This is a genomic window from Sulfurospirillum arsenophilum NBRC 109478 (assembly GCF_000813345.1).
Taxonomy (GTDB): Bacteria; Campylobacterota; Campylobacteria; order Campylobacterales; family Sulfurospirillaceae; genus Sulfurospirillum; species Sulfurospirillum arsenophilum.
Genome location: NZ_BBQF01000001.1, coordinates 458,466 through 573,808 on the forward strand (window position 1 = coordinate 458,466; position 115,343 = coordinate 573,808).

General features: G+C 38.7%; 118 protein-coding genes, 6 tRNA genes and 1 other RNA gene (2 of these 125 cut by a window edge). 97 read left to right on the plus strand and 28 right to left on the minus strand.

Features of this window, described 5'->3' with window-relative positions; all coding sequences use genetic code 11:
- The 6 genes from lgt to SAR02S_RS02350 all read left to right on the plus strand — a co-directional run.
- On the plus strand, positions 1–57 hold the 3' end of the coding sequence (gene lgt / locus SAR02S_RS02325; RefSeq protein ID WP_041956527.1) for a prolipoprotein diacylglyceryl transferase. It extends 762 nt beyond the left edge of the window; only the last 57 of its 819 coding nucleotides appear in the window; its start codon lies off the left edge, out of view; its stop codon occupies positions 55–57.
- 187 nt (positions 58–244) lie between these two features.
- Positions 245–1,027, plus strand: coding sequence for a fumarate reductase cytochrome b subunit (locus tag SAR02S_RS02330; RefSeq protein WP_041956528.1), 783 nt, complete (start codon positions 245–247; stop codon positions 1,025–1,027).
- A gap of 2 nt (positions 1,028–1,029) precedes the next feature.
- Positions 1,030–3,015 carry a fumarate reductase flavoprotein subunit gene (locus SAR02S_RS02335; protein WP_041956529.1) on the plus strand — a complete coding sequence of 662 codons (1,986 nt, stop codon included), beginning with the start codon at positions 1,030–1,032 and terminating at the stop codon, positions 3,013–3,015.
- Positions 3,012–3,731 (plus strand): fumarate reductase iron-sulfur subunit, encoded by a 720-nt coding sequence (locus SAR02S_RS02340; RefSeq protein WP_041956530.1) that lies wholly within the window; start codon positions 3,012–3,014, stop codon positions 3,729–3,731. The genes SAR02S_RS02335 and SAR02S_RS02340 overlap by 4 nt, the downstream gene beginning before the upstream one ends.
- Positions 3,732–3,861: 130 nt before the next feature.
- Positions 3,862–6,234 (plus strand): dynamin family protein, encoded by a 2,373-nt coding sequence (locus SAR02S_RS02345; RefSeq protein ID WP_041956532.1) that lies wholly within the window; start codon positions 3,862–3,864, stop codon positions 6,232–6,234.
- Positions 6,231–8,255, plus strand: coding sequence for a dynamin family protein (locus SAR02S_RS02350; protein ID WP_041956534.1), 2,025 nt, complete (start codon positions 6,231–6,233; stop codon positions 8,253–8,255). The genes SAR02S_RS02345 and SAR02S_RS02350 overlap by 4 nt, the downstream gene beginning before the upstream one ends.
- A 14-nt stretch (positions 8,256–8,269) precedes the next feature.
- On the opposite strand, the gene SAR02S_RS02355 is transcribed toward SAR02S_RS02350, so the two are convergent.
- The 3 genes from SAR02S_RS02355 to panB are packed head-to-tail and all read right to left on the minus strand — an operon-like array spanning position 8,270 to position 11,123.
- On the minus strand, positions 8,270–9,310 hold the full coding sequence (locus SAR02S_RS02355) for an AI-2E family transporter (RefSeq protein ID WP_041956536.1): 1,041 nt from the start codon (positions 9,308–9,310) through the stop codon (positions 8,270–8,272).
- Positions 9,307–10,329, minus strand: coding sequence for a Holliday junction branch migration DNA helicase RuvB (ruvB, locus tag SAR02S_RS02360; protein ID WP_041956539.1), 1,023 nt, complete (start codon positions 10,327–10,329; stop codon positions 9,307–9,309). The genes SAR02S_RS02355 and ruvB overlap by 4 nt, the downstream gene beginning before the upstream one ends.
- A 5-nt stretch (positions 10,330–10,334) precedes the next feature.
- Complete coding sequence (panB, locus tag SAR02S_RS02365; protein WP_041956541.1) at positions 10,335–11,123, minus strand: 3-methyl-2-oxobutanoate hydroxymethyltransferase; 789 nt, start codon at positions 11,121–11,123, stop codon at positions 10,335–10,337.
- Positions 11,124–11,211: 88 nt separating this feature from the next.
- On the opposite strand from panB, the gene SAR02S_RS02370 reads away from it, so the two are divergent.
- Together SAR02S_RS02370 and trpA are read left to right on the plus strand one after the other, a co-directional pair.
- On the plus strand, positions 11,212–11,622 hold the full coding sequence (locus SAR02S_RS02370; protein WP_041956544.1) for an Hpt domain-containing protein: 411 nt from the start codon (positions 11,212–11,214) through the stop codon (positions 11,620–11,622).
- The gene (gene trpA / locus SAR02S_RS02375; RefSeq protein ID WP_041956546.1) at positions 11,619–12,359 is read left to right on the plus strand and encodes a tryptophan synthase subunit alpha; all 741 of its coding nucleotides are present in this window, start codon (positions 11,619–11,621) and stop codon (positions 12,357–12,359) included. The genes SAR02S_RS02370 and trpA overlap by 4 nt, the downstream gene beginning before the upstream one ends.
- Before the next feature lie 32 nt (positions 12,360–12,391).
- Here trpA and SAR02S_RS02380 read toward each other — a convergent pair whose 3' ends face one another.
- The gene (locus SAR02S_RS02380; protein WP_041957254.1) at positions 12,392–12,994 is read right to left on the minus strand and encodes a Tgt2/MlaC family protein; all 603 of its coding nucleotides are present in this window, start codon (positions 12,992–12,994) and stop codon (positions 12,392–12,394) included.
- A gap of 4 nt (positions 12,995–12,998) precedes the next feature.
- A complete protein-coding gene (locus tag SAR02S_RS02385; protein ID WP_041957255.1) occupies positions 12,999–13,745 on the minus strand; it encodes an MlaA family lipoprotein in 747 nt (248 codons plus the stop codon).
- 228 nt (positions 13,746–13,973) lie between these two features.
- Between SAR02S_RS02385 and rpsB the strand changes: the two genes are divergently transcribed.
- The 9 genes from rpsB to SAR02S_RS02430 all read left to right on the plus strand — a co-directional run bounded on the left by rpsB (position 13,974) and on the right by SAR02S_RS02430 (position 22,193).
- Positions 13,974–14,765 carry a 30S ribosomal protein S2 gene (rpsB, locus tag SAR02S_RS02390; RefSeq protein WP_041956548.1) on the plus strand — a complete coding sequence of 264 codons (792 nt, stop codon included), beginning with the start codon at positions 13,974–13,976 and terminating at the stop codon, positions 14,763–14,765.
- Positions 14,765–15,832: a translation elongation factor Ts gene (gene tsf / locus SAR02S_RS02395; RefSeq protein WP_041956550.1), complete on the plus strand. Its 1,068-nt coding sequence runs from the start codon at positions 14,765–14,767 to the stop codon at positions 15,830–15,832. Before rpsB ends, tsf begins: the two co-directional genes overlap by 1 nt.
- Positions 15,833–15,890: 58 nt before the next feature.
- Positions 15,891–16,535: an ABC transporter ATP-binding protein gene (locus SAR02S_RS02400; RefSeq protein ID WP_041956552.1), complete on the plus strand. Its 645-nt coding sequence runs from the start codon at positions 15,891–15,893 to the stop codon at positions 16,533–16,535.
- Between the two features lies 1 nt (position 16,536).
- Positions 16,537–17,310: a flagellar biosynthetic protein FliR gene (gene fliR / locus SAR02S_RS02405; RefSeq protein ID WP_084218431.1), complete on the plus strand. Its 774-nt coding sequence runs from the start codon at positions 16,537–16,539 to the stop codon at positions 17,308–17,310.
- A 60-nt stretch (positions 17,311–17,370) separates the two neighbouring features.
- Positions 17,371–18,807 (plus strand): hypothetical protein, encoded by a 1,437-nt coding sequence (locus SAR02S_RS02410; protein ID WP_041956554.1) that lies wholly within the window; start codon positions 17,371–17,373, stop codon positions 18,805–18,807.
- A 2-nt stretch (positions 18,808–18,809) separates the two neighbouring features.
- Positions 18,810–19,424: a guanylate kinase gene (gene gmk / locus SAR02S_RS02415; protein WP_041956555.1), complete on the plus strand. Its 615-nt coding sequence runs from the start codon at positions 18,810–18,812 to the stop codon at positions 19,422–19,424.
- 84 nt (positions 19,425–19,508) lie between these two features.
- Positions 19,509–19,751, plus strand: coding sequence for a twin-arginine translocase TatA/TatE family subunit (locus SAR02S_RS02420; RefSeq protein ID WP_041956557.1), 243 nt, complete (start codon positions 19,509–19,511; stop codon positions 19,749–19,751).
- A 9-nt stretch (positions 19,752–19,760) separates the two neighbouring features.
- Positions 19,761–21,347 carry an arginine--tRNA ligase gene (gene argS / locus SAR02S_RS02425; RefSeq protein WP_041956558.1) on the plus strand — a complete coding sequence of 529 codons (1,587 nt, stop codon included), beginning with the start codon at positions 19,761–19,763 and terminating at the stop codon, positions 21,345–21,347.
- 9 nt (positions 21,348–21,356) lie between these two features.
- Positions 21,357–22,193: a DNA/RNA non-specific endonuclease gene (locus SAR02S_RS02430; protein ID WP_041957259.1), complete on the plus strand. Its 837-nt coding sequence runs from the start codon at positions 21,357–21,359 to the stop codon at positions 22,191–22,193.
- Positions 22,194–22,215: 22 nt separating this feature from the next.
- On the opposite strand, the gene SAR02S_RS02435 is transcribed toward SAR02S_RS02430, so the two are convergent.
- Positions 22,216–22,626: a Fur family transcriptional regulator gene (locus tag SAR02S_RS02435; RefSeq protein ID WP_041956559.1), complete on the minus strand. Its 411-nt coding sequence runs from the start codon at positions 22,624–22,626 to the stop codon at positions 22,216–22,218.
- Between the two features lie 172 nt (positions 22,627–22,798).
- Here SAR02S_RS02435 and SAR02S_RS02440 point away from each other — a divergent pair, with 172 nt between their 5' ends.
- Positions 22,799–23,827, plus strand: coding sequence for a cytochrome-c peroxidase (locus SAR02S_RS02440; protein ID WP_041956561.1), 1,029 nt, complete (start codon positions 22,799–22,801; stop codon positions 23,825–23,827).
- Positions 23,828–23,873: 46 nt separating this feature from the next.
- Here the strand turns inward: SAR02S_RS02440 and nadD are convergent, their stop codons facing one another.
- On the minus strand, positions 23,874–24,755 hold the full coding sequence (gene nadD / locus SAR02S_RS02445) for a nicotinate (nicotinamide) nucleotide adenylyltransferase (protein ID WP_041956563.1): 882 nt from the start codon (positions 24,753–24,755) through the stop codon (positions 23,874–23,876).
- A 114-nt stretch (positions 24,756–24,869) separates the two neighbouring features.
- On the opposite strand from nadD, the gene gap reads away from it, so the two are divergent.
- From gap to SAR02S_RS13470, 6 genes are read left to right on the plus strand one after another with little or no spacing between them, the layout of a single operon-like run.
- Positions 24,870–25,868, plus strand: coding sequence for a type I glyceraldehyde-3-phosphate dehydrogenase (gap, locus tag SAR02S_RS02450; protein WP_041956565.1), 999 nt, complete (start codon positions 24,870–24,872; stop codon positions 25,866–25,868).
- 12 nt (positions 25,869–25,880) lie between these two features.
- Positions 25,881–27,080, plus strand: a complete 1,200-nt coding sequence (locus SAR02S_RS02455) for a phosphoglycerate kinase (protein WP_041956567.1) — start codon at positions 25,881–25,883, stop codon at positions 27,078–27,080.
- Between the two features lie 2 nt (positions 27,081–27,082).
- Positions 27,083–27,796, plus strand: a complete 714-nt coding sequence (locus SAR02S_RS02460; protein ID WP_041956569.1) for a triose-phosphate isomerase — start codon at positions 27,083–27,085, stop codon at positions 27,794–27,796.
- 11 nt (positions 27,797–27,807) lie between these two features.
- Entirely contained in the window at positions 27,808–28,629 is an 822-nt protein-coding gene (gene fabI, locus SAR02S_RS02465; RefSeq protein ID WP_041956571.1) for an enoyl-ACP reductase FabI, read from the plus strand.
- A 9-nt stretch (positions 28,630–28,638) separates the two neighbouring features.
- Positions 28,639–29,604, plus strand: coding sequence for an ABC transporter permease (locus tag SAR02S_RS02470; protein WP_041956573.1), 966 nt, complete (start codon positions 28,639–28,641; stop codon positions 29,602–29,604).
- 20 nt (positions 29,605–29,624) lie between these two features.
- Positions 29,625–29,777, plus strand: a complete 153-nt coding sequence (locus SAR02S_RS13470) for a hypothetical protein (RefSeq protein WP_198133061.1) — start codon at positions 29,625–29,627, stop codon at positions 29,775–29,777.
- Positions 29,778–29,830: 53 nt separating this feature from the next.
- Here SAR02S_RS13470 and nusA read toward each other — a convergent pair whose 3' ends face one another.
- Positions 29,831–30,949, minus strand: a complete 1,119-nt coding sequence (gene nusA / locus SAR02S_RS02475) for a transcription termination factor NusA (protein WP_041956574.1) — start codon at positions 30,947–30,949, stop codon at positions 29,831–29,833.
- 253 nt (positions 30,950–31,202) lie between these two features.
- On the opposite strand from nusA, the gene SAR02S_RS02480 reads away from it, so the two are divergent.
- The 6 genes from SAR02S_RS02480 to SAR02S_RS02505 all read left to right on the plus strand — a co-directional run bounded on the left by SAR02S_RS02480 (position 31,203) and on the right by SAR02S_RS02505 (position 35,644).
- Positions 31,203–31,445, plus strand: coding sequence for an HP0268 family nuclease (locus SAR02S_RS02480; protein WP_041956576.1), 243 nt, complete (start codon positions 31,203–31,205; stop codon positions 31,443–31,445).
- A 15-nt stretch (positions 31,446–31,460) separates the two neighbouring features.
- The gene (miaB, locus tag SAR02S_RS02485; RefSeq protein ID WP_084218444.1) at positions 31,461–32,771 is read left to right on the plus strand and encodes a tRNA (N6-isopentenyl adenosine(37)-C2)-methylthiotransferase MiaB; all 1,311 of its coding nucleotides are present in this window, start codon (positions 31,461–31,463) and stop codon (positions 32,769–32,771) included.
- Entirely contained in the window at positions 32,752–33,387 is a 636-nt protein-coding gene (locus SAR02S_RS02490) for a lysophospholipid acyltransferase family protein (protein ID WP_041956578.1), read from the plus strand. Before miaB ends, SAR02S_RS02490 begins: the two co-directional genes overlap by 20 nt.
- A 124-nt stretch (positions 33,388–33,511) precedes the next feature.
- The gene (locus SAR02S_RS02495; RefSeq protein WP_041956580.1) at positions 33,512–34,594 is read left to right on the plus strand and encodes a DUF8341 domain-containing protein; all 1,083 of its coding nucleotides are present in this window, start codon (positions 33,512–33,514) and stop codon (positions 34,592–34,594) included.
- Entirely contained in the window at positions 34,591–35,112 is a 522-nt protein-coding gene (locus SAR02S_RS02500) for a hypothetical protein (RefSeq protein WP_041956582.1), read from the plus strand. Before SAR02S_RS02495 ends, SAR02S_RS02500 begins: the two co-directional genes overlap by 4 nt.
- Positions 35,105–35,644: a hypothetical protein gene (locus SAR02S_RS02505; protein WP_041956584.1), complete on the plus strand. Its 540-nt coding sequence runs from the start codon at positions 35,105–35,107 to the stop codon at positions 35,642–35,644. Before SAR02S_RS02500 ends, SAR02S_RS02505 begins: the two co-directional genes overlap by 8 nt.
- Here the strand turns inward: SAR02S_RS02505 and tilS are convergent.
- The 3 genes from tilS to panC are packed head-to-tail and all read right to left on the minus strand — an operon-like array spanning position 35,628 to position 38,732.
- Positions 35,628–36,653: a tRNA lysidine(34) synthetase TilS gene (tilS, locus tag SAR02S_RS02510; RefSeq protein ID WP_084218432.1), complete on the minus strand. Its 1,026-nt coding sequence runs from the start codon at positions 36,651–36,653 to the stop codon at positions 35,628–35,630. The genes SAR02S_RS02505 and tilS overlap by 17 nt on opposite strands.
- Positions 36,592–37,902 (minus strand): 30S ribosomal protein S12 methylthiotransferase RimO, encoded by a 1,311-nt coding sequence (rimO, locus tag SAR02S_RS02515; protein ID WP_041956588.1) that lies wholly within the window; start codon positions 37,900–37,902, stop codon positions 36,592–36,594. Before rimO ends, tilS begins: the two co-directional genes overlap by 62 nt.
- 8 nt (positions 37,903–37,910) lie before the next feature.
- On the minus strand, positions 37,911–38,732 hold the full coding sequence (gene panC / locus SAR02S_RS02520) for a pantoate--beta-alanine ligase (RefSeq protein WP_041956590.1): 822 nt from the start codon (positions 38,730–38,732) through the stop codon (positions 37,911–37,913).
- Between the two features lie 101 nt (positions 38,733–38,833).
- On the opposite strand from panC, the gene prfB reads away from it, so the two are divergent.
- The 4 genes from prfB to SAR02S_RS02540 all read left to right on the plus strand — a co-directional run bounded on the left by prfB (position 38,834) and on the right by SAR02S_RS02540 (position 42,494).
- Positions 38,834–39,928, plus strand: a complete 1,095-nt coding sequence (gene prfB, locus SAR02S_RS02525; RefSeq protein ID WP_041956592.1) for a peptide chain release factor 2 — start codon at positions 38,834–38,836, stop codon at positions 39,926–39,928.
- An 83-nt stretch (positions 39,929–40,011) separates the two neighbouring features.
- The gene (locus tag SAR02S_RS02530; RefSeq protein ID WP_041956594.1) at positions 40,012–40,335 is read left to right on the plus strand and encodes a hypothetical protein; all 324 of its coding nucleotides are present in this window, start codon (positions 40,012–40,014) and stop codon (positions 40,333–40,335) included.
- Between the two features lie 12 nt (positions 40,336–40,347).
- Positions 40,348–41,742 carry a YdgA family protein gene (locus SAR02S_RS02535; RefSeq protein WP_041956596.1) on the plus strand — a complete coding sequence of 465 codons (1,395 nt, stop codon included), beginning with the start codon at positions 40,348–40,350 and terminating at the stop codon, positions 41,740–41,742.
- Positions 41,743–41,747: 5 nt separating this feature from the next.
- On the plus strand, positions 41,748–42,494 hold the full coding sequence (locus SAR02S_RS02540) for an EI24 domain-containing protein (protein ID WP_041956598.1): 747 nt from the start codon (positions 41,748–41,750) through the stop codon (positions 42,492–42,494).
- Here the strand turns inward: SAR02S_RS02540 and SAR02S_RS02545 are convergent.
- From SAR02S_RS02545 to rho, 3 genes are read right to left on the minus strand one after another with little or no spacing between them, the layout of a single operon-like run.
- Positions 42,491–42,985 carry an asparaginase domain-containing protein gene (locus SAR02S_RS02545; protein WP_084218433.1) on the minus strand — a complete coding sequence of 165 codons (495 nt, stop codon included), beginning with the start codon at positions 42,983–42,985 and terminating at the stop codon, positions 42,491–42,493. The two genes, SAR02S_RS02540 and SAR02S_RS02545, sit on opposite strands and share 4 nt — an antisense overlap.
- Before the next feature lie 2 nt (positions 42,986–42,987).
- Positions 42,988–44,688, minus strand: a complete 1,701-nt coding sequence (locus tag SAR02S_RS02550) for a DNA polymerase III subunit gamma/tau (RefSeq protein WP_041956601.1) — start codon at positions 44,686–44,688, stop codon at positions 42,988–42,990.
- A gap of 18 nt (positions 44,689–44,706) precedes the next feature.
- Positions 44,707–46,122 (minus strand): transcription termination factor Rho, encoded by a 1,416-nt coding sequence (gene rho / locus SAR02S_RS02555; RefSeq protein WP_232293973.1) that lies wholly within the window; start codon positions 46,120–46,122, stop codon positions 44,707–44,709.
- A gap of 201 nt (positions 46,123–46,323) precedes the next feature.
- Between rho and SAR02S_RS02560 the strand changes: the two genes are divergently transcribed.
- The 3 genes from SAR02S_RS02560 to SAR02S_RS02570 all read left to right on the plus strand — a co-directional run bounded on the left by SAR02S_RS02560 (position 46,324) and on the right by SAR02S_RS02570 (position 49,004).
- Complete coding sequence (locus SAR02S_RS02560; protein ID WP_041956603.1) at positions 46,324–47,004, plus strand: di-trans,poly-cis-decaprenylcistransferase; 681 nt, start codon at positions 46,324–46,326, stop codon at positions 47,002–47,004.
- Positions 47,005–47,097: 93 nt separating this feature from the next.
- Entirely contained in the window at positions 47,098–48,429 is a 1,332-nt protein-coding gene (gene hcp / locus SAR02S_RS02565; protein WP_041956605.1) for a hydroxylamine reductase, read from the plus strand.
- 242 nt (positions 48,430–48,671) lie between these two features.
- Positions 48,672–49,004 carry a cupin domain-containing protein gene (locus tag SAR02S_RS02570; protein ID WP_041956607.1) on the plus strand — a complete coding sequence of 111 codons (333 nt, stop codon included), beginning with the start codon at positions 48,672–48,674 and terminating at the stop codon, positions 49,002–49,004.
- A gap of 40 nt (positions 49,005–49,044) precedes the next feature.
- Here SAR02S_RS02570 and SAR02S_RS02575 read toward each other — a convergent pair whose 3' ends face one another.
- Positions 49,045–49,260: an RNA-binding S4 domain-containing protein gene (locus tag SAR02S_RS02575; RefSeq protein ID WP_041956609.1), complete on the minus strand. Its 216-nt coding sequence runs from the start codon at positions 49,258–49,260 to the stop codon at positions 49,045–49,047.
- 147 nt (positions 49,261–49,407) lie between these two features.
- On the opposite strand from SAR02S_RS02575, the gene SAR02S_RS02580 reads away from it, so the two are divergent.
- From SAR02S_RS02580 to SAR02S_RS02590, 3 genes are read left to right on the plus strand one after another with little or no spacing between them, the layout of a single operon-like run.
- Complete coding sequence (locus tag SAR02S_RS02580; RefSeq protein ID WP_041956610.1) at positions 49,408–49,908, plus strand: QcrA and Rieske domain-containing protein; 501 nt, start codon at positions 49,408–49,410, stop codon at positions 49,906–49,908.
- Positions 49,905–51,065, plus strand: a complete 1,161-nt coding sequence (locus SAR02S_RS02585; protein ID WP_041956612.1) for a cytochrome b — start codon at positions 49,905–49,907, stop codon at positions 51,063–51,065. The genes SAR02S_RS02580 and SAR02S_RS02585 overlap by 4 nt, the downstream gene beginning before the upstream one ends.
- Complete coding sequence (locus tag SAR02S_RS02590; protein ID WP_041956614.1) at positions 51,052–51,321, plus strand: hypothetical protein; 270 nt, start codon at positions 51,052–51,054, stop codon at positions 51,319–51,321. Before SAR02S_RS02585 ends, SAR02S_RS02590 begins: the two co-directional genes overlap by 14 nt.
- A gap of 22 nt (positions 51,322–51,343) precedes the next feature.
- Here SAR02S_RS02590 and hemJ read toward each other — a convergent pair whose 3' ends face one another.
- The gene (gene hemJ, locus SAR02S_RS02595; protein ID WP_084218434.1) at positions 51,344–51,856 is read right to left on the minus strand and encodes a protoporphyrinogen oxidase HemJ; all 513 of its coding nucleotides are present in this window, start codon (positions 51,854–51,856) and stop codon (positions 51,344–51,346) included.
- A 171-nt stretch (positions 51,857–52,027) separates the two neighbouring features.
- Between hemJ and SAR02S_RS02600 the strand changes: the two genes are divergently transcribed.
- From SAR02S_RS02600 to SAR02S_RS02615, 4 genes are all read left to right on the plus strand, one after another.
- Positions 52,028–53,413: an aminotransferase-like domain-containing protein gene (locus SAR02S_RS02600; RefSeq protein ID WP_041956616.1), complete on the plus strand. Its 1,386-nt coding sequence runs from the start codon at positions 52,028–52,030 to the stop codon at positions 53,411–53,413.
- A gap of 153 nt (positions 53,414–53,566) precedes the next feature.
- The gene (locus tag SAR02S_RS02605) at positions 53,567–54,151 is read left to right on the plus strand and encodes a LysE family translocator (RefSeq protein ID WP_041956618.1); all 585 of its coding nucleotides are present in this window, start codon (positions 53,567–53,569) and stop codon (positions 54,149–54,151) included.
- Between the two features lie 12 nt (positions 54,152–54,163).
- Positions 54,164–54,481 (plus strand): cupin domain-containing protein, encoded by a 318-nt coding sequence (locus SAR02S_RS02610; RefSeq protein WP_041956620.1) that lies wholly within the window; start codon positions 54,164–54,166, stop codon positions 54,479–54,481.
- Positions 54,482–54,537: 56 nt separating this feature from the next.
- Positions 54,538–55,770 (plus strand): DEAD/DEAH box helicase, encoded by a 1,233-nt coding sequence (locus SAR02S_RS02615; RefSeq protein ID WP_041956623.1) that lies wholly within the window; start codon positions 54,538–54,540, stop codon positions 55,768–55,770.
- 20 nt (positions 55,771–55,790) lie between these two features.
- On the opposite strand, the gene SAR02S_RS02620 is transcribed toward SAR02S_RS02615, so the two are convergent.
- Positions 55,791–57,413 (minus strand): YcaO-like family protein, encoded by a 1,623-nt coding sequence (locus SAR02S_RS02620; RefSeq protein WP_041956625.1) that lies wholly within the window; start codon positions 57,411–57,413, stop codon positions 55,791–55,793.
- A gap of 130 nt (positions 57,414–57,543) precedes the next feature.
- Positions 57,544–57,919: a transfer-messenger RNA gene (gene ssrA, locus SAR02S_RS13335) on the minus strand.
- A gap of 75 nt (positions 57,920–57,994) precedes the next feature.
- On the opposite strand from ssrA, the gene SAR02S_RS02625 reads away from it, so the two are divergent.
- Positions 57,995–58,501, plus strand: a complete 507-nt coding sequence (locus SAR02S_RS02625; protein WP_041956627.1) for a hypothetical protein — start codon at positions 57,995–57,997, stop codon at positions 58,499–58,501.
- Between the two features lie 294 nt (positions 58,502–58,795).
- Here the strand turns inward: SAR02S_RS02625 and SAR02S_RS02635 are convergent, their stop codons facing one another.
- Positions 58,796–60,394, minus strand: a complete 1,599-nt coding sequence (locus SAR02S_RS02635; RefSeq protein WP_041956631.1) for a cache domain-containing protein — start codon at positions 60,392–60,394, stop codon at positions 58,796–58,798.
- Between the two features lie 83 nt (positions 60,395–60,477).
- Between SAR02S_RS02635 and SAR02S_RS02640 the strand changes: the two genes are divergently transcribed.
- From SAR02S_RS02640 to SAR02S_RS02690, 11 genes are all read left to right on the plus strand, one after another.
- Complete coding sequence (locus tag SAR02S_RS02640) at positions 60,478–61,152, plus strand: response regulator transcription factor (RefSeq protein WP_084218435.1); 675 nt, start codon at positions 60,478–60,480, stop codon at positions 61,150–61,152.
- Between the two features lie 132 nt (positions 61,153–61,284).
- Positions 61,285–62,271 (plus strand): DctP family TRAP transporter solute-binding subunit, encoded by a 987-nt coding sequence (locus tag SAR02S_RS02645; protein ID WP_198133075.1) that lies wholly within the window; start codon positions 61,285–61,287, stop codon positions 62,269–62,271.
- A gap of 169 nt (positions 62,272–62,440) precedes the next feature.
- Positions 62,441–63,823, plus strand: coding sequence for an OprD family outer membrane porin (locus SAR02S_RS02650; protein WP_041956634.1), 1,383 nt, complete (start codon positions 62,441–62,443; stop codon positions 63,821–63,823).
- 172 nt (positions 63,824–63,995) lie between these two features.
- The gene (locus SAR02S_RS02655) at positions 63,996–65,276 is read left to right on the plus strand and encodes an OprD family outer membrane porin (RefSeq protein ID WP_041956636.1); all 1,281 of its coding nucleotides are present in this window, start codon (positions 63,996–63,998) and stop codon (positions 65,274–65,276) included.
- A gap of 153 nt (positions 65,277–65,429) precedes the next feature.
- A complete protein-coding gene (locus SAR02S_RS02660) occupies positions 65,430–66,548 on the plus strand; it encodes an ABC transporter substrate-binding protein (RefSeq protein ID WP_041956638.1) in 1,119 nt (372 codons plus the stop codon).
- A 96-nt stretch (positions 66,549–66,644) separates the two neighbouring features.
- Positions 66,645–67,541 carry a branched-chain amino acid ABC transporter permease gene (locus tag SAR02S_RS02665; RefSeq protein WP_198133062.1) on the plus strand — a complete coding sequence of 299 codons (897 nt, stop codon included), beginning with the start codon at positions 66,645–66,647 and terminating at the stop codon, positions 67,539–67,541.
- A 13-nt stretch (positions 67,542–67,554) separates the two neighbouring features.
- Positions 67,555–68,583, plus strand: a complete 1,029-nt coding sequence (locus SAR02S_RS02670; RefSeq protein WP_198133063.1) for a branched-chain amino acid ABC transporter permease — start codon at positions 67,555–67,557, stop codon at positions 68,581–68,583.
- A complete protein-coding gene (locus SAR02S_RS02675) occupies positions 68,580–69,347 on the plus strand; it encodes an ABC transporter ATP-binding protein (RefSeq protein ID WP_041956642.1) in 768 nt (255 codons plus the stop codon). Before SAR02S_RS02670 ends, SAR02S_RS02675 begins: the two co-directional genes overlap by 4 nt.
- On the plus strand, positions 69,340–70,035 hold the full coding sequence (locus SAR02S_RS02680; protein ID WP_041956644.1) for an ABC transporter ATP-binding protein: 696 nt from the start codon (positions 69,340–69,342) through the stop codon (positions 70,033–70,035). The genes SAR02S_RS02675 and SAR02S_RS02680 overlap by 8 nt, the downstream gene beginning before the upstream one ends.
- A gap of 119 nt (positions 70,036–70,154) precedes the next feature.
- Positions 70,155–73,310, plus strand: coding sequence for a cytochrome c biogenesis protein CcsA (locus tag SAR02S_RS02685; protein ID WP_041956646.1), 3,156 nt, complete (start codon positions 70,155–70,157; stop codon positions 73,308–73,310).
- A 74-nt stretch (positions 73,311–73,384) separates the two neighbouring features.
- Positions 73,385–73,828, plus strand: a complete 444-nt coding sequence (locus tag SAR02S_RS02690; protein WP_041956649.1) for a hypothetical protein — start codon at positions 73,385–73,387, stop codon at positions 73,826–73,828.
- A gap of 18 nt (positions 73,829–73,846) precedes the next feature.
- Here the strand turns inward: SAR02S_RS02690 and SAR02S_RS02695 are convergent.
- The 7 genes from SAR02S_RS02695 to SAR02S_RS02725 form a co-directional block, all read right to left on the minus strand.
- Positions 73,847–73,921 (minus strand) — tRNA-Glu (locus tag SAR02S_RS02695).
- Between the two features lie 25 nt (positions 73,922–73,946).
- Positions 73,947–74,022, minus strand: a tRNA-Lys gene (locus tag SAR02S_RS02700).
- 53 nt (positions 74,023–74,075) lie between these two features.
- Positions 74,076–74,152 (minus strand) — tRNA-Asp (locus SAR02S_RS02705).
- A 5-nt stretch (positions 74,153–74,157) separates the two neighbouring features.
- A tRNA-Val gene (locus SAR02S_RS02710) sits at positions 74,158–74,233 on the minus strand.
- 27 nt (positions 74,234–74,260) lie between these two features.
- Positions 74,261–74,336 (minus strand) — tRNA-Glu (locus SAR02S_RS02715).
- 14 nt (positions 74,337–74,350) lie between these two features.
- A tRNA-Lys gene (locus SAR02S_RS02720) sits at positions 74,351–74,426 on the minus strand.
- Positions 74,427–74,481: 55 nt separating this feature from the next.
- Complete coding sequence (locus SAR02S_RS02725) at positions 74,482–75,591, minus strand: CinA family protein (protein ID WP_041956651.1); 1,110 nt, start codon at positions 75,589–75,591, stop codon at positions 74,482–74,484.
- Positions 75,592–75,828: 237 nt separating this feature from the next.
- Here SAR02S_RS02725 and ileS point away from each other — a divergent pair, with 237 nt between their 5' ends.
- The 15 genes from ileS to SAR02S_RS02800 all read left to right on the plus strand — a co-directional run bounded on the left by ileS (position 75,829) and on the right by SAR02S_RS02800 (position 93,168).
- Positions 75,829–78,591 (plus strand): isoleucine--tRNA ligase, encoded by a 2,763-nt coding sequence (gene ileS, locus SAR02S_RS02730; protein WP_041956653.1) that lies wholly within the window; start codon positions 75,829–75,831, stop codon positions 78,589–78,591.
- A 117-nt stretch (positions 78,592–78,708) separates the two neighbouring features.
- Entirely contained in the window at positions 78,709–80,067 is a 1,359-nt protein-coding gene (gatA, locus tag SAR02S_RS02735; protein ID WP_041956655.1) for an Asp-tRNA(Asn)/Glu-tRNA(Gln) amidotransferase subunit GatA, read from the plus strand.
- 9 nt (positions 80,068–80,076) lie between these two features.
- Positions 80,077–81,525, plus strand: a complete 1,449-nt coding sequence (gene guaB / locus SAR02S_RS02740) for an IMP dehydrogenase (protein ID WP_041956656.1) — start codon at positions 80,077–80,079, stop codon at positions 81,523–81,525.
- Positions 81,526–81,566: 41 nt separating this feature from the next.
- A complete protein-coding gene (gene metX / locus SAR02S_RS02745; protein WP_041956657.1) occupies positions 81,567–82,679 on the plus strand; it encodes a homoserine O-acetyltransferase MetX in 1,113 nt (370 codons plus the stop codon).
- A 1-nt stretch (position 82,680) separates the two neighbouring features.
- On the plus strand, positions 82,681–82,884 hold the full coding sequence (gene xseB / locus SAR02S_RS02750; RefSeq protein ID WP_041956658.1) for an exodeoxyribonuclease VII small subunit: 204 nt from the start codon (positions 82,681–82,683) through the stop codon (positions 82,882–82,884).
- Positions 82,881–83,672, plus strand: a complete 792-nt coding sequence (locus tag SAR02S_RS02755; protein ID WP_041956659.1) for a carbon-nitrogen hydrolase family protein — start codon at positions 82,881–82,883, stop codon at positions 83,670–83,672. The genes xseB and SAR02S_RS02755 overlap by 4 nt, the downstream gene beginning before the upstream one ends.
- Complete coding sequence (locus tag SAR02S_RS02760) at positions 83,669–84,334, plus strand: HesA/MoeB/ThiF family protein (protein WP_041956660.1); 666 nt, start codon at positions 83,669–83,671, stop codon at positions 84,332–84,334. Before SAR02S_RS02755 ends, SAR02S_RS02760 begins: the two co-directional genes overlap by 4 nt.
- 43 nt (positions 84,335–84,377) lie before the next feature.
- The gene (locus SAR02S_RS02765; RefSeq protein WP_041956662.1) at positions 84,378–85,508 is read left to right on the plus strand and encodes a succinyldiaminopimelate transaminase; all 1,131 of its coding nucleotides are present in this window, start codon (positions 84,378–84,380) and stop codon (positions 85,506–85,508) included.
- A 68-nt stretch (positions 85,509–85,576) separates the two neighbouring features.
- Positions 85,577–86,887, plus strand: a complete 1,311-nt coding sequence (gene murC / locus SAR02S_RS02770; RefSeq protein ID WP_041956663.1) for a UDP-N-acetylmuramate--L-alanine ligase — start codon at positions 85,577–85,579, stop codon at positions 86,885–86,887.
- Positions 86,887–87,231: a hypothetical protein gene (locus SAR02S_RS02775; RefSeq protein ID WP_041956664.1), complete on the plus strand. Its 345-nt coding sequence runs from the start codon at positions 86,887–86,889 to the stop codon at positions 87,229–87,231. The genes murC and SAR02S_RS02775 overlap by 1 nt, the downstream gene beginning before the upstream one ends.
- Positions 87,231–89,432, plus strand: a complete 2,202-nt coding sequence (locus SAR02S_RS02780; RefSeq protein ID WP_041956665.1) for an endonuclease MutS2 — start codon at positions 87,231–87,233, stop codon at positions 89,430–89,432. Before SAR02S_RS02775 ends, SAR02S_RS02780 begins: the two co-directional genes overlap by 1 nt.
- Before the next feature lie 74 nt (positions 89,433–89,506).
- A complete protein-coding gene (gene dapE, locus SAR02S_RS02785) occupies positions 89,507–90,619 on the plus strand; it encodes a succinyl-diaminopimelate desuccinylase (RefSeq protein ID WP_041956667.1) in 1,113 nt (370 codons plus the stop codon).
- Positions 90,616–90,987 (plus strand): RidA family protein, encoded by a 372-nt coding sequence (locus tag SAR02S_RS02790; RefSeq protein WP_041956669.1) that lies wholly within the window; start codon positions 90,616–90,618, stop codon positions 90,985–90,987. Before dapE ends, SAR02S_RS02790 begins: the two co-directional genes overlap by 4 nt.
- A 105-nt stretch (positions 90,988–91,092) precedes the next feature.
- Entirely contained in the window at positions 91,093–92,433 is a 1,341-nt protein-coding gene (locus SAR02S_RS02795) for an FAD-dependent oxidoreductase (RefSeq protein ID WP_041956671.1), read from the plus strand.
- Positions 92,434–92,478: 45 nt separating this feature from the next.
- Entirely contained in the window at positions 92,479–93,168 is a 690-nt protein-coding gene (locus SAR02S_RS02800) for a class I SAM-dependent DNA methyltransferase (protein ID WP_041956673.1), read from the plus strand.
- Here SAR02S_RS02800 and SAR02S_RS02805 read toward each other — a convergent pair.
- Positions 93,165–93,653: a hypothetical protein gene (locus tag SAR02S_RS02805; protein ID WP_041956675.1), complete on the minus strand. Its 489-nt coding sequence runs from the start codon at positions 93,651–93,653 to the stop codon at positions 93,165–93,167. The two genes, SAR02S_RS02800 and SAR02S_RS02805, sit on opposite strands and share 4 nt — an antisense overlap.
- A 100-nt stretch (positions 93,654–93,753) precedes the next feature.
- Here SAR02S_RS02805 and SAR02S_RS02810 point away from each other — a divergent pair, with 100 nt between their 5' ends.
- Positions 93,754–94,212 carry a GNAT family N-acetyltransferase gene (locus SAR02S_RS02810; protein ID WP_041956677.1) on the plus strand — a complete coding sequence of 153 codons (459 nt, stop codon included), beginning with the start codon at positions 93,754–93,756 and terminating at the stop codon, positions 94,210–94,212.
- A gap of 65 nt (positions 94,213–94,277) precedes the next feature.
- Positions 94,278–95,432 carry a S41 family peptidase gene (locus SAR02S_RS02815; RefSeq protein ID WP_041956679.1) on the plus strand — a complete coding sequence of 385 codons (1,155 nt, stop codon included), beginning with the start codon at positions 94,278–94,280 and terminating at the stop codon, positions 95,430–95,432.
- On the opposite strand, the gene SAR02S_RS02820 is transcribed toward SAR02S_RS02815, so the two are convergent.
- Complete coding sequence (locus SAR02S_RS02820; protein ID WP_041956682.1) at positions 95,433–96,482, minus strand: chemotaxis protein CheX; 1,050 nt, start codon at positions 96,480–96,482, stop codon at positions 95,433–95,435.
- Positions 96,483–96,610: 128 nt separating this feature from the next.
- On the opposite strand from SAR02S_RS02820, the gene SAR02S_RS02825 reads away from it, so the two are divergent.
- From SAR02S_RS02825 to SAR02S_RS02940, 24 genes are all read left to right on the plus strand, one after another.
- Positions 96,611–97,063: a hypothetical protein gene (locus tag SAR02S_RS02825; RefSeq protein ID WP_041956683.1), complete on the plus strand. Its 453-nt coding sequence runs from the start codon at positions 96,611–96,613 to the stop codon at positions 97,061–97,063.
- Between the two features lie 80 nt (positions 97,064–97,143).
- The gene (pyk, locus tag SAR02S_RS02830) at positions 97,144–98,589 is read left to right on the plus strand and encodes a pyruvate kinase (protein ID WP_041956685.1); all 1,446 of its coding nucleotides are present in this window, start codon (positions 97,144–97,146) and stop codon (positions 98,587–98,589) included.
- A gap of 133 nt (positions 98,590–98,722) precedes the next feature.
- The gene (gene rplU, locus SAR02S_RS02835; protein ID WP_014768747.1) at positions 98,723–99,031 is read left to right on the plus strand and encodes a 50S ribosomal protein L21; all 309 of its coding nucleotides are present in this window, start codon (positions 98,723–98,725) and stop codon (positions 99,029–99,031) included.
- A 38-nt stretch (positions 99,032–99,069) separates the two neighbouring features.
- On the plus strand, positions 99,070–99,330 hold the full coding sequence (rpmA, locus tag SAR02S_RS02840) for a 50S ribosomal protein L27 (protein WP_041956688.1): 261 nt from the start codon (positions 99,070–99,072) through the stop codon (positions 99,328–99,330).
- A gap of 117 nt (positions 99,331–99,447) precedes the next feature.
- Positions 99,448–100,554, plus strand: a complete 1,107-nt coding sequence (obgE, locus tag SAR02S_RS02845) for a GTPase ObgE (protein ID WP_041956689.1) — start codon at positions 99,448–99,450, stop codon at positions 100,552–100,554.
- The gene (proB, locus tag SAR02S_RS02850) at positions 100,535–101,299 is read left to right on the plus strand and encodes a glutamate 5-kinase (RefSeq protein ID WP_041956691.1); all 765 of its coding nucleotides are present in this window, start codon (positions 100,535–100,537) and stop codon (positions 101,297–101,299) included. Before obgE ends, proB begins: the two co-directional genes overlap by 20 nt.
- A gap of 1 nt (position 101,300) precedes the next feature.
- Positions 101,301–102,218: a methionyl-tRNA formyltransferase gene (gene fmt, locus SAR02S_RS02855; RefSeq protein ID WP_041956693.1), complete on the plus strand. Its 918-nt coding sequence runs from the start codon at positions 101,301–101,303 to the stop codon at positions 102,216–102,218.
- A complete protein-coding gene (locus SAR02S_RS02860) occupies positions 102,181–102,834 on the plus strand; it encodes a biotin--[acetyl-CoA-carboxylase] ligase (protein WP_232293988.1) in 654 nt (217 codons plus the stop codon). Before fmt ends, SAR02S_RS02860 begins: the two co-directional genes overlap by 38 nt.
- Positions 102,831–103,616, plus strand: a complete 786-nt coding sequence (locus SAR02S_RS02865; protein WP_025343857.1) for a ParA family protein — start codon at positions 102,831–102,833, stop codon at positions 103,614–103,616. The genes SAR02S_RS02860 and SAR02S_RS02865 overlap by 4 nt, the downstream gene beginning before the upstream one ends.
- Positions 103,617–103,620: 4 nt before the next feature.
- Positions 103,621–104,475: a ParB/RepB/Spo0J family partition protein gene (locus SAR02S_RS02870; protein WP_041956697.1), complete on the plus strand. Its 855-nt coding sequence runs from the start codon at positions 103,621–103,623 to the stop codon at positions 104,473–104,475.
- 143 nt (positions 104,476–104,618) lie between these two features.
- A complete protein-coding gene (locus SAR02S_RS02875; RefSeq protein WP_041956699.1) occupies positions 104,619–105,041 on the plus strand; it encodes a FoF1 ATP synthase subunit B' in 423 nt (140 codons plus the stop codon).
- Positions 105,042–105,052: 11 nt separating this feature from the next.
- The gene (locus tag SAR02S_RS02880) at positions 105,053–105,568 is read left to right on the plus strand and encodes a F0F1 ATP synthase subunit B (RefSeq protein WP_041956701.1); all 516 of its coding nucleotides are present in this window, start codon (positions 105,053–105,055) and stop codon (positions 105,566–105,568) included.
- A complete protein-coding gene (locus SAR02S_RS02885; RefSeq protein ID WP_041956702.1) occupies positions 105,568–106,098 on the plus strand; it encodes a F0F1 ATP synthase subunit delta in 531 nt (176 codons plus the stop codon). The genes SAR02S_RS02880 and SAR02S_RS02885 overlap by 1 nt, the downstream gene beginning before the upstream one ends.
- Positions 106,099–106,148: 50 nt before the next feature.
- A complete protein-coding gene (gene atpA, locus SAR02S_RS02890; RefSeq protein WP_041957269.1) occupies positions 106,149–107,654 on the plus strand; it encodes a F0F1 ATP synthase subunit alpha in 1,506 nt (501 codons plus the stop codon).
- A 9-nt stretch (positions 107,655–107,663) separates the two neighbouring features.
- Positions 107,664–108,548: an ATP synthase F1 subunit gamma gene (gene atpG, locus SAR02S_RS02895; protein WP_041956704.1), complete on the plus strand. Its 885-nt coding sequence runs from the start codon at positions 107,664–107,666 to the stop codon at positions 108,546–108,548.
- Positions 108,549–108,581: 33 nt separating this feature from the next.
- The gene (gene atpD, locus SAR02S_RS02900; RefSeq protein WP_041956705.1) at positions 108,582–109,979 is read left to right on the plus strand and encodes a F0F1 ATP synthase subunit beta; all 1,398 of its coding nucleotides are present in this window, start codon (positions 108,582–108,584) and stop codon (positions 109,977–109,979) included.
- Positions 109,980–109,998: 19 nt separating this feature from the next.
- A complete protein-coding gene (atpC, locus tag SAR02S_RS02905) occupies positions 109,999–110,394 on the plus strand; it encodes an ATP synthase F1 subunit epsilon (protein ID WP_041956707.1) in 396 nt (131 codons plus the stop codon).
- A 5-nt stretch (positions 110,395–110,399) separates the two neighbouring features.
- A complete protein-coding gene (locus SAR02S_RS02910) occupies positions 110,400–110,987 on the plus strand; it encodes a MotA/TolQ/ExbB proton channel family protein (RefSeq protein ID WP_041956709.1) in 588 nt (195 codons plus the stop codon).
- Positions 110,987–111,379 (plus strand): ExbD/TolR family protein, encoded by a 393-nt coding sequence (locus SAR02S_RS02915; protein WP_041956711.1) that lies wholly within the window; start codon positions 110,987–110,989, stop codon positions 111,377–111,379. Before SAR02S_RS02910 ends, SAR02S_RS02915 begins: the two co-directional genes overlap by 1 nt.
- A gap of 143 nt (positions 111,380–111,522) precedes the next feature.
- Complete coding sequence (locus tag SAR02S_RS02920) at positions 111,523–112,158, plus strand: TonB C-terminal domain-containing protein (RefSeq protein ID WP_232293974.1); 636 nt, start codon at positions 111,523–111,525, stop codon at positions 112,156–112,158.
- Between the two features lie 6 nt (positions 112,159–112,164).
- Positions 112,165–113,430, plus strand: coding sequence for a Tol-Pal system protein TolB (tolB, locus tag SAR02S_RS02925; protein WP_041957271.1), 1,266 nt, complete (start codon positions 112,165–112,167; stop codon positions 113,428–113,430).
- A 66-nt stretch (positions 113,431–113,496) separates the two neighbouring features.
- The gene (locus SAR02S_RS02930; RefSeq protein WP_041956715.1) at positions 113,497–113,994 is read left to right on the plus strand and encodes an OmpA family protein; all 498 of its coding nucleotides are present in this window, start codon (positions 113,497–113,499) and stop codon (positions 113,992–113,994) included.
- An 11-nt stretch (positions 113,995–114,005) separates the two neighbouring features.
- Positions 114,006–114,950 carry a tetratricopeptide repeat protein gene (locus SAR02S_RS02935; RefSeq protein WP_041956717.1) on the plus strand — a complete coding sequence of 315 codons (945 nt, stop codon included), beginning with the start codon at positions 114,006–114,008 and terminating at the stop codon, positions 114,948–114,950.
- A 109-nt stretch (positions 114,951–115,059) separates the two neighbouring features.
- Positions 115,060–115,343, plus strand: partial view of an FKBP-type peptidyl-prolyl cis-trans isomerase gene (locus SAR02S_RS02940; protein WP_041956719.1) — the 5' end (the start) only. It continues 346 nt past the right edge of the window; the window shows 284 of its 630 coding nt (coding positions 1–284); the start codon lies at positions 115,060–115,062; its stop codon lies off the right edge, out of view.

Consider the following 115,343-nt stretch of genomic DNA (forward strand, 5'->3'; position numbering starts at 1 on the left):
ATAATTGCTTCTTTACTCCTCTATGGCTTCATCATCAAACGGGGTAAACGGGGATAAAAAATCCCTTTTAAATCCCCTTTCGTATATTATAATTTCAACTAATATGTACAAAATAACATAGTTGTGATGTGTTTAAACTTCTTCTAAATGCCTTTAAAATGGACTTTGTTAGAGATTGACATTCATAAGTGTGTTATCTTGCACATTTATGAGTGTTTATAAAACTTCACAAAAAGGATAAAATGTGAGTGACCTACTTGAAGGTTTTCTAGGTACGAGCGTTGAGGGAAAAAAGAGTAGAGTTCCTGCAAAATTGGACTATGTTCAAAGTGCAACAGGACTATTCTTAGGTTTGTTTATGTGGGGACATATGTTCTTTGTATCAACTATTTTGATCAGCAAAGACTTTATGTACACAATAACAAAAATGTTTGAAGGCAGTTTGTTCCTAAGCGAACCACAGCCTATAATCGTTTCTGCAATTGTATTGTTTGTATTTGCAGTCTTTATTGTACATGCAATGCTCGGTATGAGAAAATTGCCTATTACATTTAGACAATATCAAGCATACAAAACACACATGGGCATGATGAAACATGATGATACGACTATGTGGTTTACACAAGCGTTCACAGGTTTTGCAATGTTCTTCCTTGGTTCTGCTCACCTCTTTACAATGGCGGTTCAAGCAGATAAAATTGGACCATTCGGTTCAGCAGATAGAATGTACAGCGAATTTATGTGGCCATTTTATCTTCTTCTTCTTCTAGCAGTTGAATTCCACGGTGGTATCGGCCTTTATCGTCTTTGTGTTAAATGGGGATGGTTTGAAGGTGAACACGCAAAAGATTCTCGTAAAAATCTTAAAAAAGTTAAATGGGCTGTGACTGTATTTTTCTTAGCACTTGGTCTTTTAACACTTGCTGCGTATGTCAAAATCGGTTACGAGCACAGAAATAATGTTGGTGAAGCGTATAAACCAACGGCACAAGTAGAAGCAAGATATGATGTGAAGGTTAGGGCGTAAAAATGAACGTAAAATATTGTGATGCACTGGTAATCGGTGGTGGTTTAGCAGGTCTTAGAGCGGCGATTGCAACGCAATCTAAAGGTCTTAGCACAACAGTTTTAAGTCTTTGTCCAGTTAAGAGATCTCACTCTGCTGCGGCACAAGGTGGTATGCAAGCAAGTCTTGGTAACTCAAAAATGAGTAGAGGTGACAACGAAGATGTTCACTTTGCTGATACTGTAAAAGGTAGTGACTGGGGTTGTGACCAAGAAGTTGCACGTATGTTCGTTACCGTTGCTCCTAAAGCTATCCGTGAGTTAGCTGGTTGGGGTGTGCCTTGGACAAGAATTGCTAAAGGTAGCAGAGAAGCTATCATTAATGCTGAGAGAACGACTATCGTTGAAGACGAAGAAGTACATGGTTATATCCACTCTCGTGACTTTGGTGGTACTAAAAAATGGAGAACCTGTTATACAGCGGATGCTACAGGCCATACCATGCTTTTTGGTGTTGCGAACGAAGCGTTGAAACTTGACGTAAATATTGAAGATAGAAAAGAAGCGATTGCGCTTATTCATGAAAACAACCGTTGTTACGGTGCGATTGTAAGAGATCTAGTAACTGGCGAGCTTTGGGCTTACGTTGCTAAAGGTACTTTGATTGCAACAGGCGGTTACGGTAGACTTTACAAACAAACAACCAATGCGGTTATTTGTGATGGTATTGGTGCTGCTATTGCTCTTGAGACAGGTGTTGCGACACTTGGTAACATGGAAGCAGTACAATTCCACCCAACCCCAATTGTTCCTTCAGGTATCCTTTTAACAGAAGGCTGTAGAGGTGATGGTGGTCTATTACGTGACGTTGATGGTCATAGATTTATGCCAGACTACGAGCCAGAGAAAAAAGAACTTGCAAGTCGTGACGTTGTAAGTCGTCGTATGATGGAACACATCCGTAAAGGTAAAGGTGTTAAATCTCCATATGGCGAGCACTTGTGGTTAGATATCTCTATTCTTGGTCGTGCACATATTGAGCGAAACCTAAGAGATGTACAAGAAATTTGTCAAATCTTTAACGGTATCGATCCTGCGGATGAAGGTCCAAAAGGCTGGGCACCAGTTCTTCCAATGCAACACTACTCAATGGGTGGTATTAGAACAAAAGCAACCGGTGAGTCTCCAACACTTTCAGGTCTCTTCTCTGCTGGTGAAGCTGCTTGTTGGGATATGCACGGATTTAACCGCCTTGGTGGTAACTCTGTAAGTGAAACCGTTGTTGCTGGTATGATCGTTGGTGATTATTTTGCTGACTATTGTTTAGCAAATGAAGTGAATGTTAACACTGCAACGATTGAAAAAGCAATTAAAAAACAAAAAGAATTCATTGATCATTTGTTGACTAACAAAGGTAAATATAATATCTTTGAAATCAAAAACAGAATGAGAGATATTATGTGGGAAAAAGTTGCAATTTTCCGTGATGGCAAAGGTCTTGCTGAAGCGGTTAATGAACTTGAAGAACTTCTCAAAAAATCTCATGATGTTAATGTTAAATCTAAAACAGCATCTGCAAACCCAGAACTTGAAGAAGCATACCGTGTTCCTATGATGCTTAAACTTGCTCTTTGTGTAGCAGTTGGTGCAAGAGATAGAACAGAGAGTCGTGGTGCTCACTATAGAGAAGACTTCCTTAAACGTGATGATCTTAACTGGTTAAGCCGTACACTAACTTCATGGAAAGAGGGTTCTACTCTTCCAACAGTTACGTATGAACCACTTGACATTATGAAAATGGAAATTCCACCAGCATTCCGTGGTTACGGTGTTAAAGGAAATATTATCGAGCATCCTGTTAGTGCACAAAGACAAGAGGTTGTTGATAAAATTCGTGAAGAGATGGAAGCAGCAGGCAAAGACAGACATGAGATCCAAGATGCGCTTATGCCATTTGAGCTTCAACCATATTATAAAGCTAAAAATGAGAGATTTGGAGATGCAAAATGAGTAGAACTATTACCATAAGGGCTATGAAATATAACCCACAATCAAAACTTTCTAAAGCGCATTTTGCAGAGTACAAACTTGAAGAAACAGACGGTATGACACTGTTTATCGCGCTTACAAAAATTCGCGAGACAATGGACGCTGACCTTTCTTTTGACTTTGTATGCCGTGCAGGTATCTGCGGAAGTTGTGGTATGATGGTTAATGGAACTCCTAGACTTGCATGCCGTACTTTGACAAAAGATTTTAAAGATGGTGTTATTCAATTAATGCCTATGCCAGCATTCAAACTTATCAAAGATCTTTCTGTTGATACAGGTAACTGGATGAATGGTATGAGTAAACGTGTTGAGAGTTGGATTCACACAAACCACAAACCTGACATTTCTAAACTTGAAGCGCCTATGGAGCCAAAATTGGCTGATGAGACCTTTGAGCTTGATCGTTGTATCGAATGTGGTATCTGTGTTGCAGCATGTGGTACAAAATTGATGAGACCAAACTTTATTGGTGCCGTTGGTTTGAACCGTGTTGCTCGTTTTGCAATGGATCCACACGATGAAAGAACCGATGAAGACTTCTATGAGCTTGTCGGTGATGATGATGGAATCTTTGGATGTATGAGTCTTGTTGCGTGCGAAGACAACTGTCCAAAACACTTACCACTTCAATCAAAAATTGCTTATATGAGAAGAAAGCTAGTCGCTCTCAAATAAGTTTGCCTTTTTTCTAAGGGATAAGACACTTGTCTTATCCCTTGCCTTAATCTTGACATTTAGTCTTGCTTTTTTGTTTCTCTTATAAGAAATATTGATATAATCAAAAAAACTTTAAAGATAGTATCCCATGCATGTCATCAATGATTTTTTCTTACTCATTTGGGGTGAGAGGTTAAGCCAACACGCTGTTTTCGATGAAAAACATAAAACCCTCCTCGATCAAACCCTATCAACTGCTTTTGATAACTTCTGTGATGGTGTCGCCATCTTGCTTATCACAAGCCCTCAGAATTTTGCCAATATGGCAACCCTTGAAGAACCTAAAACTGCTTTAAATACACTGTTTCAACAATCAACCTTTAGTAAAGAAACCATACAATATGCTCAAAGCCAACTGCTTGGCTATCTGCTATTTCTTGGCAATTTACAGATCAATCATGCGATTCTTAAACGCTTAGAACTTTTAAAAAAAGAGGGGATTATCTCCTATGACACTGTACGTTCCTTAGGCAGTATTCTCGGTCTTATTGAAGAGAAAAAAATCGAAGTGGCATCTTTACATGTAAAGAGTGCAACAACACAAGAAAATTACTACAAAACAGCACTTCATAGGCTTTTAACTGCCATTGAAAATCTAAAACTTGCAGTTGAATCTCCACGCTTAAGTGAGCGTTTACATGTAATCCCTGAACGCTTAGAAAATCAACGTTTTTCCATCGGTATTACAGGCGTTATGAACGCGGGTAAATCTACCATGCTCAATGCGCTTTTAGGCCAAGAGGTTTTAGGCACTTCCGTTGTTCCAGAGACCGCAAACCTAACACTTATAAAATACGCTAAAAATCCTTACGCCGTTGTCAACTTTTGGAATGCCAAAGAGTGGAGCAAGATCGAGGAGGGTGCTAAAAGCCTTAAAAGTTTAGAGATTTTTGTTAAAGAGAGTCGTGAGCATTTTGGTGAAAAATTTAGTACATTAGTAACGCCAAAAGGTGAAAGTGAGTCCATTTCAGTCGAAGATTTAGCACTTTACACTTCCGCAAAACATTCCGATAAAAAATGCAATCTCGTCAAAAGTGTTGAACTCTACACCGATCTTAAATTTGTCCAAGATGGCGTCCAAATCGTGGATACGCCAGGCCTTGATGACCCTGTGGTTCAGCGTGAAGAGATTACCCTTGAATACTTAAGCGAATGCGATTTGATGATCCATCTGATGAACGCAGCACAAGCAGCAACACAAAAAGATGTAGATTTCATCATTGATGCTTTGTTATACCGCAATGTGGCGCGTTTACTAATCGTCATTACACGTATCGATGCGATTAAAGAGAAAGAGCTTGCGGAGGTCATCGCCTATACCAAACGAAGCATCGAAGCACGTCTAAAAGAGCAAAACAAGGGTGCAAAACTCGATGAGATTATTGCCAAAATTGTCTTTATCCCAATTGCAGGAAAACTGGCTCTGATGCATAAATTGGGTCAAGCAGATGAAGCTCTTGCCCTTGGTTATGATATGGAGCGCACAGGTTTACCTCTGGTGGAAGCATACCTTGAAGATGTTCTTTTTGGTGCAAACAGTCAAAAAGCCAATCTCATTATCTCTGCCAATTGTAAAGAGATTGAATCTGTCATTAGCGAATCCATGACATCGTTTGAGCAAGAACTTCACTTCTTAAATATTTCGCATGAAGAGATCGAACAAGCATACGCCAAAAATCAAGAAGAAAAAAAGGTGATGGCAAGCTTTTTGGAGCAAATCAAAATCAGTATCGCTCAAAATAAAGAAGAGATGCAACACTACTTTAGCACCCTTCAAAAATTTGCAAACAATCGCCTCGATACACTTCAAAATGTTGTGAAAAGGCGAATTACAGACGATGTAAGTTATGAATTTAGTAAAAATAAAAAAGCACCCAAAGAAGAACGCATCGGCTCTATTATTGAAACGGCAATCAAAGATGGCATGGTCGATCTTGTTCGTGACTACCGCTACGAATTTCAAAAAAAGATGCAAAGTTCCTTAGAGTATATGGATGCAAAGTATGGTGAGTTTAAAAGTGATGCGGGAGCACATCATTTTGATGCTAGAGCTTTTTGTGAAGAGCATTTAGGCTCACTTTTGATTTTTAAAAATAGCACGGTGATTATTGCTGGTGTGAATGATGCTATTAAAAAATACGGTAAAAATGACCTTAGTACACTTTCATCACTGCTTGATACACTTTTTGGTACAGAATTTTCAGGTATCAAAGAGATGCTTGGCGAAAAACTGCAGAAAGTTAACCAAGAGCTTTTAGGCTCATTTGTAAGCCTCTGTGAAGCACCTGCTCGTCTCATAGAAGAAAGGTTCAGTGCTGAAGAAGAGTTGATTGAACGTGCAATGCATCAGATGAAAGATGCAACACTTAACCGTGAGGCGCGCATTTTAGAGATCAAAGAAAAAGAGCGTGTGATGGGTATAGTACTCAATGATTTAAGTGCAACAAAGGAGCCAAAATGAGTCTACTAGAGAGTTTTGTCGCTTCGTATAAAGAGCACTTTTTAAAAGTGGTACCCCAGTTTGATGCAACGCTTTTAGGCGCACTTAAAAAAGTACAGTATGTGCTTCTTGCAGAACACCAACTTCCGTCTATCCAACTTAAAAAAGCACTTGATCGTCTTCAAATGCGTTCAGAAGAGCCGATGAAAGTCGCCATCACAGGGCAATTTTCAAGTGGAAAATCAACGTTTCTCAACGCTCTTTTAGCCAAAAGTATTTTACCAACAGGTATCACGCCTGTAACGTCCAAAGTCAATTACATTCGCTATGGCGAAGAGTTTAAGATTCGTGTGCGCTACAAAGATGGCAGAGATGAGTACCATGACATCAACACAATTGCTCATTTTACAGATCAGAGAGAACATGTCGAAGATATTGCGTATCTTGTATTGTATGCCCCACTCAACATTCTCAAAGACGTTGTATTTGTCGATACTCCAGGTCTTAACTCACAAGCCGCAACCGATACGCAAACGACCGAGAAAGTACTCAAAGAGGTCGATGGTATTATCTGGTTGACACTTATCGACAATGCAGGAAAAATGAGTGAGCTTCAAGTTTTGGAAGAGTACCTTGGTAAGTACCAAAACAAATCGCTTTGCGTACTCAATCAAAAAGATAAATTTACGCCACAACAAATCGAAGAGACGACCAACTATGTTAAAACAGCGTTTAAAGAGTTTTTTAGCGATGTCATTCCTATCTCGGCACGTCAAGCTTTAGAATCACGCAGCCATGACAAAAAAGTGATGATGGAAGAGAAGCTTGATGAGTTTATGCATGATTTACATGTAAAGCTTCAAAGCGGTGGAGAGAAGCTAGATTTTGCTGGTGTTGAGCACGATTTTAAAGCGTATCAAGCCACGCTTGATTCTATTTTGCAAAGTGACTTGGGTGCAAATCTCAAACTCTTGGAAGAGTCAAACATCGACAAAGTTTTAGATTTCATTCGTAACGAAATTCAGCCTAAATCAACACAATCCAAAGAGTTTGCTATTACCAAAGAGATTAAAGATATTTCTACCAAACTTATTGCGCAACATCAGCTGTTCTTAGCCATTTACGATGAGCTTTTAGACGAAATTGTACGTTTTGAAGCCGAAGCTAAAAATCTTTTTTCTGAGCTTAAAGGTAAGTTCTCACATGATCTTAAAAGTGCATTTATGCGTATTGAGCAAATTATTGAAACCATCGCTGATGCCATTTACAATCAAATCACAACCGAAAAACAGATTCGTTATGAAGCGCAAAAAGCAGGGCTTTTTAGTAAGCATGCAACCTACATGCCCTTTGAGTACCAAGCGCCTAAAATTAACTCCGATCTTATTTATAAAAGTCTTTTTTATGAAGAGAATCTCATCGGTAAGATGTTTAAACAGTACGTACGAAATCTTCTCTCCATTCAAAATGAAGTCAACGATAAAAACCGTTTGGTGTACCGCTCACTCGAGCAGGGCATTTTAAAATGGCAAACACCGTATGAGGTAATCCGTAAAAATGAAGAGCTTCACTCTGATATTGAATTTGCCAATATGCGTCGTTTTGCTTCTAAGGCGTACGAGAGCATCTTAAAGCCTTTTAACGATGAGATTGCAAACTCCTACGCGAAGATCAGCTCTGAGTTTAACCATCTTTCCAGTGCAGTGAGTTTTAACTACCAAAATGCAACCGAAGTGTGTGTAGCGTTTTTGGAAAACAAGATCGAAAAGTCGGCAAAACTCTACGAAGAAAATCCAACAAAATTTTCACTCTATGTACCCAAGCTTGATGAGATTAAAGAGCGTCTTCGAACATCGTTTCATCTCTATGAGCTTGAAAATATGATGAATACAAAAAATACGTTTCTCAATAAAGATTATGACCGCTTGATCAGCCAATTTACAGCGATTAAAGAAGAAAAAGTAGCGTTTTTAGAAGAGCGAAAAGCAAGACATTTCCGAATGATTGAGACGATTGAAAGTCTCTTAAAAGAGGTTGGCTAAAAAGCCAAACCTCTTTACATGTAATGTTTTTCTTTGAGTAGTTTGTAGAGCTTAAGAAGTGAAATAAAGAGCGTTGTAATCGCAGGTCCTAGTATCATTCCCCAAAAACCAAACGTTGTAAGTCCCGCAAAAATAGCGAAGAAAATCAAAAGCTCGTTGACATTGGTTGGTGTTTTGACCATCTTGTCATTGATGTACTTGATGATGAGTGGTTTGATAAAGGTGTCTGCAATGATGGAAATCACCACAATCGAATAAGTCGCGATAATAATCGCCGTGGTTGTATTGCCATGTGCTACTTCAATTGCACAGAGTGGAATCCACATAAGCGCTCCTCCAATAACAGGAATGAGCGATGCAAAACCGTAAAAAATCCCCAGTAAAAGCCCATCATAGCCAAAGTACATACCGATGAATGAGAACAGCGCACCTTGAAAAATGGCGCTGAGCAAAATGGAGTAGAAAACCACACTCATCACATTGGTTACTTCAGAAAAAACGATGTTTACCTCTTTGGCATCAATGGGCATCACGCTTTTAAAATAATCCACTAAATCTTTACCATTCAGAAGTGCAAAAAAGAAAAAGACAACAATCAGAAGCATATCTTTTAAAAAGCCAGCACTATTTTTACCGATAGATCCAAGATAAGAAAGAGCCGTGCTTGAGAGCTGAGCGATGTTCAGTGAGTTGATGAAATCATCCAAAGGTGCTTGCATAAAAGCCAGAGGTGCAGGCAGTTGGTAATCAAGGGTATGCAGATACGCTTGAACGCGCTCAATCATTGAAAAATCAAAATTGTTCACAATGCTACCAACCGAAGTGATAGTATAGACGATAGGACCAAAGAGAAGCAAGGAAAGAAGCATTGTGGATAAAACAGCTGCAAGATGCCTATTTTTAGTGAGCCCATGGAGTTTGAGGTTGAGATTGTATGTAGCCATTGCGAGCAGAGATGCAATAGCAATAATCATCAAAAAAGGCTGATAAAGTTTAATAATTGAAAAGAGAACGGCTAAGAAAATAGCCGTTAAAAAAAAGCGATGTTCATTCATACATTATCCTCAAAGAGTGTGCTTTGTAATACTGGTGGTGTGAGACGAAAAAGCTCATACGTTTTAGTTGTTGCAATTCTTCCGCGTGCTGTTCGTTCAATGTAACTGTTCGCAAGCAAGTAAGGCTCAATGACATCTTCAATGGTTCCTTCATCTTCGCTAAGTGCTGCGGCGATGGTACTCAAACCTAAAGGGCGACCTTTACTTTGCAGTAAAAGCTCAAGGTACTTGATGTCGAGTTCATCAAAACCAAGGTCGTTGACACCCAGCTCATTTAAGCCATATTGTGCGCGCTCAATGCTAATAGTCTCTTCATCCACCACGTCGGCATAATCACGAATTCGTTTTAAAAGACGAAGCGCAATTCTAGGAGTCCCACGTGAACGTCTTGCCATTTCGCTTGCCGCATCTTGAAGACAGATTTTCTCCAGTTTATGCGACGCTTTGGTGATAATAAGTGAAAGCTCATCTTTGGTGTAAAACTGTAGGCGAAAGTGCATACCAAAACGATCACGCAATGGCGAGCTAATCATACCTGCACGTGTCGTAGCGCCAATAAGCGTAAAACGAGGCAAGTCAATCTTGATCGTTTGTGCCGCAGGGCCAGAGCCGATGATGATGTCAAGGCGAAAATCTTCCATGGCAGGGTAGAGTATCTCTTCAATCGCAGGAGAAAGCCTGTGAATCTCATCGATGAAGAGAATGTCTCCTTCTTGAAGATTGGTTAAGATCGCTGCCAAATCACCACTTTTTTCGATCATCGGAGCGGCGGTTATTTTCATATTGGAGCGCATTTCATTGGAGATGATATGCGCTAAAGTCGTCTTACCAAGACCAGGAGGTCCAAAAAAGAGAATGTGGTCTAAACATTCTGAGCGTTTTTGTGCCGCTTGGATGAAAACTTGCAAGTTCTTTTTGATTTTCTCTTGTCCAATGTAGTCCTCAAATGAAGTCGGGCGTAAGCTTTTTTCATACTCATTTTCAAAGGAGATTTTTTCGATTTCGACGATGCGTTCCATCACACTCACTTTGTGTAGGTGTAAGGAGCTTCGGGAAAACTTCGCTCTTGCACCTCTTTGACATACGCATCAACGGCATTTTGAACCAGTGTGGCTCCTTCTAAATAGCGTTTTACAAATTTAGGTTGAAATGCTTGGAAAAAACCTAGCATGTCACTCCACACCAAAACTTGACCATCAGTATATTTTCCAGCGCCTATACCAATGGTTGGAATTGAGATCGCTTCAGAAATACGACGTGCGGCTTCTTCAACAACACCTTCGATGACTACACTAAATGCACCTGCTTCCTCGACAGCTTTAGCATCTTCGATCAATGCAAGTATATCTTCTTCGCTGCGTCCACGTACTTTATAACCACCTTCTGAACGTACATACTGAGGCATAAGTCCAATGTGCCCCATAACAGCAATAGAGTTTTGGGTCAGTGCCCTAATAATATGAGCCCGACTCACACCACCTTCGATTTTAACAGCATGTGCATTGGTTTGGCTGTATACAAGCGAGGCATTATGCAATGCCATCTTTTCATCCGTATACGTACCAAAAGGCATATCGCAAACGATAAAGGTCTCTTTAGCACCTGCACACACTGCTTTAGTGTGGTACAACATTACTTCTATGCTGGCTGAAAGTGTATCTGGCTTGGCATTGAAACTCATATTAAGGCTATCGCCAACAAGAATGATGTCAACTCTTTGATCGAACAAAGAAGCAAAAAGTGCATCATAAGCTGTAATGACAGTAAGGGGTGTTTGTCCCTTGTGTTGTTTAATAGATGTAATTGTTTTCATGGAGGAATTATACCCTCTTTTTTTACATCTAAGACAAGGATAATTTATAAAAAACATGGTACAATGAGCAACTTCGGAGGTAAGCAACATGGGTGTTTTGGCACAATTGGAAGTTGATTTTGACATCGAAATTGTAGGAGACTTTATCTCTCACTATGCCATTATGTGTGAAAATATGGAGCCTCTGATTATTGGGCTCGGTAGAAAAGAGCGTTATCCTGAAAATATTGGAGATCTTTTTCGCATTTTTCACAATATGAAATCAGCCGCAGGATTTTTAAAACTCGATCCTATTATAAAATTGGCGGTATTGTGCGAAGATATTGTTGAAGAAGCACGTGTATTGCAAGGCCCTGCAAGCGAAGAGTTTATTGATTGGTTGCTTCTTGTAAGCGATCAGTTTGAAAAATACCGAAAAGATGTCGAAAATGACGCGCCATTTTTCACGGTTCTAAATCCCTTAATTATAAAAGTACCTCATACGTTGGAGAAAGAGTGAAGCAATTAGTTGCCTATATTACGGCGGGTTTTCCCGATAAAAATTTTTCATTAGATTTAGTCTCTGCCCTCAAAGAGTCAGGTGTGGACAAGCTAGAGCTGGGTATTCCTTTCTCAGACCCAGTTGCCGATGGCCCTATCATTGAGGTTGCTAACTTACATGCACTACAGAATGGTTTTAAGATGGAGACACTTTTTGAAATCTCCTCAATAGTCGCTCCTCAAATTGATACCTATTGGATGGGTTATTTTAATCCTTTTTATCACAAAGGTGTCGAAACATTTGCACAAAAAGCAGTACAATTTGGTGTGAAAGGGTTTATTATTCCTGACCTTCCGCATGAAGAAGCGACTCCTTATGTTCCTTTAATGGATCAGTACAACCTTTCGCTTATCAGTTTTGTAGCACCAACGGATAGTAAAGAGCGTATAGCCAAAGTGGTTAAAGATGCCAAAGGATTTATCTATTTAGTAGCGTATGCAGGTATTACGGGAGCACATGCGAGTGAAGATCTAACGAAAACTATTCAAGCGATTAAAGAGAAGAGTAACACACCTTTGTTTGTAGGTTTTGGGGTGAATGAAAAAACAGCAAAAGAGCGTGCTCGTGGCGTTGATGGTGTTATTGTGGGAAGTGCTTTTGTGGAAGTCTTGCTCAATGAAAATTTAAGTGCAACGGAGAAAATCGCAACCATTGCACAAAAAGCAAAAATTATTAAAGAAAAAATTAACGCATAATCTATTCATTCATACAGTGGCACTTTTAGGTGTCACTGTTTCTTTTGTGTTGGTTCATCTGGTTGTCTGAGTTTTTCAAGAAGTTTTTCAAAAGGCTCTTTTGCCAAAATATCTGCAAATTGCGTACGATACGCTTGAATAATACTTACTCCTAAAACATCAACATCATAAATCATCCAGCTATTATTTTTATCTCTGTAAAATTTATAAATGATCTCATACACTTCACTGTTTTTCATCAGGTGAGTGGTCAAGTGAATACGTGCATCTTTTATTTTTTCCAAATTTTTAATAACAATCTTCTCATCCGTATAAAGATCGAGTTTTTCCATATACGATATTTTGAGCTTTTGCTCAAAGAGTTTGGTGAATTCAGTTTGCTTAGAAGATGAAAGTGATGCCCACTGTTTCCCTCCAATGGCAAGTTGTGACATCAAAGTATAATCAAAGATAGAATCAAAAATCACAAAAAGTTTCTCTGATCTTTCAGGTTTTTGAAGTTTTTTATCACGCAAAATAGTGGTTGCAAGATCAATATTGTTTTGCATATAAGTCGAGATATCATGTTCTTCTATGGCTACGAGAGAATGTGAACATAAGAATGTTAAGAACACTAAGGCAAGAATTCGTTTCATGGTATTATTCACTTATGAGTTTATTTCTTCTTGTTTCGTAAAAATTACGCAAGAAAGGATAGAGTTCGATGGCATCTTTTTTAAAGTTATCGTACTCTTTTACATGTAAAGAGGTTTTATTGACGGTATACAGTGCTGTAGTTGCAAGAGATTCTTCTGTACTATCCAGCAAATTTGCATCACGTGCTTTGACGTAATTGATTGGATTAAGCCACATATCACCAGCAAGTCCAGCAATATCACGGACATTTGATGGACCAAATAGTGGAAGAACAACGTGAAAACCATTACCAACGCCATAATACCCAAGTGTTTGTCCTAAATCTTCATCATGTGCTTTAATGCCCAATTCTTCGCCTGCTACATCCCTAAAGCCTAAAATTCCCATGGTTGAGTTGAGTACAAAACGTTCAGTTTCTTCCCAGCTATTGTAAAATTTTAGTTGCAAAAGGTTGTTTACAAAACGGATAGGAAAAAATAGATTATCAAAAAAGTTAGCAATACCATTGCGTGCCATTTGAGGCATGACATAAGCGTAACCTTGTGCTGTTGGCCTGAGAAGGTATTCGTAAAAATTATCGTTAAAGGTTGTCATAATTTCGTTATAACCGCTGAGTGGATCAAAAAGATTTCCATTGTCTTTTGCATTAAACTCCGCTTCAAAATCATCATTGGCATATGAGGTCGTTCCAATATATTCACTTGCGCAAAGGAACGAAAAGCTCAATAAACAGGCTAAGAGTAAACGCAAAATATCACCTCTGTCTTTTTTAAATTTGCGCAATTATAGGCTTTTTTTGATTTAAAGTAAATAAAGGTATGTAAATAGAACTTATATTTAGATTAAAACAAGCAAAATTTAATCTTATTTTGACTATAATCACCGTCCAAATCTCACACACACCAATCCTTATACGGTTGCAGGTAACCCTGTTGATGGGTGTGGAGGCTAAACCAAAAAAAACACAAGGAGCGCTTCATGGTAACCATGAAAGATCTATTAGAATGCGGTGTACACTTCGGACACCAAACAAGACGTTGGAATCCAAAGATGAAAAAGTTCATCTTCGGTGAGAGAAAAAACATCTATATCGTAGATTTACAAAAAACACTACGTTATTTTAGATATACGTACAATGTTGTTAAAGATGCAGCAGCAGAAGGCAAAACAATGCTTTTCGTTGGTACAAAAAAACAAGCAAGTCAAGCGATTAAAGAGTACGCAGAAAAATGCGGTATGCCATATGTTAACCACAGATGGTTAGGCGGAATGCTTACAAACTACCAAACAATCAGACAATCAATTCGTAAACTTGACATCATCGAGAAAATGGAAGAAGATGGACAAATTGACCTTCTTACTAAAAAAGAAGCGTTAATGCTTAGAAGAAAAAAAGAGAAACTTCTTGATTACCTTGGTGGTATCAGAAACATGAAAAACTTACCAGATATGATCTTCGTTATTGATACTGTAAAAGAGAAAATTGCGGTTCAAGAAGCAAGAAGACTTGGAATTACTGTTGTAGCTCCACTTGATACAAACTGTGATCCAGATGTTGTTGATCTTCCAATTCCAGGAAATGATGATGCGATTCGTTCAATTCAACTTTTCTGTAAAGAAATGTGTGAAGCGATGACTGAAGGTTATGAAATCCGCTCAAAAGACGCTCCAGCAGCTGAAGAAGCTTCTGACATTAGTGAAGATGAAAAAAAAGAATTAATTAGTGAAGTAGTGAGTGAAGAAGAATTTGCTGTAGAGGAAGGCGAATAATGGCTGAGATTACCGCTGCTTTAGTAAAAGAATTACGTGAGTCCACTGGGGCTGGTATGATGGATTGCAAAAAAGCACTTGTCGATACCGATGGTGATTTTGAAGCGGCAAAAGACCTTTTAAGAGAAAAAGGTCTTGGTAAAGCGGCTAAAAAAGCTGACAGACTTGCAAGTGAAGGTTTGGTCAATGTATACGTTGACGCAAGCTTGAAAACAGCGACTGTCAGTGAAATCAATGCTGAAACCGACTTCGTTGCAAAAAATGAAGGTTTTATTAATTTAACAAAAGATACAACTTCACATATTCAAACAAGCAATGTTGCAAGTGTTGAAGATTTGATGAAAACAACGATTAATGGTACTATTTTTGAAGAATATTTTGCTACAAAAGTTGCAACTATTGGTGAAAATCTTGTAGTTAGACGTTTTGCATCACTAAAAGCGGGAGCGAATGGTGTTGTAAACGGTTATGTTCACTCAAATGGCCGTGTTGGTGTTCTTATCGCAGCAAGCTGTGATAGTGAAAAAACTGCAGCAGCAGCAGGTGAATTTATCAGAAATCTTTGTATGCATGCAGCAGCGATGAAACCAAGTTTTCTAAGCTACACTGAGCTTGATGCTGAGTTTGTTGAAAAAGAGACGATTGGTATTAAAGCAGACATTGAAAAAGAGAATGAGGAGTTGAAAAGACTTCAAAAACCTCTTAAGCGTATGCCATTGTTTGTTTCTCGCGTACAATTAACAGATGCTGTTTTGGAAAACGCTAGAAAAGAGATGGAAGCAGAACTTAAAGCACAGGGTAAACCTGAGCAAATCTGGGATAAAATTATTCCTGGACAAATTGATCGCTTTATCGCTGACAATACACAGCTTGACCAACAGTACACACTTTTAAGTCAATTCTATGTTATGGATGATAAAAAAACCGTTGCACAAGTTGTTGAAGAAAAAGCAAAAGAGCTTGGTGGTAAAATTGAGCTTGTAGGCTATGTTCGTTTTGAACTTGGTGAAGGCTTAGAGAAAAAAGCATGTGACTTCGCTTCTGAAGTTGCTGAGCAACTTAAATAAATATTAAATTATTTGAGGTGAAGAGGAGACTCTTCACCCCTTCTTTTGAAGGACATTGATGTCTTTACTACACGCACACAATATCTCCCATGCCTTTGACTATCTTCTGTTTGAAAATGTCAATTTTGAATTAGCACCCAAAGAATCAATGGCGATTTTAGGCGTTAGTGGAAGTGGAAAATCAACACTTTTACATATCTGTTCAACACTGCTCCAACCCAATCATGGGGAAGTAATTTTGTGTGATCATAACATTTACAACGATAATGATGACGCAAGATTAAAACTAAGACGTTATGATGTCGGTATCATTTTTCAATCACACTACTTGTTTAAAGGCTTTTTTGCCAATGAAAATGTTGAACTTGCTTCTTTTATCAGTGATAAGCAAATTGATAATGGTATTTTAGAGCGTTTAGGTATTGCAGATTTTATGAACTACCGTGTGGGAGATCTCTCCGGTGGGCAGCAACAGCGCGTCTCCATTGCACGCGTTTTAGCTAAAAAACCTAAAATTATTTTTGCAGATGAGCCAACAGGTAACCTTGATGATAAAACAGCTCAAGAAGTGATGAATGTTTTATTTGAATACATCGAAAAAGAGAATGCAGCGCTTCTTTTAGTGACGCACAATCATCAGTTAGCCAAACAGTGTACTTATGTACGACATCTCCATGTGGATGGACTTAAAGAGGAAGCATAACGTGGAATCACTTGTAAAACTTTTTGGTGAACAACAGGTGATACTCTGTTTCTTGCTATTTGCAAGAATCAGTGGGCTTTTTGCTTTTTTTCCTTTTTTTTCGCACGCAAATATTCCATTAACCATTAAAACTTCGATGACTTTTTTTATGGTTATTTTTTTATTTCCTCTTTTGCCAGCTTTACATGTAACGCCAACTTTACTCAATCTTTCACTCGCAATCGTTGGGGAATTACTGATAGGTTTTGTTGCAGGACTTTTTTTAACCATTACCCTTTCTATTTTGCAAATGGCTGGAATGCAAATTTCCTTTATCATGGGTTTTACCATGGCAAGTGTCATTGATCCCCAAACGAGCTCTTCTATTCCTATATTGTCACAATTGCTTTCAATGATAGGTCTGATGGTTGTTTTAGCATTTAATGGACATCATCAAATGCTTCTGTTTATCGCAGATTCACTGAGCCTTTTGCCACTGGGGAGTTTTTATCCTCAGACTAACATGTTGACTTATTTGCTTAAAGCGATGACTGGAATGTTTGTCTATGGCTTTATCCTTTCCTTTCCCGTAGTTGCCTTTTCTCTACTTTTAGATGTTGTTTTTGGAATGTTGATGAAAACAATGCCACAATTTAATCTTTTGGTGATTGGTTTTCCTATTAAAATTACGGTTTCTTTTGTGGTGCTTATTGCGACACTTAGCTCTATTATGCTGTTATTTAAGAAAGAGTTTATCGAAGCGATGAATCATTTGACTATTCTTTTTGTGCGTTAAAGCAATCATAAATTTTTTTATACTACAATGAGAGCTAATAATTCTCATTCAGGAGTGAGCATGCGCCTGTTACTACTCAATAATAATCCCGCTGTTTCTAGATTGATCAAACTTAGTGCCGAAAAAGCAGGGTATGAGTTAGATGAGTTTGAAGACTATGGCTTAGTGCCGCTTTCTACTTATGATGTCATTTTAGTTGACAATGAACTTTATGATGAGACAGCATTAGCAGAACTGTGTGAAAACATACGATGCGACTATATCATTTATATTTGCCAAAGAGGTGCTAAAAAACCTGACACCGTCAATGTCGCTCTTGAAAAACCGTTTTTACCAACAGATTTTTTAGTGCTTCTTGATAAAGTTAAAAACGTGATTGAAAGTCATAAATCAGAAGACGTAGAGGAAGATTCCACTTCACTGCCATCTTCTCCATCAACAGAAATGGAAGATGCTTTCGATATTGATCAGATTGATACACTGGAAAGCGAAGATGACATGCTCCCAATCAATCTCTTAGAAGAGAATGAAGATGACTTCAAAGAAGATGAAGATGCCAGTGAGAACCTTTCTCTTGAGGATCTTGAATTAGATGACCTAAGTTTGGAGAAAGGCGATGCTTCTTCTGCAGAAGAAGAGAGCTTGAAAAGTGAAACTTCAGTAGAAGATCCATTCTCATTTGATGATTCCGAGCCGTTAGAGGAAGAAGTAGGAAAAGAGGCAGGAACACCTTTTGAAGATTTTGATTTTGAAGAAGAGAGTCACGTTGAATCTTCAGCACATGAATCTGAGTCAGAAGATACGTTGGAAGAGTCTGTAAATCCATCTATTTTAGATAAAGATGATATTAACGAAGTCAAGCAACTTTTAGATGAAAGTGAAGATGAGGACGATGAGAAGGAAATTTCCGAGTTGTCATTGGATGCGTTAGATTTAGATAAAGACGATGAAGCAGGTACGTTCTTTTTTGAAGAAGATGCGTTAAAAGAAGAAGTACCATTAGAAGATGACCCCTTGGGCATAGAGCTTAATGATAGCTCTGATTTAACCTTTGAAGATATTTCTCTTGAGCCAGAAAATCTAGAGGAAGAAGAAGCTATTGCTGAAACTCCAGAAGCACAAGAAGAGATTATAGATGATTTTGCAGAAGAGATTGATGAAAAGATTGAGGAAGAAAAAGAGCAAGCCTTAGAAGAAGAGGAACTTCTTCCAAAAGTTGGTGTTAGTTTTGATAGTTCAGAAATAGATGATATAGACTCGCTTGATGACCTCAATGAAAATATGCTTAAACAAGCGTTTGGTGAAGAAATTGTAGAAGAAGAGATTTCTACGCCAACAGTTCCTGCACAAAAAAATCAAGAAATTGAAGTCATTCGTGATGAGATTGAGAGTAGTATTGCCAGAAGTATCTCAACTTTAGCACAAAGCGATATTTTACGTGAAGCATTAAAAGGAATGCGTCTTAATATTTCTATTACTTTTGATGAAAAAGAGTAATGGTGAAAGGCAATCTTTTAGTGATTTCAGGCCCGAGTGGTTCGGGTAAAAGCTCTTTGATGAAAGAAGTACTTCACGAAATTACGGATTCTTATTTCTCAATTTCCAGTACAACACGTCCTATTCGCGAAGGTGAAATTGATGGTGTCAATTACCATTTTATTTCCAAAGAAGAGTTTGAAAACGATATAGACGCAGGATTTTTCTTGGAATGGGCAAAAGTGCATGACAACTATTATGGCACATCGCTCAAGCCTATTTTAAAAGAGTTGCATGAGGGAAAATTGGTCATTTGTGATATTGATGTGCAAGGACATAAAATTGCACGGGAAAAGTTTGGAAATTTAATTACCTCTGTTTTTCTCACTACTCCTGACCAAAAAAGTCTTCAAAAACGATTGGTTTATCGTGGGACGGATAGTAATGAAGTGATCGAAAAACGTTTAGCTAATGCAGTTTCAGAGATGACACGTATTAGAGAGTATGATTATGTTTTGATAAACGATGATTTTAAAACTGCGTTACATGATTTATTGGCAATTGCTTATGCTTCGCGTAAAAAAATGGAACTAATGGATTTGGGTGAATTTATCAGCGCATGGGCAAATATCGAATAAAAAATCTGCTTCATTTTTTGTTTATAAAAAAATGATACAATAACATATTATTAAGTATACAGTCATCAAGACAAAGGAGAGAGTATGGGTTCATTTAGTATAGGTCATTGGTTAGTCATTTTAGCCGTTGTTGTTTTATTGTTTGGTGCTAAAAAAATACCAGAACTTGCAAAAGGTATTGGTCAAGGTATGAAAGATTTTAAAAAAGCTATCAAAGAAGATGAAGAAGTTAAAACTACTGTAGATAAAGTAGAAGCAAAACCTGAATCTGGTGCTGCACCTACGGCTACAACATCAACACCCGCAGATGAAAAAAAATCTGTATAAGGTTATGTATTGAAAAAATCGGTTATTCATGCTATTAAAGAAAAATTACAAAGAGAGTTTGTTTTAGAAAAACCTACCAACCTCTCTTTTGGTCATTATGCAACCCCTATCGCCTTTTCTCTTGCAAAGGAGTTAAAAAAATCTCCTATTGCCATTGCTGAAGAGATTGTCACACAGTTTGATACTGGCGATATTTTTCAAGAAGTCACACCTATCAAAGGGTATATTAACTTTAAGCTCAGCGAGAGTTTTTTGGATCAGTATGCTACGTGGGCGATTCAAAATGAGGCTCTTTTTGGAAAAGATGAGCAAACGGAGTCTATATTACTCGAATACGTGAGTGCCAATCCAACAGGTCCTTTACACATTGGTCATGCCAGAGGTGCCGTTATAGGTGATGCTTTAGCTCGTCTTGGAAAGCATTTGGGCTATAAAATTACTACAGAATACTATGTGAATGATGCAGGTAATCAAGTTGACCTTTTAGGCCTTTCTTTGTACCTTGCAGGACGTGAACATGTGCTTGGCTTAACGGTAGAGTGGCCAGAAGAGTTTTATCGAGGCGAATACATTGTTGATTTAGCTCACGTTGCAAAAGAAGAGCTTGGTAATGCTATTTTCGAAGATGAAGCTAACATCAAAACGCTCTCTGTGTGGGGCAAAGATAAGATGTTAGAGCTTATCAAGTCTAACCTTGCTGACGTTGGCATTGAATTTGAACAATTTGTCAGTGAAAAATCACTTTATGACAAATGGGACGAGAGCTTTGTAAAACTTCAAAAGCACGATAAAACGTATACAGATGGTGGAAAAATTTGGATTCGCTCTACAGAACTTGGCGATGAAAAAGATCGTGTGGTTGTACGAGAAGATGGTAGACCTACCTATCTTGCAGGCGATATCATCTATCACGATAATAAGTTTCAACGAGGTTATGATAAATATATCAATATTTGGGGTGCTGATCACCACGGATACATTTCTCGTGTGAAAGCAGCCATTAATTTCTTAGGGTATGATGAGCAAAAACTTGAAGTTATTTTAGCGCAAATGGTTTCACTTTTAAAAGGTGGTGAGCCTTATAAAATGAGCAAACGCGCAGGCAATTTTATTTTGATGAGTGATGTTGTGAGTGAAGTAGGAAGCGATGCCTTACGTTTTGTTTTTCTCAGTAAAAAATCAGACACACATCTTGAATTTGATATCGATGTCTTTAAACAAGAAGATAGTAACAACCCTATTTTTTACATTAACTATGCGCATGCACGGATCAATCAAATTTTTGCAAAAGCGGAAAAAAGTATTAGTGATGTACAAAACGTGAAGCTGGAAAATCTTAGCGAAGAGGCTCAAAATCTTCTCTTTAGTGCGCTATTGTTGCCAGAAGTTTTGGAAGATGCTTTTCACTCAAGACAAGTACAAAAAGTGACAGAGTACCTTAAAAATCTTGCTGCGAGTTTGCATAAATTTTACAATGAAAATCGCGTTGTTGGAAGCAGTGATGAAGAAAAACTTCTTAAGCTGTTTGCAGTTGTGGGACTTTCACTCCGTGTAGGACTTAAACTCATAGGTATTAACGCAAAAGATAAAATGTAGAGTGTGATTGTGAAAAAATTGCATTTTAGCGTTTCCTTGCTCACACTTTTATTTAAAAATCCCAAATTATTTTTGGTAGCTCTTCTTCTAGGAGGGCTATCTTACTCTTATGAATGCTTCATCGCGCGTGATACTATGTCCTTTGCAGGTATTCCTACCGCTAGAGAGAGTTCGATGCAGACCTCTACAAGAATTTTCCGAAATCACGCTTACATGGTAGGTTATTCTGATCTAAAAGGCAATCCCTTGTGGGTTGTTTATAAGTTAACAACTTCAGATGAAAATGCGCATCACCTCAAACGTCCTGATAGTTTTAGTAGTGATTGGCGCAATTTTGGGTTAATCACATCAAGCGATTATACCAATAGTGGGTATGATAGAGGTCACATGGCACCTAATCATGCGATTGCGCTTTTATATGGCAAGGAAGCTCAGCAAGAGACTTTTTTGATGACGAACATTACTCCCCAAAAACCTTCTTTAAATCAAAAACTATGGCAACACTTAGAAGCGATAGAACTAGAGACCTTCGCACCAAAATTTAAAGAGCTTTGGGTTTACACAGGGCCATTGTTTGATGCCAAAACAGTACGACTAAAAAATTCTTATTGGGTAGAAATTCCAGATGCTTTTTATAAAATATATATCGGGATCAAAGGTAATGGAGAGATCAAAACACTTTCTTTGATCATTCCGCAAAATGCTAAATCCAATGAGCGCCTTGAAAAGTATGTGGTAAGTATAGATGACGTGGAATATCGTAGTGGATTTGATTTTATACACCAACTAGATGATGATATTGAAGATAGACTTGAATCAACAATAGAGCTACAAAACTGGTTTTAAAATGCTTTACATGTAAGAAATGTTATTTCTTAGTCTGACAGGCTTGACAGGTTCCATTCATAACAATGAAGCTGTTGTTAATATGAAAGCCACTTTGAGAAGATATCGTCTCTAAAAGTGGTTTTGTCTCTACAAACATATCTTCGACACTGCCACACTCTGAGCATAAAAGATGAATGTGAGGCACTTTCTTGATTTCATATTGTTGTTTTTGCTGTGGAAGCTTGACCTCTTCTAAAATATGAAAAGAGATAAGGTCATTGATATTGCGGTAAAGTGTTGCTTTTGACATAGTAGAATATTTTTGAAAAATGGTGTCGTAAAGTGTGTCAATGTCGACATGTCCAAACTGATCGATTGAATCTAAAATAACAAGCCTTTGGTGTGTTGATTTGAGGTTGCTTGCTTTTAAAACATCTTTAAATCGATCCATTGAATACGTTTCCTTGTTATTATGATATAAAATTTTATAGGAGCTGAACTTAATAAGATATTAACTATCCTATTTATTGTCCAAAAATAATGATATATAATTCTAAATAAGATTAATTACTATTTAAGATAAATATTCATATAATTTTTCCACATCTTAAAAAGGAGTGGAAATGCAAATTTCTAAGGCATTAAGTCTTTGTGCGTTGAGTGTAACCATGTTATTTGGGGCAAATAGTTTGGTTGACAAAGTCAAGCAAAATGGGATTGAGTCAATTCCTGCAAGCCAACTGGAAATTTTAAAGTTAATTGATGATCCTAAGGATCCAATTACGGTTGCTAAAGTAGAGCTGGGCAAAAAACTCTATTTTGATCCGCGTATGTCTAAAAGCTCAATTATTAGTTGCAATACCTGTCATAATCTCGCCACGGGTGGAACGGATGGCGTTAGTGCCGCTATTGGTCATGGCTGGACTGCAAATCCGCACCATCTCAATTCTCCAACGGTGTACAACTCTGCCTTTTTTAAAGCACAATTTTGGGATGGAAGAAGCCCGCACTTAGCAGACCAAGCACAAGGTCCAGTTCAAGCAGGACCAGAGATGGCAGCTCCTCCAAAATTAGTTGAAGAGCGCATTAACTCTATTCCTGAGTATGTTGAATTTTTCAAAGGGGCATACGGAGATCATGTAAAAATCAGTTTTGAGAAGATTACTTCTACGATTGCGATTTTTGAAAAAACATTGGTGACACCATCTCGTTTTGATGATTTTATCAATGGCAATGACAATGCGCTTTCTAAAGCTGAAAAAGAAGGGCTTGAAGTCTTTATAGATAAAGGGTGTGCTAGCTGTCATAATGGTATTGCTTTAGGTGGTACGATGCAACCATTCCAAGTAGCCGGTAAATACAAATTTGCTCAAGTCGGTGATTTTGTAGGTGATAAAAACGGTATGGTTAAAACGCCAACGCTTCGAAATATCAGTGAGACTGCTCCGTATTTTCACAATGGTGCGATTTGGACGCTTAAAGATGCGATCAAAGAGATGGGAAGTACACAGTTAGGTATTAGTATCAGTGATGCTGAAAGTACGAAGATTGAGGCATTTTTGAAAGCATTAAAAGGCAGAAAGCCTGTGGTTGTTTATCCTGAGCTTCCAGAGAGCAGTGAAAAAACACCTAAACCAGACGCTAAGATTTAATGAAGTCATGCCTTCCTAGCAAAACTAGGAAGGAACATTGATACGTTTATTCTACGCCACGTACTCTTTTCATCTCATCTTCTCTCTCTTTGAGGAAAAGTTCCAAGTTGTATTTTACACGATAAACAGGTGTCATAAGGTGAATTAAAACATCTCCCATATCAATAACAGTCCAGTTATCATCAGCGTCAACATTGAGAAAATTCTCTCCAGCACCTTTTAGTTCGGTTTTAAGATGATCTAAAAGTGAAAGTCCGTGTCTCTCACCCATTGTTGTTGCAATAACAACTGTGTTGACAAAATAATCTTTACCTGTCATATCAAATACTTGTATATCTTCTGCTTTTTTGTCACTTAAAGCAGTTACGATTCTCTCTATTCTATTATCCATTGGATTCCTTGTATAAAACGCTATCACTTCATTTTCTATGGCTTTTGGGATAAATCTTCTATCCAAAAATGAGCGGAGCTTTGAAGAACTGATATTAACATTAATTGGTAAAATTTTCAAGTCTTTGGGCGGTGTAAATTCTCCACGAGGCGCTACAACAAATTCTACAAGTGAGCAAAGTTCTTCGTGACGGTTCCATTTGGGGAGTGCAGTAAAACTGTCGCTTCCAACGATCAAAAAGAGTTTTGCTTCAGGATAGAGGCTCTTTACATGTAAAACAGTTTCGATGGTGGGAACTTGCCTTTTTTGATCGCATTCATATGAAAAAATTTCTACTTTTTCCATACCTTGGAACATCTTTGAAAGCCACGCTTGGCGCATGGGAGCAGGAGCACAGAAGCTCTCTTTAAAAGGGCTAAGGTATGTCGTTACGACTAAAAGCTTGTCAATATCGAGAGTTTCAAGGGCTTTTTTGACAATGAGTTCGTGCCCAGTGTGCGGAGGATCGAAGGACCCTCCAAAAATAGCTATATTCAACTTTAGGACTCCATGGACTTTTTAAACTTTTTTATACATCATTTTTGCTAAAATAATTCGCTTTTCAATAAAAGCAAATGGACTAAAACGACTATTATATCAAAAGGAATACCTATGGCACTCAAAATTGCTATAAATGGATTTGGCCGCATTGGAAGATGCGTTGCAAGAATTATTGATTCACGAGACGATGTTGAGTTGGTTTGTGTCAACGATACGGCAGATCGTTCTATGACAAAACAATTACTCAAATACGATAGTGTACATGGTGTTTTCTCTGGAACAGTTGAGTTATTAGAAAATGATTATATGCAGATAGGAAAAGCAAAAGTTAAAATGTTTTCAACCCGTGATCCTAAAGCATTAAATTTTGCTGACTATGGTGTTGATGTTGTGCTTGAATGTACAGGTGCTCTTTTAACGCAAAAAGATACACAGGTTTTTATTGACAATGGTATCAAAAAAGTTGTTCTCTCTGCTCCAGCAAAAGACGATACACCTACTTTCGTTATAGGTGTTAATGAGCACACTTATGCAGGACAAGCCATTGTTTCCAATGCAAGTTGTACCACCAACTGTTTAGGCCCCGTAGCGAAAATTTTGGACGATGCCTTTGGCATTGACAAAGGTTTGATGACAACGGTTCACTCTTATACCAATGATCAAAATATTTTAGATGTTAAACACAGTAAAGATTTACGCCGTGCCCGTGCTGCTGCGATCAATATGATCCCAACAACCACAGGTGCTGCCAAAGCCATTGGTTTAGTGCTTCCACACCTTAAAGGACGCCTACACGGACAAAGTATACGTGTTCCAACACCTAACGTTTCGATGGTTGACCTTAATGTTGTTGTTAAAAAAGCAACGACAAAAGAAGAAGTCAATGCTCTTTTTGCTCAAAATGCGAATGGGGTTTTAAAAGGTATCTTGGAAGTGGATGTTGACCAAAGAGTTTCACAAGATTTTATGACGAGTACGTGGAGTTCAATTGTTGCGCTAGATCTCACACAAGTTATTGGTGGCGACATGATTAAAGTAATGGCATGGTATGACAATGAGTGGGGTTACTCATCTCGTTTGGTCGACATGGCTTTACATGTAAGTAAATAAAAAGGATAGGGAATGATTCGCTCCATTAGAGATTTGGATATTGCAGGTAAGAAAGTTTTTATTCGTTGTGATTTCAATGTGCCTTTAGATGAGTTCGCAAATATCACTGATGATAGACGTGTACGCTCAGCGATCCCTACGATTCGATATTGTTTAGATCATGGTTGTTCTGTTATTTTAGCAAGCCATTTGGGTCGTCCAAAAGGTGTTGTTGATGAAAAATACTCACTTGCACCGGTTCAGATGAGACTCAAACGTCTTCTGGATAAAGAGGTTGTTTTGGCTACGGATGTGATTGGTAAAGATGCCACTGAAAAAGCAGCAGCTCTGCAAGCGGGAGAGGTTTTACTTTTAGAAAATCTACGTTTCAACAAAGGTGAAACCACCAATGATGAAGAGTTTGCAAAAGCACTCGCGGACATGGCTGAGGTTTATATCAACGATGCGTTTGGTGTGTGTCATCGTGCACATGCTTCGGTTGAGGCTATTACACACTATTTCAATGAAAAAAGTTCAGCTGCTGGATTTTTGCTTCAAAAAGAGGTTGAGTTTTCTAAAAACCTTCTTCGTCGTCCAACACGTCCATTTGTTGCCGTTGTGGGTGGTAGTAAAGTCAGTGGAAAACTCCAAGCACTTGTTAATCTTCTTCCACGTGTCGATAAATTGGTTATTGGCGGCGGTATGGCATTTACCTTCCTCAAAGCACAAGGGCTGGACATCGGTAATTCTTTGGTTGAAGATGAACTCCTTGATGAAGCAAATCGCGTGATGGAAGAGGCAAAACGCTTGGGCGTTAAACTCTACTTACCTGTGGATGTTGTTGCTGCACAAACATGTTCTCAAGATGCAACGATTAAGTTTGTTACGGTTCAAGAGATTCCAAAAGGTTGGATGGGTCTTGACATTGGACCTGCAACGTCACGTTTGTTTAGAGAAGCATTGGCGGATGCGCAGACGATTCTTTGGAATGGACCAATGGGTGTATTTGAGCTTGAAAAATTCTCAAAAGGTAGCTTTAAAATGTCTCACTTGATTGCGGAAGCACATGCAACAACCGTTGTGGGTGGTGGCGATACAGCTGATGTCGTCGCTCGTGCAGGTGATGCTGATGAGATGACCTTTATCTCTACTGGTGGTGGAGCGAGCTTAGAGCTTATCGAAGGCAAAGAGCTTCCAGGCGTTAAAGTACTGAGCCAAAGTGAGACTGAGTAAGCATGATCATTGCTTCAAATTTTAAAACCAACTACACTAGAGGTGCTGCGAAGGCATTTATCAAAGAGATTCAAGCCTTTGTTTCAAAAACAAAAAGTGAACAGCAGGTACGTATTTTTGCACCCTTTACGGCATTAGACCGCTTTGATGAGGTAGCAACGCTTAAAGTAGGTGCTCAAAACTTTTATCCTGTGCAAAATGGTTCTTACACAGGTGAGATCGGCTTTGAACAGCTTGAGGAATTTAGCATTGAGACGGTGCTCATTGGGCACAGTGAGAGACGTCATATTCTCAAAGAATCTCAAAGCTTTATTGCTAGCAAATACGATTTTGCTAAAGCCAGAGATGCAGAGATTATCTACTGTATTGGAGAACCTGCTGAGATTCGAGTGCAGGGCATTGATGCAGTTATGAGTTATCTTTGGGAACAATTTGAAGGTATTGATATTAGCTACACTAAACTCATCATCGCGTATGAGCCTGTTTGGGCGATTGGTACAGGTTTAACGGCGAGTTTAGAAGACATTGAAGAGGTATTAACAAGGCTTCGTGAGAAACTCGGAGCACCTTTGTTGTACGGTGGAAGTGTGAAGGTCGATAACATTGAAACGATTTTACATGTAAACGCATGTGATGGTGTTTTGGTGGGAACCGCAAGTTGGAATGAAAAAGCGTTTTGCGAGATGATTCGCATCGCGGATACTGTAAAAAAATAAGGAGTTTGAGTATGGTCATGAAAGGCAAAAAAGGTCTTATCGTAGGGATTGCCAATAATAAATCAATTGCATATGGAATTGCTAAAGCGTGTAAAGAACAAGGTGCAGAATTAGCATTTACGTATCTTAACGAGCAGTTAGAGAAAAGGGTTCGTCCTATCGCTGAAGAGTTTGGTTGTGACAAAGTGTATGAACTTGACATTAATAATCCAGCCCATTTGGAAGCGTTAACAGCTTCATTGGAAAAAGACTTTGGAAAGATCGATTTCGTCGTTCATTCTGTTGCTTATGCTCCAAAAGAGGCATTAAGTGGTAAATTTGTTGATACGACCAAAGAGGCATTTGATATAGCACTTGGAACATCTGCGTATTCATTGGTTTCACTCTCACGTGCATGTTTACCCGTTATGAACGATAATGGTTCTATTTTGACTCTGACCTATTTAGGCGGACCTCGTTATGTTCCTCACTACAATGTTATGGGTGTTGCAAAAGCAGCATTGGAAGCCTCTGTACGTTACCTTGCCGTTGATCTTGGACGTCGTGGAATTCGTGTTAATGCAATCAGTGCGGGTCCTATTAAAACACTTGCGGCAAGTGGCATAGGGGATTTTAGAATGATCCTTAACTGGAATGAAATTAATGCACCACTTCGCAAAAATGTAACGACAGATGAAGTAGGCAATAGCGGTATGTATCTTTTAAGTGACCTCTCAAGTGGCGTAACAGGTGAGATTCATTACGTCGATGCAGGTTATAGCATCATGGGTATGGGTATGGACGAAACAGACGCTGAAGGTCATACTGTACTTGCGTGGGATATGCAAAAATAAGGAAAAAGCATGAAATTAGTACTGCAAAAATTTGGATATGTAGTACTGATGCTCTGCATTATTTCACTTATATCGTTTGGAGCCATTCATTTGGCTCCAAACTCTTTCTTTGCCAGTGGCGAACTCAACCCCAATATTACTCCCGAAGCCTTAGAGCAACTCAAACGCGTTTACGGACTCGATCAATCTTTATCGGTGCAGTTTTTTGCATGGTTTAAAGCGATGCTTCAACTTGATTTTGGGATATCTTTTGCCAGTGGGAAAGCGGTACGAGACGAGATTTTAGAGCGCCTTCCTATCACATTGTTGATGAATATCATTAGTATGATTTTAGTCTTTGTTCTAGCGCTTTACTGGGGCATAAAATCTGCCATGAAGCAAACAAGTTTTTACGATAAAAGCATTAAACAGGTTGCACTTATTAGCTATGCGATGCCTTCGTTTTACCTCTCTTTGTTGTTGGTCATTCTTTTCTCAGTGCAGTGGAAAGTGTTCCCTATTTCAGGCTTGCACTCACAAGGCATTAGTGGAAATGGTATTGCCTACATGGTGGATATGGCATGGCATTTAGCCTTACCCATCTTTGTGATGGTATTTGGCGGGCTTGGTAGTTTGATTTTGTATGTACGAAGCTTAACGCTGAATATTTTGAAGAGCGACTATATCTTTTTTGCCAAGAGTAGAGGTATTGAAGGAAGAGCACTTTTAATGCGTTTTATTTTGCCTAATCTCTCACCACCGATTGTGACGATTCTAGGGCTTTCGCTTCCAGGGCTTATTGGTGGCAGTGTGATTTTAGAGTCTATTTTTGCCATTAATGGTATGGGATTACTTTTTTATCAGAGCGCATTGAGCAGGGATTATCCTGTTATCATGGGAATACTGATTATCTCTTCATTTTTAACTTTACTGGGTAATATGATTGCCGATTTGGTATTGACAAAACTCAATCCTCATTTTAAACGCAGAGGATAAATAATTTTAAAAGGACACAAATGAAAAATATTCTTTTAGCTTTAGTAGCAGTAGTATTGATGAGTGGTTGCGCGACATGGGGCGGCATTAAAAAAGATGCAAAAGATGGTGCTGAATGGACGAAAGAGAAGATCAACCATGGGGCTGAATACGTGAAAGAAAAGACAGAATAAAGAAGAAAGAAGGTTTTACATGTAAAGCACTTAGGCTTTACATGTAAAGATGATTATAGTCCACCAAAAAGATTTTTAAGTGCGTTTGGATCGCGTTCCGCTTGATCGTCACCTGAGGTTTCATTTGGAGTAGAACTTCCTGATTCAACAAGCTCAATTTCAAATCCTGTTAGCATTGAAGTAAGACGAATGTTGATACCATTTTTTCCAATTGCTTTTGATTTTTGGTCACTTGGAAGCGTGACAATGGCTTTGCCATTTTGAATTTTAACATTGGAAATAATCGCAGGGCTAAGGGCACGTGCGATAAAAATTTCAGGAACATTTGAATACTCAATACAGTCGATATTTTCGTTATGTAACTCTCTACTTACAGCATTTATTCTCACACCTTTGGTTCCAACAGTCGCACCTACAGCGTCAATATTTGGGTGAAGTGATGTTAATGCAATCTTCGCTCTCTCTCCTGGAATTCTGGCACTTCCGATGATTTTGATCAGTTCATCTTTGATTTCAGGAACTTCGAGTTCTAATAAAGATTCTAAGAATTTAGGGCTGGTACGAGAAAGCTCTACATACATTCCTTGAGATTTATCGATAAGTACTTTACGAATAACACTCTTAACAACATTGCCGACTTTAAATTTTTCACCTTTAATACGGTTTTTACGTGGCAATACCGCTCTAATCTCATCGATCTCAATATAGGTGTTTTCATCGTTATCAACACGAGCGACGGTTCCAAAAACAGTTTTGCCTACGAGCTTTTGGTATTTTTCAAAAATATTATTTTCTAGTAATCGCTGAATGTGGTACTCAAGCTCTTTTTGAAGAGTCGCAGCAGCGGTTCTACCTAAATTGTCGAGTGGTAGTTCATAGGTAAGTTCATCACCAATTTCGATGTCTGGATCCACTTCTTTTGCATCTTTTATAGCTATAAAATTTTCATTACCGTCTAAGAGTCTTTCATCATCTGGCGTGACAACAATAACTTTTTGATAGAGTTTAAGTGTTTTCGTTGCAGGGTCAATTTCTGCACCGTATTCGTATTCTGCGCCATAAATTCGCTTTGCAGTCTTGACCAGTGCCAAAGTGACGGTATTTTTAACTTCGTTAATGTCTAACCCTTTTTCATGGGCAATAGATTCTATAATGTCTACAATTTTTTCCATAAGTTTCCTTAAAAAGATGCATATTTTTTATGTCATGTGTGATATTCGCAATGATGAAAAATCAAAATGGAAATTTAAACGATTGCGGTTGAAGAATAAGGATTATAGCTAAAATCTTCTTTTATTTTTCTTTATGTGTAGGCGATGATTTGCTTTTAATGAGGAATTTATCGAAAACAAAGTATACTTCGCGATATATCTTTGTGCGTATTGGACACACACGATAATTTTCTCGATAGAAAAGAGGTTTACGATGGAAATCAAATTAGCAAGAAATGAAATTAATGGAAAACCAAAGACAATTACATTGGACAAAGTGACTGAGATTATCGAAAAAGAGGGACAAAAGATTTTTTATTTTGATAAAGAGAACTCTCATAAAGATCTTGTAGCACTTGTTGAGCACTTTGAAGCACAAGGTTTTAGCGTCTATTTACGCGACATCCGTTATGGTTTGGGTGAGGGCGATTATATGTACGAAGTACATATTCTCTAAGGCTTGATTTTGGGTATTTCAGAGGAAAAAAAACTTTATATAGAGACCCTTGGGTGTGCTATGAATGTGCGGGATTCTGAGCATATTATCGCTGAACTTGGGGATAAAGAAAATTATGTTTTAACGAGTAATCTACAAGAAGCAGACCTGATCTTGGTCAATACCTGTAGTGTACGTGAAAAACCTGTCAGTAAACTTTTTTCAGAGATCGGCAAGTATAACCTTCAAAAAAAAGAGGGTGCGAAGATCGGTGTATGTGGTTGTACCGCAAGCCATTTGGGTAAAGAGATCTTTAGACGTGCTCCTTATGTCAGTTTTGTCATAGGTGCGCGCAATGTCTCTAAAATCTCTACAGCCGTCAATACGGAAAGATTTCTCAGTGTTGACACCGACTATGATGAGAGTACCTATGCTTTTGGCGAGTACCGTAACAGTCTTTACAAAGCGTACGTTAACATCTCCATTGGGTGTGATAAAAAATGTACTTACTGCATTGTTCCCCAAACCAGAGGTGATGAGATTTCTATTCCTGCGGAGCTTATTGTTAATGAAGCACGTAAGGCTGCTCAAAATGGAGCAAAAGAGATCTTTTTACTCGGACAAAATGTCAATAACTATGGCAGACGTTTTAGCGGCAATGTAGAACATTCTATGGATTTTTCAGACCTGCTTAATCTTATCAGTGAAATCCCAGAAGTCGAGCGTATTCGTTTTACCTCTCCTCATCCTCTTCACATGGATGATAAATTTTTAGAGACGTTTGCCAATAATCCAAAAGTCTGTAAGTCGATGCACATGCCACTGCAAAGTGGTTCAACGCATATTTTAGAGCAGATGAAACGAGGTTATAGCAAAGAATGGTTTTTAAACAGAGCTTTAAAGCTTCGTGCAATGATTCCTGATGTCTCGATCAGTACCGATGTTATCGTAGCATTTCCAGGCGAGAGCGAAGCGGATTTTGAAGATACTCTTGATGTGATACGGCAAGTAAAATTTGAGCAGATTTTTGCGTTTAAATATTCTCCGCGACCTCTTACGAAAGCGGCTGAATTTACCAATCAAATTGATTCTGAAGTTGGATCAGCTAGACTTGAGCGATTACAGCTTCTTCAAGATGAAATTTTAGATGAAATTGCAGAGAGTAAACGGGATAAAATATACCCTGTTTATATCGATGAGCTCCGAAACAGTGGCTTTTTGGCAGGACGAAGTGACAATAATGCACTGGTTCAGATTAAAGGTGATGAAAGTTTATTGGGGCAAACCATAAACATTAAAATCACCAATCCTAAACGACTCTCCCTTTATGGCGAAATTGTTCTCTAAAGAGCTTAAACGTAAACTTTTGGTGTGGATTGTTCCACCCCTTGTTTACGCATTAATCAAGCTTTTATTTTTTACATGTAAAAAGAAGTTTTATCTTCAAAACAATGGCTCGGCAACCCCTAGTATCTATGTGCTTTGGCATGGAGAGATATTGATGGCTGCGGCAGCTTATAAATATTATACAAATCGTACAGAAGCTGACACCATTGTTAGTAATCATTTTGATGGTGAATTAGTAGCACGGTTGATGCAACTTTTTGGGGGCGGAACCATTCGTGGCAGCTCTTCTAAAGGCGGCGCTTCTGTTTTACGACAAGCATTAAAGTCACTTCAAAAAGGTCGTGATGTTGCTATGACACCGGATGGACCAAGAGGCCCAAGACACACCGTGGCTGATGGTGCAGCAGCACTTGCTATGATGAAAAAAGTACCTATTATTGCGATGAGTTGTCGCCCGACATCATCTTGGAAGATGAAGAGTTGGGATCAGTTTTGCATTCCAAAACCTTTTTGCACGATAGAATTTTATTTTGCAGATCCTTTTTACGTCCATGAATTAACACTTGAAGATGCCAAAGCGTTAATTCAAAAGCGTCTGTTAGAGCACTCGGTTTGATGCAGTTAATCCAAATGGTACTGCTTTTGCTTAATATTTTACAAAACTTAAGCAAGATTAGTCTAATATATAGTACAAATTCAAATAAACACAAGAGTAGTGATGTGAACAAAGAGTCAGTAACATGGGCATAAGAACTGTTCTTCAGAAAAAATTTCAGAATCTTTTTGTTGCTGTTGTGTTAAGTGAAACAGACTGTATTCTGCGCTGCAAAGTACTTAAAAATGGTGCAATTGCAAAAACTTTTACCAAAACATTTACACTTACTTCTCCATTAGAATCACTCGATACAGCCGTTGAAAATTATTTGATGAACTTACAAGATGAGTATCAGTTTGTCTATATTGCTTTTTTACTGAACTCTTTAGGTCAAGGGGCTATTGAAGGTAGTGGTAATTCAAGCTTTAGTAAACACAATGTTGATATCCAAAATGTCCATAATGTGACACTTTACAATCAATGGTCAGCGTATGCCTCCTACATTGAAATCAAATGGGCTAAAAATCTTTTCTCAGAAGTGGGATTGGATTTTATCTATTCTCCTTTTATTATTTTAAGTGATTTTATTGTTTCTCAAAAGCTTAAAAACAAACCAACATGCTACCTTCTTAACTGTCAGGATTTCTTTGTTTTGGCTATTTTTGAAGAGAAACAGCTACATTTTGGTGCCTTTTTCAAAACACAAAGCGATACGTCATTTACGCACAATAATGATGCCAATGATTGGGAAAATGAGCATGAAGAAGAGGGTATCCTTGATTCGGAAGAGATCCCTGCTATGGCTACCGAAGAAGATGATCGTGAGCGCGAAAATGAAGGCATTGAGGAACTCAGCGAGCTAGGAGAGCTGAGTGATCTCGAAGATATTGATGATTTACGCTCCACCGACTCTTTCTCTGATATTGACGAGAAAGCAATAGGTTCGTTTAGAGGAATGGAAGGCATTAAAGAAGAAGATATTAGCTTAGAGCTTTACGGACGGGATCTTTTGGTCTATAAGTACCTTAAAACTGCCCTTGAAGAGTACTATCACAATCCATTGTATAAAAGTGAATTTATTGATGAAATTATTATCTTTGATGGTTACGAGATCAGTTCCGATTTGATTCATCAGCTTGAAGACGATCTTATGATGGATGTAGAAATTCACAAAGTGGACGTGAGTGATCGTATGTGTGACATTGCAATCAAAGAGGTTTTTAAATGAAACTAAGTTTTATTGCTCCTCGACCAAAACCATTCTTATCCCTCTTTAGTAAAATGTGGGTGGTATTTATTGGCTTGATGTCACTCTTTATGATTATTTTTAATTTCTACATTGTGATTGAGATGAGTTCCTTTAAACATGGTGTGGTTGATCTGACCAAAGAGCGTGAAAGATTAGAAATAAAAATTGATGAAGATGATGAAACAATTGGTCTTATTTTACGTCAAAAAGCCATTTCTGAAGAGATTTTTTCCAATAACACACTGCTTAAAGAGAGTATGAAAAATCTTTTTGATTTAGTACCCGATCAAATCACGCTCAAAAAAGTCCAAATGGAGCGAAACTCTTTGGTGATTTATGGTACTTCTCCCACACAAGATACCTTTAATTTCTTGTTAGCAGCACCTTTGAAATCAATTTTTCATACCAGCAATACAACTTTTTACCTCACAAAAGAGGGTTGGTATAATTTTGTGAGTATCAACAAAATTATTGGCGAGGATGGCATGCGTGAATAATTTTGATCGAAGTTTAGAAAAAATCGATATTATGAAGTTACTCATTTTTTTAATGGTCTTCATTGTTGTCACATTTACGTTTGTTTTCGTATTGATTATTCCCAATGTCAAAGAACACCGCATTTTACAAGCCGAATACAAGCGTGTTTTAGTGCATAAAACCAGAGTAGAAAATCTTTTTTATGAGCGTGAAACGGAGCTTTCAAAATTAAAAGCAGAGAACGTGCATATCATTTCTGCATTTAAACACCCTTTTACGCAAGAAGAATTTATGCGTTATGCAGGCAAGTTTTTTGCTCAAGTTTCTCTTACAGAAGTAACGAAGTCGGAGTATAAAAAAGAGTTTGTAGAGTATGAACTTAACGTTACCTCGATGCTAAAAACACCGACTAATTTCTATAATTTCTTAGAAGGTCTTAACCGTTATGACAGCATTGTTCAAGCGGATTTTCCTATTCATTTGGAATCGAGCAAAGAGAGTATTACCTCTACATTTAAAATAAAAGTCTATGATCTTAACGCAACGCGCTAGGATCAACTCCCGCAGTATATAAATAAGGACGTATTTTTGAAGGAATACGTTCTTTTCGGCACAGCTCTTTAAACTTCTTATCCATATCCTCCGTCTGGTAAGGTGCTATAAAAATCTTCTCTTCTTCAAAACAGATAGCAATTTTCCCACTGATAACACACTCTTTGGTTTTTAAAATCTCATCTCTTTGTGCTTTGGATAAAAGAACCCCAAGTTGCTTGGCTATTTTATCAATATGGCGAATGTTGATAAGATCATCACTATCTTTAGGCAACACAAAAAGGTCTTTGATGCGCATTACTTCATGGGGTAAAAGGCGTTTACGATCTTCTTTTAGGTAAGCAAAGCTTTTTGCAATTCCATCCTCATAGGCTTCAATCAGTGGCGTAGCATAAGTATGTCTAAACTGATTGCGCAGGTGTTTTAAGGAGTCATTGCTTTCATCGTTAAAGTAGTGAATGTTATGTTCTTGTAGATACGCAAGAAGTGTTTTTTTGCTTACATGTAAAAGTGGTCGGACAATGGTATAAGATTCTCTCTCTTCTACCTCTTGCATGCCTAACATTTCTACCAGTCCCGCACCTCGAGTCAGTTGCATTAAAAACCATTCGAGTTGGTCATTGAGATGATGTGCGCTCAGCAGTGTATCGTAACCCTGCTCTTGGATGATTTTCTCAAAAAAAGTGTATCGTGCTCCTCGTGCTTGATGCTCAAAATTAGATTCATCAAGTTTACATGTAAAGGTGAAAAGCTGTTTTTGATGCGTTTGTGCAAGCTCTTTAGCATAGCTCTCTTCGGCGTTACTTTGCTCTCTGGTTTGGTAGTTCACATGGGCAATATCAAAAGGGATGTTATGTTCTTTGAGTAAAAAGAAGAGGGCGGTAGAGTCTCCACCGCCTGAAAATGCCAATAGGTTTTTTGTGTGACGTAAAGACTCTAGCGTTGCTTCATGCAACTGAAGTAATGGTTGCAATGAGTTGATCTCCAGCACATTCGGTGATGGTAGCATGGTAGCATTTGCCTACTTCAATGTTTGCAACATCCGAGTCATTGACTAAGACTTCACCATCAATGCTTGGTGCCCATAAAAGCTCACGTGCGCCCATAAAATACTCATGCTCGCTGCTTTCGCCTTCCACTAAAATGATAACTTCTTTGCCAACCTCTTTTTCAAAACTTTTTTTCGTTTTGGCTTGGACGAGTTTATCCAGTTGTTTAATGCGTTTATTGATGGTTTTGGTGTCGATTTTCTCTTCCATCGCATATGCTGATGTATCTTCTTCATCCGAGTAGGCAAAGATGTTGACACGGTCAAAATCAAACGATTTGGCAAAGTCCAAAAGTTCTTTAAACTCTGCTTCACTCTCCCCTGGGTGCCCCACGATAAAACTGGTGCGAATAAAGCTATTAGGCGCTTTTTTCATAAGTTCTAACTGCTCAATAATACGCTCTTTCCCAGCGCCACGCTTCATGCGCTTAAGCATCGAATCGCTGATGTGTTGGATCGGCATGTCGAAGTAGTTATGAAACAGAGGAGAGGTGATAATACGCTCAATGAGAGCGTTGGATGTTGTCGTTGGGTAAAGATACAAAATACGCGCACTTTTAACACCTTCGATTTGCTCAACGGCATCAATGAGTTTGATAAGACCCTCTTTTTCACCCACATCACGAAGGAATGAGCTGCTATCTTGTGAGATAAAGCTAAAGTCATAAAAGCCTTTGGAAACCAGTGCTTTAACCTCTTTAATGAGCGATTCAAGCGTGCGTGAATGCAGTTTGCCTTTAAATCCAGGGATGGCACAAAAACTACACGCTTGGTTGCATCCTTCGGAAAGCTTGACATACGCATGAGCATTGGAGCCTGTAATGACACGCTCTTCTTCGTTTAGTAAGTATGTTGCTGGGCTAAAACGATTTTGACGAAGTGCAATGATCTCATCGATCTTATCATAATCACCCACACCTGTAAAAAGGTCAACCTCTTTAAGCTCTTTGGTAAGATCTTCTTTGTATCGCTCTGTAAGACAGCCTGCCATAACGAGCACAGAGCCTTTTTTGCGTGCTTCGTGGAGTGAGAAGATGGTGTTGAGACTTTCCTCTTTTGCAGGTCCGATGAAGCCACAGGTATTGACGATCAGCACGTCAGCCTGACTTGGGTCATCACACATTTCATAGGCTTGGAGTTTTCCTAACATCACTTCGCTATCAACAAGATTCTTGTTACAGCCCAGTGAGACTAAATGTAGTTTTTTCAATGTATTCCTTAAATCCATAAATTATCAATGAGGCGAGTAGTGCCAACTTTGGCGCAGACTAAAATGATAGAGTTGCCTATTTCAATGGTAGATATTGTATCAAAATCACGATTTAAAATCTCCACGTATTCTACATGTAAAGGTGACATGGTATGTAACATTTCAGCTTTAATTGTTGCAATATCGCGCTCTCCAGCGATGAGTGCATGTGTAGCAACTTTCAAAGACTCACAGAGCAGAAGTGCTTCTTTGCGCTCTTCGATATTTAGATAGACATTGCGACTGGAAAGCGCTAGACCATCATCTTCTCGCACAATTTCACAAGGGACAATTTCCAAATCCAAAAAGAAGCTTTTGACCATGTTCTGTAAAAGATAGAGTTGTTGCGCATCTTTTTTACCAAAATAGGCTCTCGTTGGTTTGGTAAGATTAAAAAGCTTCAAAACCACACGTAAAACGCCATCAAAATGACCTGGGCGGGCAAGACCTTCTAAAATGTAGGCTTTAGCACTGGGTGCAAGGATGGTTGGTTCCATATTTGAGTACATAGTATCAGAGGCAGGCATAAATAAAATCGCCACGCCTGCAAGCTCACAAATTTTAATATCAGCTTGAATTCGCTGTGGGTATTTACTAAAATCTTCCCCTTCTAAAAATTGCGTAGGATTGACAAAAACGGAGACGATGGTATGCTCATTTTCAGCGATGGATTTTTGCATCAATGAGAGGTGTCCATTGTGTAAGGCTCCCATGGTTGGCACGAATCCAACGGATCCTTGAAGCTCTCTTCTTGCTTGGGATAATTCAGTGATAGTTTTTACTATTTTCATTTTAGGCACTTTTGAGTAAAATATAATACTAGACTTCTAAGAAACGGCTCTTACGTGAGGTCTTTTAAATTGAAGCGAGTATTATAGCAAAAGGAAACCATTTGGATAGTTACGAATACACCGAACTTCTCAAAAAATTAACCACGAAAGTGGACAACATCGCGCAGATTATTAAGCCAGAAGATTTGACTTTAAGGCTTAAAGAGATTGAAACGATTGAGCAAAACCCCGAATTTTGGAACGATGCAAAAAAAGCAGCAGAGTTGCAAAAAGAAAAAACAGCACTCAATTCACTACTCAACCGTTATACCAAAGCTAAAAATGTCGTTGTAGATGCTGTGGATTTGTATGAAATGGCAAACAGTGAAAACGATGATGCAACGATTGAAGAGCTTTATAAGGATGCAGATCATCTTGAAGATCACATTACTAACTTAGAAATTGCCATGATGCTTAGTGGCGAAAATGATAATAAAAACGCCATTATCTCAATTCATCCAGGTGCTGGTGGTACTGAGAGCCAAGACTGGGCAAGCATTTTGTATCGTATGTATTTGAGATGGGCAGAACGCTTAGGCTTTAAAGTTGAAGTACTGGATTATCAAGAGGGTGAAGAGGCAGGGCTCAAAGATGTCAGTTTTATCATCAGTGGCGAAAATGCGTACGGCTATTTGAAAGTTGAAAACGGAATTCACCGTTTGGTGCGTATTAGTCCCTTTGATGCGAATGCAAAGCGTCACACTTCGTTTAGCTCTGTGATGGTTTCACCTGAGGTAGATGATGATATTGACATTGTCATTGAAGATCGCGATCTTAAAGTCGATACGTATCGCTCAGGCGGTGCAGGTGGACAGCATGTTAATAAAACCGATAGTGCCATTCGTATCACACACATGCCAACAGGTATTGTGGTACAGTGTCAAAATGATAGATCGCAACATAAAAACAGAGCAACGGCTATGAAGATGTTGAAGTCACGTTTGTATGAGTTTGAACTTGAAAAACAACAAGCGCTCAAAGATGGTGTTGAAAAAAGTGATAATGGCTGGGGACATCAGATACGAAGTTATGTTTTAGCGCCGTATCAGCAAGTCAAAGACACGCGAAGCAATATTGCTTACTCTCAAGTCAATAATATTTTAGACGGTGATATTTCAAAAATGATCGAAGATGTGCTTATCGCACAAAAGCGTTAAGAGGCTTTTTGAGTGCCCTTGTGGCTAATGTCGTCAAAAGCAGAGTTATTTTGGCGAGATCAATATATTAAAGGAAACAGAACATGCAAAAACAAGCAATCTTAACACAACTAGGTTACAGTGTCACCCCAAACGTAGAAGCGCAACTTGAGCGCGTCATCAACAATACCGTAGGTTTTGAGCATGTTGAGAAACATCTTATCACCTTGCACGATGCACTTAAAGTTCATCACTCTTTTGTGGCACTCTCTAGCAATAAAGATTACTTCAAAATCAAAAATGAAGCCACAGGCGCTGATCTCATTGACGAAGTGAATGAGTTGATTAGCAAATGGGCTGCAAAATATAAAATTACTTTGGAAAAAGTTCCTAACAAAAATACCTATTATGTCATAGGTTACAAATAACAAAGGCTCTGTATGTTTAAGACAAAATATCTGGTTATCTCAGCCGTGGTTGTAGCAGCCCTTGGGGTAACGCCACTTATCGTTTCGCAACAAGTCGATCGTACCATTGAAGCCAATAACGTCATATTCGAAAAAAATGGTTTTAAACACGAGCTTTTAAGTAAAAGTGGCTATCTAAGCGGTGTACGTACTTTTAGTCTTGAAGTAGTGGATGCTAAAAAAGCACGTGACTTTTTATTGGCTCTATTGGTTGCTAAAAATGCACAGTACAAGCTTTTTGCCGAGTCTTTGAAAGTAGAGACCGATGCAGGCATTAATGATGCCTTTAATGGTCTCAAATTCAAAGGTGAGATGACCAACTCCAATCTTTTACCAAGCGACGTGAAAGTCTCTTTGAGCCTTGCTCAATTACCAACATCGATGCAAGAAGAAATTGTCAATAATAAAGCAGCCAGTGATGCTGTTTTACCCCTTTTAGCACGCGGTGTATTGGCTGTGGATATGACCTTTAGTTCAGATCAAAAGCTGAAAACTATAAAATTTAAAGACATTAAAGAAGAGATCAAAGCGGAAGGAACAACCCTTAACATCGATACCGAAAAACAACAACTCTCCTTAAATGAGCGTGGAGGCGTTGTCCAAGGTGCTTTAGGGGTTGCTAAGCAAAATCTTGGATTAAATGGTGAGATGTTTATGCTCAAAAGCGAGCTTAAAGACTTTATCTATAATTTTACGTACAAAGATGATCTGAACAACAAAGGCGACATTAACATTGGGAAGTATGCGCTTGAAATAAACGATGAATATACCGATGTCAAATTTGATCTCGGTAGCCTCAAACTCATCAGTAGTGTTGAAGATGTCAAAAAAGATCTTCAAATTAAAACAGACTTCACCATGGATAATGTGGTATTGCTTGATAGTACCGATGATGCAAAGCTTGAAAAATTCTTTGCGAAACTCTTTTTAAGAGGACTTAACGCGGATACGATCAAAAAAGTGCAGGCAGACTACAACACATTGCTGCTTGGAACAACACCGATTGAAGATAAAGTGCTGATTGATGATTTTGTAGCACTTGTCAATCATGGTGTGAAAGTCGATCTTGGCATCGCGTTCAAAGGTTTAAGTTCTGAGATGATGAAACTCAAAGATGTAAGTGTGGATACCACTTTAGAGATTGCTCAAAATACCTACAATGATACACAGAGCCCTTTAGCGCTTGTGGGACTTTTAGACATTACTTCAAAAGTGAAAGTTCACAAAGACGATCGTGCAACACTTGAAGAAATGGAACTTATGACAGCAGAAGATTTTGCACTTGGTAAGGCTGAGGGTGATTTTTTCATCTATGAACTTTCAATGAAAAAAGGTGTTATTAGCGTTAACGGCAAAGTGATCCAGTAATTACAATGAACACAACCTCTAAAACCAATATTTTCGCCCTAGCTCTTGGAGATACACTCTCTCCAAGAGTTTTGCTTGTCTCACTTCTCTCATTTGTCTTAACCATTCTGGTTTTTATAGGGGCTATTTGGCTTCTTTTTGGAGGTCTAGGCGCACTTTCAGCGTGGATTGCACAGAGTTTGCAAAGCTTCGAGGGAAGTGTTGAGCAAAGTTGGTTTTTGAGCATGATCTCACTCATTTTCATCACCAAAACGGTGGTGGCTATTCTCTTCTTTTTCACCTCTGCCATGGTGACGTATTATCTTTTCTTGATGGTTTATTCGGTTATTGTAGGACTTTTTGCAGGTTATTTTATTAAAGAGATAGGCTCGATCTATTATCCCCGTGTTGCATTCTCTGGCATGGGACTGATGAGCTATGTGTGGATAGTGCTTAAAACGCTTCTGTGGACAACGCTGATGTTTTTGCTCCTTTCGCCTTTAGTCTTTATCCCCGTATTGAATTTTGCGCTTTTAGTGCCTGTTTTTTATCTGTTTCATAAACTCTTAGTTTTGGATGTGGCTTCAATGGTTAATTCGAGCGAAGAGTATAAAGAGCTAAAGCGGTTGTATGCAGGGCAGATGAGAGGAATTTCATTGGTCTGTTTTGGACTTACCATCATCCCTTTTTTAGGTGTGGTGATTTATCCTTATTATGTGATCGTGATGAGTCACTTTATCTTTCGTAAAACCGAGGGTTTACGAGCTCTTTAACAAAGCTCAAAAATCCCTTTTTGTCTGTTTTTATAAATACTTCCATGACGTGCAATCGCGCCGTGCATGGCAAGGTTGACCCCATTTTTTTCTCGACACATTAAATCACCCAAAGCCATCATAAAATTGCTTGTTGCCTCAACAGTGTCGATGCTAAAAGGTACCATTGCTCCTGTTAACGTGATGATCTTATCTTTTATATGTAAAGCTAAAAAGGTTGCGGTAACATCCATCGTATCAGTACCATGTACGATCAAAACTTTACGACACGACGAGTTTTTGATGGTTTGTACGATCAATTCCCGATCTTCCTCGCTCATCTCAAGGCTATCTTTGTGAATAATATTGAGAAGTTCATATGGCGTGTTGTTGCAGTAGCGCAAAATAGACTCTAACGCAATGCCATCTTTGGGAACTTCAAGTTCGCCTTTAAGAGGATTGTAGCGTTTATTAAAAGTACCACCTGTATTGATAATAAGGATTTTATCCATGATCAAACCTTCTGGCGAATTTGAATTTTTTGAGGATCAAAAAGCTCGGTGGCTCTTTGAACAAAAGGAGTGTTAAGCACCTCTTTGGCATCAATCTCTTTTTTGTCAGCCATCATTGCCCCTGTCGCACAGCTGTCACTTTGAGGCAGATCTGCAAACTCTAGGCTCTCCATCATGGATGAACTTTGGTCGTTTGCACTCAGTTCTGCTTCGCTCATTTCAGATTCGTAGTTAGGTTCATATGAAGGTTCATATGAAGGTTCAGGTTCGGGCTGAAGAGAAGGTAGTGGCGCTTGCGTTTTAGTGATTTTTATTTTAGCTTCTACGCCAAAAAGCTCTTGAACAAAGTGTTTGATGATGCTGTAGTAGGTATTGAGCGTTTTACTTGCTTCCCCTTCGGCGCTGGAGGTGAGGGCTAATAATTCATCCTCAAAGTTTATAAAACGAATGTGATGCTTAAAGCATTCGCCAAGCTCTGCGTTACGATCAAGCAATTTATCGCAAAGACGCGCAAAAAGCATTTCAGATGTGACGCCTTGATCTTTTACATGTAAAGGTTCTTCTTCCTCTTGTGCTGCTACGGGAGCATCATTGTTTGTTTCTGCCACTTCAACTTTAGCGTGAGCGGTAGGAACACGGAATTTCTCATTTTCAAGTGAATCAATCATCTCTTCGATGGTTTTAATATTCGTAGCTTCGATCATCTTAAAGAAGATCAAGGAGAGTACAAAACCGTTGTTCGCGTTGATGTAAAGAAGACTTTTGGATTCACTGAGAATTTTGAAAAAACGCTCATACAGAAGTGTTGAAAAACGGCGATCTTGTGCAAAAAAAGCATTTTTAAGATATGCGATCAACTCATCGATGACAATTTCACACTCATAACTCTCAAGCTCTTTAATGAGGTGAAGCATTTCGCTTTTATTGCCACTTAAAATGGCAGTAAAAATCGTCTCAAGTTGGTTAGGATCAAGAAGCCCCAGCATTGTTGCAACATTCTCAGGCGTAATGTAGCCTTTTGAGAAGATGATGGATTGATCAAGCAAGGTTAATGTATCACGCAGTGATCCATTTCCAGCACGAGAGAGCATCTCTAAGGCGTCTTTTTCGTACTCGATGTTTTCAAGATTGAGAATATGGCAGAGATGATTGACGACATCGCTTTGTTTAATCTGTTTAAATCGAAAATGTTGAGCCCTAGATAAAATCGTTGCAGGTAGTTTTAAAGGATCGGTCGTTGCAAGGATGAATTTTACATAACTTGGAGGCTCTTCTAATGTCTTCAAAAGTGCATTAAACGCTTGTGTGGTGAGCATATGAACTTCATCGATGATGAAGATTTTAAAACGAGCACTGGTTGGTTTATATTTTGTACTTTCGATCAATTCACGAATATCGTCAATTCCGCGATTAGACGCAGCATCCATTTCGATGATGTCAATGTGACGGTTTTCATTGGCACTGAGGCAGTGTTCACACACTTCACACGGAGTAGAAGAGGGGCCTTGATCGCACACGAGCGCTTTAGCAAAGATGCGCGCTGTCGAAGTCTTACCACTACCTCGAAGTCCTGAAAAGAGATAGGCATGTGAGAGCCTATCTTGGTTGAGTGCTAATGAAAGTGTTTGGGTGATCGACTCTTGGCCGATCAACTTATCAAACGAGGAAGGACGATATTTTAGAGCAAGTACTTGGTGTGACACAGCGCAACCTTTAGGTTTTTAGTCATTCATAATCGAAAGTAGTTCTTCATTGTCCTTGGTTTTAAGCATCTTAGCATACAAGAATTTAAGTGCTTCAATGTCATCCATTTGGCTGATAGCACTTCTAAGTGCCCAGATTTTTTGAAGACGATCAGGGGTGAGAAGAAGCTCTTCTTTACGTGTTCCTGATTTCATGATGTTAATCGCTGGGTAGATACGACGATCGGAGATATTTCTATCGAGAACGATTTCGCTGTTGCCGGTACCTTTGAACTCCTCAAAGATAACTTCGTCCATTCTACTTCCTGTCTCAATAAGTGCTGTTGAAATAATGGTCAAACTACCACCATCTTCGATATTTCGAGCAGCTCCAAAGAAACGTTTTGGTTTATGTAGTGCGTTTGCATCTACACCACCACTTAAAACTTTACCACTTGAAGGGGTTACGGTATTGTAAGCACGAGCAAGACGAGTGATAGAATCTAAAAGGATGATGACATCTTTGCCCATTTCAACACGGCGTTTTGCTTTTTCGATGACAAGGTTTGCAACACGAACATGGTTCGACGCTGGCATATCAAAGGTTGAGCTATACACTTCACCTTGAACACAACGTTGCATATCGGTAACCTCTTCAGGTCTCTCATCGACAAGTAAAACGATGAGTTCTGACTCTGGGTGATTACGAGCGATGCCGTGTGCTAGCTCTTTCATAAGTTCTGTTTTACCACTTCTTGGAGGTGCAACGATAAGACCACGTTGTCCTTTACCAATTGGGGTAAAGAGGTCAAGTACACGACCAGTGATTTTCATTGGATCGTATTCGAGTTTGATTTTTTCGGTTGGGTAAAGTGGTGTTAGGTTTTCAAAAAGAGGGCGTTTTTTGCTCTCTGCAAGAGGTAGATAGTTGATTGCTTCGATCTTAAGAAGAGCGTAGTAACGCTCCTGATCTTTTGGAGGTCTAACTTGCCCAGTGACGATGTCACCGGTACGAAGTGCAAATTTCTTGACTTGTGTACTACTTACATAGGCGTCATTGGCACTGTCTGAGAAGTTAGCATCTGTAGCACGTAAGAAGCCATAACCTTCACCAGCAATCTCTAAGATACCCGTAAAAAGGATAAATCCGCCTTGGTTGACTTGTGATTTTAAAATTTCAAACATCAAATCTTGGCGTTTTAATTCGTTTGGATTTTCAATGCCAAGTTCTGTCGCGATCTCTAAAAGTTTTTCCAGAGGTGTGGTTCTTAGCCCCTCTATTTTGTAGCCATCAACGGGAACGTGGGTTCGTGATTTGTTATAGTGAGTTGGTTTTGCTTGTCCGTTACCGTTAGTATTCCCGTTTGGTTGGGCTGAATTCGCGCAGGGTTGATTGTTTGAGGTAGGAGTGTTTCCGCTCATTGTGCCTTCTTTGTTGTTAGTTTGATCGTTCATGAAGCTAGAGTCTCTTGGTATGGTGAAAGGATTCCCAAAGATAGAGTTGCTTGAGTCGATTTTTATGAGACTACTTTGTGAGAATTCTAAAAAGTAGTGATGGCGTAATTTTAGTCAAAGCGGGAGGATTTGTCAAGTAAAGCTAAAGTCAAACAAGATAAAATGTGACCCAATAAAACTGGATACAAAGAAGTTGAAACTATGAATGATTTAGTGCATTTGGCGATTATTATGGATGGCAATGGTAGATGGGCAAAACGTCAAGGCAAAGAGCGTTCTTTCGGGCATAAAGAAGGTGCTAAAAAAGTACGTGAGATCACGAAGTATGCTGCTAAGATGGGCATAGAGTACCTGACTCTTTATGCGTTTAGCACTGAAAACTGGAATCGTCCAAAAGCTGAGGTGAGCGTTTTAATGAAACTTCTCTCCAAATATCTTCACAGTGAAATTCCGACCCTTTTAGAGAATAACATCCGTTTTGATGTCATCGGCGATATGAGCAAGTTTTCTCCTTCGCTTCAAAAAGAGATCACTTATGCCAAAGAGATGACGGCACACTGTACGGGACTTAGACAAATTCTTGCCATCAACTATGGCGCACACGATGAAATCCTTCGAGCCATCAACAAATCTTTACATGTAAACGGTGAAATCACCAAAGAAATCTTAGAATCCAACCTTGATACCGCGGGCATTCCTCCTGTGGATGTCCTCATTCGCACGGGTGGCGACTGCCGCCTCTCCAACTTCTTGCTCTGGCAAGCCGCTTACGCAGAGCTTTTCTTTAGCAAAACACTCTGGCCAGATTTTTCGGTGGGTGAGCTTGAAACCATCGTCTCAGAGTATCTTCAAACCGAACGACGTTTTGGTGGCATCGTCTAACTGATCCCTATAAAAGTCTTGATTGAGATCAATCAATGACTTACTTCTCTCCTCTTGATAAGATACCGCAAATTTTTGGAAAGAGGATAAAAAATGTCTTTAAATATGTTATGTGATCAATGCTCTATGAGTGCCATCAATGGCTGTGGTTCTAAAGGTCAAGATATAGGAACGTGTGGCAAAGATGCCAACTTGGCAAAACTTCAAGACATCATGATTTACGGTCTTAAAGGTCTTAGTGCTTATAGAACACATGCGAATGAATTTGGTGCCAATACCAAAGAAGTCGATGACGTCATCGCTCAAACACTATACTTCACCCTTACCAACGTCAACTTCAACTTTGACGATCATATCGCTCAACTGATGAAAATCGGCTCTGCGGGTGTTAGAATGATGGACATCTTAAGTGATGCACACACTTCTCACCTTGGCGTTCCAACCCCTGTTCAAATCAGTCAAAACAGAGCTGAAGGTAAAGCGATCTTAGTAAGCGGTCACAACCTTGACATGTTCTTAGAGCTTTTGAAACAAACAGAAGGTAAAGGCATCAATGTTTATACGCATTCAGAAATGCTTCCAGCACATGCGTATCCAGAGCTTAAAAAATACCCTCACCTCAAAGGTAACATCGGTAAATCATGGTTTGATCAAACGAAACTTTTTGAAGAGTGGGGCGGAACTATCATCGTTAACACCAACTGTATCGTTCCTCCAAAATCAAACTCAACTTATATCGATAGACTCTATACTTACGACATCGTAGGCATCAAAGAGGGCAAAAAAATCCAAAACAATGACTTTAGTGAAGTTATCGCTCAAACATTAGCACTTCCCGATGTAACAGGCTTTGACAGTGAAGAGACACTCGTAACAGGTCACCACTATAAAACCATCCTTGGTCTTGCGCCTCAAATTCTTGAAGCAGTTCAAGCAGGTAAAATCAGCCAGTTTTTTGTCATCGCAGGTTGTGATGCTCCAGGAAGTGGCGGCGAATACTACAGAAAAATGGCAGAGAGTTTACCAAATGACTGCGTCATCTTGACATCAAGTTGTGGTAAATTTAGATTTAACGACATCGACTTTGGAACCGTTGCAGACACAGGCATTCCTCGCTACTTAGACCTTGGTCAATGTAATGACAGCAATGGCGCTGTACACATCGCTCTTGCCCTTGCTGGCGCCCTTGGTGTTACAGTACATGACTTACCAGTCTCTATCGTTCTTAGCTGGATGGAGCAAAAAGCAGTTCTTATTCTTCTAGGACTCTTTAGCCTTGGCATCAAAAACATCTACTTAGGACCAAAACCACCACAATTTGTAACTGATGACATTTTCGCTTTCTTGCAAGAGAACTTTAACTTGCATTTGACGGATGACGCGGCATCTGACGTGGAAAAATTACTGCTTAAAAAACCTGCGTAAACTTTACATGTAAAAAAGATAGGGAACTCTTCTACGAAGGGTTCCCTCGTCTTTATGCTCTCTAATATGCAATGACTAATAGAATAGACATTCTAAAAAAGATTTATATTTTTTGATTCGAATAGGGTGATTTCAAAGTAGGGCATTTGTAAATTATGTTATAATTAGTATGATATAAAACTATAATTTTATTATCAATTATAAACAAAAAAAATACAAATTGTTAGATAGGATAAATATACATGAAATCGATATTTCCTGAACCAATATTAAATCTTCCTCAAGCAGATATTCCAATTAAAGGTCTTAATGCTTATTTATCACAAAGCAGTAATCACCAAATTATCTTTATGGAATTTTCTGAAGATGTTGATTTGCCCGAACATTCTCATGCGAGTCAAGTGGGAATTGTTCTTGAAGGTAAAATCGATTTAATAATAGATGGTGTTAAAAATACCTTTCAAAAAGGGGATAGATATTTTATACCGAATGGTATAAAACATTCAGGCAAAATCTATGCAGGATATGCAGATATGACATTTTTTAATGAAAAAAATAGATACAATGCAAAATAAGAGAATAGACTGCGAAGTAAATAGAGATTAGGACTAAATTTTAACTTATTTTAGCTTCAACCTCAATCACCTCACCACCCACTTCAATAATCTCTCCTGAAACGATTTTAGCGCGTTTTCGAAGCTCAACTTCACCGTTTCGTTTAACCTGTTCTTCTTCTATGAGCATCTTTGCTTGCGCTCCACTCTCTGCAACACCCGTCACTTTGAGAAGTTTAAATAACTCTATGAAGTCATCTTCTAGTTCAAATTTCATTTTTATTCCTTTGTTGATGTGCAATAATATCCGAATCCATCTTTACATGTAAACCTCTTGGCGCTTCTCAAAAGCCAGTAAAATTTTATTAATGGAAGTTTTTGGTAAAATGGCTATGCGTAAAGCATGGCATAAAGGAAAATGGGGATGGATAGAAACCGAAGACTGGTGAATTACTCGCTCTTAGCGCTTACGGGGACGGGTGTGTATTACACGGTCGGTACGATGTTCCAGTCCTTAGAACCACCCAAAAAAGCACTCCTTGATGCGGCTACCTTTATCGACATTAACGCATTACCACTCAATGAAATTTCTTATAGGACATGGCAGAAAAAACCGCTTTTTATCCTCAAAAAAGACGCTTCATTGACTCTCGATAAAAAGCGAGACATTAAAATTGGCGATTATTATTACACATTGATGGTGGGGATTTGCACCCATTTAGGCTGTGTTCCAAAGTATGATGCTACTGTTAAACGCTTTGTCTGTCCGTGTCATAATGGGCAGTTTGACTACAATGGCAACGCACTTGCCAGTCCTGTGACAAAGCCCTTAGTCATTCCTCCTTTTAAAGTGCATGATGAGACGATTATCGTCGGAGAAGTAGGCGAGGCGTATCTCCAACTTATGGAGGCATCAAAAGCATGAATTTAAAGCTTAAAAATTTCAATATTTTACTTTACACAGGCGCTATCATGGTGGTTTTGTGCCTTTTGTTACTCGTTTCGGGTATTTTCCTCTCTATGCACTATATTCCCGATGCGGAGAAAGCCTTTGAGAGTGTTCATACGACGATTATGCAAGAAGTCAATTACGGCTGGTTGTGGCGAAAAATCCACGCGCTTGGCTCAACTTTTTTCTTTTTACTGCTCTACATTCATCTTTTGGGCATGCTCTATTTTGGCTTTTACAAACATGGTAAAACGAAGTATTGGTACAGTGGCATGGTGCTCTATTTTTGCTGTATGGTCATCGGTTTTACGGGGTACGTGCTTCCGATGGGGCAGATGAGTTACTGGGCGGCGCAAGTCATCACCAGTTTGTTGGAGTATATCCCCGGAGCTGGGGAAGACATCGTGCTGTGGGTTCGAGGCGATTTTAGTGTGAGTGGCATTACGTTGCTGCGTTTTTACACTTTGCACATTGTGGTGATGCCTTTAGCCATTACACTCATGGTGCTTACGCATACGGACTTTGTAAAGTGGTACGCAACGACGAAGCTTTCATGGAATCGCAAAGGTTTACATGTAAGCAAAGAAGAGCGTTTTAGCAAACATGACATCACACCCAAAGAGCCAAAACCGTTTTTCTCCAATGCCATTTTAAAGCCATTGTTGGCGTGTACACTCTTTTTGGCACTCTTTTTTTATTGTGTCTTTTTTCATGATGAGTTAGCGTTTGATGCTCTCAATCTCACTCCTGCCAATCCGAGCGATACGCCCTCCCATATCTATCCTGAGTGGTATTTTTTATGGATGTTGCAGTTGCTTAAGAGCTTTTTCTTTGACATCGGGATGATTAAAGGTTCCTACATCGGTATGGCTTCACTGGTGGTGGTCAATGTTGGGCTTTTACTGATGCCACTTTTAGATCGAAACCCTCGTCGCATTCCCGCACATCAGCGTCCTTACTTTTTGGCGTGGTTTTGGGCGTTGGTAGTCTCTTTGATAGGTCTTACCATTTTAGGAAAATTACCAAGTTCGACGCTTACTTTGTGGATTGGGTTGTTCTTCTCCACGGTGTTGATGGCACTTTTTTTCATTTTGCCTTTTTTATCTGGGAAGGAGTCTCATGCCAAATCTTAAAATTTTTGCGGCAATCGTGATGTGCGTTTTTGTACTTGTCGTGGGGCTTGAGTGGTTGCCAAAACAGTATGCCTCGCAGAATGCCATTGTTGTAGAACAGACACTTAAAACGGCATCGAGTGAAGAAAAAGCGATTTACGAAAAAGAGATGAGCCGACGTGAAGGGATAGGGTACAGCATTGTGGGGTATTTTCTTTTACTCTCGACGCTCTTATACCTTAAAATTCTTCTGCAACGCCCTAAGAAAATGGAGTAACTAAACGCTTTACATGTAAAGATTAGGATTTCTTTTTCGCATCCAAAATCATGTCGATAATCATCGCAAAAATGCCTAAAGTAATGAGCGTAAATGCCCATGAAAAGCTTTTGGTGATGACGTATCCGACAATTAAAATGGCTAACGCTGTGGGAACTTCGTTGTAAGCTCTGAAAAATTTACCATCTTTCGTGCAGGTGTCATTGGCAAGTTCCAAACGGTACTTTTCCAGTGAAAACGAATAAAGTGTGAGTGACATAAGTACGGTAAACTTCGCATAAATCCATCCACCGCTTGAGAGCAGTTGAGGGTCAAGTAAAATCATACCAAGACCGCTTGTAAGGGTTGCCCAAAAGGCAGGAAGCCCAATGTACTTGTAGATTTTGTATTCTTGAATTTTCACAACGTCCACAAACTCTTTTTTCTCAGCATGCTCAACATGGTAAACAAAAAGCCGTGGCAGATAAAACAACATCGCCATCCACGACATCAACGCTATAATGTGAAAGGCAAGCAACCATTTATAGTGTTCCAACGTCTATCCTTTTTTCATTTTACAGACGCATTATAACACCAAAAACTTACCCTAAACTGCTCTTTTGTCTTTTCATTAAATTCTATCCGAATCACGCTTTACATGTAAAGATTTTTAGTGGAAAATAACCATACAATGTTATAATTGTGTGGTTATAGCAAGGAGAAATGAATGTCCGACATTACCTTTGATCATCTACCTCTTACATGGAAGCCTAAAATTATTCCCTCACACAAACCCTTTTACATAGCTCTTGCGGAACAATTAGAAGCCGATATCAAAAATGGAAATTTGCTCCCAGGTACTAAACTGCCTCCACAGCGTGAACTCGCCTATGTGTTGGATGTCAATGTCAGCACCATTTCACGGGCATTTAAACTATGCACGCAAAAGGGATTGCTCTGTGGAACCATCGGCAGTGGAACGGTTGTCTCCTATGACTCCTTAACCAATTTAAGTCTGATTCCCAAGCAGACCTCCTTTCCTCTTATCGAAATGGGCTCGATGATTCCGGATGAAAATACCTATGATGAAATAACGCAGGTGATTAAAGAGATGCTCAAAGAGGCTGAGTTTGGGAGGCTTTTTGGGTATGGAACCTTTATGGCGACGCATTGGCAAAAAGAAGCAGCGGTGAAATTTTTAGCGCATATGGGATGTCACTCTACGGTTGATACGATCCTTCCATCCCAAGGCGGTCAAAATGCTATTGTGGCCATTCTTGCAGGTCTGTTTAAATCAGGCGATAGGATAGGCACAGACCCACTTACCTATCCAGGATTAAAGTCAGCTGCAAATATGCTGGGCATTCAGCTGGTTCCAATTCGTCACATTGAGCATGAAATGAGCGAAGAGAGCTTGATTTTGGCGTGTGAGAATGAAAAAATCAAAGGCATTTACACGATGCCTGAGTATCAAAACCCAACCACGCATCTGATGTCAGAAGCATGCAAAAAGATGATAGCACGCGTGGCAAAGCAGCGAGATATCATCATCATTGAAGATGGCATTCATAGCCTTTTAAACGAAACGCCTAGAAGTACCATTGCAAGCTATGCCCCAGAGCAGACCTTTTATATCGCCAGTCTTTCAAAGATCGTCGCTCCGGGTCTTAGGTTAGCGTATATCGTGACCCCTTCGCGTTATAAAAACGCTTTAACCAATGCAATTTACAATCTCAACATTACCCACTCACCCTTTTTACTGGAACTTGCTTCTCGCATGATGGCATCAGGAAAGGCCTTAAAATTGGTTCAAGATCGACGCATTCTCGCCAAAGAGTGCAATCACATCGTCAATAAAATCTTAGGGGACTTTGATGTGAGAGGTGCCACCTCTTCGAGCTTTCGCTGGCTTGTGTTGCCAGAGGGCATTGATGCAAACAAGATCGAAGAAGAAGCCTTTAATTTAGGTGTTCAAGTCTACAGCTCAGCGCGTTTTGCGGTGGGAACGACGAAGCCCATCTCTGCCATACGCCTTGCCATTACCGCTTCGAGAAGTTTAGAAAATTTGGAGAAAGGTTTGGTGATTTTAAGAGATTTACTTCAAAAGGCATAATTGTTTTGCATACAATTTAAAGAATGTATGTATGCTATGATTCCTCATTAAAAGATAGAGGAGTAAGCGTATGAAATGCTACAGTGTTGATGCTTTTGCTGAAAAACTCTTTGTGAATACAATGCTTTTTTCTTATGTAAAGGATAAGGCCTGATGAACATGACATTTTTTCTCTCATACTGCTTGATGATGACTATTACCCCAGGTCCGACCAACATCATGATTCTCTCTACGGTTCATCACCATGGCGTTTCTAAAGCTCTTTTGTTTTGTTATGGCACGATTGTGGGATTTGGGATTTCCTTGGCGTTAGCGGCATTTTTTAATGCTTTGCTGAGTGCATTTATTCCCAATATTATTGTGGTGATGCAATGGATTGGAAGTCTTTATATGCTCTACTTAGCCTATCAAATCGCTACGATGGATGGAAAATCTGGTTCAAAAAAAGAGTTTGGGTCATTTAAAAAAGGTTTTTTATTACAATTTGTCAATCCCAAAGTAATTCTTTTTTGTTTGACCGTTTTCCCAAGTTTTATTTTACCCTATCATACAACGCCAGTAGAATTGATGTTTTTTGTGCTTGTCATCACGGCCATTGGAGCATTTTCATTTTTTACATGGATCTTTTTTGGATCGCTCTTAGCGAGATGGATGCAACACTACCGTAAAAGTGTCAATGGTATTATGGCAGCCTTTTTGGTCTACACCGCACTGATTATTTCAGGAATAATGAATTAAAAGGAAAAAAAGATGATTACAAAACACAAAAATGCACAACCACGGACATTTTTAGGAGTAGATTTTATTTTGTTGTCGCATGGAGAAAAATCTATGGTGACCAAAATGCTGTATAAAATAACTGATAATGTCCCAAAACACGCACACCCCAATGAGCAAAGTGGATATGTCGTTTCAGGAAAATACAGACTTACCTTTAATGATTTTGATGAAGTGTTAGAAACAGGAGATAGCTATACCATCCCAGAAAATGTTCCCCATAGCCTCGAAATTCTTGAAGCAGGTGAAGTAGTTGATGTATTTACGCCACCACGAGAAGATTATCTATAGCCTCTTCTAAAGTGAGATTATTCTACAATGGCATAAAGACTAAAAGGACAGCACTTATGCCATTTTCTACTCTCAAATTATGCCCAGAAATCCAACAAGCCCTCGCTGAAGTTGGCTATACACAACCAACTTTCATTCAAGAAAAAGTGATTCCCCTTGTTTTGGAGCGAAAAGATGTGATGGCAAGAGCGCAGACGGGAAGTGGCAAAAGTGCTTCGTTTGTGCTGCCGATGTTGGAACTTTGGAGTGCAAGTAAAGGCGAGGGAAAAGCGAAGATCAAGGCATTGGTTTTAACGCCTACGAGGGAGCTTACGGTACAAGTCGCGGAGTCGTTTGTCACCTTTGGAAAATTCTTACATGTAAAACCCAAAGTGGTGAGTGTCATCGGTGGAGAGAAGATCGGTGAGCAACTTTACGACATTCAACAAGGGTGTGACATCGTGGTTGCAACTTCAGGACGACTACTTGACATCATGAGCAAAAAGCAGATTGATCTTTCTCGTGTTGAGTTCTTTGTACTCGATGAAGCGGACAAGATGCTCGATCTTGGTTTTGAGCAAGAGTTAAGTTCTATTCTTGAAGCCTTACCAGCCAAACGACAAAATCTTCTTTTCTCAGCGACTTACCCAGAAAAAATGCAGATGATTGCCTCTAAGATCACCAAAGAGGCAGTAGAGGTGAGCATTGAAGCGGAAGCGCCAACGGTTGAGCTTATCAAGCAGAGAGCCCTTGAAGTCAATAAAGAGAACCGAGCACCACTTCTGCGCCAATTACTACGTGAAAACAAATGGGAACTGGTTTTGGTTTTTATGGCAAACAAACGCGCTGCCGATAACATCGCTGTGAAGTTTCGCAAGCACGGGTTTTTGGCGGAATCGTTTCATGGTGATTTGCTTCAAGAAGACCGTTCATGGACGTTAAAGTCCTTTAAAGAGCGAAAGATTCGCGTTTTGTTTTCCACGGACATCGCTTCGCGTGGGCTTGACATCGACGATGTGAGCTGTGTCATCAACTTCGATTTGCCACGTGCAACCGAAGACTACATCCACCGCATTGGGCGAACAGGGCGTGCGGGAAAAGAAGGCTTGGCGATTTCGTTTATCGACCATGAAGACAAAGCGCATTTTGCACTCATCCAAAAACGCTGTGGTGTGAAGCTTGAAACAGAGCAGATCAAAGGGTTTGAACTGACAGGCGTTACTCCCCAAAAAGAGAAAGGGAGTGCGCCTATCAAAGGCAAACGCAAGAGTAAAAAAGACAAGTTAAGAGAGCAGGCTGGGCAAGCCTGATCTTTTACATGTAAAGGTTTTTAAGCGACGATAGCAGCTTTTTTAACTTCGAGTCTATCGTACATATCGAGGATGTTAACATAGTGTTGGTGCAGGCTTACGTCGATGAGGTAGGCTTTACCATCCAAGATATTCATGGCATGTTCGACTTTCTCTTTTCCAAAAATGTCCCATAGGGCACTTTCGTATTCTGCCCAGACAAGTCTTTGTTCTCTCAATGAGAGGATTTCGCAGAGAAGTTTACCCATTGGATTTTGACTAAACGAGAGGAGCATTTGTGCCTCTTCGTAATTTTCCAAAAGTAGATTGACTTGCGCTTTGAGGTCGATCATCTGAAAGTTTTGCTCGAAAATGACGCCGATGTATTTTTCCACATTGAGTGAATCTTCTAAAGGCTCGATGGTTTCTAAAAGCGTTTCGTGATTTTCTTCTTTGAAGTTGAGCACAGCATGACGGATAAATTTACCGCAGTTACGATTTTGGTAGACCATGTCATCGATTGGGTAAACCTCAGAAACACTTGGTACGATCATGTGGCATGAGTAGAAGTCTAAGTAGGTGTACTCACGTAGATAAATCTCTTTGCCCATTGACTTGACGATGTCACACAAAAAGGCGTATTCTGCTTGGCTTCCCTCGCCCTTATAATTCCACGGGGCATACTCAAAACTTTTGGTAGCATTTAAAAAGCCAAAGCCAATTTTACCGTTAGAATCGATGAAATGCGCTTCAAGGTTGAACGTGTCGCCTACGATGCTCATGTCAAATGTCGGCATTTCAAAAGCGTCAAGATTTTCGACGCCTCGTCCTTGCATTAGTTCACTCATGGTGCGCTCTAGGCTCACTTCCAAAATAGGGTGCGCGCCAAAAGAGACAAACAATGTCCCATTGCGTGGGTTGATAAGTGAGATAGCTGTTACAGGAAATTTGCCACCCAAAGAGGCATCAAGCACTTCAACGATGAAGCCCGCTTTTCTAAGCTCTATCACATCCGCATGCAGTTTCGGAAAAGTAGCGATGATATCTTCTGGGTACTTTGGAAGTGCGTAACCGTTTTTGATGATCTCAATTTTGGCATGACGTTCAAAAATTTCACTTAGTGCTTGCACTTTGGCTTCATCAGGCGTGTTTCCGCTCGCAAGTCCGTTGCTCACATAAAGATTACTGAGGATATTTAAAGGAATGTAAACTTGCTCATTTCCAAAAAAGCTTTGAAACGGGAGTGCGACGATCTTATCAGCATAGTCACTGTTAAAGTCGACTAAGTCTTCGTTGCTCATCTCATTGGATGGGTTGTAGATACCATATAAAGAAGGACTTAAGTACTCTCCGCCGAACTCGAACACTTTTTGGTCTGGGTAGTACGCACGATTTGGAAGGTGAAAGTCGATAAAACAGTTATTGGTTTGAAGTCTTTCGATGTACTCGCCAAGAGCGCTCGCTTTAGATGCCCCAGAGAGCGTGCCTTTACCGTTAGAATAAATATGATTGGGTGCTTCAACAGAGGCAAGATTGACTGAGTAGCAGTTTTTTAGCGGGTGTTTTTCGGTTGCAAAAGTGATGCCACAACCAAGATCTTTTAAAATGGTTTCCATTTTTAAAATAGAGACTTCGAGTGGTGCGTTTTTTGAGAGTATATTCATAATGTAAAAATTCCTTTTGGTTGTAACGCGATGTTGAAAAATTGGGTAAAAATTAAGTAGAATTAGGAAGGTAACAGGGAGTAAATAGAAGTTTAAAACTTCCATTTTGCCGAGTTAAAATCAATTCGAATGGTGGAGCTGTGGGGGATTGAACCCCAGTCCAAAAATAGCCACCTATGACGTCTACATGCTTAGATATTGTTGATAGTGTTTAATTTTGCTTCGTACAACAATCAGAAAACTACGCAAAACGAGCCTTTAACTTCGCTGCATGTAAAGGCGTTCATGCAGTATATCTATCATAGCTATGATACTTCCCAATCCTCCTTAGATAGCATTAAAGGGAGAAGCAGTCCTTATTTATTAAACTTATGCAGCTAGTGCGTAAGCAGGACGATAGTTACTGTTGTTAGCAGTTATTGATTGAAGGTTGTGTAACGGAAGACCCTCACTTCCGACATGCAGCCATAAGCTAAAACTACTCCTGTCGAAGCCATGTCAGCCCCATTCGAGAACAGTATTTTACCATAATAAATAGGAAACTTTGCTATAATTCGCAAAAATGTATTAAGGATTTTGTATTGAAAAGAATTGTATCGTCTCTTTGTGTAGTGCTTTTATTCTTATTTGTTCAAGGATGTGCCCCAAAATCGCCACCGCCTTCAACACTGAAAACCTATGCTAACGAAAAAGAGACCAACCCAAAGCTTTCTAAGCTTGTCGGTAAAAATTATATTAAAGGTGTCGTTCGCGCAGTAAACCATGACCCAGTTGCTCAAACATGGAATTATGAAATTGATGGTATCGAACTCACCAATGGAAAATTGCCTTACGTTAACTTCAATCACAAATCAGTTCTTGCCAATGAGGGCGATCTTGTCTATGCTTCATTTGATGGTATGAGAATGACTGAGATGTTTGTTATCAAAGCAGGATTTTACAAAGGTGGAAAACAAGCAACGACAACGCCACCACCAGTAAGAAAAAAGAGTTCAGGTAAAAGTAGTGACGATGGTGGTGCTGGCAAACGCGATAAAGCACACCAAGTAGTAGGCGTTCCACAAGAAGAGACTGTTAAATTAAATTAGATTTACGATTGTTAACTGATCGTTTACTTTGAGTTCCTATACTTCTCTTAGCGAATTTCATATTTTCTTCTGAAATGTATGGAGACTCAAAGAGGCGATCCGCCAAGCGCTTCTTTGAAACCCTTTTCTAACCTCTATCATAAAAATAACTCCTCCACTTTCATTTTTAACTTCACGTTTATCTCTTCTCTTTTTCTTAAATGATACGTTTTTAGATATGTTAACCGATCGTTTACTTTGAGTTCCTATACTTCTCTTAGCGAATTTCATATTTTCTTCTGAATGTATGGAGACTCAAAGGGGCGATCCGCCAAGCGCCTCTTTGAAACCCTTTTCTAACTCTATCGTAAAAATAGCTCCTCCATTTTCATTTCTCGCTTCAAGCTTCCCTTTCATACTTTTTTCAATAATCAATTTTGCCATATAAAGCCCAATACCTGTACCTTCATTTTGCTCTTTAGTGCTCATATAAGGTTCAAAAATCTTTTCAACTGGCTCTATCTTAATGCCACCACCATTATCTTGGATGATAAGTCGAACAGTTGTTTCATCACTCTGTAGGCTAATTGTGATTTTCCCCCCTTGTTTACCTGATGCAATGATGGCATCTTTAGCATTGGAAAGAAGATTAAGAACAACCTGTTCGTATTCACTTTTATACCCCACAATATATTCATCGTGAAGGATGTTGACCTCAATGGCAATCTCTTGGTTGGTAATCGACATACCGATGATACGCAAAACTTCATCGATGGAAGCATGGATGCTAAAGCTTTTTTTGTCTTTGTTAGGCATAAAGAAATTGCGAAAGTCGTCAATGGTATGCGACATGTATTCAACAATGTTTTCTGCCTCGACACATTTGATCTCCATAGCGGATTTATCGAGTTTATCCATGTTGTATTTAAGCTTTAGTGTCATTAGCAGTGCTGAGAGCTGGGAGAGGGGCTGACGCCATTGATGTGCAATGTTGCTGATCATCTCTCCAAGAGCAATAAATTTTGATTTTTGAATGAGCAGTTGTTCTTGCTCTCGGTTCTTTTGAATCTCTTCAAGAACACGACTCTCTAACGTTTTGTTGAGGTTTTCAAGTTCCAGTGTTTTTTGTTGGACTTGTTTATGGTAGGTTTGTAAAAAGCGTTCAATACGTTTACCCAGCATCACGGCAAAGGTATTGGCAATGAGCGCAAAGAGTAAAAAAATGATAATAGCAGATGTTACTTCTAACTTCATTTTCTTTTTAAAATCAGTCTTTGCAATGTCGATTTCTTTGTCTATATCATCAGTATAAGCACCCGCTGCAATGATGAGGTTCCACTCTTTGTAGAGTTTAAAGTAAGAGACTTTGGGGCGGATGATATTGCTTTCGGGTTTTTTATAGATGTAATCCACAAAAGAGTACCCTTGTTCATGAATATCTTGCAGAAAAATTTTGCGAAACGCTTTGCCATTTTCATCGGTGTAAGCATCAGAGATATACTCACCTTCTAAATCAGGACGGTTGGGGTTGATGAGCATCTTGGCAAATTTATCGCCACCTTTTATCTGTTCAACCTGATAGACAAAGATATAGTTGTGCTCTTGTCCACCGTAACGAATATGGCGAATCCAGTCGTACACTTCCAGTTTGAGTGCCGCTAGTGCCTTTGGGTCATTAAGAGTGGTTCGTTGTTTTTTAAACTCAATAAATTCAATGATGGCATCCACTTCACGTTTAAGAACATTGCGTTTGTTTTCGACGAAGGTTTTTTTACTATCTTCGATTTGTGCTTGTAAAATTTCATACTGTTTGGTGATAAAAAAGTAGCCGTTAAAAAGCATTAAAGAGCTGATAATAAAGATCGTACTGAAGATAATGATGGTGGAGATATTGCTCTCTTTAATAATTTTCATAAAAAACTCCCACGTCGACTGCTATAATAATGAAAAGAAAAAGTATCATAGTGATTCTTTTGAGAAATGTAAAGGGTATTGGAATGGATGAAAAGATGCTGAAAAAGCTTGCACCATATAGAGTTTTATACGCAGAAGATGACGTAGGGGTGCGAAAAAATGTTTATGAACTGCTCAGTCTTCTTTTCAAAGAGGTCTATTTGGCAAACGATGGTGAAGAGGCGTATAAACTTTTTGTACAGCATAAGCCCGATCTTATCATTACGGACATTAAAATGCCTCATCTTAGTGGCATTGAGCTTACAAAAAAGATTCGTGAGATCGATAACAAAGCGCATATTATTATTATCACTGCTTACACAGAAGTGGACTTTATGCTTGAAGCCATTGAGCTTTCATTGCTTCGTTACATTGTGAAGCCTATTACAGAGCCGAAGCTTTTTGATGCACTGGAGAAGTTTTTACAGTCAAAAGAGAAAGCACATCTTCAAGAGTTAGCGCCTGATTGGTACTATGACAGCCTGCAAAAAGTCGTTATTCACCATACTCAAGTGTATGAACTAACGAAAAAAGAGGCGAAATTGATTGAGCTTTTATTGCAAAAAGATTCGATTATCAGCTACGAAGAGATAGAACAAAAATTGTGGGAAAGTGAATATATGAGCCTTAATGCACTTCGTTTGATGATTAAAAATTTGCGTAAGAAATTACCTGAAGGCACTTTGAAAAATATTCAAGGCATTGGGTACAAGCTTTAAATTAAATTTTTCTACCATATATATGCGTTACCAAAAGAAGCTTTCTAAAACATATTTATTGAGTGTTTGTATTTTACATGTAAAGATTGTAGATTTTCGCCTATAATCAAAAAAAATATAGGATCAAACATGATGAAATGGTGTTCAATCTTCTCACTAATAATGCTCTTAGTCTTACCAACTTTTGCAGCAGAGTATACGATCAAACTGACACATGTGGTAAGTCCAAATACCCCAAAAGGTAAAGGGGCGGATTTTTTAGCTAAAAGAGTTTACGAACTGACCAATGGCAGAGTTGAGGTCATTGTGTACCCAAACTCAGAACTTTATGGCGATGGCGAAGAGATTAAAGCGTTAAAACTGGGTCATGTTCACATTGCAATGCCTAGCTTTTCAAAATTTACAAGCATGGTTCCCCAAATGCAGTTGTTTGATCTACCCTTTTTATTTCGAGATGAAAACCATGTTCATGCAGTCTTAGATGGTGAAGTAGGGCAGATCATCAAAGACAAAGTAACTGCAAAAGGGTTTGTTGCACTTGATTATTGGGATGCAGGGTTTAAACATCTCTCTTCCAATAAAAAAGCGATTATAGAAGGCAGTGATCTGAAAGGGCAAAATTTTAGAATTATGAACTCACACGTCTTAGAAGCTCAATTTAAAACAATGAGTGCAAATACGTATGTACTCCCTTTTTCAAAAGTTTATGGAGCCCTACAACAAGGCATTGTGGATGGCGCTGAAAATCCACTCTCTAATTTCTATACAAAAAAGTTTTATGAAGTTCAGTCTGACTTAACGCTCTCAGCTCACGGTTACCTTGGCTACCTCGTGATTATGAGTGAAAGTTTTTGGAGAAAATTCCCAAGCGATCTTAAGCCGATGATCGTGCAAGCAGTCAAAGAAGCAACAGCTTACGAGCGCAAGCTAGTTTCACAAGATGATGAAGAGACACTCCAAAAGCTTAAAGAGTATGCAAAAACGACAGGACATTTTACAATCCATACACTAAGCGCTGAGCAAAAAGAGTCATGGCAAAAAGCCATGGAGGCAATTTATCCACAATTTTATGGCGCTATTGGCGAAGATCTTATTAAAAAAGTGCAAGCAACACACTAAGTAAAATATACTTTACATGTAAAACTTGTTTGGTTCTTTATTAATAACTATTTGATTACAAAAGTTGCTAAAAAGTTGTCAAAAAACTTTTTTCGGTTAAATATTAATTGTAATTTATTATTTTTTGTGATAGACTTATCTCGCCTTCAAAAAAATTCAAGGAGACAATATGAAATTAGCTAAACTTAGCTTGGCGGCTATGGTAGTTGCAGGTCTTGCATCTAGCTCTTTTGCGGCATCAGATACACTTGCTGACGCATTTAAAAATGGTAAAGTAAAAGGTGAGTTAAAAGCTTGGTATTTTGATAAAGATACCAATGAAGCTCAAGGAACAACAAAAACAATTGATGGTAAAACATTTGCTTACGATGGTAAAGAAGACATTGCTGATTTCGCTATTGAATTAGGATATGTTACTGATTCTCTTAATGGTTTTAGATTGGGTGCAACATTCCAAGGTGCTGCAACTCCATTTGCAAGTGATGAAGCAAAAATTCTTTATAATGATAGCCAATATGCCCCAGGTGCTGTTCTTTCAGAAGCATACTTAGGTTATGCAATTGGTAAAACTGACGTTAAGGTTGGTCGCCAATACATCGCTACTCCACTTGTTAATGGTTCAGGTTCACGTATTTATAAAGAGGCATTTGAAGGTGCTGTTCTTGTAAATACTGATATACCTCAAACAACAGTTGCGGCTGGTTATGTTGGTAAATTCCAAGGTAGAACAGGTACTATTTCTAATTTTGGAACACAAGATGATGGTGCTCCAACATTTAAAAAAGCTGCTGTCTTCACTGGCGCAGGTTCAACTGCTCTTGCATTTGATGGTGCATATACTGGCTTAGTTATCAATAAATCAATTACAAACTTGGCATTAACTGGTCAATATGCAGTTGTTAATGACGTAGTTTCAGGAACATCAATAGCGAATGTTAGTGTATATTATGCAGAAGCTAACTATGTACTTCCAGTAGCAGGTTTCAAACTTGGTTTTGATGTAAATGCGAGAGGTTCTAGAACAGGTGCTCAGTTGGATGTTGCTCAATTAGAAGGTGATTACTATGCTGGTCGTATTTCTATCTCTGAACTTGCTGGTTTTGGCGCATCATTTGCAGCCGGTATAACATCAGATGATCAAGGAGTTATTGCTGGTATGGGTAATGGACCAACAAGTTACACATCTACTATGATTCGTGGTACATCAAAAGTTATGACTGCTGATACAGATTCATACCTTTTTGCAGCAACCTATGATTTCGGTAAAATTGGTGTAACTGGTCTTTCAGCTATTGCACAATACGGTTGGACAGAGCAAGGTCAATATAAATCAAAAAGTACAGCTCTTCCAGTTACTTCAACTGTTGATAATACAAACATAGCTGTTGGGTTAGCATATGATGTTCAAGCAGCTGCGCTTAAAGGTTTATCTGTTGGCTTACAATATGAGACTCAAACAGCAGATACAAAAACATATACTGGTACTAATGTTACAAGAACTACTAGTAGAGATACAGACGAATTGTGGTTTAAAGCGGGTTACAAATTCTAATTTGTTCCTTTTAAAGCTACAAAGCAGTGGCAACTTTGCCACTGCTTTAAAAAATCTTCTTAATTCTTCTAAAAGCTTATTTTTTCATCACACATTTTATTTTACTTTAGTGTTTTTTTTTGTATACTTCAACTTGTAATCAATTGGTAATAAACATTTTCAAGGAGAAAATATGAAATTAGCTAAACTTAGCTTGGCGGCTATCGTTGTTGCTGGACTTGCATCTAGCTCATTTGCAGCAGATACACTTGCTGATGCATTTAAGAATGGTAAAGTAACAGGTGAATTAAAAGCGTATTACTTTAATAGAGACAATGGTCAAAATGGTACAGCTGCAAGAGATGAGTCAATCTTTACATCTGGTATTATGTTAAACTATAAAACTGACACACTTGCTGGTTTTGGTGCAAACTTTACATTCCAAGGAAATGCTGCTCCTTTTGCAGATGGTGCGATAGATGTTAATGGTGCTAAAGATGTATTTAGTGGCGATATGTATGGTACTGGTGCAGTTCTTTCTGAAGCATATCTTTCATACACTCTTGGTAAAACTACAGCAATGGTTGGTCGTATGTTCTTAGATACTCCACTTGTAAGTGGTAGTGGTTCAAGAATTACAAAAGAGGCATTTGAAGGTGCTGCTGTTATCAATACTGATCTTCCAAACACAACATTGATCGCTGGTTATGTTCAAAAATTCCAATCTAGAACCAATGGTTCAGGTGATGTTGGTAAATTTACCAAAACATTTGCAACAGGTTCTTCTGCAAGCGTAGATCTTGACAAAGGCGCATATACTTTTGCAGCAATCAATAAATCTATCACTGGTTTAACATTAACAGGTGCTTATGCTTATGCTGATTCATATTTAAAAGATGGCAGTACTGTGTTAATTGATGGAGCAATTAACATTGGTTATATTGAAGCACTTTATGAAGGCACAATTGGTTCTCTAGGCTATGTACTCGGTATCCAAGACTACTACAATAAATTCAGCAATCCAAAAAATAATGCAGATGACTCCATCAATGTTTATGCTGTAAAAGCTGGCTTAAGCTTTAAAGGTATTAACGGTACTATCGCATACTCACAAACAAGTAACGACAAAGTGGCCGGTGAAGCAGTTGTTTCTGGTTTAGGTAATGGTGCGGATCTTCTATACACAGATGCTGTCATTAGCTCACCAGGTTATAACTTTGACTCTCAAGCATATATGGCTGATTTAAATTATGACATTACGGCAGCTGCAAATGTTGGTACACGTTACGTTTATGTCGATAAAGATACAAATGCAAACAGAGCGACAGCTACTAAAGAAGGCTATACTGCATTGTATGGTTCATACAAATTTGATGGCGTTCTTAAAGGTTTAAAAGTATCTGCTGAATATGAAGATAAAAGTGAAGACGTAAAAGGTGAAGACCTTTGGTTGAAAGCTAACTACAAATTCTAATTTCTACACTTCATAACACACCGTCTCATAACGAGATGGTGTGTCACTTTTTTTCTTAATCTGTATATTTTTTATACAACCCCTTCAAAATTTTACATTCATTCTTGAGTAACTTTTTTGTACTATATTTTATATATTACACAAGGAGTCTACGTGAGAAAACTAGCTGTACTTGCTACATCTGTTGCGCTTTTGGCATCCTCTTCTTTTGCCAAAGAGATTAGTGTTGGTGTTACAATGTCTATGAGTGGGCCGCTTGCGGCATATGGACAAACTGCGTATGAAGGTATTGAGTTTGCAAACTCTTTGCAGCCAAAACTTAAAAATGGAGATACTGTTAAATTGGTACTCATTGATACCAAAGGTGACAAAGTTGAATCAGCTAATGCAACCACGCGATTGATTAGTTCTGATAAAGTTGTAGGAATTATTGGTGAGCTAACCAGTACCAATACAGCACAAGTTATGGCAATTGCAGAAAAAAAACAGATTCCTGTTATCTCTCCTGTTGCAACCAATGACAAACTTACAGAGCAAAAAGAGTTTGCAAACCGTGTTTGTTTCACTGACTCTTTCCAAGGAGCGGTTGTTGCAAATTATGCTGCAAAAGATCTTAAGCTCAAAACGGCAGTTGTTGTTGTCGATCAAGCACAAGTTTATTCTCTTGGCCTTGCAAAAGCATTTACTGATGCATTTACAAAAGCAGGCGGTAAAATTGTTAAAGAGATTAAAGTAAGCTCAGGTGATAAAGACTTTAAAGCGGTTGTCTCTCAAATCAAAGCGGCAAATCCTGATTTTATGTTCCTTCCAATGTACCATCCAGAAGTATCTATGATCGCTCGCCAAGCGAAACAAATCGGTTTAACGAAGCCAATGTTCTCAGGTGATGGCGTTGCTAACCAAACCTTTATTGACTTAGGTGGCGAAGCAGTTGAAGGTTATATGTTTACAGACTTCTTTGATTATAGTGCTCCTCCAACACAGCGTTCAAAAGATTTTATTGCAGCGTATGCGAAAAAAACTGGCAAGCAAGAGATGAATTCATTTGTTGCTCTTGGTGCAGATTCGTACAATGTTATGGTTGATGCAATGAATCGTTGTGCCAATCCTGAAGACAGTATTTGTATTAACAAAGAGATCAAATCTACAACAAACTTTGAAGGCGTGTCAGGTGTTCTTACACTTGATAAAACAGGTAACTCAACACGTTCAGCTGTTATCAAAGTCGTTCAAAATGGTAAAGCTGTTTATAAAGCAACGGTAAACCCATAATGCTTCATCTCTGCCTTTACATGTAAAGGCAGAGATTTTAGAGCAATCTCCATTTTTGAAGTGGTGATTGCTCTAAAATATTTTAGGAGAATCTATTTGGATTTAACAATGTTTATGCAACAAATGGTCAATGGCTTTAGCCTTGGCAGTATGTATGCGCTCATTGCCATTGGTTATACAATGGTGTATGGAGTATTAAGACTCATCAATTTTGCGCATGGCGATATTATGATGGTGGGTGGATTTTTAGGTTATTTTGGTATTGTTGTTTTAGATCTTCCTTTTGGTGCAGCAGTACTTCTAGCTATTGTTGGTTCAGCCCTTTTAGGTATGGCGAGTGATCGTATCGCGTATCGACCATTACGAAGTGCCCCTAAAATATCACTTTTAATTACCGCTATTGGTGTAAGCTTTTTTCTCGAAAATGCTTTCAATGTCTTTTTTGGGGGTGTTCCAAAAGCTTTCCCTGTTCCTGCTTACTTAGAAAATGTTGTTGATATTGTGGGGTTAACGATGCCAGTTTCGGCCATTATCGTCCCAATCATTACGGCATTTTTATTGGCTATTATTTTATGGGTACTTTACAAAACAAAATATGGAATGGCTATTCGTGCCCTTGCGTTTGATGTTGGAACCGTTAACCTTATGGGTATTGATGCAAACCGCATTATTACACTGGTCTTTGGTATGGGTTCAGCCCTTGCCGCGGTTGGTGGTATCTTTTGGGCAGTGAACTATCCTTCTGTTGAGCCAATGATGGGTGTCCTTGTGGGACTCAAAGCTTTTGCTGCTGCCGTTGTGGGTGGTATTGGAAGTGTTGGTGGAGCCGTTCTTGGAGGATTAATTATCGGTTTTACCGAAGTCGTTGTCATTGCTTTTTTCCCAGAACTTGGTGGCTATAAAGATGCGTTTGCATTTATCTTTTTGATTCTAATCCTTCTTTTTAAACCCACAGGTATTTTGGGTATTGATTTTGAAAAAAGTAGGTTTTAAGATGAAAAGTCTCATGATAAAAAAAGAACAATGGATGAAAATTTCATTTGTTGTTATCACACTATGGTTTATTTGGTTTGCCAACACACATTTTGATGAATACACGGTAAGAATTTTAAATAATATTGCCATTTTCGTCATTTTAGCAGTCAGTTACAATCTTATCAATGGTGTTACAGGTCAGTTTTCACTTGAGCCTAATGGATTTGTGGCAATTGGTGCGTATGTCGCGGCACTTTTACTGGTAAGCCCTGAAGCTAAACAGTATCAATATGCCATCGTCGATCCATATCCTTTTGTTTTAACGCTTCATGCCAATTTCGTAGTAGCACTTCTTTTGGGTGGCGCATTTGCAGCAACGCTTGCAGCATGTCTCTCTTTCCCTGTTTTTAGAGTGCGTGGCGATTACCTGGCCATTGTAACATTGGGATTTGGATTTATTATTAAAATTTTAGCGATCAATACGCCTGAAGTAACGAATGGTTCTTTAGGGCTCAATGATATCCCTGAATTTTCCAATCTTTATTGGACAGGTGGCATTGCGATGATTGCTGTTATTGTGGTGCTTAATATTATCAACTCAAAATATGGTCGTGCAATGAAAGCGGTTCGTGATGATGAAGATGCTGCTATTGCAATGGGTGTGAATACCTTTAAAGCTAAAACGTTAGCCTTTTGTACCAGTGCCTTTTTTGAAGGTGTGGGTGGTGGACTTTTAGCAGCACTTCTTACCAGTATTTCTCCCGATCTTTTCGACTTTTTCTTCACGTTTCAGCTTCTTATTATCATCGTACTGGGTGGTCTTGGTAGCACAACAGGTGCGATTATTGGAACTGTTTTGGTCATGGGTGGTAGTGAATGGATGCGCTTCTTGGATGAGCCTATGCATCTTTTTGGATACACAACAACAGCGATGCCAGGTATGCGTATGGTAGTTTTCTCATTGGGTCTTATCTTCATTATGCTTTTTGCACGTGAAGGTGTTATGGGCAAAAGAGAGTTAACGGACCTATTGAAATGGCGAAAGAAAGGTGACAAATGATCTTAAAAATTGATAATGTCACTAAAAATTTTGGTGGTGTTACTGCCATCAAAGAGACCAGTTTTAGCGTTGCTCCTAAAGAAATTTTTGGACTTATTGGCCCTAATGGTGCTGGGAAAACCACGATGTTTAACATCATCACGGGTAATTATGTTCCAACATCTGGGGAAGTCATTTTTAAAAACGAAGCTATTGGTGGGTTAAAACCTCACCATATTGTACGCAAAGGCATTGCTCGAACATTCCAAAATATTAGACTCTTTTCGAGCATGAGTGTTTTGGATAATATTTTGATCGGTTTTGATTTCCAAGCGCGTTATGGATTTTTTGAGTCTATTTTACGTTTCCCTCGTTTTATTGGCGAAGAGAGACGTATAAAAGCTCGCTCAATGGAGATACTAGACTATTTTGGTATGAGTTCATTTGCACATGAAAAAGCGGTTGATCTAAGTTATGGGCAACAACGCAAAGTGGAGATTGCAAGAGCATTGGCTACCAATCCTGCGCTTTTACTTTTGGATGAACCCGCTGCTGGTATGAATCCATCAGAGACGGAAGAGCTTGGAGAGATCATTAAAAAAGCACGTGGTGATTTTGACTTGACAGTTCTTTTAATTGAACATGATATGAAATTTGTCAATCAATTGTGTGATAAAGTTTTAGTATTGGATTATGGTAAGACAATTTTTGAGGGTAAACCAAGCGACGCCATTCAAGACCCTGAAGTTATAGCAGCGTATTTAGGAGATTTTCATAATGATTAGTGTTAAAAATTTACATGTCTATTATGGACTCATTGAAGCTGTTAAAGGGATTGATTTTGAAGTTAAAGAGGGAGAAATCATCTCTTTAATCGGTTCTAATGGTGCGGGTAAAAGCTCAACTTTGAAAGCGTTATTGAACAGTGTTAAAAAAACAGGTGATATCAATTTTTTAGGATACGATACCCGTAACCATAAAACCCACACGCTTGTGCAACACGGACTCTCTTTGGTACCAGAGGGAAGGAAGATTTTTATCAACCTTACGGTAGAAGAGAACCTTCGCATGGGTGCTTTTAATAACGACGAAAATTATGAGCATCTCAAAGATACAATGTATGAACTTTTCCCTCGTATCAAAGATAAACGCCATCAGCTTGCAGGAACGATGAGTGGTGGTGAGCAGCAGATGTTAGCCATTTCACGTGCCCTTATGGGTGAGCCTAAACTGTTGATGCTTGATGAGCCTAGTCTTGGACTAGCACCAAAGATCGTTGGTGAAGTTTTTGAGATCATCATGCGTTTACGTAGTGAGGGCATTACGATTCTTTTAGTCGAACAAAATGCCTTTGCCGCACTGAAAATATCTGATAAAGCGTATGTTTTAGAAAATGGCAAAATTGTTATGAGTGGTGTCGCGTCTGAAATGATTGGCGATGATACCATCCGCAAAAAATACCTCGGCGGATAAGCCAAAACCTCTTTACATGTAAACCTCCTCACGTCGGAGGTTTCCTCTTCTTTAATGATTTATAAATTATTTACTCTAAAAAGGTAACATAACTCAATTTTTCCAGACAAGGGAGTTTTATGGATTTTGTATTGAAGCAGGTTTTTTCGATGAAGTCAGCAATCATCCTTTTAGTGTTTTTTGGACTTTTTAGTGGGGTAGCAACTTTTATTGAAAATGATTTTGGTGTCGAAACAAGTTGGGCACTGATTTATACCTCTTGGTGGTTTGAGTTACTTCAAGTGGCATTAGGGCTCATTTTAATTAACAATATCATCCGATATAAACTTTATACTCTTGATAAATTACCTTCATTTATTTTTCACCTTAGTTTTATTTTTATTCTTATTGGTTCTGGCATGACGCGTTATTTTGGCTTTGAGGGAACTTTACATGTAAGAAATGGAATGGAAGAAAACAGAGTGTTGTCGAGTGATGCTTTTATCCAAGTGAGTGCTCTTAAAGAGGGTAAGCCTTATAGTTACAGTCATCCTCAGCTTATTTCTCAAGTAGGTGGCAATAGATTCTCTTTCAATTTTGATGTAGCTGGCGATAAAGCAGTTGTAAAATTCAAAGAGTACCTACCTAATGCTACTGCAAAAGTTGTTGATGATCCACAAGGTATTCCGATGATTTCAATGATGCTCAGCGGGTACGGTGAAAGCCTCAATGTTGTTTTAAAAGAGGGCGAAACATACGAATCAAGTGAGTATGTCTTTAGTTTTAATGGTAAGCCAACACAACATTCAAAAGAAGAAATACGTTTTACGCTTGAAGATGGCAAATTTTATTTCACTTCAAAAACGAAAATTGCTTGGTTTAAAATGGCAGAAAATAAACGTGGCGAATATGATGCAGATAAAAAAGAAGATTTTATTACAGGTCAGCTTTATACGATTGGCAATGTTAATTTTGCACCACGTTATATTGGTTTAAAAGGTAAAGAGAAAGTGGTTGCAGATAAAACTCCAATGGCTAAAGGCAATGCTATTTCCGCTCTTCTTGTCGATGTTACCTTCAAAGGCGAGACCAAAGAGGTTGCCATGTTTGGACAAGGTAAAGGAAGCGAAGGTAAACAAACCAAAGAGACAATAGCTGGTATCCCTTTTATCTTTGAGTGGGGTTCTCAAACGTTTACACTTCCTTTCGCAATTAAACTCAATGAATTCCAGCTCGATCGTTATGCTGGATCAATGTCTCCAATGTCGTATGCAAGTGAAGTAGAAGTTATGGACGTTGAAAAAGGGGTTCATATGCCATTTCGTATCTATATGAATCATGTTCTTGATTATCGAGGATTCCGTTTCTTCCAAAGCTCATACGATAAAGATGAAAAAGGAACAATCTTGTCTGTAAATAATGACCCTGGAAAACTTCCGACCTATTTTGGATACCTTCTTTTATCAATAGGACTCTTTTTCAATTTACTCAATCCAAAAAGCCGTTTTCGCAAACTCGCAGGGATGGTACAAAAAGATATGGCTAAGATAAAATCAATTCTTTTAGCGCTCTTTATAGGGCTTGCAGTGATGCAAGGAAGCAATTTACATGCTGCTGCCACTACCCCGACGTACACTACAGAAGATTATGTCTCTTTTTTGAAGCAGTATGATGTAAAGCATGCCGATAAATTTGGAAGTTTACTTGTGCAAAGTGTGGATGGAAGAATTAAGCCTATCGATACTGTCTCTACAGAGCTTCTCAATAAAATCTATGGTAGCTCAACGTATGAGGGAATGAGTGCAAATCAAGTTGCCCTTAGTATGATGAGTTCTCCTACTGAATGGCAAGGATTACCTATTATCAAAGTATTTCATCCTGAGCTTAAAAAGATTATAGGTATTCCTGAAAATCAAAAATATGCCTCTTTTAATGACTTTTTTGAAAAAGAGGGCGATCATGGTTTTAAGTTAACGAAGTATTCGGAAGAAGCTAATCGTAAAAAACCAGCTCTTCGTAACCAGTTTGATAAAGATATTCTCAAAGTCGATGAGCGTGTCAATATTTGTTACATGGTTTACACGGGTGAAGTCTTTAAAATGATTCCAAAGCAAAATGACATTAGCAAACGATGGTATGCTCCGCAAGAAGCAGTGATGAACTTCTCTAAACAAGAGGGCGATGAAGTAAGAGCTCTTTTAGGTGGATATTTTGAATCTATTGGTGAAGGCTTAGAAAAAGGAAGTTGGGAGAATGCAAATAAAGCTCTGGATAAACTACAGTCGTACCAAGAGCAGTATGGTTCTGACATTATTCCAAGTAGCAGTCGTATTAAAGCAGAGACATTCTTTAACCACGCAAAGATTTTTGATCGTCTCACACCCGTTTATCTTCTCAGCGGTTTAGTCTTACTCTGTTTCATCTTTGCTAAAATGGTGAAATCATCTTTAAATATTCGCTATATCACCAAAGTTGTTTTAGCGATCAATTTTGTAGCTTTTTTAGTCCATACAGCAGGTCTTGGGCTAAGATGGTATATCTCAACACATGCACCATGGAGTGATGGTTACGAGTCCATGATTTACATTGCATGGGCGATAGCGCTTGCAGGTATCTTTTTCTCACGCCAGTCCGTTGTATCGCTTGCATTGACCTCTATTTTAGCGGGTGTTACGCTTTTTGTAGCACACCTTAGTTGGATGGATCCACAAATCACGAACTTGGTCCCTGTTTTAAAATCTTATTGGCTTAATATTCACGTTTCGGTGATTACAGCAAGCTATGGCTTTTTAGGTCTTTGTTCCCTTTTGGGCTTTTTTACGCTGATCCTTTTTATCTTGCGCAACAAAAAGCAAACTAAACGCAATCAAGAAATTGATCGTAATATTATTGAAGCAACTCGCATTAATGAAATGGCGATGATTTTAGGACTTAGTCTTTTAACCATCGGTAACTTTTTAGGAGGCGTTTGGGCTAACGAGTCATGGGGCAGATATTGGGGCTGGGATCCTAAAGAGACATGGGCATTAGTTTCGATTCTGTTTTATGCCGCTGTTGTACATTTTAGGTTTATTCCAAAACTTAATACGCCATTTGTCTTTGCTGTTGCCTCAACCGTTGTCTTTTCTTCAATCATTATGACTTATTTTGGGGTTAACTTTTACCTCTCTGGCATGCACTCGTACGCCGCAGGTGATCCAATTCCCGTACCTACCTTTGTCTACTATACGGTTGCGATTGTTGCACTTGTCATAGCTTTTGCTTATCCTAAACGCGAGATGACAAAAACGTTATAGAGTAAAAGAGGGATTGTTTGCCCCTCTTTTAAGTTGTGCTATAATAGGCAAAAACTTAAGAGGGGTTTTCCTTAATGCAAGAAAATTATCTCATTATTACGATTGTTGCGGTTATTGCCATTGTTTTAATCTCACTTTTTATTGTTGTCGCCAATCTGCAAAAAACCGTTGTTGTCGAAGTCGCTCATACGCATGCACAAGAAGAAAAAGCACGTAAAATCGCTATTGAGGCTTTAATTGATATCGTGGCGCAACGTACTTCTTCACGCAATGATCTTACCAATGCTATCTTAAAAGCTGCTCAAGAGTGCCCTTTCCCTGTGAAAGAGAAGGGGGTTGCTCCAAAGATATCCAAGGTTTATCTTAATTTTGTTTTATTGGTTGCAAGTCATCGTAATGCGGATGCTAAACTCATTGCATTTATGGATGAAGAGCTTAAAAAAGCGAACCCAGAGTATAAGCGTGAAATTGATATGTATGAAAATGAAGGAATGAATCAACGAGGAAATAGAGTTTAAAAAACTGGGAAGAAGAAATGGCGACCCCAGGGGGACTTGAACCCCCGTTCCCGCCTTGAGAGGGCGGTGTCCTAACCACTAGACGATGGGGTCGCACAAGTGTGTTTGTTTAGGACAATGGTGACCCGTGATGGATTCGAACCATCGACCACCTCCTTAAAAGGGAGATGCTCTACCGACTGAGCTAACGAGTCATGCTCAGACAGTTTCATAACAAATAAGAAAATGCTGAGGGAAAACAAAATCGTGGCGCGGCGGACGGGGCTCGAACCCGCGACCCCCGGCGTGACAGGCCGATATTCTAACCAACTGAACTACCGCCGCGCATATGGTGGTCGTTAGAGGACTCGAACCTCTGACATCCACCTTGTAAGGGTGGCGCTCTACCAACTGAGCTAAACGACCATTAGGGACACTAAAGAAGAATTTGTTTGGCGACCCCAAGGGGATTTGAACCCCTGTAACCGCCGTGAAAGGGCGGGATCCTGGACCACTAGACGATGGGGTCGCACAAAAAATGAATGGTGACCCGTGATGGATTCGAACCATCGACCACCTCCTTAAAAGGGAGATGCTCTACCGACTGAGCTAACGAGTCATTCACCGTTCTTCTCGTAATGAGGCTGAAATTATAGAGAAAAAAAAGTCATTTGTCAAGACATTTTTTCACTTTTTATAAAAATACTTTCGCCTACATGTAAAAGTAACTTTAAGGCATGGTATGCACTTTGGGTTTGGATGTATTCTCGATCGCCCTCTAAAAGAAGTCTCTCAATCATAATATCACCCTCTTTATTGCGTGCTCCAACATACACTGTGCCAACTGGTTTTTCAAGAGTGCCACCTGTTGGCCCTGCTACACCACTGGTTGCAATGGCATAATCAGAGAGGCTGGCATTAAGAACACCTTCTAGCATTTCGCGTACACAGAGCTCACTGACGGCACCAAAACGCTCAATCGTATCAGGGTTAACGCCCAGCCATGATTCTTTAATGTCGTTAGAGTAAGAGACAATGCCACCTTTGAAGACAGCAGAGACACCTGAGCGTTTAGTCAGCATGGACGCGATTAGTCCTCCTGTACAACTCTCAGCAATACTCAGTGTTTTTTCTTCTCGTTGTAAACATTGGGAAATATGCTCAATAACATCTGGATGGTTGATAACTTTTGTCGGAAGGAGTGATTTGATAGCTTTAAAGAAACTCTCTAGGTTGCCATATTTATTGGAGATAGCTTCAACCATAATCCAACCGTCCACAATAGTCGTTGGCGTAATACGAATTTCATAGTTTTGCGCAAGCGGCTCAACGAGGATTTTTAAAGAGTCTTCATCAATGTTTATAATAGAAAAAAGTGCCGAGCTATTGCTGTTTTCGATCAAAACAGGTGGAAGTTTTTTATTTTCACATGCTTTAATGACATTGATGTGTTTCCCCTCTCGCTCTAAAAGATAACTATTGTCTTCAAAGCGTACTGTTTTGGAAGGAATGAGCATGCCCGCTTTGAGTTCCAGCGATTCTTCTCCCAGCGTTGCAATGACTTTGTTGACCAGATTGAAGCTGTCGTTGGAAGTGACAATGACAATTTCATCGGCATGTGCAATAGACTCTTCGAGAACAAAAAAGAGGTCTTTATCGTTTTTATCGATATAAACAGTCTGATCGGGAAGGTCAAGATGTTTCGTAATGGTGGCATGGATATAGTTCAAAAATGGCAGATTGTATCGTAGTGCTTTACCGACTACGATCAAAGAGCTTTTCATAGGAATACCTTTTTAATTTTGATGACGTCAAAAAAGTAAAACTGTTTTGACTACGTTAGCCACTAGGGCACTAAAGCTTGCCAACAGCGTTGGCAGACTAAAACTTTGAATCATAACGTATCTCGCATTATACCGTAAGTGCTTCTTAAATCGTTTTTAGATAAACTTGCCTCATTTTAAGAGACGCTTACATGTAAAGAGTTTTCCAACTCCGTAGCTTCTAAGGAGAGATTATTAATGGACTATAAAGAGACCTTGCTTCTTCCACAGACTGATTTTCCAATGCGTGGCAACTTGCCCCAAAACGAACCTGCACGTTATGCAAAGTGGTTTTCCAAAGAGGAGAGCGCTTATGCAAGAATGATTAAAAATAGAGAAAATGCCACTCAAACGTTTATTCTTCACGATGGTCCTCCTTATGCCAATGGGCATATTCACATTGGACATGCGCTCAATAAAGTGCTTAAAGATGTGATTATTAAAACACATTACTTTTTTGGTGAGAAAGTACGTTACGTTCCAGGTTGGGATTGTCATGGACTTCCAATCGAACAACAAGTTGAAAAAAATCTTGGTAAAGAGAAAAAAGACGCACTTGCTAAAAGTAAAATCAGAGAGTTGTGTCGTGAACATGCTCGCAAATTTATTGATATTCAACGCGAAGAGTTTAAATCTTTAGGAGTTATTGCTGATTGGGACAATCCGTATATGACGATGAAATTTAAATTTGAAGCGGATATCTACCGTGCTTTATGCGGTGTCGCAGACAAAGGACTTTTGGTTGAGCGAAGTAAACCTGTTTATTGGTCATGGGCAGCTCGTAGTGCGCTTGCAGAAGCAGAAGTAGAGTATGAAGACAAAGAAGACTACTCAATTTTTGTCGCATTTGCACTGAGCCCTGAAGCAAAAGCGAAACTTGAAATTAGCGGCGATGCTTCAGTGATTATCTGGACAACAACGCCATGGACATTGCCTGCGAACGTGGGTATTTCTTTTAGTCCTGATGAAAACTATGTGCTTACCAGTGACGGTTACATCGTGGCTGAGCCTTTACATGTAAAACTTTTAGAGCAAGGTGTTATTGCCGGTGAGATCGTGAAAACGTTTAAAGCAAGCGTGCTTGAAAACAGTTTTGCACTCAACCCACTCAATGGGCGAAAATCGCAATTAATTCTAGGCGATCACGTTACGATGGATGGCGGTAGTGGCTGTGTTCATACCGCTCCGGGACATGGTGATGATGACTACAAAGTAGGGCTTCGTTATGGTCTTGAAGTCGTAATGCCGGTCGATGAGCGAGGCTGTTACGATGAGACGGTGGTTCGTTTAGGACTCCTTCCAGATGCGCAGAGTTTTGTAGGCGAGCATATTTTTAAATGCAACGAGCGTATCTTGGAGCTTTTGGGAACAAGACTTTTGAAATGTTCAAAGTTTACGCACTCCTATCCATTTTGTTGGAGAACCCATCAGCCTGTCATTTACCGCGCAACCAAACAGTGGTTTGTCGCGATGGATGAAGCGGTTGGCGGACGTGAGAGCCTTCGTAAAATGGCAATGGATGAACTTGGGAAAGTGCGTTTCTATCCAAAATCAGGTATTAACCGTTTAGGCTCGATGATTGAAAATAGACCTGATTGGTGTATTTCTCGTCAACGTGACTGGGGTGTTCCAATCGCATTTTTTAGAGACAAAACTACGGGTAAACCAATTTTTGATGCTAACGTCGTTACGCATATTGCCAACATCTTTGAAGAAAAAGGTGCGGATGCGTGGTGGGATTTAGAGATTAAAGACCTTTTGGTTGCAAACAGTGGCTATAACCCTGAAAACCTTGAAAAAGTCATGGATATTTTGGATGTTTGGTTTGACAGTGGTAGCACATGGAAAGCAGTTCTTGAGTCTCCTGACTATGACGCGGGACATTATCCTGCGACAATGTATCTTGAAGGAAGTGACCAACATCGTGGTTGGTTTCAAAGTTCACTTTTGGTCAGTACTGCAAACAATGGCATCGCTCCATATCAAAAAATCTTAACGCATGGTTTTACAGTGGATGAAAAGGGCGAGAAGATGAGCAAATCTAAGGGCAATGTTGTTGCTCCTACAGATATCGCAAAAAGTCATGGTGTCGAAATTCTTCGCCTTTGGGTAGGAACGAGTGAATACACGACAGACCTTAAAATCAGCGATAATATCTTAAAACAGATCAGCGAGCAGTACCGTAAAATTCGCAATACCTTTCGGTTTTTGTTGGCTAACGTGAATGACCTTGAAACGATTATGCCATTTTCGCAAATGGGCGTTTTGGATCAATGGATCTTAGCACACGCCAAAGCGGTTTTTGATGAAGCAGAAGGGTACTTTAGAGAGTATGAATTCTCCAAAGGGTTTGCACTTCTAAACCACTTTATCGCAGTGGAACTCAGTGGAATTTATCTTGATATCTCTAAAGATAGACTCTACTGTAATGCTAAAAATGACTCACTTCGTCTCTCAGCGCAAAGTGCTATGGCGCTCATTGCTGAGAAATTGATGGTTCTTATGGCTCCAACATTGACCTATACGATCGATGAGATGATGGAGTACGCACCTTCTATTTTGAAACAAAATTGTGAGAGTGTGTTTGATCTTGTGTATCAGCCGTTACCTGCTATCGCGACTTCATTTGATGAAGCCTACATGGTGGAAGCGAGAGAGAAATTCTTTGAAATCGTTGATGCGCTTAAAAAAGAGAAAATTATCAAATCAACCTTAGAATTAGTTCTTCAAACAAGTTCAACCAAAATTACAGCTCTTGAAAAAGTAGATGCGGAAGATTGGTTTACGGTGAGTAAAGTGATTGAGCATGATGAAGCGGGTGAAATGGGTGTGTTTGAAGTAGCAGGAGACTCGTTTAAAATCCTTAAAGCGACGAAATGTAAATGTCCACGTTGTTGGAAATACCGTGCAAAAAGCGAAGAAGAACTTTGCCACAGATGTAATGAGGCATTAAATGGTTGATTTTAGCGCTCCTATTGAGCTTAGTTTTATTTTTGAAACGGTCGGTGCCATTTTTGGTGTTATCGGCATATGTGTCTATTTAGTAAATGTTAAAACGAAGAAATTAAAGGAGAGGCGTTGATAACCTTAAAAGAGGCATTGAAACTTCCCAAAGAAGAAATAGAAGCATTTAGAAGTGATTTAAAGAAAAAAATTGAAGCGACAAAAAGTTTGGGTGCCTATGTTGAACAGCTTACATGTAAACCTTTATGTGAGTATGGCGCAGGTATTCCGATTGCGATTAAAGATAATATTCAAGTAAACGGCTGGGAAGTTACCAGTGGATCAAACATTCTTCAAGGGTATGTTGCACCTTACAATGCTACGGTAATTGATAATATGCTTCGTCATGGACTCTCTCCATTTGGTCGTACCAACATGGATGAATTTGCGATGGGAAGCTCAACCGAATCATCCTTTTATGGTAAAACACTCAACCCACACAATCCAAAATGTGTCCCCGGTGGAAGTAGTGGTGGTAGTGCTGCTGCGGTTGCAGGTGGCATTGCCATAGCAGCCCTTGGTAGTGATACGGGTGGAAGTATTCGCCAGCCAGCCGCCTTTTGCGGATGCGTGGGACTTAAGCCAACCTATGGAAAAGTAAGTCGTTACGGTTTGGGTGCGTATTCAAGTTCACTCGATCAAATTGGACCGATTACCCAAAATGTTGAAGATGCGGCAATTTTATATGACATCATTGCAGGGCATGAGCCAAAAGACTCCACCAGTGCAAACATGGCACACCAAAGTGTAGCAGATAAGCTCAATGCAGATCGTAAGATGACGATTGCCGTTATTGAAAACTATCTAAACGAAGCCAGCCCAGAAGTGCGCGAGCGTATGATGGATGGAATTCGTGCATTGGAAAAAGCGGGGCATAAAATTATTTATCGTAATTTTATCAACTCCAAATATGACATCGCGACTTATTATGTGATTGCCACCGCAGAAGCGAGTGCGAACTTGAGCCGTTATGATGGTGTTCGTTATGGTAATCGTGGAAGCAATGAAAACCTCAAAGAGATGTTTATTCAAAGCCGAAGCCTTGGTTTTGGTGAGGAAGTAAAACGAAGAATTCTTTTGGGGACATTCGTTCTAAGCAGTGGTTATTACGATGCGTATTACATCAAAGCGCAAAAAGCGCGTCATTTTATCAAAGCACAGTATGAAGCAATTTTTAAAGAGGCGGATCTGATCTTTATGCCAGTGACTCCAACGAGTGCGTTTGAGTTTGGTTCAAAAGCAGATCCATTAGAGATGTATTTGAGTGATATTTATACTATTTCACTCAACTTAGCAGGGCTTCCAGGTATCTCCGTTCCTCTTGGTATGGACAGCAAAGGGCTTCCTGTTGGAGGACAACTTATTGGTCAAGCGTATGGTGAGCAAGCACTTTTGGATGGAGCGCTTAGCTTAGAGAGAGAATTAGGGTTATAGGAGAAACACATGAAAATTAGAAAAAGAGCATTGACATTTGAAGATGTACTATTAGTACCAAAATATTCAGAGATTTTACCTAAAGAGGTAGATATCAAAACACAACTTACCAAAAATATTACACTGAATATCCCTTTAGTATCTGCGGCAATGGATACCGTTACAGAGCACCGTGCTGCGATTATGATGGCAAGATTAGGTGGTATTGGTATTATCCATAAAAACATGGACGTTGAATCTCAAGTACGTGAAATTAAACGTGTGAAAAAAAGTGAAAGTGGCATTATCATCGATCCTGTTTCCATTAAAGCAACAGCTACCCTTAAAGAAGCCCTTACTATTATGTCAGAGTACCGCATTTCTGGTGTTCCTGTTATTGATGACAATGACATCTTGATTGGTATTTTAACCAATCGTGACCTTCGTTTTGAAAATGACTATAGCAAAAATGTGGAAGAGTTAATGACCAAAATGCCTTTGATTACCGTCAAAAAAGGAACCACTTTAGATGACGCAGAGGCAATTTTTAGAACCAATAAAGTTGAGAAACTTCCTATTGTAGATGAAAATAATAAACTTGCAGGTCTTATTACGATTAAAGATCTTAAAAAACGCCAAGAGTATCCTCATGCCAATAAAGATGAATTTGGAAGACTTCGCGTTGGTGCTGCCATTGGTGTAGGTCAGCTGGATCGTGCTCGTGCTTTAGAAGAGGCAGGTGTGGATGTATTGGTTCTTGACTCTGCTCATGGACATTCAAAAGGTATTATTGATACGGTTAAACTTATTAAAAAAGAGCTTAAAGTTGACATTATTGCAGGAAATATTGCGACGGCAGAAGCGGCTCTTGCGCTCGTTGAAGCGGGTGTTGATGGCATTAAAGTAGGCATTGGACCAGGAAGTATTTGTACGACTCGTATCGTTTCAGGTGTGGGTGTACCTCAAATGTCAGCCATTGAGGAGTGCTCTGATGTAGGCCGTAAATATGGCGTTCCTGTCATTGCTGATGGCGGTATTAAATACTCTGGCGATTTTGCAAAAGCATTGGCTGCTGGTGCTCAAAGTGTTATGGTAGGAAGCCTTCTTGCAGGAACCGATGAGAGTCCAGGTGAGTTTATTACCTATCAAGGACGTCAATACAAAACGTATCGGGGTATGGGTAGTATTGGTGCGATGACCAAAGGAAGTAGCGATCGTTATTTCCAAGAGGGAACGGCTGCTGACAAACTCGTTCCAGAAGGAATTGAAGGACGTGTGCCACATGCTGGGTCGATCCGCGATGTCATTTTCCAAATGGTTGGAGGCTTGCGATCATCTATGGGATATGTGGGTGCGCGTGATATTATTGATTATCAAGAAAAAGCTGAATTTGTTGAAATTACGAGTGCGGGCCTTAAAGAGAGCCACGTGCATGATGTTATCATCACACACGAAGCACCAAATTATCGCGTTAATTAATGAGTAACGGGGTCATTTGACCCCAATTTTAAATAAGGTCAATTGTGAAAATACAAACCTTTGTAGAACATTTTGACGAACCGCTCTACTTAGAGAGTGGGCGTATCTTAGAAACCTATGATCTCAAATACGAGATGTATGGTGAAATGAACGAGAGCAAAAGCAATGTCATCATTGTGTTTCATGCGCTCACGGGAAGTCATCATGCTGCAGGTCGCTATGAAGGCGAGACAAAGGCTGGTTGGTGGGATCCGCTTATAGGGGACGGCAAAATCGTTGATACGACAAAATATTGTGTCATTTGTGTCAATATTTTGGGAAGCTGTTTTGGATCAACGGGTCCTATGAGCATGAATGCTAAAACCAAAGAGCCACTACGTCTGAAATTCCCCGTTCTTACTATCAGTGATATGGTCAAGGCTCAAATGAATCTTTTTACGCGTCTTGGCATCAAAGAGGCGTATGCGATTCTTGGAGGCTCACTGGGGGGCATGCAAGGGCTTTGTATGTCGATTGAGTACCCAAATTTTGCTAAACGTGTGATACTCCTTGCAACCACGTATGCAACGGGTGCTTGGGCGATTGCGTGGAATAAAATTGCCATGGAGGGCATCGTCAAAGACCCTCGTTTTAAAAATGGTAATTACGAGTTGGAAGATTTTGAAGAAGAGGGACTGCTTAGTTTTGCGATTGGCAGAATGGCGGGACATATCAGCTTTTTAAGCCCGCACTCTATGAATAAAAAATTTGGGCGCAATTATGTTGAGACGGACGGTTTGTACGAACTTTTTGGACGTTTTCAAGTGGAACGTTACATGGAGTATAACGGTTACAGTTTTGCCAAACGTTTTGACCCTTTAAGCTATCTTTACATCATTAAAGCGATGAATATTTTTGATGCAACACGTAATTATGACTCACTCGAAGATTCGCTTAAACATATTAAAGCGAAGTTAACGCTCATCTCTTTTCAAGGTGATTGTCTCTTTATGCACGAAGAGATGGAGTTTATCAAAACGACGATGGAAAATATGGGCAGAGGCGATAAGGTAGACTATGTCTGCATCGACAGTCATTATGGACACGATGCTTTTTTGGTAGAGTACGATAAGTTTGATTTTTACATAAAAAAAGCACTGGAAGCAAAGGTATAACATGCACGAAGAGAAGCAAAGTTTTGAAGCAAAGCTTGAGAACGCCAAAGTTATTTTAGATACGCTCTCCAACCCTGAACTTTCCTTAGAAGAGGGAATGAAAAAGTACCAAGAGGGTATTGCGATTCTCAAAGAAGCAACTAAGATGCTTGAAGAGGCAAAATTGACCTATACCAAATTGCAAGAGAAGGAAGAATTGGCATGAAAATAGCGGCATTGCAACTCAGCACGCTTCCGATGAGCGAAGCAAAACTTGATTATTACTTTCGCATTTGCAAGCAAAAAGAGGTTGAAGTGGTGTTACTCAGCGAGTATGCACTCAACAGCTTTTTCAAAGAGTTGGAAGGCATGCCAATCTCAATGATCAAAGAGCAATCGAACCATAAAATAGAAGTCCTTAAAAAACTGTGTGCTGATTATGATTTACATGTCATTGCTCCTATCGTCAATGTTAAGGGTGAATTTTGCTACAAATGCAATGCTCATTTCTCTCCAAAATCGGTGCACTTTTTCGATCAGCAATTTTTGATCAATTATAAACACTGGAACGAAGAGAAATTTTTTGCCAATGCCGTTGCGAAGTACACCCTTCCTATCTTTTTGCACGGAGGCATTCGTTTTGGAATCGTGAGTGGTTATGAGCTTCATTTTGATGCTGTGTGGGCGGAAGTGATGAAGAAAAATGTGGATGTTGTTTTAACCGCTACCTCTTCGACATTTGATTCGGCTAGGCGTTGGGAAGAACTTTTAAAAATGCGAGCTATGCTGAACAACGTTTATATTTTACGAGCAAACCGTGTTGGAAGTTACAAAGAAGAAGAGACATGGCAGTTTTACGGGCATAGCAGTTTGATTTCACCTTTTGGCGATGTAGAACTGACCTTAGGCGATAAAGAAGAAATGCTTGTTGCAACCATCGAAAAAGAGAGCCTTGCTGATGCACGAAAGCTTTGGGGCTGGAAGAAACAGGTGAGCAAAAGGGAAGCGTTATGATGCACTATTTCCACAGGCAAGTACAGCTGTGGGGAGAAGAGACACAACAAAGCTTACAAACTAAGAAGATCGTCATCATCGGCTGTGGTGGACTTGGAAGTTCTTTGGCGTACGCGCTTGGAAGTTCCGGAATTGGCGAAATTCACCTCGTGGACTTTGATGAAGTGAGTGTGCATAATATTCACCGACAGATCGCGTTTAAAGTGGGTGATGAGGGAAAACTCAAGGCCAATGTGGTCAAAGAGAGCATTGAAAGTCGTTGCCCTTTTGTGAAAGTTTATGCACACATCGGACGCTTAGAAGCGTTTACATGTAAAGGTATAAACGTCGATCTCATCATTGATGCAACTGATAATTTACCCACACGAGGACTGATTGATGCGTATGCCAAAGAAGTGAACACTCCTTGGCTTTATGGTTCGGTTGAGGCTTTTAATGGGCAAGTCTGTTTTTTTGAACAGAGTAGTTTTAAAGCTTTCCAGATCAGCAATAAAACGCCTTCCGGCATTGCTGCACCCATTGTGATGCACATCGCATCCTTGCAAGCTAACTTAGCATTGCGCTATTTAGCGGGACTGAGTGTTAAAAAAGATTTGCTTTATTATCTGTACATCAACGAAGAGGGTGAGTTAATCACCCAAAAATTTGGAATGCCAAAATAAGCCAAACGTTTGATGAAAACGTTTACATGTAAAAGGAAAACCATTGCATTTTGAACCGTATCCCTTTGAAAAATTAACTGAATTGCTCAAAGATATCACACCAAATAGTACGTATCCAGCGGTGAGTCTCACTATTGGTGAACCGCAGTTTGAAACACCTGATTTTATACAAGAAGCACTCAAAAACAATAGTGCATTATTGAATAAATACCCAAAATCTTCAGGCGAAGCGTATGTGAATGATGCGCAACGTAGTTTTGTCAAAAACCGTTTTAATGTTGACCTAAAGCAAAGTGAACTGCTCTCCACTTTTGGAACAAGGGAGGTGCTTTTTAACTTTCCTCAGTATCTTTTGTATGGCAAGCCAAATCCTGTTATGGCATACACCAACCCTTTTTATCAGATTTACGAAGGTGCAGCGATTGCGAGCCACGCTCGTGTCGTGCATTTGAGCCTCACCAAAGAGAATGCGTTTAAACCTGATATTAATTTGCCTGCCTTAAAAGAGGCAGATTTGATTATTCTCAATTTTCCCAACAATCCAACTACTTCTGTTTTAAGTCTTGATGAACTCGGTGAGTGGGTGAAATTTGCCCTCAAATACGACATTGTGCTTTTAAACGATGAGTGTTACAGTGAAATTTATGTGGGTGAAAAACCAGCTTCTTTATTGGAAGCCTCTTTACATGTAGGGAATCCTAGCTTTAAAAACGTACTGGTCATCAACTCGATCTCCAAACGCAGTTCTGCTCCAGGGCTTAGGTCAGGCTTCATAGCAGGTGATGAGAAAATATTAAATGGTTATGCAAAATACCGCACCTATGTGGGAGCAGGCATTCCCTTACCACTTCAAATTGCTTCTGCTGTGGCGTGGAGCGATATGGAACATGTAGAGCTTACGCGTGCGCAATATGCGAAAAATCTTCGCCTTGCACATGAAATTTTAGGTGTTCCAGAAGTAGATGCGACGTTTTACGTTTGGTTGGAAGTTGAGGATGATTTGAGCTTTACATGTAAACTCTATGAGCAGAAAAATATCAAAGTTTTGCCAGGTCGTTTTCTAGGACGGGGTGGCGTTGGCGAGAATTATGTGCGCATTGCGCTTGTGGAAAACAGTGTGAAAACAGAAGCGATTTTAAAAGAGATTAGGGATTTTATTTCTACTTCGAAGTAGACGGTGTAGCTTTTCAAGCTTTGCTTGTAAAGTATGTAAAAAGTAAAAGATTTTTGTAAAGGGTTGAATTGAAAAAAGTTCATTTTGTAGGAATTGGCGGCATTGGGCTTTCCGCGTTAGCAAAATATTTAAAACAAGAGGGTTATGAGATCACAGGCTCTGACATAAAAGCAACGAAAATTACAGCGGGTTTAGAAGAGATGGGTATCAATGTACGCATTCCACACGACCCTGATTGCATCACAGACCAAGATTTAGTGGTTTATTCTGCGGTCATTAAATCTGATAACATAGAACTCGTACGCGCACGCGAAAAGGGAATGAGCATTATGCCACGTCGTGAAGCATTGCTTTTTATCCTTAAAAATAGACGTGTTTTTTCTGTCTGTGGAGCGCATGGCAAAAGTACGACCAGTGCGATGCTCGCTTCCATGGTTGAGGGCTCTTTGGTCATTGGCGCAGAGAGTAAACAGTATGGCACCAATATGTACTACAAAGAGGGCAACAATGTCATCTTTGAAGCCGATGAAAGCGATGAGAGCTTCTTGAATTCCAATCCGTACATTGCAATTGTCACCAATGCTGAACCTGAGCATATGGAGTATTATAACTACGATTTTAACCGTTTTTACGGGGCATACCGCCACTTTTTAGAGAGTGCAAAGATTCGTGTTATCAACGCTGAAGATGAGTTTCTAAGCACACTTACAGATTTAGACGCGATTCGTCTTTATCCGAGCCGAGATATTACGGATATTCAAACGCTTATGCGCGATGGTGAGCCATTTACCTCGTTTATGCTCAAAGATTTGGGACGTTTTGAAGTATGGGGCATTGGCGCACATATGGCTCTGGATGCTTCCTTGGCAATTTTAGCAAGTATTCATGAGATGGATGTTGAGACAGCGCGTGAAAAACTCAAAAACTATAAAGGAATCAAAAAACGTTTTGATCTTTTAACCAAGCATGAAAATTTTGCTTTGATTGATGATTATGGCCATCACCCAACCGAGATTAAAGCGACTTTGGGGTCAGCCACAAAATACGCTGAACTCATGGGACTTAAAAAGATTACAGCGATTTGGCAACCGCATAAATACTCTCGCACCATTGATAACTTAGAGAGTTTTGTGAACTGCTTTGAAGGGGTCGATCAGCTCATTATTTTGCCGGTTTGGAAAGCTGGTGAAAAAGAGGTTTTCATTGACTTTGAAAACGAGTTTGCACGTTACTCTCCACTTTTCCCACCGCGCGTTTACCGAAAAGATGATAGTATTGAAATATTCCCTTGCGAAGCGAATCAGCACATTTTTGATGAAGGTTTGGTGATTAGTTTTGGAGCGGGTGATATTACCTATCAACTACGAGGAGTGATGTAATGCAACTTTTACTTGTTTTGGCAGTGGTTTTTCTTGTTGTATTTGGAATTTATGCAAAAAAGAGTACCTTCTCCAAAAAAGCAAAAGTAGGGCTTGTGTTAGCCCTTGCTATTTTCATTCTCTTTGCATGGATGTATGAAGCAAATATCGCACATCAAAGTGAGCAAAATCGTTTGATGATCAGTGCCTTTAAACAGGGGAAAACACTCTACTGTACAGACAAAGAGATTAGCTCAGCGACATTTGTCTTTGTGAGTGGAACGCTAAGCTTTATTCCTAACGATAAAAATAAAAATGACAAAGGCATCGTCATCGATATGTCTACATGTAAATTAGAGCGTTGATGGAAAAGCTCTTTTCTAAACTCGATCTTGTTGATTATGCAACAGGTTTTAAACATTTCTTAGCACGAGAAAAGCCTCTTTATATGGAGGGCGATGCCAATTTACATTATAAACTGATTCATGAACTTCTTACGCGTGATCGTCTGAAGCCTCTGCCAGAAGTTCCTTCTTTAGATGTAGCGCTCATGCATCTGAGCAAAATGGGAATGCTTCGTCTTAACGAGATTTTTGCGTTTGTTCAGATTATTAACTATATGCTGTACCTTAAAAATATGCTGAACGACCAAAGCCTTGGCGAATGGATGGAGCGTATTCTCATCCCCGCTGAAATTACCCAAATTTGTAACTATTTTGATGAGAAAGGTGAATTGAAATCTAGTGTGGATGAGCAGTTTGCGAATATCGCTCAAAGCCTTAAGATGGTTAAAGATGAGATGAACAGTACGCTTCGCCGTTTGATCTCAACGGAAAAGGTTGCACTTTATTTAGCAGACAAGCAAATCCATTACATTAACAATCAAGAAGCGCTTTTAATGCGTGGTGGTTTTAACCATGTATTAAAAGGCAACGTCATTGGACGTAGCAGCAGTGGCTTTTTCTATGTCGTACCTGAAGCCTTAGCCAAACTGGTGAGTCGGGAAAGTGAACTGTTAGATCGTAAAGAAGAGCTTGTGTATAAATACGCCAAACAGATCTCTTCGGTTTTTACTAAACAGCTCAAATTTTTAGGTTTTGTGAACAAAGAGTTCGACCGTTTTGATGCCTACTATGCCAGAGTTGCATACGCGAGAGAAAAAGATATGGAGTTTGTGCTCCCATCCAAGAGCAATATCATTAAGCTGGAAAACTTTGCCCATCCAGCATTAGCCAATCCAAAACCTATTACGATTGATTTTTCCAAGCAGGTTTTGATGATTACGGGTGTGAATGCAGGTGGAAAGACGATGCTTTTAAAGTCTATCCTCTCCGCTGCAATTTTGAGTAAGTATTTGCTTCCTATGCGCATTGATGCAAAGTATTCAAGTATTGGTTCCTTCAAAGAAGTGTTTGCTATTTTGGATGATCCTCAAAATGTTAAAAATGACATCTCTACCTTTGCGGGACGGATGAGTGAGTTTAGTAAGCTTTTTGGTAAAAAAGTAGCACTGATTGGTGTGGATGAGATAGAACTTGGAACGGATGCCGATGAAGCAGCAAATCTGTTTAAAGTCATGATCGAAAAGCTCATCGACAAAGAGATGAAAATCGTCATTACCACGCACCATAAACGTTTAGCATCCTTGCTTGCAACGCACCCTGAGGTTGAACTCTTAGCGGCAATTTACGATGAAAAAAGCGAACGTCCAACGTATGGATTTTTAAAAGGAACCATTGGAAAGAGTTACGCCTTTGAGACAGCCCTTCGTTATGGGATTCCTCAGTCATTGGTTGCAGAAGCGAGAGTTTTGTACGGAGAAGACAAAGAGAAGCTTAATGAGTTGATCCAAAAAAATATCGACTTAGAGCTTGAAATGCGTAAAACCTCTCAAGAACTGGATGCAAGACTCCGTGAAGTGGAAAAACTCAAAGAGTCATTGCGCGATGAAAAAGATCGTGTAAGAGAAGAGTTTGACCATGCCTATTCGAAGATGTCTAAAGAGTTCAATCAAGCGATTGGTGAAGCAAAAAAGGCGATTAAGAGTTCCGATACCAAAGAGTCGCATCGCCTTTTAAATAAGGCTAATCAACTGCATCAAGAGACAAAAAGAGTCATTCCTGATCAAAAATCTGAACCCTTACATGTAGGCGATAAGATCAAGTATGGAAGCTCTAAGGGCGTGATTAAAGGCATTAAAAAAGAAGAAGCAATGATCGAGTGCGATGGCATAAGCCTTCGTGTGCCACTCGCCAAGCTCAAACGCACAGGCAATCAGCCTAAAGTGCACAAATCAGGTGTTGTCATCTCCAAAGAGACCCCGAGTAGCTCAATGATTTTGGATCTGCATGGGCTAAGAGCTGATGAAGCGGTTGAAAGGCTTGATAAGTTTTTAAGCGACGCCCTTATGAGTGGCTTTGATGAGGTGTTAGTCTATCATGGCATAGGAACGGGAAAACTAGCGTACGCGGTGAGAACGTTTTTAAGCACGTATCCTTCTTTGGTTTCATACGGCGATGCTCCTATCAATATGGGCGGTTATGGCGCCACATTGATTAAGCTTTAAAAAAGCTTGATGGAAGATCATAAACTTTAAAATAATATATAATCTAAACAAGAGTCTTTTATAATAGAGGTACTATGGTGAAAACAGAAGAACTTTTCTTAAAACTTTTACGCTTTGTCTCCGTCACTCCAGATGATGGTGGCGCATTTGCGTTTATAAAAGAGTACCTGAATGACTTTGAAGTCATTGAAGTAAATGTCGAAAAAACGAAAAATCTCTTTTTATACAAACGCTTTGGGGAAGGTCCACATCTCTGTTTTGCTGGGCATATTGATGTTGTTCCTCCAGGTCACGGTTGGCAAAGTGAACCATTTGAGCCTCTTGTGAAAGAGGGCATCGTGTATGCCAGAGGTGCGCAAGATATGAAAAGTGGTGTGTGCGCATTTTTACAAGCACTCAAACAAGCAGAAAATTTCAAAGGTACACTCTCAGCACTTCTTACCAGTGATGAAGAGGGTGATGCAAAACATGGTACGATTGAAGTCCTTAGAGAGCTAGAGCGCCGCTCTTTTTTACCAAATTATGCGATTGTGGCAGAGCCAACGAGTGAAGTAGTGTTTGGTGACGCCCTCAAAATTGGACGCAGAGGTTCTATTAACGGTATGATTGAAATTACAGGTAAGCAAGGTCATGCGGCTTATCCTGAAAAAGCGATCAACCCTGTGCATCAAGTAGCTCCGCTACTGCATAAACTAGCAGGTCATTTACTTGATTCTGGTGATGAGGATTTCACCCCTTCGCAGATGGTGATTACCGACATTCGTGGTGGTATGGAAGTGAGCAATGTTACGCCTGGAAATCTTAAAATTATGTTCAATGTCCGCAACTCTACCAAAACCGAGAGGGAAAAAATCCGCGTTTATGTGGAAGACGTTCTTCAAGGCATGAACTTTAGCCTTCATTTGAGTGAAAGTGCACAACCTTTTGTTACATGTAAAGACTCTTTAATCGTCAAAACAGTTAGTAACGCACTTTTACATGTAAAAGGTAAAATGCCTAAACTCTCCACCGCAGGAGGCACTAGCGATGCACGTTTTTTTGGTGCTTTTGGCATTGCAACCGTAGAGTGTGGCGTGGTCAATGATACCATTCATGCACCCAATGAATGTTGTCCATTGCACGAAGTAGAGTCTTTAGTCGAAGTATTTAAAAATGTGATTGAAAATTTTGAAAAGGAAGATGTATGAAGATTGTTGCAACGACCAGCGCACCTGCTGCGATTGGTCCGTATTCACAAGCCATTGTTGTGAATGATATGGTGTTTACCTCTGGACAAATTGCACTCAAGCCAGATGGTAGCTTTTTGGATGGGGATGTGGAGGCTCAAACCACACAAGTGTTAGAAAACCTCCAAGCCGTACTTAAAGAAGCGGGCAGTAGTTTGCAAAAAGTGGTTAAAACAACCATCTTTTTAGCAAATATGGATGACTTTGTAAAAGTGAATGGTGTGTATGGCTCTTTTTTTGGAGAGCATAAACCTGCACGCAGTACAGTTGGTGTGAAAACCTTGCCTAAAAATGCGTTGGTTGAGATCGAAGCAATCGCAGTAAAGTAAAAATTTTATTTTAAAAGTCTTAAATAAACTTCGTTTAAAGTTTTTGTAGGACTTTTTATAATAGAATGTCGCACCCTAAAATCTTAGAGTAGGAAGTTATTTAGCATGACAAAAAATCACTATGACGTCTTAGTAGTCGGTGGCGGAATCTCAGGTGCAGCTCTGTTTTATGAGCTTGCAAAATATACAGATGTTAAGCGCATTGCGCTAGTCGAAAAATATGAGCGTTTAGCAAAACTCAATTCTGCTGGAACATCAAATTCTCAAACCATTCACTGTGGTGACATAGAGACAAACTATACTCTAGACAAAGCCAAAAAAGTCAAAGAGACTGCCAGTATGATCTCAAAATACTGCGTAAATCATGGGCATGAAGGGAAATTCCTATTTGCACATCAAAAAATGGCAATCGGTGTGGGTGATACCGAAGTGGCATATATGAAAAATAGGTACGAAGAGTTTAAAGAACTCTATCCGTATTTGGAAGTTTTTGACAAAGAAAAACTCTCTAAAATTGAGCCAAAGCTTATTTACGATGAAAATGGTAAAGAGCGTCCAGATAGCATCATTGGTGTTGGTGTTGAAGGTGGCGAATACAGTACGGTTGATTTTGGTCAAATGACTGAAAGTTTGGTAAAAGAAGCTCAAAAAATTGAAGGCAAAGTTGCTGATGTATTTTTGAACTCTCAAGTAACCAATATTACCAAGCTAGGTGATATGCACGTTGTTATGACAAAAGATCAAACGTTTACGGCTGATTTCGTTGTGGTAAATGCGGGTGCTCATTCACTTTATCTTGCGCATGAAATGGGCTTTGGTCTTGACTTTGCATGTTTACCTGTTGCTGGTAGTTTCTACATGACAAAGAAAAAAATGCTTAATGGTAAAGTTTACATGGTTCAACATCCAAAACTTCCATTTGCTGCATTGCATGGCGATCCTGATATTTTAGCGGATGGTTGTACACGTTTTGGTCCAACAGCATTGGTTCTTCCAAAATTAGAGCGTTACACGGGTGGTACGTATCTTGATTTCTGGCAGACACTCCAATTTGATGGCAAAGTTGCAAAAGTTTTTTGGGATTTGATGAAAGACAGTGACATTCGAAATTATATCTTTAGAAATTTCCTCTTTGAAATTCCTAAATTTGGTAAAGAGCTTTTCATTAAAGATGCACGTAAAATTGTTCCATCATTACAACTTGATGAACTTGAATACGCACATAACTTTGGTGGTGTAAGACCTCAAGTTATCAATAAAACAGAGAAAAAATTGATGTTGGGAGAAGCAAGTATCAATCCAGGTACGGGTATCATCTTTAACATGACACCAAGCCCAGGAGCTACTAGCTGTCTTGGTAATGCACGACGTGACGTTAGAATCGTTTGTGAATACTTAGGCAAAACCTTTGATGAAGAACTCTTCAAAAAAGAACTCGTTGACTAAATCTACTTGGGGCTTTGATTTCAAAGCCCCACATAAAGCTTACACATGATAAATCCTCTTGACCTTTACGCTAAAATCGAATCACTCATTGGCTTTGATGCCCAGTATGAAAAACTCTATCAAATCTATTTACACCTTTTAAATTCTTTACATGTAAAGACAATTTTGGATGTAGGTTGTGGTAATGGTAAATTTTTAAAGCACTTGCAAAGCAGACAATTGAGTGCATGTGGTATTGATCGAAGTGCTGCAATGATTGAACGTGCCCTTGCATTAGGTGTGGATGCAAGTACCAAAGAGTTAGATGCGTTTGAAGAAGCTTCTTTTGAGTGTGTTGTTGCGATTGCTGATGTACTCAACTATATCCCTGCAACAGAGTTAGAATCTTTTTTTGAAGCGGTGGCAAGAGTTTTACCCAAAGAGGGTTATTTTATCTGTGATGTCAATACACTTTATGGTTTTGAAGGTGTAGCGGAAGGTGTGATGTGTCAAGACCAAGGTGATCAGTTTTTATGTGTTGATGCAACGTTTGAAAACAAAGAGCTTTTAACCAACATTGTTTTGTTTGAAAAAGAGGACGAGTTTTACCGCAAAGTTGAGGGCTCAATAACGCAATATTTTCATTCGCTCGCATTCTTTAAGAAGTTGAAAGCATTCAAACTGTGTTCTACCAAGTCCGTCACGCTATTTGGTGACGAGCCTGATAAAACAATTTTAGTGTTGCAAAAACGTTAAACTATCTTTTGTAAAAATGTATTAAGTGTTGAATTTTGCTGGTCAATTTTATTGTCAGCGTTTAGTTTATCCATTAATTGTTTACGGAAATCACTTAACATCTGATCTAAACTTGTAAGTGCTTCTGCTCTTGCATCGCCAGTGAGTGGAGGTTGCGTATCGGCACTTAGTCCTAGTTTGCCTTCTAATTCTGCTTTTTTCTCTTCAATCATTTTTTCGATTTTTTCATTGTTATAATCTTGGAAAAAAGTCAGGGCTCCTTTGGTACCTAGCGTATTTTTGAACTCTTCTACCATTGCATCTGATTCGCTTGTTTCGGTTGCAGCAGGTTTGTTTGGATTGGTGTTGGTATTACTGTTGGCAGCAAGCTGTTTATGAAATTCCTCGGCGAACGAAGAGAGTGCAGAAGAACTTTCATTTTTAGTTTGTGTAAGCGTATTGCTAAACAATTGACCGATCTTATTTTGAGTATCGTTGATAGTCATCAAAAACTCCTTATAGCATTGTAATGTATAACAAGCAAAAAAGGTTCCTATGTTACAATTATAGAATAATGTGCAATGTCAGTTAGGATGAAGGAGTACTATGTTGGTTGTTGAAGAGGCAAAGCTCTCAGATATTGAGCGTTTAAGCGAATTGTTAACGGTACTGTTTTCCAAAGAAGCTGAGTTTACACCTAACTATGATGTGCAACAAACAGGGCTAAGAATGATTTTGGAAGATGCAACGGTAGGAGCTGTATTGGTTCTTAAAAATGAGCAAAACATCATTGGAATGGTTAGTCTGTTATGGACGATCAGCACCGCTTTGGGTGGGCGAGTAGCGTTTTTGGAAGATATGATTATCGAGCCTTCATGGCAAGGAAAAGGTGCGGGTTCCATGTTAATTGAACATGCTATAGCCTATGCCAAAGAGTTTACATGTAAACGTATTACACTCTTAAGCGATTTGGACAATGATAATGCACATCGCTTTTACAAGCGCTTTGGTTTTACAAACTCTGTGATGCAACCGATGCGTTTACTGCTTCATGAAAAGAACTAAGTTTCTTGTTTGGAAAAAATAAACTAAAAGTAGTACTATACAGTTATAAAAAATAAAGGATATATTTGAGATCGGTTTTTGGTTTTTTAGTCTTGATGATAACGGTGTTAAATGCTGGAAGTGCTCCGAGTGATCCGTCTCTTTTTTACCAAGAGGTTGTCCAAAAAATTAAAGAAGAATCTATTCACCCCTTTGATGAAAAACGACTGATGGATAGTTGTTTAGAAGGGATGATCACCAGTGTTGATAAGAGTGGACGCTATTTGAATGAAGAAGAGTATGAAACACTCTATTTAAGCTCTAAACCAGTTGCTGGTATTGGGTTATTTATTACCCAAAAACGTAACCGAATTTTAGTTAAATCCGTCGTCGATAGCTCTCCTGCAGATAAAGCGAATCTTCAAAAAGGAGATGAGATTGTACAAATCGATGGCATTTTAGTGCGTGATCTTGGTTTTGATAAAGTAGTCGCAGAACTTCGAGGCTCCCCTAATACTAAAGTCAAATTAACTGTTTTAAAAGCCAAAAGTTCCAAGCCTATTGAACTTCAGTTGACGCGTAAAGTGGTTACCATTGATCTCATTAGCTCTTTTATGTTTGAACACGATATTGCCTATTTTAAAATTAGCTCATTTGCACAAGATGCATTGTCTGAAATGCTTGAAGATGTCGCTACACTTTATGAGGCACAACACCACAAAATCAATGGCATGATTTTAGATCTTCGAGACAATCCTGGTGGAATTATGAATAGTGGTATTGCGATAACGTCTCTGTTTTTAGAAAATGAAAAGGTGATTTTAACAGTCAAAAGTCGTAATAAAGAGGAAAAAAAGCAGTATAAGAATACACCACAAGATTATGAAGGCACAGAGTACGTGGAAAAAATTGAAGCGCTCAGTTTTTTAAAACATGTTCCTTTGGTTATCTTGGTTAACGCTGATTCATCGGGTAGTGCAGAGATTGTCTCTGCGGTTTTACAAGAGTACAATCGTGCTACGATCATTGGAACGCCAACATTTGGCAAAGACACATTTGCAACACTCTTTCCTCTTAGTACCAACACCACAGCCGTAAAATTTGCAACGGCACGTTGGAGTACCCCTAAGGGAAAAAGTGTCTGGCCAAGTGGGGTGATACCTAATATCGAGATAAGTCAAGGAAAAGAAGAGGAAGATCTCCCTCTTTCTGAGGCATTGCGGGTTTTACAAACGAAATAATTACTTAGTGATAAACATATAAAAAGGTTTTTCATCTAACTGCATATCGATCCAAACGCCATTAGATCCTAGCGTATCACTGAGTGCTACTTGCAGTGAGAGGTAAGTTTTAGGAAGTTCAAAAAGCACTTTGAGTTTTTTATTAGAAAAAATGACTTTTGCTCCACCTGTAATGATATTGCAAAGCTCTGCAACACCATCCACAATGGCTGCCGTATCATCAGCATCAAGTTCCTCTCCCAGCATAGCATCAAGTGCAACAAGCGCTAATTCTCGTGGAAAGATGAGAAAGAAAATGCCACTAATATCGCCTTTAAACTTCATTGCAGCAATGATAACTTGAGAAGGAATTTTTTCATTAAAAGGGCGAATCTCATGTTTAATCTTTTGTGCTTCTAATCCTGTAATAGTGACAAGCGAATTTACTGCTGTGTCGATAAAAACAGGAAGATTGATTACCAGTTGTTTTGAAAGTCCTAAGCTTTGTGCGGTAGGCTTACTTTTGGCTTGATTAATGGCAGAATGAGTGATGGTCATATCGTATTTTTTAGCGGACGCTTTGATCTTAAAATCTTCCGCATTTTGAGCATGAACGATAGAATAGCCAAGCTTGACAAGCTCGGTTGAAATTTTATCTGCATTTTCTTTATCATCATCGTAAATAAGCACAGCAAGCTCTTTTTTAAGTGCTTTTGGGTTAAAAAAGAGGAGTGCTGTATTAATGTTTTGAAAGAGTTTGACCGATGTATCGGAACTGAGTTTTTTAAGATACATAAAAGTGTCGCGCTTGTAGTCACCAATGGCTACGGGCAGATCGATAGCATGACTAAGCTTTTCGAGTTGCATAACGAGATTTGCTAAGTTTGGATCTTCTTTAACCAGAGGCGAATAGGGAGTATCTTTTAACGAAACGAGAATACCCTTAATATCTTTTTCTTTTAAAGCAGCTTTTTGTCCTAGAATCGTGTTGTAGAGAACAGTATTTCGGTTATCAAGGACCGCTTCGTTATAATTAAAAATGAGAATAGAATGTTGGATAGTATTTGTCATGGCCTTGTTTCAACCGTTTATATTAATTAGGATTATGAGTAGGGATGATAGCACAGAAAGCTTTTAATTTTATTGAATTGATCTAACGCTATAATAAGGATTAAGAAAAATATGAGGTGTAAATGTCGATGAAATCTCGTTTTGCAGATATAGATGAAGCCGTTAGTGCATATGTTGCAAACGAAATTTCCATAGAAAAAAACAAAGAGCTTGAAGAGTTGATTTTCTTTTCAAGTTATACGATTAAATTCGATGTTTTTAAAAAAGCAACTCAAAAACTCAAAAAAATATTACGACAGAAACTTCCGTATGAATGGCATATATGGGAAGAAGATGCTGCGAAAGTGATAGAGATATATCATTTAGATATATCTCATGGGAGTGAGCGTTATACGTACCTTCTTAAAGCTCTGCTAAAAGCACAAATACAAATTAATGAAGCAGTCATGGGTCATTTTATAGGATTGTGCAAAAAAGCACACTCATTTGAGTATATCGAAAGTAGAGCTGAGCAGATTTACAGACTTCTTTTTGATGACATAGAAAACGAATCTGTGTGTAAAACTTCATCACCACTTTAGACATTACATGTAACGCTTATGATATAATTTTGTAACAAAAAAGTGATACAATAGAACTCATTTTGAAAAAGGAAACAAATATGGATAAAAAGACAAAAATCCTAGCAACAGTCGGACCAGCAAGTGATAGCGTAGAGGTTTTAGAAGGATTAATTAGAGCTGGTGTTAACGTATTTCGACTTAATTTTAGTCATGGAACTCATGAGTATCATGCCAGCACATTAGCAAAAATCAGAGAAGCAGAAAAGAATGTACAGAAAAAAGTAGGTGTTTTACAAGATATTTGTGGCCCTAAAATTCGTGTCGGTAAATTAGAAGATGATTTTTACTTAGAGGTAGGTGATAAGCTTTATTTTACGAAAGAGCAAATCGTTGGTAAGAAATTTGAAGAGGGAAAGTATGAACTTTGCATCAATCAACCTCAAATCTTGGATATGCTCAAAGAGGGTGAATATATTTATCTGTATGATGGCAATATCAGAGCTAAGGTCATCGAGTCAGGCGCTAAAATTGTAACTGAAATTGAAAATAGCGGTAAACTTTCTTCAAATAAAGGTGTTAACTTTCCAAACACCGTTATTAATATTGAAGTGATCACACCAAAAGATGAAGCTGACCTTTTATGGGGTGCTCAACATGGTGTTGATTTTGTAGCTGTTTCATTTGTTCAAAGTGCCAAAGACATTTTACATGTAAGAAAAATTTTGAAAGAACACAAATCACGTTCTCATATTTTTGCAAAAATTGAGAAGTTCGATGCGGTTGAAAAAATTGATGAAATTTTAGAAGTGAGTGACGGTATCATGGTTGCAAGGGGTGATCTTGGTATCGAAGTCCCTTACTACAAAGTACCAAGTATTCAAAAAAGGTTGATTGCAAAAGCCAATGCTGCTTCTAAGCCCGTTATTACAGCAACGCAAATGCTTCTTTCTATGGCTGAAAAAGAGATGGCAACCAGAGCTGAGATTAGTGATGTTGCCAATGCTGTCCTTGATGGAACCGATGCGGTTATGCTTTCCGAAGAGAGTGCGATTGGTGTCAATCCTATCCATGTTGTTGAGGTTATGGCCAATACTATTAGAGAAACAGAGATGATTTATCCTTATGGTAAATTTGAGGTTTATCCTTTCTTGGATGAAACCGATATTATCTCTTCATCAACAGCGCGCCTAGCAGATCGTTTGGGTGTTGAAGCGATGATTTCATTGACCAGCTCAGGAAAATCAGCACGTAAACTAGCACGTTACCGTATTAAAGCAGACATCTATGCTGTTACACATGATGAGCGAACAGCGCGTTCTTTGACGATTGCATGGGGTATTAAGCCAATTATGAACATTGAGGCAAGTAATCTGAATATGATGCTTGGTAAAACGCTTCAAAAAGGCATTGAACGTGGTGTCATCGATAAAGAAAAAACCTATATCGTTACTGCTGGATACCCAGCTGGTGTTGAAGGAAGTACAAACTTTATTCGTATCTTGAAAAAAGCACAGATTGAATACTACACCGATATGGTTCTCTAAAAAATATTAGAAGCGATTTAAGCCTTTTGGAATGATTCCTGTAGGCTTAAACGTTTTGTTTTAATATTACCTTAAAGAAGGTTTAGGTACAATCCAACCCTCAAAATAAATCTCTCCCAAGAAGGACATACGGATGTATGCAATTATAAAAAATGGCGGGAAGCAGTATAAAGTTCAAGAAGGCGACTACTTAAATGTCGACAAACTTGACGCTCAGCCAAAAGAGAAAATAGTAGTGACGGAAGTTTTAGCTGTGAACAATGGCGAACTCAAAGTGGGTGCCCCATTCGTCAATGGTGCTACAGTAGAACTCGAAGTTGTTACTGAAGGCAAAGACAAAAAAGTTATAACTTTCAAAAAACGTAGACGTAAAGACTCAAAAGTCAAACGTGGTTTTAGAAGACAATATACTAGAGTAAAAGTTGTAAGCATTAAAGCTTAACCCACAAGCGTTACAAAAGAAAAGATTAGGAGTAACCAATGGCTCACAAGAAAGGTCAGGGAAGTACCCAGAATAATAGAGACTCAGCTGGACGTAGACTGGGTGTTAAAAAATTTGGTGGCGAGTTTGTACGTGCAGGCAATATTATTATTCGCCAACGTGGAACAAAAGTACATGTAGGAAATAACGTAGGTATTGGTGTAGATCACACTATCTATGCATTGATCGATGGTTTTGTTCAATTTAAACGTAAAGATAAAACACGAAACAAAGTTTCTGTTATCCCCGCAAGTTTATAATTTAAAGGTGGAGTTCGCTCCACCCTCTTTTTTTTCCTCAAAAACAAAAAATACCTCTAATGATTATACGTTTACTGTAATGATTAAAGGTATTACTCACATTAAAAGGTTTTTACGATGTTTATAGACAATGTAGCACTGACACTTAGTTCTGGCAAAGGCGGCCCTGGTTCTGTCTCTTTCCGTAGGGAAAAACATGTTATTCAAGGTGGACCTGATGGCGGTGACGGTGGTCGTGGTGGTAATGTTTATTTTCAAATCGATAGAAACACCCATACTCTTTCACACTTTCGTAACAATCAACACCTTAAAGCCAAAAATGGCGAAGCTGGTATGGGTCGAAAGATGTATGGCAAAATGGGTGAGCATTTAATTGTAACCGTTCCTCCTGGAACCCAAGTCCTTGACGCTGAAACAGGTGAAGTACTTTTAGACCTTCTCGAAGATAATGAGAAAAAACTCTTTTTGGAAGGTGGCATGGGTGGACTTGGTAATACTCACTTTAAAAGCTCAACCAATCAAAGACCTGAATTTGCACAACCAGGACGTCCTGGACTGACTAAAGAGATTAAGCTTGAACTAAAATTGATTGCGGATGTTGGTCTAGTAGGTTTTCCAAATGTTGGAAAATCAACACTCATCTCCGTTCTTTCTAACGCACAACCTGAAATTGCTAACTATGAATTTACAACCTTAACACCAAAACTAGGCGTTGTTGTAACCGATGATTTCCGCTCTTATGTTATGGCTGACATTCCTGGTATTATTGAAGGTGCGAGCGAAGGAAAAGGACTTGGTATTGAATTTTTGCGCCATATTGAGCGTACGAAATTTTTACTTTTCATGGTTGATCTTGCCAATTATCGTGATCTTAAAGAGCAATATTACACGCTTCAACAAGAGCTTCGCAAGTTTTCTGAAAAATTGGCACATCGTGATTATGCTGTTGCGCTTACACGTTGTGATACATTAACTCCTGAAGAGATCAATGAAAAAGTTGATCTATTTTTAAAACTCTTAGGGCTTGAAGCCAATGATTTTACGAGTAAGTATAAGACTAGGGAAGATTTACATTCTTATGGGCAAGATGTACATGAAAGAGAGCGAGCATTGCCCTTTTTTGTGATGCCAATTTCTTCCGTTTCTAATATCAATGTTGATCCTATAAAATATGCCCTATCTGATGTCATAACAAAGGTTCGTGATGAGAAGAGTAGTAGTTAAGGTTGGTACGCATGTGCTCAGCGAGCAGAACCGTTTATGCAAAGAGCGCATTCTCAATTTAGTTGAATTTTTAGTCGCACTTATGGAGAACCATGAAGTGATTTTAGTCTCTTCAGGTGCTGTTGCTGCTGGTTATTCTGTCTTAAAACTGGATAAAAAATTGCTTCACAATCGTCAAGCCATTGCTGCTGTGGGACAACCACAACTCATGGCTACGTACAATAAAAAATTAGAAAAATTTGGGAAAAGTGGTGCTCAACTCCTTTTAACAGCAGATGATTTTGACTCAAGAAGACGCTGTTACCATGCTAAATGTACGATTGACACGTTGCTTGAAAATGGTATTCTCCCTATTATCAATGAAAACGATGCAACGGCAACGGAAGAGCTTGTTTTTGGTGACAATGACCAACTCTCTTCTCGTGTCGCCTACTATTTTGGGGCAGACCTTCTTATTTTACTCTCAGACATTGATGGTTACTACGATAAAGATCCTCATAAACATGCAGATGCTACCATGCGTAAAATCGTTCATGAGATTGAACCTTCCGAATTGGAAATTGAAAAATCAGCCAATTTTGCTTTTGCAACGGGTGGCATTGTCACCAAGCTCAAAGCGGCAGACTTTTTACTTGAGCGCAAGAAATCGATGTTTATTGCCAGTGGTTTTGATTTAAGCGATGTCAAAAGTTATATGCTAGAGGGCGTTCATAAAGGCGGAACACTCTTTACATGTAAGGATTAAGATGCGCGTTGTTTTCATGGGGACACCCTCTTATGCAACGACTATTTTAGAAGCATTGTTTAAAGATACAGATATTGAGGTAGTACTTGTCGTCACACAAGAGGATAAACCCGTTGGTCGAAAACAAGTACTGACACCTCCTCATATCAAAGCATGGCTCCTTGAGCAAGATTTACATGTAGAAATTTTTCAGCCAAAATCTCTGCGTTCAGAAGAGGCACAGCTAAAAATTGCCTCCTATCAACCCGATTTTATTGTGGTTGCTGCATACGGGCAAATATTGCCTAAGGTAGTCCTTGATATTGCACCATGCATCAATCTTCACGCTTCTTTGCTTCCAAAATACCGTGGAGCTAGTCCTATTCAGTCAACCCTCCTTGCGAATGAAACCTACGCAGGTGTTACTTCTATGTTGATGGAAGAAGGGTTAGATACAGGAGCAATGCTGGGATTTTTGTATTTGAAAATTGAGCCAGAACACAATGCTTCCATCTTATTTGAGACTTTAGCCAATTTAGCAGCAGAGCTTACGCGCGTGACACTCAAAAACTTTACATCGCTTTCTCCTTTGACCCAAATGAGTGCGAATGCAACACACTGTAAAAAGATCAAAAAAGAAGATGGCCTCATCTCATTTGAACAAAGTGCTAAAAGTATCCTCACTCGGTATAAAGCGCTCTCTCCTTGGCCAGGTCTTTTTATCGAGTCTGGGCTAAAACTGCTTGAGCTTGAACTTTTTAATCATGAAGATGAAGCTGTTTTTGGTGTGATTAAAGAGATAAAATCTGAAGGTGTTGTCATTACATGTAAACAAGGTTGCATCCTTCTTAAAACGCTTCAGCCTATCTCCAAAAATGCGATGAATGCGCTTGATTATATTCGTGGAAAAAGGCTTAACATTGGTGATACACTGGTTTGATACCCTAGAATCTACACATCAATATCTTATCGCCTCACTTCGCGAAGGTACACTTCTTGCACCATGTGCCATTGGAGCTTCACAACAGACCAATGGAGTTGGAAGTCGTGGAAATAGCTGGATCGGAGAAGCAGGAAATCTCTTTTTCTCGTTTTGTGTAGAAGAGAAACAGTTACCACTTGATTTACCATTAGCCTCTGTATCGATCTATTTTTCTGCTTTAATGAAGCAGATTTTGGAGGAGCAAGGCTCGAAGGTGTGGTTGAAGTGGCCCAATGATTTTTACTGTAATGACACAAAAATTGGAGGTATGATTACCACCAAAATTGGTGCTACGATTGTAGGCTCAATAGGTCTTAATCTTAGCATTGCACCTGAAAATTTCGGGACTTTAGATATCATCGTTACACCAAATGCTTTAGCCGAAGATTTAATTAGAAAGGTTGAGGAAAAAATATCGTGGAAGAAAGTTTTTAGTAAATATAAGATAGAATTTGATCAAAACCGAAACTTTTCTTTCCATTTGGATGGCAAATTGGTCTCGTTGCGTGACGCGATATTGTGTGATGATGGCTCTATAGAGCTAGAAAATAAAAAGGTGTACAGTTTACGATGAGTGAGATTATAGCGATAGCAAATCAAAAGGGTGGTGTTGGTAAAACAACGACCGCTATCAATTTGGCTGCCTCCTTAGCAGTTGCTGAAAAGCGCGTGTTATTGATCGATATTGACCCTCAAGCCAATGCTACAACAGGCCTTGGTTTTCACAGAAGTGACTATGAGTACAACATCTATCACGTTCTTATCGGCAGAAAACGTCTCTCGCAAGTTATCCTTGAGACATCACTTTCAACGTTACATGTAGCACCGTCCAATATTGGTCTTGTAGGTGTTGAAAAAGAATTTTATGACAACAACACGAAAGGGCGCGAGCTCATTTTGAAAACAAAAATTGAAGAGATTAAAGATCAATATGATTACATTATCATTGATTCACCTCCAGCACTTGGAAGCATTACGATCAATGCTTTGAGTGCAGCAAACTCTGTGATTATTCCTATTCAGTGCGAATTCTTTGCACTTGAAGGTTTGGCGCAGTTGCTTAATACGGTGAAATTAATTAAAAAGACGATTAATCCGACACTTGAAATCAAAGGCTTTTTACCAACCATGTACAGCACCCAAAACAATCTCTCTAAACAAGTCTTTGCAGATCTCAAGGAGCATTTTAAAAGTAAATTGTTTGTTGATAAAGAGAGTGCTTCGTATGTGGTAATACCACGCAATATTAAACTTGCGGAATCCCCAAGTTTTGGCAAACCTATTATTTTATACGACGTAGAATCACCTGGTTCTAAAGCGTACCAAAATCTTGCTAATTCGATTTTGGTGAGTTAAGGTGATGAGTGCAAAGAAAGTCTTAGGACGAGGTTTAAGTGCCATTATTGAAGATGTAGAAGAAGCGTACAAGCAAGATATTGAGCAAGCAAAAGATTTGGTACGTGACATTGCCATTGAGCGCATTACCCCTAACCCATACCAACCACGTACGCATTTTAATGAAGTTGCATTAAAAGAACTCAGTGAATCGATTAAACGACATGGATTATTACAGCCGATCATTGTTGTTGCTAAAGATGATGGCTATATGCTTCTTGCGGGTGAGCGACGTTTACGTGCAAGTAAACTTGCAGGTTTTACAAAAATCAAAGCCATCGTTGCAGACATCGAATCAAAGAATCTACGTGAATTAGCCCTCATTGAAAATATTCAAAGAGAAGATCTTAATCCAGTTGAGCTTGCGATTGCGTATAAAGAACTGATTGAAGAGTATAAAATAACCCAAGATGGTCTTTCTGAAATCATTCATAAGAGCCGAACACAAATTACGAATACAATTCGACTTTTAAGTTTAAGTGATCAAACTAAAAAATATCTTGCCGAGGGTATCCTCTCACAAGGTCATGCGAAAGTTCTTGTGGGACTTGAACCTAAAGATGAAGAGACGGTCGTCAATACCATTTTAGGTCAAAAACTCAGTGTTCGTGAGACTGAAGCATTGGTTAAAAAACTTAAAACTACTGATGATACAACTGGTAAACAAGAAAAGACCGCACCTGCTATTCCAGAAGAACTTCAAACACTTAAAAGTAGGCTAAAAGAGCTTGGCTTTGAGGCTACACCAAAAGCGAATACGATTACAATCCATTTTAAAAACGGTGAAGCAATCTATACTTTTTTGGAGCAATTGAAGTAATATAATTAGTTGTTTTGGTTAATTTAATAAACTATTTTCCTTTGCTGTGTTACAATTCGCGCAAAATTTTGAATACAGCAATCTTGTTTGTGCTAAAAAATCTTAAAAATTGAGTCTGATCTCGAGCTAAAGGAGCAAGAAATATGTTGGATATTATCCCAGCACTGTTACTGGTGACTGGAACTGTATTTTTAGTTTTGTTAATACTTCTTAACAAAACGCTTTATAAACCCCTTTTGGAGTTTATCGACAATAGAAATAACTCTATTAATCGTGATTTAGAAAATGCAGGGAAAAATGCCAGTGATGTTGTAGCCTACTATAAAGAAGTAGAAACGATTTTGTCTGAGGGCAAAATGGAAGCAGCGAAAATTAGAGAAGCTGCGCTAAACGAAGCTAGAGAAAAAGCTGCAAAAAAAGTTGAGCAAAAAAAGAGTAATCTTGAAGTTCAAGGTGTTGCATTTTTGAAGACTTTAGAGTCAGAAAAAGATGAGTTTAAAAATGGTCTGTTGGCACAAATGCCTCTTTTCAAAGAGAGTGTTTCTGCTAAACTAAGCCATATTTAAGGAGTATGCCAATGAAAATGAACTATTTTTTACTTTTGTTAGCTCCAATAGCGCTTTTTGCCAATGGTGGTGAAAGTGGTGGATCAACTGATATTCTTCCTAGAACCATCAACTTTCTAATCTTTGCTGCAATTATGTATTACTACGTTGCAGATGCGGCTAAGCAGTGGTATGTTGGACGTAAAAATGAGATTGCAACAAAGTTAGATTCTATTCAAGTAAAACTTAAAGAATCAAACAGCAAAAAAGAAGTTGCACTTGCTAAAGTTGAAGAAGCAAAAGCAAATGCAAGAGCTCTTGTGGAAACAGCAAAAAAAGAGGCAATTCTTTTAAGTGAGAAAGTTGTACAAGATGCAGAAGCAGAAATTGAAAGCTTAGAGAGAGCATTTGACGATCGTGTGAGTATTGAGCGTCGTAAAATGCAAAGAGCTATTGTGTGCGAAATTCTAGATGAGATGTTTAAAGAGGGTTCAATCTCTTTAGATAATGACGAAATCGTTAAAATTGTTAATAAGAAGGTTGCATAATGAGTGGAGCAATAGCAAAAAAATATGTTAATGCTCTCATGAGTGGATGTACTGAAGGTGAATTAACAGCGGCTTATGGATTGTTAGTTCAATTGGCTGAAGCATTTAAGATAGAGAAATTTAATAACATTGTTCTCTCTCCAGATGTTTCTTCGAAAACTAAAGAAGAACTTGTATTATCTTTAGTCGAAACCAAAAATGTGAAATTTCAAAATTTCATTAAATTACTGAATAGCAATGATCGATTAGAATTGATTCCCGTTGTGGCAAAAGAGCTAAAATACCAGCTCTCTTTGAAAAACAATACTTTTGAAGGCAGTGTTTCAACTAACTTTAAAATGAGTCAATCACAAATTGCGATGTTAGAAGAAAATTTTAGTAAAAAATTTAATGCTAAGATCAAATTAAACGCAAATGTAAACAGTTATCCGGGCATTAAAGTAGAATTAGATGATTTAGGTGTTGAAGTAAGTTTCTCCGTTGAGCGTCTTAAAGCTCAAATGACAGAGCATATCTTAAAAGCAATTTAACAATAATAATAGATAAAAAGAAAGTTAAGGAGTAGTTTGTGGGAGCAAAAATGAAAGCTGATGAAATCAGTTCAATCATTAAAGAGCGTATTGAAAACTTTGAGCTTAATGTAGATATCGAAGAGACAGGAAAAGTTATTTCTGTAGCGGATGGTGTTGCAAACGTTTATGGTTTGAAAAACGTTATGGCCGGTGAAATGGTTGAGTTTGAAAATGGCGAGAGAGGAATGGCACTTAACCTTGAAGAATCAAGCGTTGGTATCGTTGTTTTGGGTAGTTGTACTGATATTAAAGAAGGATCATCTGTAAAAAGATTGTCAAAACTTCTTCGTGTACCAGTTGGTGAAGCACTCGTTGGACGTGTTGTCAACTCTTTGGGTGACCCTATTGATGCGAAAGGTCCAATCAACGCAACTGAGACACGTTTCGTTGAAGAAAAAGCACATGGTATTATGGCACGTAAATCAGTTCATGAACCACTTCAGACAGGTATTAAAGCGATTGATGCCCTTGTACCAATTGGTAGAGGACAAAGAGAGCTTATTATCGGTGATAGACAAACAGGTAAAACAACGATTGCGATTGATACCATTATCAATCAAAAAGGTCAAAATGTTACATGTATTTATGTAGCAATCGGGCAAAAACAATCAACTGTTGCCCAAGTTGTTAAAAAACTTGAAGAACACGGTGCTATGGAATACACAATCATCGTTAATGCGGGTGCAAGTGATTCTGCTGCTATGCAATTCTTGGCTCCTTATGCGGGTGTTTCTATGGGTGAATTTTTCAGAGACAGTGGCAAACATGCCTTAATCGTTTATGATGATCTTTCAAAACACGCAGTTGCTTACCGTGAGATGTCATTGATTCTTAGACGTCCTCCGGGCCGTGAAGCATATCCAGGTGACGTTTTTTATCTACACTCCAGACTTCTTGAGCGTGCTGCAAAAGTTAATGATGAATTAGGTGCAGGTTCATTAACAGCTCTTCCAATCATTGAAACACAAGCGGGCGATGTATCAGCGTATATCCCAACCAACGTTATTTCAATTACAGATGGTCAAATTTTCTTGGAATCAGATCTCTTTAACTCAGGTATTCGTCCAGCAATTAACGTTGGTCTATCTGTTTCTCGTGTTGGTGGTGCTGCACAAATTAAAGCAACTAAACAAGTTGCAGGTACAATGAGACTTGATCTTGCTCAATACCGTGAGCTTCAAGCGTTTGCACAATTTGCAAGTGATCTTGACGAATCAAGTCGCAAGCAATTAGAGCGTGGTCAACGTATGGTTGAACTCTTGAAACAACCTCCTTATGCGCCAATTGCTGTTGAAAAACAGATTTTGATTATTTTTGCAGGTGCTAAAGGGTACTTAGATAGTATTGATGTTAAATCAGTAGGCCGTTTTGAAGCGGAACTTAACTCTTATGTTGAAGCAAAGTATGCAGATATTTTTGAACAACTTAAAGCTAAAAAAGCGATTGATAAAGAGCTTGAAGAGCTATTACATAAGGCATTGAGCGAGTTTAAAGCGACGTTTGCAGTCAAGTAAGGATAAGCTATGGCAAACCTTAAAGAGATAAAAAGAAAAATCAAGAGTGTTCAAAATACTCAAAAAACGACACGAGCTATGAAGCTTGTTTCAACTGCAAAGTTGAAACGAGCCGAAATGGCTGCTAAGCAATCACGTGTGTATGCCGTTAAAATTAACGAAGTACTAACTGAAATTGCTTATAAAATCAACCAGTACAAAAATGGTGCTGTTGAGAGTCGTTTCTTTGATAAAAATGAGACTCCAGGCACTGTAGATGTCATTTTTGTGACAGCTGACAAAGGTCTCTGTGGTGGCTTTAATATTCAAACCATTAAAGCAGTTCGCAAACTTTTAGCAGAATATGCAGAACAAAAAGTAACTGTAAGATTACGTGCAGTTGGTAGAAAAGGTATGGCGTTTTTCAATTTTCAAGGAATTGAACTCTTAACCTCCTATGCAGGTGTAAGTTCATCTCCAAGTTATGAAAAAGCACAAGAAATTATCAAAAGTGCAATTGATGATTTTGTCGAAGGCAAAACTGACAAAGTTATCTTGATACATAATGGTTATAAAAATATGATTTCCCAAGAGTTGAAAATCGTGGATATTGTACCTGTACAATCTCCTCTTGAAACACTCGAAACAAGTTCTCTAATGGAATTAGAGCCAGATGAGAGTGGTGAAGAGATTTTAGATTCATTGCTACAAAAGTATTTTGAATACAATATGTACTATGCACTCATTGATTCATTAGCGGCTGAACACAGCTCGAGAATGCAAGCAATGGAGAATGCAACCAATAACGCGAAAGAGCGTGTTGGCATTTTAACATTAGCATACAATAAAGCTAGACAAGAGTCTATTACTACTGAGCTCATTGAGATTATCAGTGGTGTAGAATCTATGAAATAAACTGTTCTGTAAAAAATAAAAGGAGAATATTCAATGAATGGATTAATTAGCCAGATTATGGGTCCAGTTGTTGACGTCGATTTTAATGGTTACCTTCCTAAAATCAATGAAGCGATTGAAGTGAATTATGAAGTAGAAGGCAAGAAACAAAAGTTAATTCTTGAAGTAGCAGCACATCTAGGCGACAACCGTGTAAGAACAATTGCAATGGATATGAGTGAAGGTTTAACAAGAGGTATTGTTGTTAAAGCGCTAGGAAATCCAATTCAAGTTCCAGTAGGTGAAGAAGTTCTAGGACGTATCTTTAACGTAGTCGGTGAGGTTATTGATAATGGATCAGATGTTTCAAGAAAAACATTATGGTCAATCCACAGAGAACCACCAAAATTTGAAGAGCAAAGTACTAAATCAGAAATTTTTGAAACAGGTATTAAAGTTGTTGACCTTCTTGCTCCTTATGCAAAGGGTGGTAAAGTTGGACTTTTCGGTGGTGCTGGTGTTGGTAAGACCGTTATTATTATGGAACTCATTCACAACGTTGCGTTTAAACACAGTGGTTATTCTGTATTTGCAGGTGTTGGTGAAAGAACTCGTGAAGGTAATGACCTTTACCACGAAATGAAAGACTCTAACGTTTTGGATAAAGTTGCACTGTGCTATGGTCAAATGAGTGAACCACCGGGAGCAAGAAATAGAATTGCACTTACTGGTCTAACAATGGCTGAGTATTTCCGTGATGAAATGGGTTTAGATGTTTTGATGTTTATCGATAACATTTTCCGTTTCTCCCAATCAGGTGCTGAGATGTCCGCACTTCTTGGACGTATTCCTTCAGCGGTTGGTTATCAACCAACACTTGCAAGTGAAATGGGTAAATTCCAAGAGAGAATTACATCAACTAAAAAAGGTTCAATTACTTCTGTTCAAGCAGTTTATGTACCAGCGGATGACTTAACTGATCCTGCTCCTGCGACTGTTTTTGCTCACTTAGATGCGACAACCGTTCTTAACCGAGCAATTGCAGAAAAAGGTATTTATCCAGCGGTTGACCCTCTTGATTCAAGTTCACGTATGCTTAATCCAGAAATTTTGGGTGCAGAACACTATAACGTATCTCGTGGTGTACAAGCAGTACTTCAAAAATACAAAGATCTTCAAGATATTATTGCAATTCTTGGTATGGACGAGCTTAGTGAAGAAGACAAGGTTACTGTTGATCGTGCTCGTAAAATTGAGAGATTTTTATCTCAACCATTCTTCGTTGCAGAAGTATTTACAGGAAGCCCTGGAAAATATGTTACCCTTGAAGAGTCAATTGCTGGATTTAAAGGTATCCTTGATGGTAAATATGATGATTTACCAGAAGCTGCTTTTTATATGGTTGGAAGTATCGAAGAAGTTATTGAGAAAGCTGCAAAACTAAAAAGCTAAGAAGCGATAAGGTTAAAAAATGAATACATTAAAATTGGAAATTGTGACTCCAACGGGTCAGATTTTTGCCAACGATGTAAAAAGTGTTACGCTTCCAGGTAAAGAGGGTGAGTTTGGTGTTTTACCAAACCACGCTTCTTTAGTAACGCTTTTACAAGCAGGTGTGATTGATATCGAGCTTAAAGACGGTAATCATGATGTTGTTGCTATTAATTGGGGACATGTCAAAGTAGATGAAAATTCTGTAACAGTTTTAGCCGATGGCGCAGTCTCAATTGGCGGTGCTAGTGAAAGTGAAGTAGCAAAGTCCTTAGAAGCAGCTAAACAACTCTTAGAGAGTATTAGTGATTCAGACGTAGCTATTGCTATGGCAACAGCAAAAATTGAATCTATTGCAAAAACAAGGAAATTTTAAATCTTATGTCATCTTTTGAATTGTTCTTGAATTATTTTGCAAGAAGTGGCTTTTTTACATGGGTGATTTTAATCTGGTTATCAGCTTATTTTGTCATTACATTCGGTATTTTTTTCAGTAGATACCTGTATTTAGGGCATTGGCTTTCTATCGAAAAAAATTCTTTAGAGTCAATGCTTATGGGTTCTAAAAATGTACGTGATGATTCGATTTTACGAAAATGTTCAGGTCATTCAGGAGCTTCTGAAAAACTTTTAAATGTCTGTAAGAATGTTGCTGAAAAAAATGCAACCAGTGGTTTATGGATGCTCTCTATTATTGCTTCTACTGCACCATTTATTGGGTTGTTTGGAACCGTTGTTTCTATTCTGGAAACATTTAGTGGGCTTGGTCAATCGGGTAGTGCGTCATTAGGCGTTATTGCTCCTGCAATCAGTGAAGCGTTGGTGGCAACAGCTACGGGTATTTTTGTAGCTATTCCTGCATACAGTGCAAATCTTTTTCTCAGAAGAAAAGCGTATGAAGTTATTGTGTATGTACAAAGAGAAGTGGATATTTTACTCTCTGCTAATGAGACAAGAAGAGATAACTAATGATGAGTCAATTGGACGAAGTGCCTGAACTAAATATTACTCCTTTAGTTGATATTATGTTAGTGCTCCTAGCCATCTTGATGGTTACAACACCTGCCTTGGTGTACGAAGAAGTCATTAAGCTTCCTGATGGAAGTAAATCATCTGTTGTTAGTAAACTTCCTGAACTTGAAATAAGGGTAACGAAGGATCGTAAAGTTTATATTAAAAATGATAGCTTTATGCTCGCCGAGTTTCCCGATAGTTTTATGATGCAAAAAAGTAAATACCCTCTTAAAAGTATTGTTTATATTAAGGCTGATGAAGGTCTCTCTTACAAAGACGTAATGTTTGTACTCAAAACTATTAAGCAAGCTGGTTTTACGAATGTATCTTTAGAAACGAATGGATAGATACTGTGTCAAGTGTGAATAGATATGCCTCTTTTGGATGGGCTATGTCCATCCTTCTCTATATATGCCTTTTAGTTTGTCTTGCCTATGTTTTAAGCTCTCATAAAGATACCATCAAAAATTATACTTCACAAAAAGATCCTATGAATGTTGCTTTAGTCGAGCGTAAAAAGAATGATTCTGAAAAGCTTAAAGAGGAACGAAAAAAGGAAGAGGTTGAAAAACCTGTTGTAAAACCGGTTGAAAAACCTGCCGAAGAGAAAAAAGTTGCTTCCTCTCCTAAAGAAGCTGTAAAAAGTCAATCACTTAGAGGTCTCTTTGAAGATATTAATACTTCAAAATTACCACCTGAAGCAAAAGAACAGAAAAAAACTCAAACTGCACCAACGCGTATCAAGCCTAATAAAGATGAAACAAAAGAGAAGAGTGAAAGTGCTGCATCTAAAATTGCAAACTCTTTGAATTTTTCAGAGCAAAAACATTTGATTGATACGAAAAAAGGTGGCGAATACGATCCATTTATTGGAAAAGTACAAGAGCTTTTGGAAGAAAATTGGCAAAAAACAATTGATACTGAAAATGGCAATGTGGCAAAAGTTGTCATCAAAGTAAGTGACAAGGGAACTTTTAGTTATAAAATAGTTTCGTTGTCTTATAATAATGACTTTAACAATAAGCTTAAAGAATTCCTAAAAGTTATGGAAGGAGTGGAGTTCCCTAAATACGAGAAGGGGCCACTTTTTGAAATGCAAGTGGAATTCAAAGATATTAAGGAGTAAAACATGATTAAAAAATTAGCTGTTTTCTTATTTTTGACAATTTTTTCTTTTGCTGCTGATGCAACAGTGGAAATTGTAAAAAAGATAGATGTCCTTCCAAAAATTGCAATACAAGATGCAAGTCCGAAAAATGTTGATTTAGAGTTTAGAAAAAGCTTTTTCAAACTTATCGCTGGAGATTTACGCGTTAGCAGTCATTTTAATGTACTCGATGACTATTTACAAAGTAGTTATGAAGGTGGTCCGTTAGAGAATTTTTTGTCTGATAAAAAAGTAGATATGATTTTACGCTTTAGTTTAGGACAAGATTTAAATGCCGCTTCTGCTAATGTAAAATTGATCAATGCAAAAACAGGTGTGACAACATTTGAAAAATCATATAGTATTACGGATAAAAAAAGAAACCCTTTCTTAGCACATAAAATTGTAGTCGATGCAAATGATCAAGTTGGGGCTCCTTCTGTTAAATGGATGGAGCAGTCTGTTATATTTGCACGATATACAGAAGCAAAGAAAAGTGAAATTGTTATCTCAGATTATACGCTGAGCTATCAAAGAGTTATTGTAACAGGCGGTTTAAACGTTTTTCCAAAATGGTCCAATGCAGAACAAAGTGGCTTTTTTTACACTTCTTACAGTGGCGCAGAACCAACTATTTATAAATATGATTTAAAAGATGGTAGTAGAAAGAGCATTATTTCAAGTCAAGGAATGATCGTTTGTTCAGATGTTTCAAAAGACGGCAATAAATTACTCTTAACAATGGCGCCAAAAGATCAGCCAGATATTTACCTTTATGATTTACAAACCAGAAAAATTACTAAGATAACAGATTATCCTGGTATTGATGTCAATGGTAATTTTATTGATGATGACAAACGTATAGCGTTTGTTTCTGATCGTTTAGGTACTCCTGATATTTTTGCTCAAGGAATTTATGATAAAAGTTTTGAAAAACTTGTCTATCATGGAAAAAATAAAAACTCAATATCAACTTATGATAATTATATTGTTTATTCGAGTAGAGAAAGTGACAGCGAATTTGGAAGAAATACCTTTAATCTCTACTTAATTTCAACAAAAACAGATTATCTACGACAATTAACAGCATCAGGTGAAAATCTTTATCCTCGTTTTGCTAAGGATCCTGATACAATTATGTTTATAAAACAGTTAGGAAATCAGAGTGCTTTGGGCATAATTCGTCTAAATGCAAACAAAACATATCATTTTCCATTAAAAACAGGCAAACTTCAGTCAATTGACTGGTGATTTTTTAAAAAAAATGTGGTATAATTCCGAAGTTTTTAAATTTGAACTTTTAAAAAGGATCTAATAATGGGTAAATTAGCTTTAACAAGCTTAGCAGTAGCGGTTTTGGTTTTAACAGGTTGTAGCCAAAAAAGTCCAGAAGTCGATATGACTAAAGGAACTAGTGATACAAAAGGTGCTTCTGATGGTATGAGTGCTCTTCAGAAATTAATTGCTTCTTTAGAGGCTAACTCTAAAACAATCTATTTTGATTTTGATAAATACAACGTCAAAAAAGATCAACAACCAAATATTGATGCAAACGCTGCATTATTCAACTCTGCAGAAGCTAAAAGCTTTTCAATCAAAGTTGAAGGTAACTGTGATGAATTCGGTACAGACGAATACAACTATGCACTTGGTCTTAAAAGAGCAAAAAGTGTTAAAGATGGTTTAGTTGCTAAAGGTATGGTTGCTGATAGAATTACAGTTGTAAGCTATGGCGAGAGTAATCCTGCTAGCACAGAGCACAATAAAGAAGCTTGGGCTAAAAACAGAAGAGCAGAATTTAAAGTTCTTCCATAATCTTTGCTTTGATGAAAAAACAGATTTTTCTATTATCGATAGCGTTGCTGCCTATGGCAGCGCTATCGAGTGAACCCTCAGCTTTTGGATCCAGCGATTTTAGTAGCGGAACTACCTCCTATAGTAATACTGTCAGTGTTAGTGACAAAAAACCTCAGAATAGCCAAAAAGCAGCCATTTTTAATGAAAATACTAGTAGTAGTAAAGCGGATATTAGCAATATTTCTGAACAATATGAAGGTGTACGCTCAGTTTTAGATAGTTATGCTACTAAAATTGCTAAACAAGATGAACGTATAAGACAACTTGAAGAAGAGATGAAAAAACTTCGTGAGTATGTCGAAGAAAGTCGTAAAATTCAAACAGATAATCAAGACAAAATTAAAGTTGTTGTTGGCGAACTTGGGTCACTTATTGATTCAATTAATAAAAATTATGTTCCTAAAGATAAATTTGATCAACTTGCCAATGAAGTAAGAGGCGGTAAAGGATCAACTGCTAAAGGAACAGCAGCTCCAGCAGCAGAACCAGTAAAAAAAGATGCAGTAAAAGAGACTCCTGCAACATCGACACCACCATCAAAGACAATTTCTGCTAAAGAGTTAAGCACAAAAGACAGTGCAACTCTTGTTAAAGATGCAGATGATTATTTTGAAAAAAAATCCTATCCTGAAGCACAAGCACTCTATACAGAACTTTTGAATCGTAATTATAAACCAGCAAAAGTCAATTTTAATCTTGGTGAAATTGCTTATAGCCAAAAATCTTACAGTACGGCTATTGAACACTATAAATCAAGCATAGCACTGTTTGATAAAGCTGCATATACTCCAACCCTTTTATATCATACAGGCGCATCTTTTGAAAAGCTAGGTAAAACCAAAGAAGCACAAGGTTTTTACAAAGCTCTCAAAGATAGTTATCCTGATTCTCCTGAAGCAAAAAAAGTTAAATAACTTTTTTTATACACTTCTTTGCACAAAAAATAGACTTAAAACTTTTGCCTAAGGGCATATACAACAAATATATGTTAAAATCTTCTGTTTATAAATTAAGGGAGAAAATATGAGTATTAGTGATAATCAAGTAGTTTCAATCCATTATGAGCTTAGAAATGTTGATAATGGTGAAATTTTAGATAGTAATATTAATGCAGCACCACTTTCTTTTATTGTTGGAAAAGGTCAAATTATTCCAGGATTAGAAGCAAAAATTAAAGAGCTTAAAGCTGGTGAGAACGCTGACATTAAAGTAATGGCTGCTGATGCCTATGGCATTTATGATGACAATGCTGTTCAAACATTACCAAAAGAGCAATTTGCTGGACTTGAGCTTCAAGTTGGCATGAC

Coding starts and splice junctions, on each gene's coding strand:
- SAR02S_RS02780 (WP_041956665.1), top strand. CDS start 87,231: ATGGAAAAGCTCTTTTCTAAACTCGATCTTGTTGATTATGCAACAGGT.
- pyk (WP_041956685.1), top strand. CDS start 97,144: ATGGATAAAAAGACAAAAATCCTAGCAACAGTCGGACCAGCAAGTGAT.
- SAR02S_RS02340 (WP_041956530.1), top strand. CDS start 3,012: ATGAGTAGAACTATTACCATAAGGGCTATGAAATATAACCCACAATCA.
- SAR02S_RS02590 (WP_041956614.1), top strand. CDS start 51,052: ATGCCAAATCTTAAAATTTTTGCGGCAATCGTGATGTGCGTTTTTGTA.
- SAR02S_RS02635 (WP_041956631.1), bottom strand. CDS start 60,394: ATGAAAATTATTAAAGAGAGCAATATCTCCACCATCATTATCTTCAGT.
- SAR02S_RS02920 (WP_232293974.1), top strand. CDS start 111,523: ATGAATGTTGCTTTAGTCGAGCGTAAAAAGAATGATTCTGAAAAGCTT.
- atpD (WP_041956705.1), top strand. CDS start 108,582: ATGAATGGATTAATTAGCCAGATTATGGGTCCAGTTGTTGACGTCGAT.
- atpA (WP_041957269.1), top strand. CDS start 106,149: ATGAAAGCTGATGAAATCAGTTCAATCATTAAAGAGCGTATTGAAAAC.
- SAR02S_RS02930 (WP_041956715.1), top strand. CDS start 113,497: ATGGGTAAATTAGCTTTAACAAGCTTAGCAGTAGCGGTTTTGGTTTTA.
- SAR02S_RS02535 (WP_041956596.1), top strand. CDS start 40,348: ATGTTTAAGACAAAATATCTGGTTATCTCAGCCGTGGTTGTAGCAGCC.
- SAR02S_RS02820 (WP_041956682.1), bottom strand. CDS start 96,482: ATGACAAATACTATCCAACATTCTATTCTCATTTTTAATTATAACGAA.
- obgE (WP_041956689.1), top strand. CDS start 99,448: ATGTTTATAGACAATGTAGCACTGACACTTAGTTCTGGCAAAGGCGGC.
- SAR02S_RS02795 (WP_041956671.1), top strand. CDS start 91,093: ATGACAAAAAATCACTATGACGTCTTAGTAGTCGGTGGCGGAATCTCA.
- SAR02S_RS02440 (WP_041956561.1), top strand. CDS start 22,799: ATGCAAATTTCTAAGGCATTAAGTCTTTGTGCGTTGAGTGTAACCATG.
- SAR02S_RS02355 (WP_041956536.1), bottom strand. CDS start 9,310: ATGAATGAACATCGCTTTTTTTTAACGGCTATTTTCTTAGCCGTTCTC.
- ruvB (WP_041956539.1), bottom strand. CDS start 10,329: ATGGAACGCATCGTCGAAATCGAAAAAATCTCCTTTGAAAATGAGTAT.
- SAR02S_RS02650 (WP_041956634.1), top strand. CDS start 62,441: ATGAAATTAGCTAAACTTAGCTTGGCGGCTATGGTAGTTGCAGGTCTT.
- SAR02S_RS02680 (WP_041956644.1), top strand. CDS start 69,340: ATGATTAGTGTTAAAAATTTACATGTCTATTATGGACTCATTGAAGCT.
- SAR02S_RS02335 (WP_041956529.1), top strand. CDS start 1,030: ATGAACGTAAAATATTGTGATGCACTGGTAATCGGTGGTGGTTTAGCA.
- SAR02S_RS02670 (WP_198133063.1), top strand. CDS start 67,555: ATGATAAAAAAAGAACAATGGATGAAAATTTCATTTGTTGTTATCACA.
- dapE (WP_041956667.1), top strand. CDS start 89,507: ATGGTGAAAACAGAAGAACTTTTCTTAAAACTTTTACGCTTTGTCTCC.
- guaB (WP_041956656.1), top strand. CDS start 80,077: ATGAAAATTAGAAAAAGAGCATTGACATTTGAAGATGTACTATTAGTA.
- SAR02S_RS02655 (WP_041956636.1), top strand. CDS start 63,996: ATGAAATTAGCTAAACTTAGCTTGGCGGCTATCGTTGTTGCTGGACTT.
- SAR02S_RS02350 (WP_041956534.1), top strand. CDS start 6,231: ATGAGTCTACTAGAGAGTTTTGTCGCTTCGTATAAAGAGCACTTTTTA.
- SAR02S_RS13470 (WP_198133061.1), top strand. CDS start 29,625: ATGAAAAATATTCTTTTAGCTTTAGTAGCAGTAGTATTGATGAGTGGT.
- SAR02S_RS02530 (WP_041956594.1), top strand. CDS start 40,012: ATGCAAAAACAAGCAATCTTAACACAACTAGGTTACAGTGTCACCCCA.
- tilS (WP_084218432.1), bottom strand. CDS start 36,653: ATGCTACCATCACCGAATGTGCTGGAGATCAACTCATTGCAACCATTA.
- SAR02S_RS02640 (WP_084218435.1), top strand. CDS start 60,478: ATGGATGAAAAGATGCTGAAAAAGCTTGCACCATATAGAGTTTTATAC.
- SAR02S_RS02760 (WP_041956660.1), top strand. CDS start 83,669: ATGATGCACTATTTCCACAGGCAAGTACAGCTGTGGGGAGAAGAGACA.
- SAR02S_RS02870 (WP_041956697.1), top strand. CDS start 103,621: ATGAGTGCAAAGAAAGTCTTAGGACGAGGTTTAAGTGCCATTATTGAA.
- SAR02S_RS02825 (WP_041956683.1), top strand. CDS start 96,611: ATGAAATCTCGTTTTGCAGATATAGATGAAGCCGTTAGTGCATATGTT.
- SAR02S_RS02675 (WP_041956642.1), top strand. CDS start 68,580: ATGATCTTAAAAATTGATAATGTCACTAAAAATTTTGGTGGTGTTACT.
- SAR02S_RS02800 (WP_041956673.1), top strand. CDS start 92,479: ATGATAAATCCTCTTGACCTTTACGCTAAAATCGAATCACTCATTGGC.
- SAR02S_RS02775 (WP_041956664.1), top strand. CDS start 86,887: ATGCAACTTTTACTTGTTTTGGCAGTGGTTTTTCTTGTTGTATTTGGA.
- rpmA (WP_041956688.1), top strand. CDS start 99,070: ATGGCTCACAAGAAAGGTCAGGGAAGTACCCAGAATAATAGAGACTCA.
- atpC (WP_041956707.1), top strand. CDS start 109,999: ATGAATACATTAAAATTGGAAATTGTGACTCCAACGGGTCAGATTTTT.
- SAR02S_RS02685 (WP_041956646.1), top strand. CDS start 70,155: ATGGATTTTGTATTGAAGCAGGTTTTTTCGATGAAGTCAGCAATCATC.
- SAR02S_RS02915 (WP_041956711.1), top strand. CDS start 110,987: ATGATGAGTCAATTGGACGAAGTGCCTGAACTAAATATTACTCCTTTA.
- SAR02S_RS02725 (WP_041956651.1), bottom strand. CDS start 75,591: ATGAAAAGCTCTTTGATCGTAGTCGGTAAAGCACTACGATACAATCTG.
- xseB (WP_041956658.1), top strand. CDS start 82,681: ATGCACGAAGAGAAGCAAAGTTTTGAAGCAAAGCTTGAGAACGCCAAA.
- SAR02S_RS02410 (WP_041956554.1), top strand. CDS start 17,371: ATGCGCCTGTTACTACTCAATAATAATCCCGCTGTTTCTAGATTGATC.
- SAR02S_RS02540 (WP_041956598.1), top strand. CDS start 41,748: ATGAACACAACCTCTAAAACCAATATTTTCGCCCTAGCTCTTGGAGAT.
- SAR02S_RS02790 (WP_041956669.1), top strand. CDS start 90,616: ATGAAGATTGTTGCAACGACCAGCGCACCTGCTGCGATTGGTCCGTAT.
- SAR02S_RS02420 (WP_041956557.1), top strand. CDS start 19,509: ATGGGTTCATTTAGTATAGGTCATTGGTTAGTCATTTTAGCCGTTGTT.
- SAR02S_RS02645 (WP_198133075.1), top strand. CDS start 61,285: ATGAAATGGTGTTCAATCTTCTCACTAATAATGCTCTTAGTCTTACCA.
- SAR02S_RS02620 (WP_041956625.1), bottom strand. CDS start 57,413: ATGAATATACTCTCAAAAAACGCACCACTCGAAGTCTCTATTTTAAAA.
- SAR02S_RS02580 (WP_041956610.1), top strand. CDS start 49,408: ATGGATAGAAACCGAAGACTGGTGAATTACTCGCTCTTAGCGCTTACG.
- SAR02S_RS02615 (WP_041956623.1), top strand. CDS start 54,538: ATGCCATTTTCTACTCTCAAATTATGCCCAGAAATCCAACAAGCCCTC.
- rho (WP_232293973.1), bottom strand. CDS start 46,122: ATGAACGATCAAACTAACAACAAAGAAGGCACAATGAGCGGAAACACT.
- SAR02S_RS02470 (WP_041956573.1), top strand. CDS start 28,639: ATGAAATTAGTACTGCAAAAATTTGGATATGTAGTACTGATGCTCTGC.
- SAR02S_RS02545 (WP_084218433.1), bottom strand. CDS start 42,985: ATGGATAAAATCCTTATTATCAATACAGGTGGTACTTTTAATAAACGC.
- SAR02S_RS02495 (WP_041956580.1), top strand. CDS start 33,512: ATGGGCATAAGAACTGTTCTTCAGAAAAAATTTCAGAATCTTTTTGTT.
- SAR02S_RS02400 (WP_041956552.1), top strand. CDS start 15,891: ATGTCTTTACTACACGCACACAATATCTCCCATGCCTTTGACTATCTT.
- SAR02S_RS02875 (WP_041956699.1), top strand. CDS start 104,619: ATGTTGGATATTATCCCAGCACTGTTACTGGTGACTGGAACTGTATTT.
- SAR02S_RS02570 (WP_041956607.1), top strand. CDS start 48,672: ATGAAATCGATATTTCCTGAACCAATATTAAATCTTCCTCAAGCAGAT.
- SAR02S_RS02610 (WP_041956620.1), top strand. CDS start 54,164: ATGATTACAAAACACAAAAATGCACAACCACGGACATTTTTAGGAGTA.
- SAR02S_RS02805 (WP_041956675.1), bottom strand. CDS start 93,653: ATGACTATCAACGATACTCAAAATAAGATCGGTCAATTGTTTAGCAAT.
- SAR02S_RS02460 (WP_041956569.1), top strand. CDS start 27,083: ATGATCATTGCTTCAAATTTTAAAACCAACTACACTAGAGGTGCTGCG.
- SAR02S_RS02455 (WP_041956567.1), top strand. CDS start 25,881: ATGATTCGCTCCATTAGAGATTTGGATATTGCAGGTAAGAAAGTTTTT.
- SAR02S_RS02345 (WP_041956532.1), top strand. CDS start 3,862: ATGCATGTCATCAATGATTTTTTCTTACTCATTTGGGGTGAGAGGTTA.
- hcp (WP_041956605.1), top strand. CDS start 47,098: ATGTCTTTAAATATGTTATGTGATCAATGCTCTATGAGTGCCATCAAT.
- SAR02S_RS02880 (WP_041956701.1), top strand. CDS start 105,053: ATGAAAATGAACTATTTTTTACTTTTGTTAGCTCCAATAGCGCTTTTT.
- SAR02S_RS02560 (WP_041956603.1), top strand. CDS start 46,324: ATGAATGATTTAGTGCATTTGGCGATTATTATGGATGGCAATGGTAGA.
- SAR02S_RS02380 (WP_041957254.1), bottom strand. CDS start 12,994: ATGAAACGAATTCTTGCCTTAGTGTTCTTAACATTCTTATGTTCACAT.
- fabI (WP_041956571.1), top strand. CDS start 27,808: ATGGTCATGAAAGGCAAAAAAGGTCTTATCGTAGGGATTGCCAATAAT.
- panC (WP_041956590.1), bottom strand. CDS start 38,732: ATGAAAATAGTAAAAACTATCACTGAATTATCCCAAGCAAGAAGAGAG.
- SAR02S_RS02865 (WP_025343857.1), top strand. CDS start 102,831: ATGAGTGAGATTATAGCGATAGCAAATCAAAAGGGTGGTGTTGGTAAA.
- ileS (WP_041956653.1), top strand. CDS start 75,829: ATGGACTATAAAGAGACCTTGCTTCTTCCACAGACTGATTTTCCAATG.
- gap (WP_041956565.1), top strand. CDS start 24,870: ATGGCACTCAAAATTGCTATAAATGGATTTGGCCGCATTGGAAGATGC.
- SAR02S_RS02435 (WP_041956559.1), bottom strand. CDS start 22,626: ATGGATCGATTTAAAGATGTTTTAAAAGCAAGCAACCTCAAATCAACA.
- SAR02S_RS02480 (WP_041956576.1), top strand. CDS start 31,203: ATGGAAATCAAATTAGCAAGAAATGAAATTAATGGAAAACCAAAGACA.
- rpsB (WP_041956548.1), top strand. CDS start 13,974: ATGGTAACCATGAAAGATCTATTAGAATGCGGTGTACACTTCGGACAC.
- SAR02S_RS02585 (WP_041956612.1), top strand. CDS start 49,905: ATGAATTTAAAGCTTAAAAATTTCAATATTTTACTTTACACAGGCGCT.
- atpG (WP_041956704.1), top strand. CDS start 107,664: ATGGCAAACCTTAAAGAGATAAAAAGAAAAATCAAGAGTGTTCAAAAT.
- SAR02S_RS02490 (WP_041956578.1), top strand. CDS start 32,752: ATGGCGAAATTGTTCTCTAAAGAGCTTAAACGTAAACTTTTGGTGTGG.
- fmt (WP_041956693.1), top strand. CDS start 101,301: ATGCGCGTTGTTTTCATGGGGACACCCTCTTATGCAACGACTATTTTA.
- SAR02S_RS02755 (WP_041956659.1), top strand. CDS start 82,881: ATGAAAATAGCGGCATTGCAACTCAGCACGCTTCCGATGAGCGAAGCA.
- panB (WP_041956541.1), bottom strand. CDS start 11,123: ATGAAAACAATTACATCTATTAAACAACACAAGGGACAAACACCCCTT.
- tsf (WP_041956550.1), top strand. CDS start 14,765: ATGGCTGAGATTACCGCTGCTTTAGTAAAAGAATTACGTGAGTCCACT.
- SAR02S_RS02605 (WP_041956618.1), top strand. CDS start 53,567: ATGAACATGACATTTTTTCTCTCATACTGCTTGATGATGACTATTACC.
- proB (WP_041956691.1), top strand. CDS start 100,535: ATGAGAAGAGTAGTAGTTAAGGTTGGTACGCATGTGCTCAGCGAGCAG.
- SAR02S_RS02935 (WP_041956717.1), top strand. CDS start 114,006: ATGAAAAAACAGATTTTTCTATTATCGATAGCGTTGCTGCCTATGGCA.
- SAR02S_RS02910 (WP_041956709.1), top strand. CDS start 110,400: ATGTCATCTTTTGAATTGTTCTTGAATTATTTTGCAAGAAGTGGCTTT.
- SAR02S_RS02885 (WP_041956702.1), top strand. CDS start 105,568: ATGAGTGGAGCAATAGCAAAAAAATATGTTAATGCTCTCATGAGTGGA.
- SAR02S_RS02500 (WP_041956582.1), top strand. CDS start 34,591: ATGAAACTAAGTTTTATTGCTCCTCGACCAAAACCATTCTTATCCCTC.
- SAR02S_RS02810 (WP_041956677.1), top strand. CDS start 93,754: ATGTTGGTTGTTGAAGAGGCAAAGCTCTCAGATATTGAGCGTTTAAGC.
- SAR02S_RS02690 (WP_041956649.1), top strand. CDS start 73,385: ATGCAAGAAAATTATCTCATTATTACGATTGTTGCGGTTATTGCCATT.
- SAR02S_RS02575 (WP_041956609.1), bottom strand. CDS start 49,260: ATGAAATTTGAACTAGAAGATGACTTCATAGAGTTATTTAAACTTCTC.
- SAR02S_RS02370 (WP_041956544.1), top strand. CDS start 11,212: ATGGGTGTTTTGGCACAATTGGAAGTTGATTTTGACATCGAAATTGTA.
- SAR02S_RS02600 (WP_041956616.1), top strand. CDS start 52,028: ATGTCCGACATTACCTTTGATCATCTACCTCTTACATGGAAGCCTAAA.
- nusA (WP_041956574.1), bottom strand. CDS start 30,949: ATGGAAAAAATTGTAGACATTATAGAATCTATTGCCCATGAAAAAGGG.
- rplU (WP_014768747.1), top strand. CDS start 98,723: ATGTATGCAATTATAAAAAATGGCGGGAAGCAGTATAAAGTTCAAGAA.